Source organism: Streptomyces sp. NPDC054872, assembly GCF_053610705.1.
In genome coordinates this window covers 1-111814 of the sequence record NZ_JBSGYY010000007.1, presented here as the reverse complement: position 1 = coordinate 111814, position 111814 = coordinate 1, and the positions used below count along the sequence as shown (strand labels likewise).

Sequence of the window (111814 nt, the reverse complement as noted above, 5' to 3'; positions counted from 1 at the left end):
ACGTTCTGGAACCCCACCCCGAACGATTTGTGGGCCCGCGCGACCAGGTCGAACCCGTTGGAATGGATCTGCCCGAACTCGGCCACGGTGTCCGGCTTCAGGAGCGGCTCCCGCCCGTCGAGCCCGCCGACCGCCGCCGCGTACAGGGCGGCGAGTCCGCGCGCGGAGGCGACACCGCCGACGGACGCGGGCCCCTTGGCGCGCACCAGGCGGGAGTTGGGGAGCGACTCCAGGTCGGTGGGGTGAGGGCCGTTGCGGTTGAAGGCGATGGAGTTCAGGGTGCCGGGCTGCGGCGGCTGCGCGTCGATGAGGGCGCGCTCCGAGGGGGAGGGGATCGCCGGCAGCACGGACCGGAAGCGGGGCTCGAGGGCTTCCGGGAGCCCGAGGTGGAAGTCGAGACCGAACGGCGCGCGGACCCGCTCCTCGTACACCTCCTGCAAGGTCCGCCCGGTGGCCCGGAACACGACCTCGCCGGCCAGCGCCCCGACGGACAGCGCGTGATAGCCGAAGGCGGTACCGGGGCGCCAGTAGGGCCGCTGGGCCGCGAGGCGGACGGCGATGGCGCGGTCGTCGGCGACCTCCTCCGGACCGAAGCCGCCGTCGGCGCCGACGATGCCGGCGCGGTGGGAGAGAAGCTCCCGGAGCGAGATGCCGCCCTTTCCCTCGGCGGCGAACTCCGGCCAGTAGTGGGCCACTTCGCGATCCAGGGCCAGGGTGCCGTCCTGGACGAGCAGCGCCATGACGAGGTGGGCCGCGCCCTTGGTGGAGGAGTAGACCCCGAAGAGGGTGTCCCCGCCGGTGTCCGGCCCCACCCACAGGTCGACCACTTGCCGACCCCGTACGTACGCGGCGAGTTGCGCGGCGTGATCGGGCTTCTCCCCGGCGAGTACGGCGGTGAACTCATCGCGCACGGCTTCGTATCCGGCTGCGGTGGTGCCCTGGACCTTGATCTCACGTGTCATGCGTTCCTCCTCCCCAACCCCACCCCTTGAACGCCGGACGGGCTGGAATCTCCAGCCCGTCCGGCGTTTGAGGCCATCCTGTCGGGGGCCCAGGGGGCGGAGCCCCGCAGGGCCGCCTTGACCTCAGCTCACGCTCAGCAGCGCCCGCCCCACCTGCGGGAACACCCCCTTCGGGTGGTCCCGGAACAGCGGATCGGTGCCGAACAGGACCACGCGGGACCCCGCGGCGGACCCACTGACGACGGAAGGCTGACCCGCGGCATCCGCGGGGCCACCCGCGCCGTCCACGGCCCGCCAGTGCCCGGACACCAGCGGATTCCCACCCCCGTAGGACTGATCGACCCGCACCCCGCTCCCAAGCCCCTTGAACCACACGGGCGAGTAGACGAACGAGTGCGACGCCGCACCCCCGGTGACAGGACCGCCGGAATTCACCACCCGCACCACCCCATTGGCATCCCCGTTCCCGGAGACCGCCTGCACGGAAAGCAGCTTCGCGTCGGAGTTCAACGAAGCCCCCTCCACACCGCGCCCGACAAGGCCGCCGCCCCCGGAGAGGAACGCGTCGAGCCCGGCCTTCGCCCCCGCGTTCAGCTCCCCGTACGAAAGCCCGGCCGACACGAACAGCGCGTCCGCACCCGACTTCTTCCAGTCGAACCCGCCGTTGAGGACATCCGTCGAGACGGGCACCACGTCGAAGTTCATCTCCCGCAGCGCGAACAGCTCCCCGGGAGTGACGGCCGCCGCGACCCGCGTGGGACGCACCACCGCGCCGCCCTTCGTCTTCGTCGCGTCGAAGGCGACGTCGAACTTCTTCGCCGCGGCGACCGCCGCGCCCCGTGCCGACGACGGCAGGATCACGCTGCCGTCATCGGCCCGCCGTACGGAAGTCCCGCGCGCGAGCAGCCAGTTGAGAGCGGCGACCTCCCGCGCGTCGTCGAGCCGCAGCCGAAGGTCTCCGCGCGAGGCGACGTGCCCGACCCGCGACGCGGAGTCCACGGCACGCGTGCGCACACCGGAGAGCGAGCCGTCCTGCACGGAGTCCACGGTCGCGCCCCACAGCCGCCCGAGGCTCCACCCCGAGATGTCGTACATGGTGGACACCTTGTCGCTGATGTCCCGCCCGTCGGCGAGCATCACGTTGGCGAGTCCGCGCTTGGGCTGACGCATGTCGATGACGTACGAGCCCTCGGCGTACGAGGTGCCACCGAGCCTGAAGTCCTTCGTGGCCCTGCGGACTTCGACGTCGTTGTCGAGCAGGTGCTCCACCAGGCGTGAGGCGGCAGCCGCCGAGCGCTGATCCCGCTCACCCTTCCCATCACCCTTCGACTGTCCCCGCGGAATCACGTACGCACGCGGGAAGTCCGTCGTGTAGACGTCCTCCGGGCCGATCCCGGGCACGCCCGGCACGGTCTCCGGCGACACCGGCACCTGCGCCGCACCCACAGCGCCACGACGGAACGTCTCGATCTGATCGGCGATCACCGAAGTGCGGTGGTCCTGCGTGTACTTGAGCGTCGCCGACATGGCGGCGCCCGCGATGTCCACGTTGATCGCGGACCGTCGCCGCAGCTCGGGCACCGGAAGCTCGTCGTACTCGTCGTTGTTCACGGCCATCGGGAACTCGATGGTGTGCGCGGCGACCGTGCCGTGGAACGGCATGTACTGCGGGGTGAAGATCGGCGGCCAGTCGTCCCAGCCCTCCTCCTGGTCGCGGAAGGGGATGATCGCCGGCTCGACGCCGTCCTTCTCGGGGGTGTAGCCGAGGCCGTTGACCGCGGCCTCCATGCCGAGGGCGTTGGCGTAGGTGTTCTTCAGGAAGAGGTCGTACTCGTAGTTCTCGCCGTGCGGGGGAGTCGTCGGCTCGATCAGCGTGCCGTTGACGTACCCGTGCAGGTCGATCATGACCGCGGGCTGCTTGTCGATCGCGATCTGCCGCATCGCGCGCGCCTCGGGCTGCGAGGCGGTGATGAAGTCGCGGTTGAGGTCGAAGCCGTTGGCGTTGGCGCGGGTGCCCGCGATGCGGCCGTCGGGGTTGGCCGTGACGTTGAAGTACAGCCGGTTGTGCGCGAGCAGGTCCTTCGTCTTGCCGTCCTTGGCCTTCGCGAGCTTCTCGATGAGCTTGAGGGCGGCGTCCGTGCCCTCCCACTCGTTGCCGTGGATGTTGTTGTTGATGAAGACCGGCGTCTTGTACGAGGACTTGACGGCCGGATCCTTGGCGGCCGCCCCGGGCTCGTTCTCGATGAGTTCGCGCATCCGCTCCTGACGGGCGGTCTCCTTGGCGGACTCGGGGGAGGTGACGGTCACCAGATAGAGCTGGTGACCGCCCGCCGAACGGCCCGCGATCTCCACGCTGACCCGGTCGCCGACACCCTGGATGTCATTCAGCTTCGGTGCGATGGAGTGATAGGGGGCCAGGCCCAGTTTTATCGACTTGTCGTCAGGATTGGCGGGCGGCGGGGTGAGCTTCTGCTCGCGGGGATATCCGCGGTCCTTGCCGCGCCCGTGGCCGGATGCGAGCCCGGGGCTGTCCGCGGCTCCCAGCGCCCGGTCGGCGGCGCTCAGCGGCGCCTTGGCGGCCCGTTCCGTACTGCTGAGGGGCGAGCCCTCGCGGAGTATGTCGCGGCCGCCCGGACGGGGGTCGGCGGTCGCGCTGCCGGGGGCGACGGTGGTGAACAGAAGAGCGCCCGCCGAGGCGAGGGTGGTGAGCAGAACGGGTCTGGATGGCCGGGATATCCCCATACGTACCTCCTGGAGCACAACTGGAGAGAAGCTCGTACGCGTGGTCTACCGTTTCAACCTCCGCGCAACAAGAGGGCCTTCACCCCCCTTCACCCCCACGCGTCCCGTGGAACGCAGGGCCGTGACCGGCGGATAGGCTGTGGCGCATGCGTGATCTGGGACGAGGCTTCGGCTATTTGATGAAGGGCCAGCGCTGGGTCGCCCAGCACGGCAAGCAGTACGGAATCGGCCTGCTGCCCGGCCTGATCACCCTGCTTCTGTACGCGGCGGCGCTCGTCGCGCTCGCCCTGTGGGGCACGGACTTCGTCGGCTGGGCCACGCCCTTCGCCGACGACTGGTCCTCGCCGTGGGCCGGCCTGTTCCGCGGCTTCCTCACGGGGCTCCTCTTCGCGCTCGCGCTCCTCCTGTCGGTCGTCACCTTCACGGCGGTGACCCTCCTGGTGGGCCAGCCCTTCTACGAGTCGCTCTCGGAGAAGGTCGACATCTCCGTCTCCGGGTTCGCCCCCGAGTCGGGCCTGCCGCTCTGGCGCGAACTGTGGATCTCCGCCCGCGACAGCCTCCGTATCGTCGTACGCGCCCTGGTCTGGGGCATCCTGCTCTTCGCCCTCGGTTTCATCCCGGTCGTCGGCCAGACCGTCGTTCCGGTGATCGGCTTCTGCGTGACGGGCTTCTTCCTGGTCGAGGAGCTGACGGCGGTGGCGCTGCAGCGCCGGGGCGTCGAGGCCCGCGAACGGCTTGCGCTGCTGCGCGGCCGCAGGCAACTGGCGTGGGGCTTCGGCACCCCGCTCGCCGTGGCCTTCCTGGTCCCGTTCGTCGCCGTGTTCCTGATGCCCGGGGCGGTCGCGGGCGCGACGCTCATGGCGCGGGAGCTGATGGGCGAGGACAGCGGCCCGGCCCCGGACGACGACACCCGGGGCGCGGCCGGCCCGGCAGGACACGGCGGGCCGCAGGCCGCTACCGGCGGGCGTTCATAGCCGTCGTCAGGATCTCCCGCACCTGCGCGATGATGTCGAGCCGGTTGCGCACGAACTGGGGATCGGTGATCGAGCCCGTGGCCGGGTCCGTGTTGCCCGCCCCGAACTGCAGGACCGGCGTGTGCACATGGCCGCCGGGCAGCCGGTCGTGAAGGCCGAGGCGGTCGCGGAGCAGCGTCGCCCGGTAGGCGATCTCGTTCGACAGGTAGTTGCCGCCGCCGCCCTCGCGGGCCGTCGAACCGGCGGTGGGTCCGTCCGGGCGGACCACGGGAGCACTCTGGCCCGCCGGGATCTCGGTCACCGACGTGTTGTCGTACACCGGGAAGCGGCCCGTCCCGGCGTCCACGATCTCCTTGTACGGGAGCGTCGTGGACGTCCACTGGGGCTGCGTGGCCGGATCGGTGACCGGGACGGTCTCGGTGCGCGAGAGGTTCTCGTTGTCCGGGAAGCCGCCCCGCCAGGCCCCGTTGGTCCGCTCGATGTCGAAGCGTCCCACCCGGCCCTGGCTGATGGTGGTGAAGAGGTCGACGCGGGGAAGGTGGGCGCGCAGGGTGCGTTCGACCGTCCCCTCGGCGAAGTCGTCCCAGCGGACGGGGAAGACGGCGGTCTCCACGCGGGCGGGCCCGTCGGCGGTCTCGATGACCGCGCCGTCGAGCGCCAGGGCGGTGGCGCCCGACGGGTTGCTGATGCGGACGTCACGGTCGAGCGTGAAGGGGTCGAAGCCGGTGACGAGGATGCGCTTGAGGCGGTGGCCCGCGGCGTCCTTCTTCGGGTAACTGATCGAGTCGTGCCCGCGGGACGCGTCCTCGAGGGCCCGTATGAGGTGCCGCTGCCGGGCCTCACTCACCCCGAAGCGGGTCGGCTCCCACTGGCGCAGCTCCCGTGTCATCCCGAGCCGCGCCCAGTACAGCGGCCGGTCGTCGTCCCGGCTCAGCTCACCGGCGGGACCCCGCCCCTGCGCCCGGTCGACGGCACGCCGCCACAGCGCCTCTCCCTGCCGTACGACGACGCGCTTGGCCTCGCCGTACGAGTGGGCGCGCTCCAGGGCCCTGGCGAACTTCGGTGCCACGGTGTCGAATCCGCTGCTCCGCAGGATCTCCCGTGGTGCGGCCCGGTCGAGGCGCTGCTCCTCGGTGGTGGCGGCAGGCGCCGCGGTCGTCGCCGACGCGGGCGGCACCGCCGCGAGGGAGAGCAGCAGGGTGACACCGATCGCGGCGAGCCGCGGGGAGACGTTGGGCGAGAGTGACACGGGAGTCCTTCCGTGGCCGGTGGGGGTGATCGCAGTATTCCGGCAGGAAGGCGGCGCCCGCTAGCGGTTCGGCACGGCATGATCCGCGAGGACCTCCTCGATCACATGGCGCGCGATCGTCGCGATGGTGGCGTTCCTGGTCCGGTAGTAGGGCAACTCGATGAGCGCGATCGACAGGGCCCAGCCGCGCCCGCGGGCCCATGTCGCGTCGTCGACGTCCAGAGCGGCCCGGAAGGCCTCCCGCGCGTCGCCCGTCAGCAGACTCCAGGCGGTGATCAGATCGACGGCGGGTTCGCCGTACCCCATGCACCCGAAGTCGATGACGGCGCCGAGCCGTCCGTCGGCGGTCAGCAGATTCCCCGGTTGCAGGTCGGCGTGGACCCAGACGGGCGGCCCGTCCCAGCGGGGCGTGCGCAGGGCCGCGTCCCAGGCGGCGGTCGCGGCGGCCGTGTCGATGACGCCGTGCAGCTGCGAGAGCGCGTCGCGGGTGTCGGCGTCACGGGGCGCGAGGTGTCCGCTGCGATACGCGGGAGGTGCGTCGGCGGGGTCGACGCGCCGCAAAGCCACCACGAACTCGGCCAGGTCGGCGGCGAACAGCTCGGACTGGCCCGCCCCGCCGACGACGGGGTTCGCGCCGTCGAGCCACCGGTAGACGTACCAGGGCCAGGGAAACCCCTCGCCGGGCGCGCCCTCTCCCAGCGGAGCGGGAATCGCGACGGGCAACGAGGAGGCGAGGCGCGGCAGATGCAGCACCTCACGCCGTATGTCCCCGACGCCGCCTTCGACGCGCGGCAGCCGGACGGCCAACTCGTCGCCGAGGCGGTAGACGGCGTTGACGGTGCCGTTCGAGTCGACGGGCTCGACGGCGAGGTGCGCCAAGTCGGGAAACTGCGCGGCGATCAGCCGGCGTACGAGGTCCGTGTCGATGTCGGCTTCGTGGGCGTGCATCTTGGCCGGGGGCATGCGGGCCTCTCCATATGCGTCAGGGGGCGGACCGCGCCGATCGAAGCGGGCCGGGGGCGGCGGGTCAACTCGATTGCGGGAAGGCGTCGGCTCACCACTCCCGTTCGGCGACCAGCTCCTCCACATCCGCGTCCGTGAATCCGTAGGCCGACGCCCCAAAGGCGAAGTCCCCGGCTATCTCCTCCCGGGCGACGGTCTCGATCTCGCTGCCGGCCTCGCGCGCAGGAACGCGTGCCCGGCCGCCTGCTGGTTCGTGATCGGCATGGGGTGCCCTCCTCGAAGATCCGACGTACACCTCGATGCTGCACCACGCCACTGACAACGGCGGCCGGCCTCAGGTGGCTCGAGCGGACCGCAGCGCCTCCAGGAACGGCTCGACCGCCGGTGGTGCCGCCCGGCCCCGCACAGTCGCCGCGTACACGGCCCGGGGCGGCACGTCGTCGCCGTGCACCGGAACCAGGGTGATGTCGGGGCGGACGGACTCGGCGGCGAGGGCGGGCACGAGGGTGACCCCGAGACCCGCGGCCACGTAGCCCTGCTTGGCGGTCCACTCGGCGACGACATGGGCGACCCGGGGCCGGAAACCGTGCCGATGCGCCTCCTCCAGGAGGGTCCCCCCGACGTCCGCGCTGCCGGACACCCAGTCCTCCCCGGCGAGTTGCGACAGACGCACCGACGCGTGGTCCGCCAGCGCATGGTCCGGAGGAAGGGCGACGTACAGCCCCTCGTCCAGGAGGTGACGCAGTTCGTACGCGCTCATGTCCCCGCTGAGCGCACCTCCCGTCGAGGAGACGATCGCGAGGTCGAGCTCGCCGGCCCGGAGGCGGGCGAGCAGCCCCGGCGTCAGCCCCTCCTCGCGGGTGAGCGTCACGCCGGGGTGGCGGGCACGGAACGCGGCGATGGCCCGTGGCACGAGCGCCGCGTCGGCCGTCGCGAACGCCCCGAAGCGCAGGGTCCCGCCCGTCAGGTCACGCAGCGACGCCAACTCCCGCCGCATGGCGCGCAGTCGGGCCACGGTCTCCTCGGCGTACGGCAGGACCGTGCGGCCGTGCGCGGTCAGGCGTACGCCCCGTGGCAGCCGGTCGAAGAGCGGGTCGCCGCCGAGCGCGTCCTCGAGCGAGGAGATCTGCCGCGAGACGGCGGACTGCGTCCAGCCGAGGGTGCGGGCGGCCACGGTGAACGAGCCGTGCCGCGCGACGTCCAGGAAGACGCGGAGCCAGACGGTGGAGAGATCGGGCGGGGGCGGGTCCTGGGCCATCCGTGCGGTATGCGGTTCGGGCATGGCAGGCATGCTAGACATTCGCTTGTCGCATCGCGTGACCGGCCCTAGCGTCGAGGCCATGGAGAAGATCGCGTTTCTTGGCCTCGGACACATGGGCGCGCCGATGGCGCGCCAACTCCTCGCGGCAGGCCACCCGTTGACGGTGTGGAACCGGTCCGCCGGGAAGGCGGAGCCACTGGTGGAGGAGGGGGCCCGGCTCGCCGCCGACCCCGCGGACGCGGTGCGTGACGCCGATGTCGTCATCACCATGCTGGCGGGCCCCGAAGCGGTGCGCGCCGTCGCCGACGCCATCGTGCCGCAGCTGCGGGCGGGGACGCACTGGGCGGAGATGTCCACCGTCGGGCCCGATGTCGTACGGGAGTTGGCGGAACGGGTGCCGGACGGCGTGACCCTCGTCGACGCGCCCGTCATGGGCAGCACGGACAAGGCGGCGGCGGGGAGCCTCGGCATTCTCGCGGGGGGTGAGGCGGACGGGGTCGAGCGGATCCTGGCCTGCTTCGGCCCGGTGACCCGTACGGGACCGCTCGGCTCGGGAGCCGCCCTGAAGCTCGTCGTCAACACCGCCGTCATCGGGGGCGTGGCCCTCGTGGCCGAGGCGATGAAGCTGGCGGACGCGCTGGGCCTCGACGAGGAGACGGCCAAGGGGGCGCTCGCGGGCGGGCCGCTCGGGGGCGCGGTGAGCCGGGCCTTCGCCACCGATGTGCACTTCGGCAGCGACCTCGCCGTGAAGGACGTGGCGCTCGCGACCGAGGTCACCGGACTCCCCGCGATGGAAGCGGTCCTCGGCCACTACAAGGCCGCCGCCGCCGACCCGGAGGTCGTCCACGAGGACATCGCGCGGGCGGTCGCCCACATCCGTTCCCGGAACACCCGCTAGTCACGAACCCGGCACGACCCATGAGGAGCAGTACGCACCATGAACATAACCATCGACAACCCCGCCTCCGCGCCCCAGCCCCTGGGCCCCTACTCCCAGGTCGCCCGCGTCGAACTGGACGGCGGAGGAGCCCTGTTGTACCTCTCGGGGCAGATCGCCGGGGGTGACGGCGTCGCCGCCCAGAGCCGCGGCATCTTCGAGGCGCTGTCCGCCCTGCTCGCGGCGCACGGCGCGACGCTCGACGACGTCATCAACATCCGCACCTTCATGACGGACCTCGGCGACCTCCCCCAATACGCGGCCGTACGCGCCCAGTTCCTCACGGCTGCGCCGCCCACCAGCACGACGGTCGAGGTGCCCCGGCTCTTCCGGCCGGAGGCGCTCATCGAGATCGACGTCGTGGCGGCCGTCCCATCCGCCTGATCACTCTCTCCCGCCGTTCAGCAGGGCGAGGAAATCCCTGAACGCCCCCGCCATGTCCACCGATTCGGGGTCCAGGAGCCACTGGTACTGCAGTCCGTCCATCACCGCGACGAGGAGCGGCGCCGCCGCCTGAGGGGTGAGGCCGCCGGGGAGCCGCTCCCCGTACTCCGCGCGCAGGACCGTGGCGAACCCCTCCCGCACCGACCCGTACCGCTCGGTGAAGTACTCCCGTGCCGGGTGCCCGTCCGTGACGCTCTCGCCGAGCAGTGCGGAGAAGGTCTGGATGATGCCGGGACGCATCGCGTTGTACTCGACGAGCGAGCCGAGCAGGTCGAGGCGGATCTCGTTCGCCGGCACCGCGTCCCACTGGTCGCGGGCCTCCAGGACGGCCACGAGCAGGGCGTCCTTCGTGGGGAAGTAGTGCAGCAGACCCTGCTGGGTGAGCCCGACCCGCTCGGCGACGGCGCCCAGGCTCGCGCCCCGGTAACCCCGCTCGGCGATCACCTCGAGGGCGGCCCGGAGGATCTCCGCACGCCGCTCCTCGCTCCTGGCCCTGGTCGTGGCCTTGGCCGTGGCCTTGGTCTTGGGCGCCATCGTGTCTGCCCCTTCACGCTCTCGGTCCTGCTCGCGGGACGACCGTACGTCATGCCCACTCAAATATAACGTCCAGATCACAAAAACTACCGAGCTACAGGTAAGCGAGGCAGGATGGAGGGAACGCACGGAACGGACTTCGACGACTCAGGCGACTTCAACGAGGAGGTACCGCCATGGCGGGAACCCAGGGCCCCGGGGCCACCCAGGCCGACCAGGCACGCGAGGCGGTCGTGGAGGCAGCCCTCGCCGCGCTGGATCTGGACGCCAAGGCCCGGCTGCTCGGCGGGCGTGACATGTGGTCGCTGCACGCACTGCCCGAGATCGGCCTGGCGCCCCTCGTGATGTCGGACGGCCCGATCGGCGTGCGCGGCACACGCTGGACCGCGGACGACCCGTCCATCGCCCTGCCGTCCCCGACCGCGCTCGCCGCCACCTGGGACCAGGGCCTGGCCCGCCGCGCGGGCGCCCTCCTCGCCCAGGAGGCCCGGCGCAAGGGCGTCCACGTCCTCCTCGCGCCCACCGTGAACCTGCACCGCTCGCCGCTGGGCGGCCGGCACTTCGAGGCGTACAGCGAGGACCCGTATCTGACCGGCGTCATCGGTACCGGCTACGTCCAGGGCGTGCAGTCGGGCGGCGTCGGCACGACCGTCAAGCACTTCGTCGCGAACGACGCAGAGACCGACCGCTTCACCGTCGACAACAAGGTCGGCGCGCGAGCCCTGCGCGAGCTGTACCTCGCGCCCTTCGAGACGATCGTCGCCAACGCCCACCCCTGGGGCATCATGACCGCCTACAACCAGGTCAACGGCTCGACGATGACGGAGCACCGCTACCTGGTCAACGAGGTCCTGCGCGGCGAATGGGGCTTCGACGGCTACAACGTCTCCGACTGGATGGCCGCCCGCTCGACCACCGGCGCCATCGACGGCGGCCTCGACGTCGCCATGCCGGGACCGCGGACCGTGTACGGCGACGCGCTCGCCGAAGCGGTGCGCGGGGGCCGGGTCAAGGAGACGACGGTCGACGAAGCCGTCCGCAACGTCCTGCGTCTCGCCGCCCGCGTCGGCATCCTCGAAGGCGCCGAACCCGTGGTCACCGACCTGCCCGCCGAGATCGACGGCGAGGCGCTCGCCCGCGAGATCGCCCGCCGCGCCTTCGTCCTCGTGCGCAACGAGAACGCCACGCTGCCGCTGCGGCCCGCCGCCTCCGTCGCCCTCATCGGAGCCGCCGCCCGCGACGCCCGCGTCCTGGGCGGCGGCTCCGCCACCGTCTTCCCCGCCCGCGTCATCTCCCCGCTCGACGGCCTGACGGCGGCACTCGGCGAGGACACGCTGACGTACGCCGTCGGGGCCGACCCGAGCGACGAACTCGCCCCCGCGGACAAGGGCTTCGCACTGCGCGCCATCTGCCGCGACGCGAACGGCGACATCCTCGGCGAAGGCAACCTCCCCACCGGCCAGGTCCAGTGGATCGGCGACGACCTGCCCGACGGCGTCACCCACGAGGCGATGGCCTCGATCGAGGTCGTCGGCACGTTCACGCCCCGCGAGAGCGGCGAACACTCCTTCGGCACGCGCGGCCTCGGCGCCTTCACGCTGCGTGTCGGCGGCGAGGTCGTCTTCGACGGGACCGAGGAGATGGGCGCCGCGTCCGACCCCTTCGAGGCGTTCTTCGGCTCACCGGTCGAGCGGGCCAAGGTGAGCCTGACGGCGGGCGAGACGGTCGAGATCTCCCTGCTCCACCCCCTGGACAAGGAGTACAAGGCCCCGCTCCCCGGCGTGGTGTTCTCCTTCGTGCACCTGGGCCCGCGGCGCGACCCCGACGAACTGATCGCTCAGGCCGTCGAGGCGGCGCGCGGCGCGGACACCGCGGTCGTGGTCGTCGCCACCACCGAACGCGTCGAGTCCGAGGGCTTCGACCGGCAGGACCTGCGGCTCCCCGGCCGCCAGGACGAACTGGTCCGCGCGGTGGCCGCGGCCAACCCCCGCACGGTCGTGGTCGTCAACTCCGGCTCCCCGGTGGAGCTGCCGTGGCGCGACGACGTGGCGGCGGTGCTGCTCGGCTGGTCCCCGGGGCAGGAGGGCGGCGCCGCGCTCGCCGACGTGCTCCTCGGCGCCCAGGAGCCGGGCGGGCGGCTGCCCACCACGTGGGGCTCCTTCGCGGACGCGCCGGTCACTCAGGTCACCCCGACCGGCGGTGAACTCGCCTACACCGAGGGCGTGTTCATCGGCTACCGCGCCTGGGAGAGGTCGGGCGCCACCCCTGCCTACGCCTTCGGCCATGGCCTCGGCTACACCGACTGGACGTACGAGTCCCTCCACGTGGAGGGCGCGACGGCCACCGTCCGCGTCCGCAACTCCGGTCCGCGCGCGGGCCGCGAGGTCGTCCAGGTCTACCTCGCCCCGACCTCGCCCGGCGGCGACCGGCCGGCCCGTTGGCTCGCGGGCTTCGCGGGAGTCGAGGCCGCGCCCGGCGAGAGCGTGGAGGTGCGGATCGAAGTCCCGCGCCGCGCCTTCGAGATCTGGGACGAGAGCGCCGACGCGTGGTCGTACCAAAGTGGTTCGTACGAGATCCAGGCGGGCCGCTCCATCGCCGACCTCAGGCTGACCGAGACGATCGCCGTCTGACTCTCAGCGAACCGCGAAGCCGTACACCGTCTCCGACTCGTACACCCCACCCGGCCGCAGCACCGTGCCGGGAAACTCCGGCCGGTTGGGGGAGTCGGGGAAGTGCTGCGTCTCCAGCGCGACCCCGTCCCCGGGGGCGAACGGCAGCGGTTCCTCGAAGTGGTCCGCCGTGTACAGCTGAAGTCCTGGCTCCGTCGTCGCCACGGTCAGCACGCGCCCGGACGCCGGATCGCTCAGCTCGGCCACCTCGGCCGGCCGCGCGGTGAGCCCCTTGTCGAGCACGTAGTTGTGGTCGATCCCGGCCCCGACCTTCCGTGCCCGGCGGAAGTCGAACCGCGTCCCGTCGACGTCCTCGTACACCCCCGTGGGAATCTGCGACCCGTCCGTCGGCGTGATGCGCTCCGCCGCGATCCGCAGCTCGTGGCCGCACGCGCTGCCGCGTCCGGCGCCCGCGAGGTTCCAGTACGTGTGGTTGGTCAGGTTCACGACCGTGGGGGCGTCCGTCGTCGCCTCGTACGAGATCCGCAGCGCGCCCGACGCGTCCAGCGCGTACGTCACCGACACCGCGAGGCGCCCGGGAAAGCCCTCCTCGCCGTCCGGACTCACCCGGGAGAGCCGCACGCCGTGCTCGACCTCCGTCGCCTCCCACACCCGCTTGTCGAAACCGGCCGTGCCGCCGTGCAGCGCGTTGGGCTCGTTGTTCCGCGCCAAGCGGTACGTCCGCCCGTCGAGCGTGAACTCGCCGCCCGCGATCCGGTTCGCGTACCGGCCCACCAGCGCCCCGAAGTACGGTCCCGGATGGTCGAGATAGCCCTGGAGGCCGTCGAAGCCGAGCGCCACCGGCTCGCGCCGCCCCGACCGGTCGGGAACTTCCGCCGACTGGATGATCCCGCCGTACGTCAGGACGCGTACCCGCACCCCGCCCCTTTCCAGGGTCCAGCGATGGACGGGCGTGCCGTCGGGGAGTGCCCCGAAGAGTTCACTGCGCATGATCGCGACCCTACGCCGGGCAGCGGCGGCCTCAGGCCCCGGGAGCTGCGGGATGACCGGGGTTCTTGGCCTTCACCTGCCGATAGGCCAACTCGGCGAGCCGCGACTGGCCGTCCTTGCTGGGGTGGAACCAGTCCCAGCGGCTCAACTGGTCGCCGTCGAAGCGGTAGTCGAAGACCGCCCCGCCGTCGTACCGGCAGCGCAGGTCCTTGACGCACACGTCCTTGAGCACGTCGTTGTACGCGACCACGCGGTTCTGCACACGGTCCCGTCGCTGTGTCGCCGCCGCGTCCCGCGCGTCCGGGTCCGCCAGCATCGAGGAGCAGATGCCCAGCTTCCAGATCTGCTTGCCCAGCGCGTTCGTGCGCCCCTGGGACCAGAGCCGCTTCAGGTCCGGCACGGAGGTCACGTACACCTGGGTCTTGGGAAGCTCGCGCCGCAGCGTGCGCATCGCCTTCTCGAAGTCCGCGCGGAACTCGGCGACCGGCGTCATGGAATCCGCGGTGGGCCGGCACGCGTCGTTCGCGCCCGCCATCACCGTGATCAGCTCGGGCCGCTCGGCCGCGGCCTGCTCGACCTGTGCGGGGAGGTCCGCCATCCGGGCACCGGTCTTCGCGTAGTTCCAGCTGTGCCCGGCGGCCCGCTCCTCGCCCAGGAGCCGGGTGGCGAGGCTGCGCACCTCGGAGTCCGTGCCGGTCGCCCAGGACGCCTCGGGGCAGTCGGCGAGCACCGAGCAGGCGTCGAAACCGCGGGTGATGGAGTCGCCGACGGCCGCGAGGGAGTCCGGGCTCGTGTCCCAGATCGGGGTGGGCTTGGGGGACGGCTTCTGCGCCGATGGTCCCTGGGGCGCGGGGGAGTCGCCGCCGGAGGCGTCACACGCCGTGAGCGCGGTGGCGCCAAGAAGAACCGCCGTCGCCATGGCGACGGCGGCACGCGAGCGGTGCCTTCGGTTTCGCATCCCGGGTCCCCCTCTGTTGCCGTAGACCGATCCACTGCCGTAGGCCGACCGCACCCCCGCAGCCCCCCGGCCGGGTGAAGCCTGGGCGATTCCTGGCCTTGGGACCGACCGTACGTCACACTCCTTGTTCCGCCGCACGGTAGCCTCGCCACCCAGTGGCACCCTGCTCTTCCGGTTCCGCTAAATTACATCACGTCACATCTGTCCCGTTTTCGGGAGTTTCCCGAATTCAGGGCGACAACGCTCGGCACGGGCGCGAGGCCGCTGGGGAAGGCGAACCTCGACCCACACTGGAGGTCCCGGTGACGACACGTGGAGTTCTTTACGTGCACTCCGCGCCGCGCGCGCTGTGTCCGCACGTCGAATGGGCAGTCGCGGGCGTACTCGGCGCGCGCGTCAACCTCGACTGGATCAGGCAGCCCGCGGCGCCCGGCAGCTGGAGATCCGAGTTCTCCTGGCGTGGCTCGGTGGGCACCGCGTCCAAGCTCGCCTCAGCCCTGCGCGGCTGGCAGCTGCTGCGCTTCGAGGTCACCTCCGAGCCGTGCCCCACGGCCGAGGGCGAGCGCTACAGCGCCACGCCCGAACTCGGGATCTTCCACGCGGTCACCGGCATGCACGGCGACATCCTGATCCCGGAGGACCGCCTGCGCGCCGCACTGGCCCGCTCCCAGGGCGGCGAGAGCGACCTGGAGGGCGAGCTGGCCAAGCTGCTCGGCAAGCCCTGGGACGACGAGCTCGAGCCCTTCCGGTACGCGGGCGAGGGCGCCCCGGTTCGCTGGCTGCACCAGGTCGTCTGACGGAGCTCCCACTCGTACGACGAAGGGCCCCCACCGAGCGGTGGGGGCCCTTCGTCACTTACGGGTGACCGCTCAGACGGTCCTGAACGCGAGCACCACGTTGTGGCCGCCGAAGCCGAACGAGTCGTTCAGCGCCGCGATCCTGCCCTCGGGCAGTGCGCGGGCCTCGTCACGGATGACGTCCGCGTCGACCTCGGGGTCGAGGTTCTCGATGTTGATCGTCGGCGGGGCCATGCGGTGCTTCAGCGCGAGGACCGTGGCCACGGTCTCCACGCCGCCCGCGCCACCGAGCAGGTGACCGGTCATCGACTTCGTGCTGGCGATCGCCATGTGGTCCACGTCGTCGCCGAACGCCTTGCGCAGCGCCTTGATCTCGGCGACGTCACCCTGCGGCGTCGAGGTCGCGTGCGCGTTCACGTGCACGATCTCGGCGGGCTTGAGGTCCGTGCTGTCGATCAGGTTCTGCAGCGCCGCCGCGATGCCGTTGCCGGACGGCTCGGGCTGCGTGATGTGGTGGGCGTCGGCCGAGATGCCCTGGCCGACGGCCTCCGCGTAGATCTTCGCGCCGCGGGCCTTGGCGTGCTCCTCGGACTCGAGGACGATCACGCCGGCGCCCTCGCCGAGCACGAAGCCGTTGCGGTCGACGTCGTAGGGACGCGAGGCGCCCTGCGGGTCGTCGTTGTTCTTGGACATCGCCATCATGTTGCCGAACGCGACGATCGGCAGCGGGTGGATCGCCGCCTCCGTGCCACCCGCGACGACGACGTCGGCGCGGCCGGTGCGGATCATCTCGATGGCGTAGCCGATGGCCTCGGCGCCCGAGGCGCACGCCGACACGGGGGTGTGCACACCCGCGTGGGCGCCCAGCTCGATACCGACGTTGGCCGCCGGCGAGTTGGGCATGAGCATCGGCACGGTGTGCGGGGAGACGCGGCGTACGCCCTTCTCCTTGAGCACGTCGTACTGGTCGAGCAGGGTGGTCACGCCGCCGATGCCGGAGGCGATGACCGCGCCCAGGCGGTGCGGGTCGACGGACGTGTCCTCGCCGGCCTTCGCGGTGTAACCCGCGTCGGCCCAGGCCTCCTTGGCCGCGATCAGCGCGAACTGCGCCGAACGGTCCAGCTTGCGGGCCTGCGGACGGGGAATGACCTCGCCCGGCTCGACCGCGATCTGGCCCGCGATACGGACCGGAAGCTCGGCCGCCCAGTCCTGCTCGAGGAGGCGTACACCGGAACGGCCCGCGAGCAGACCTTCCCAGGTCGAGGCTGCGTCGCCACCCAGCGGTGTGGTTGCGCCGATACCGGTGACGACCACGGTGCGATTGGTCGAGTTCACAGGAAAATTCTCCACGGTGTTGAGGGGATCAGCGGCGCCACCGCCGGGTGGCGACAGCAGAGCAGCCTGGTCAGGCGGCCTGGTGCTTGAGGATGTAGCTGGTCGCGTCGCCGACCGTCTTGAGGTTCTTGACGTCGTCGTCCGGGATCTTGACGTCGAAGCGCTCTTCGGCGGCGACGACGACCTCGACCATGGACAGCGAGTCGACGTCCAGGTCGTCGGTGAAGGACTTGTCCAGCTGGACGTCCTCGACCGGGATGCCGGCGATCTCGTTCACGATCTCGGCGAGACCGGCGACGATCTCTTCCTGAGTGGCGGCCATGTTGGCGCTCCTTCTATGTATCCAGAGGGTGTGGCGCCCGCCGCGGCAGCGGCAGGTTGGTTTACAGCCGTACGGATCGGATGATCCGGACGTGATGCCTAGGGGAGGGTAACGACCGTGGCGGCGTACACGAGACCCGCCCCGAAGCCGATGACGAGCGCGGTGTCGCCGCTCTTCGCCTCGCCGGTGGCCAGGAGCCGCTCCATCGCGAGCGGGATCGAGGCTGCCGACGTATTGCCGGTGGTGCGCACATCACGGGCGACCGTGACGTGTTCCGGCAGTTTCAGAGTCTTCACCATCGAGTCGATGATCCGCTCGTTGGCCTGGTGCGGGATGAAGACATCCAGGTCGTCCGCGGTGATTCCGGCCGCGTCCAGCGCCTGCTGGGCGACCTTCGCCATCTCGAACACGGCCCAGCGGAAGACCGCCTGGCCCTCCTGCGTGATCGCAGGGAACTTGATGTTGCCCTTGCTGTCGAGCGGCAGCTTCGAGACATCGCCGACGTGCAGGTCGTTCCACGCGACGGTCTGCTTGATGGTCTCGGACTTGTCGCCCTCGCTGCCCCAGACGGTGGGACCGATCTGCGGCTCGGTGGCCGGGCCGACGATCACGGCGCCCGCGCCGTCACCGAACAGGAAGGCCGTCGCGCGGTCCTCGAGGTCGGTCAGGTCGCTCAGCCGCTCCACGCCGATGACCAGGACGTACTCCGCGGAGCCGTCGGTGATCATGCCCTTGGCGAGCGTCAGGCCGTAGCCGAAGCCCGCGCAGCCGGCGGAGATGTCGAAGGCGGCGGGCTTGCCCGCGCCGATCTTGTCCGCGATCTCGGTCGCGATGGCCGGGGTCTGCTTGAAGTGCGAGACGGTCGAGACGACGACCGCGCCGATCTGCTCCGGGGTGATGCCGGCGTCGGCGATCGCCTTGCCGGAGGCCTCGACGGACATCGCGGCCACGGTCTCCTCGTCGGAGGCCCAGTGGCGGGTCGCGATGCCGGAGCGGGAGCGGATCCACTCGTCGGACGAGTCGATCGTCTCGAGGATCACCTCGTTGGGCACGACACGGGTCGGGCGGTAGCCACCGACACCCATGATGCGCGCGTACGGGGCGCCCTTACTGGGCTTGATCTTCGACATGCTCTCCTGGCTCCTTCTCAGGCACCCGCCGCGTCGGCGGCGGATGCGGTGTCGGCGATGAGCTCAGATGCGGCGTCGAGGTCGTCGGGGGTCTTGAGGGCCACCGTCCGCACCCCGGGCAGGGCGCGCTTGGCGAGGCCGGTCAGCGTGCCACCGGGGCACAGCTCGATCAGCGCCGTGGCGCCCAGGTCCTTGAACGTCTCCATGCAGAGGTCCCAGCGCACCGGGTTGGCCACCTGGCCGACCAGGCGGGACACGACGTCCGCGCCGGTCGTCACGGCCTGGCCGTCGCGGTTCGAGACGTACGTCAGCTTCGGGTCGGCCGGGTCGAGGGCCTTGGCGGCCTCTTCGAGTGTGGCGACCGCGGGTGCCATGTGGTGCGTGTGGAACGCGCCCGCCACCTTCAACGGTACGACGCGGCGGACGCCTTCGGGCTTGTCCTCGGCGAGCGCCGCGATCTGCTCGGCGGTGCCGGCGGCGACGATCTGGCCGGCGCCGTTCACGTTCGCCGGCGTCAGGCCGAGCTTCTCCAGGTGCGGGATGGTGACCTCGGGGTCGCCGCCGAGCAGCGCCGCCATGCCGGTCTCCGTGATCGCGGCGGCGTCGGCCATGGCCAGACCCCGCTTGCGCACGAGGCCGAGCGCGGCCTCCTCGGTGAGCACACCGGCGTACGCGGCGGCGGTGATCTCGCCGACGCTGTGTCCCGCGACCGCGCCGGGCTTGTTCGCGGCGAGGGCGTCACTGAGTGCCGCGGCGGACAGCAGGCCGGCGGCCACCAGGAGGGGCTGGGCCACGGCGGTGTCGCGGATCGCGTCCGCGTCGGCCTGCGTGCCGTAGTGGGCAAGGTCGAGCCCGATGGCGTCCGACCACGCACCGATGCGGTCGGCCGCGCCGGGGAGATCGAGCCAGGGAGTCAGGAAGCCGGGCGTCTGAGCGCCTTGGCCGGGAGCGACGAGTACGAGCACTCTCACACTCTCTCTTGTGGACGGTGGAAGCCGCCCGTGGGGACAGGGACGAAGAACCGCTGGGGGAATTGTAGAGGCCCGACAAAAACCTACGGTTGGAGATCTCCGTCGGCCAGACGTCCCAGGATCAGCGCGATCCGCAGTGTGAATGCGGAGCGAACATCGGAGGGTGACCAGCCGGTGACGTCTGTCACACGTCGCAGCCGGTAGCGCACGGTGTTGGGGTGCACGAAGAGCATCCGGGCGGCGCCTTCGAGACTGCTGGCCTGTTCCAGATAGACGCTGAGCGTCTCCAGGAGCGCGGAGCCGGCTTCCTCCAGTGGTCTGTAGATCTCCTCCACCAACTGCTCGCGCGCGGCGGGATCGCTCGCGATCGCGCGCTCCGGCAGGAGATCGTCCGCCAGGACAGGGCGCGGGGCGTCCTGCCAGGCGGCACAGGCCTTGAGCCCGGCGGCCGCGGCCTGCGCGGACCGGGTGGCGGCCAGCAGGTCGGGGACGATGGGCCCGGCGACGACGGGCCCGGCCGCGTAGGGGCCGATCAGACCCTTGGCGACCTGCAACGGATTATCGCTGCCGCCCGCGATGACGACCAGACGGTCGCCGAGCACACCGGTCAGGACCTGCAGCTTGGCGTGCCGCGCGGCGCGGCGGATGGCCTCGACGGTGAGCTCGCTGTCGCCGTCGGGCGCGGTGCCGAGGACGACGCAGACGTGCTCGGGGGAGTTCCAGCCGAGCGCGGCGGCACGGGACACGGCCCCTTCGTCGGCCTCCCCGGAGAGCACGGCGTTCACGACCAGCGACTCGAGGCGGGCATCCCAGGCACCGCGTGCCTCGGCGGCCTGCGCGTAGACCTGCGCCGTGGCGAAGGCGATCTCGCGGGCGTACACGAGGAGCGCCTCGCGCAGGATGGATTCGTCTCCAGGAGCCGCGATCTCGTCGACCGCGGACTCCATCACCTCGATCGTCGTACGCACCATCTCCACGGTCTGGCGCAGGGTGATCGCCCTGGTCAGCTCGCGGGGGGCGGTGCCGAAGACGTCGGTGGAGATGGCCTGGGGGGCGTCGGGGTGGCGGAACCACTCGGTGAAGGCGGCGATACCTGCCTGCGCCACCAGTCCGATCCAGGAGCGGTTCTCCGGAGGCATCGCCCGGTACCAGGACAGCGTCTCGTCCATGCGCGCGATGGCCTGCGCCGCGAGGCTGCCGGATGACTGTTCGAGGCGCTTCAGCGTGGCTGAGTGCGCGTGAGCCTTCCGGTGCGCGTCCTGACGAGCGGCTTCCTCGTGGCGTGCGGCTTCCTCGTGGGCTGCCTGATGGGCGTCCTGGCGGGCTTCGTTCGCAGAGGGTTCGGGCACGGGGACAAGACTGCCTTATCGGGACGGGGGTGTGCGGTGCCGGGTCTAACGTGGGGTGTGTGATTGATGTACGGCGCTCCGGCGATCGGTACCGCGGCGGGGAGCCCGGCGCCGGTATCGAGACCTTCCACGCCTTCTCCTTCGGGCCGCACTACGACCCGGACAACCTCCGCTTCGGTGCGGTCCTGGCCTGCAACGAAGAGCATCTGGCGCCCGGCGCGGGCTTCGACGAACACCCGCACAGCCACACCGAGATCGTGACCTGGGTGGTCGAGGGCGAACTGACGCACCGCGACACGACAGGGCACGAGTCGACCGTCGGACCGGGGGACGTCCAGCACCTGAGCGCGGCCGGTGGCGTCCGACATGTGGAACGCAATGACGGCGGCGACCCGTTGGTCTTCGTGCAGATGTGGCTCTCCCCGCTCAGTCCCGGCGGCGACCCGGCCTACGAGGTGGTCCACGGCATCGCGGACTCGACTCCGTACGCCGTCCCGGCCGCGGGCGCCCTCCTGCACGTCCGCAGACTCGCCCCGGGCGAGCGCACCGCCATCCCGGACACCCCTTTCGCGTACGTCCACGTCGTACGCGGCGAAGTCCACGTGGCCGACGAAACCCTGACCCCGGGCGACGCGGCCCGCATCACGGCCGGTGAGGGCTTGGAGGCGGTAGCGGGATCCGGAGGCACGGCGGAACTGCTGGTCTGGGAGATGACGGGCTGAGTGCCGCTTCCGCCGGGTGTGGGCGGTCGTGCCGGTTGGGTGGCTTGGGTGACGTGGCGGCTTGGGTCGCTTGGGCGGTATGGGCGGCGCGGGTGGCGTGGGTGGGTACGGCGGGCACGCGGGCGCACAGCGGTAGCGGCGGCGGGCGGGCGCTAGCGTGCGCGCACGGCGGAGGCAGGCGCGGCGGTAGCGTGCGCGAGGCGCTGGCGGAGGCAGGCGCGGCGCTCTGGCGTGCGCGGCGCCAGTGTGCGCACAGCGGTGGCAGGCACCGGGCTCCTGACGGGCACGGCGAGGCTGCGACCCCGCAAGGGCCGCGCGAACGCCCCTCAGAGCTCGGAGAGCACCGCGTCCGTGAACGGAGGCCATGCCTCGGCGGCCCACGGCCCGAACGCCCGATCCGCCAGGGCGACACACGCCGCCCCCGCATCGGGATCGACCCAGAGGAACGTCCCGGCCTGTCCGAAGTGCCCGAACGTCCGCGGCGACGAGGAACTCCCGGTCCAGTGCGGCGACTTCGAGTCCCGGATCTCGAACCCGAGCCCCCAGTCGTTGGGACTCTGGTGCCCGTACCCGGGAAGCACACCCTTGAGCCCCGGATACGCCACGGACATCGCCTCGGCCACGGTCCGCGCGTCGAGCAACCGCGGAGCCTGCACCTCGGCGGCGAACTTCACCAGGTCGTCGACGGTGGACACGCCGTCCTTGGCGGGCGAAGCCCCTCCGTCGAGCGTGGTGGACGTCATCCCGAGCGGCTCCAGCACGGCCTGCCGCAGATACTCCCCGAAGGGGATGTCCGTCGCCTTGGCGATGTGATCCCCGAGCACCTCGAACCCCGCGTTCGAGTACAGCCGCCGCGTCCCGGCGGGCGCCATCACCCGGTGCTCGTCGAACGCGAGACCACTGGTGTGCGCCAGCAGATGCCGCACGGTCGAACCCTCGGGCCCGGCGGGCTCATCGAGCTCGACCGCCCCCTCCTCGTACGCCACCAGCACCGCATACGCCGCCAGCGGTTTGGTGACCGAAGCGAGTGCGAAACGGTGCCCGGTGGGTCCGTGCGTCCCGACGACCGTGCCGTCCGCGCGCACGACGGCGGCGGCAGCGGTGGGGACCGGCCAGTTCTCGATCAACGCCAGGCTCTGCATGCGTACGAGCCTATGCGCCCTACACGCTCAGCCGCATCGAGGGGTCAGGCTCGCGCACGAAGCCGAGCGGAGCGCACGAGGGTGATCGGTACCGTGGCCAATACCGTGGCCCCCGCGGGAAGCCGCGTCCCCCGATCCCCGTGGGTTTGTTTCCGTCACATATTTCCTCCTGGTTCCGCTTGCTTAGAGCGCACTCCAAGGTTCTAGCGTGGTGGTCATGACGGTGATGGAGACCGAGACCACCCGCACAAAGGGCCCCGCGCAGGCCGTGACCGAAGCACCCCCAGGCCCCACCGGCAGCACCGAAGGCCCCGCCGACACCGGGACCGGCACCGGCACCGGCCCTGGAGCTGGCACCGGCATCGGCACTGGCACCGGCATCGGGGTCGACGCCTGTGCCTCGGCACCCACCACGCACCCCCGCCCGTACGGGCAGGACCACTACACGATCAGCGAGGTCGTCGCCTTCATCGGCCTGACCGCGCACACCCTGCGCTGGTACGAGCGGATCGGCCTGATGCCTCACATCGACCGCTCCCACACGGGCCAGCGCCGCTACCGCAACCGCGACCTGGACTGGCTCTCCTTCGTCGGCAAGCTCCGCCTGACCGGCATGCCGGTGGCGGACATGGTCCGCTACGCCGAGCTGGTGCGCGAGGGCGACCACACCTTCACCGAGCGCCACGAGCTCCTCGAACAGACCCGCCGTGACGTCCGCACCCGCATAGCGGAGCTGCAGGACACGCTCGCCGTGCTCGACTACAAGATCAACTTTTACGCTGACGCCCGCCCGGCGTCGGAGAGGCACTGAAACCGATGACCTCAGAGACACCCAAGCCCCCCACGACGACCGGACCCCTCGGCGGGGCGTCCCAGCCGATCTCCAAGGTGCAGCTCGGCACAGGCGGCCCCGAAGTCGGCGTCCAGGGACTCGGCTGCATGGGCATGAGCTTCGCCTACGGCCCCACCGACGCCGAAGAGGCCCGGGCAACCCTGGAGCGAGCCCTCGAACTGGGCGTCACCTTCTGCGACACCGCCGACGCCTACGCCGCCGGTGAGAACGAGAAGTTCCTCTCCCCCTTCCTCAAGGCCCACCGCGACGAGGTCGTCCTCGCCACCAAGTTCGCCCTGGCCATCGACCCGAACGACTCGACCAAGCGGATCATCAACAACGACCCCGCCTACATCCGCGCCTGCGTCGACGCCAGCCTGCAGCGCCTGGGCGTGGACGTCATCGACGTCTACTACATGCACCGCCGCAACCCCCAGGTCCCGATCGAGGAAACAGTCGGCGTGATGGCCGAACTAGTCGCCGCCGGCAAGGTCAAGCACCTCGGCCTCAGCGAGGTCACCGGCCCCGAACTCCGCGCCGCCCACGCCGTCCATCCCATCGCCGCCCTCCAGTCGGAGTGGTCGCTCTTCAGCCGTGACATCGAGCAGGGCGTGGTCCCCGTCGCCGCCGAACTCGGCGTCGCCCTCGTCCCCTACTCCCCGCTCGGCCGTGGCTTCCTCACCGGCTCGTTCGTCAGCGCCGACAAGGAACTCGGCAAGGACGACTTCCGCCGCCAGCAGCCCCGCTTCACGGGTGACAACGCCGCCGCCAACGCGGCCCTCCTCGACCCCGTCCGCACCGTCGCCGAAGCCCATGGCGCGAGCCTCGGCCAGGTCGCCCTCGCCTGGGTCCAGCAGCAGGCCCAGGTCCACGGACTGGCCGTTGTCCCCATCCCCGGCACCCGCAAGCGCACCCGAGTCGAGGAGAACACCGCAGCCACCCACCTCGAACTCACCCCCTCCGACCTCGCTCTCCTCAACCCCATCGCCACCCAGGTAGCAGGCGACCGCTACGCCGACATGACCTTCACTTCGGCGGGCCGCGAGTAGCAACGGGTCGGCCACTCCGAGGTGCGGCCCCGTCTTCGGGTGGGCCAACCCGAAGGGCTCAGGCCCCTCCTCGGACTGGCCACCCCAAGGGGGGAGCAGACCCGCCCCTCGGACGGGCCACCCCCGACGGGTGCCCGCCCCTCTGGGGTGGCCGATCCGGCCCTTCACGCCAGCCCCAGGGCGAACACCGCGAACCCGGCCGCCAAGAGCCCGGCGAGCGCCCTTCGCGGGGGTGTGGCTCGCTTCCATGGGGACTCGAAGCCGCGGGTGTAGCGGCCTATCAGCAGCAAGAACCCTCCGAAGACCGGGAGCCAGGCGATCCGGGCGGCTATCCAGGCCCAGGTGTCCGGGTCCGCCGTCAGCCCGGGCACCGTGCCGGCGAGGAACGAACCGGGCACGGCCGCCGCGAGCATTGCGGTCTGGTGCCAGCAAAGGATCGTCATCGCCGACAGGTTGATCACCACCACCGGCGCCCACAGGACGGGCCTGCGCAGCAACTTGCCGATACGGTCCCGCAGCAGGATCGCCGCACCGCTCTGCGCGGCGGCCAGGGCCAGGACCAGTAGCGACGGCGGGTGGGAGTTCGTCCGGGCCTCGCCCGGGACACCCACCATGGACGCCGGGTAGTGGAAGACGAAGAGCAGGGTCGCGAAGAGGGCTGCCCCTCCGACGAGCAGCAACCACGCACCGCGCCTGCCCAACTTCCTCTCGCCCCAACTGACGCCCAGTTGATAGGCGAACATCCAGCCGGGCAGCAGATTCAAGAGACTCAGCCAGGACGGCATCGCGTCCCCGAGCGGGCCGTAGCGCAAGAAGTCGACGACGGCGACCGATCCGAGCAGCGGGGCCGCGGCCCAGGCGCCGAGCCGTTCGGCCGCCTTGATGCACCAGGGGGTGAGCGCGGTGATCACCGCATAGATCCCTACGAACCACAGCGGCTGTATCACCAGCGTGGACCCCGAGCGCAGAGTCGTGCCCGGCACCCCCATCGCGTACAGCACGGGGATCAACGCGGCCCAGACCGCCGTCACGCCGAGGACCGGACGTCCGAGGCGCGCCACGCGCCCGTGAAGCCAGCGCCTCGTCGACTCCCCGCGCGCCGCCGCCCGTCGGTACGACAGGACGGAGGCATAGCCGCCCACCAAGAAGAAGATGCCGAGCATCTGCAGCACCCAACTCAGCGGCGCGAAGAAGCCGAACGACTCCAAAGGGCTCGCGTTGTGCAGTGCGCCGTCCCCGTCGAGCGTGAATCCGCCGAGCAGCCAGTGCCCGGTCGGCACGGCGAGCAGGGCGAGCGCCCGCAGCCCGTCTATGGCCCGATCGCGATGCGCGGGTGTCTTGGCGTCGATCGCCGAAGCCGTCCTGCGCAGGTTCGTCAGTGCGTTGAGGCTCATGGCCGCTCTCCGGTGGGGCGGGTTTCGGCGGAAGGCGCACTTCCGTCGGTGCCGATATCGGGGTTGTCGGGGCCAGCCGTCCCCGCGATGGCGGCGAAGGCCCGAAGGGAGTCCGTCCCCGGGGCGAAGTAGCCGGTGTGTCCCTCGGCTCGCTCCGCTGGAACGCGTCGGGCGCCGAACCCCGGATCAGCCGGATCCTCGCCATGTCCGAGGCCGAACAGTTCGACGTTCGGCACGTCACCGATCCAGTCGCTGTCGTCCTTGGCCGCCCACACGCGGGCGGAGGTCCGCAGCTCGGCCACGCTGTCCGCGCGCATGCCGGGGGAGCCGAGCACCACCAGGTCGGACGCCGGGAGTCGGGGGGCCGCCAGGCCGCACACCACCGAGCCGTAGCTGTGGCAGAACACGGCGGGGCGTGGGGCGCCGGTCGCCGCCAGCCCCTGCACGAACCGTGCGAGCCGTGGCGCACCCGCCTCCGCGAGCCGCCCCGTCGCGGCGTCGGGGCCGATGCCGACCGGGGTGGTGTATCCGACCCAAGCCACCACGGCCGTATCGTCGCCCGCCGCAGCGTGCAGGGAGCGCGCCATCCCGGCCGGTGTGCCGTACTCGTCGTTCGCGCGGTCGAAGGTGCTCAGGTCTATGTCCGAGCCCGGCACGACAACGGATACATGCCGGACTTTCGCCAAGTCCCCGTACACCTCGGCAACTTGACCTCTTCCCCGCGGATCGAAGGCGAGTATCTGCCGGCCCGGGCTCAGCAGTTCCTCGTATCGCGCGACGAGGGATCGGGAGCGCTCATGGTCCTGCGGGGTGAGACTCGGGTCGCGCTGGCGGGCCTGCTCACGGGCGCGCTCGGCCTTGAGAGCAAGGGAGTTGGACTCGAAGCGCAGAGGGGTCGGGACGCCGTCCAGGTTGCCGACGACCGAGGGGTGCCGTGCGGCCAGCCTGTGCTGCTGTGCCTCGCTCAACGAGTCGAAGAACGCGGCGACCCTGGCGGGGGCCGTGGCCGCCGGATCAGGCAGCCGGACCCCCCACGTATCGTCCGCCCGCCAGGCCTGTGTGCCCGGCGGTGGGCCCGTGAGCGGCTGCTGCTCATTGCCGACCGCCCAGCCGGTCGTACCTGTCACGATCGTCGTCGTGAGTGCCGCGGCGATCAGTGTCCGCTTGCTGCGGGTCTTCCAGCTCCCGCGGGCTTTCCAAGAACGAAGGCGCATGGCCCGTCTCCCTCCCCAACTCGTCGCACGCTCTGGCGTGACGAGGGGAAAAGTAGGGAGGCGGTGCCCGTCGGCACCTCACACTGGGGAGCCAACTTGCAGGTCGTACCGGGGTATGTGCAGCTCATACCCCGGTATGGGGAAGAGGGCTCTACTGCTCTCCGGGGGTGACCAGCCCTGACTCATAGGCGAAGATCACGGCCTGTGCGCGGTCCCGCAGGTCCAACTTGGACAGCACCTTGCCGATATGGGTCTTCACGGTCTGCTCGGCGAGGACCAGACGCTCGGCGATCTCCTGGTTGGACAGGCCGCGCGCGATCAACGCCAGAACCTCGGTCTCACGCGCCGTCAGGCCGTTCAGTCGCAGCGACTGGTCGGTGCGCGGCCGCTGCTTGGCGAAGTCCGTGATCAGACGACGGGTCACGGACGGAGCGAGCAGTGCATCGCCTGCCGCCACCACGCGCACCGCCGAGATCAGATCGGCGGGCGGGGCGTCCTTGAGGAGGAACCCCGATGCCCCGGCGCGCAGCGCCTCGTACACGTAGTCGTCCACGTCGAAGGTGGTGAGCATCAGCACCTTCGGCACGTGCACCACTCCGGGCGGTGGGTCCAACAGGGCACGTGCCGCGTTGAGTCCGTCCATCTCCGGCATCCGGACATCCATCAGGACGACATCGGGGTGGGTCTTGCGGCTGACGTCGACACCCGCCTTGCCGTTCGGTGCCTCGCCCACGACGTCGATGTCGCTCTGGGCCGCAAGGAGTGCGGCGAAGCCGGCCCGCACCATGTTCTGGTCATCGACGATGATCACGCGGATGGTCATGCGGTGCCGGATTCCTTCTTGAGGAGTGGGAGTTGGGCCGCCACACGGAAACCGCCGTCGGGCAGCGGCCCGGTGTCGACCGTGCCGCCGACCAACCGTACGCGTTCGCGCATGCCGACGAGTCCGTGACCTGTGCCGCTGTGCTCCAACGAGTCGGGTGCTTCGGCGGGCGGGCCGTTCACCACGAGGATCAGCAGATGCTCCTCGTCCAGGGTCACGGTGATGGTGGTGCGTGCTCCCGGCGCGTGCCGCATCACGTTCGACAGGGCTTCCTGGACGATGCGGTAGGCGGACAGGTCGACGGCCGGGGTGACGTCGGCCAGCTCGGTGAGCACCGACAGCTCAGGACGCGACAGATCGATCGGTATGCCGGCACGCGCCGTGGCCTCCACCAGATGCGGCAGTCGGCTGAGCCCGGGCTGCGGGGACCGCTCGCCAGGTGTGTCCTCGCTGCGCAGCACGGCGAGCAACCGCCGCATCTCGGTGAGGGATTCGCGGGCGCTCGCCGCGATGCTCCCGAACTCCTCGCGCGCCGAGTCCGGGAGGCCGTCGAGGCGATAGGGCGCGGAATCGGCCTGGACTGTGATCACGGACATGTGGTGAGCGACGACGTCGTGCAACTCCCGTGCGATGCGCGCTCGTTCCTCCAGGAGCGTGCGCTGGGCGCGCTCGGCCTCGCTGATGGTCTCCTGCTCGACGAGCCTGCGCTGTGCGTCACCGCGCTCGCGCAGCAGCGCGCCGAGCAGCAGCGCGACACCGCTCAGCACGATGAGGAGCACGCTGGTGTCCTGGCTGCCGTCGTCGCGGAACGCACCCAGGACGAGACTCACGACGACGGTGACCAGCCAGATCCCCAGGAGGGTGCGGCGACTCTCGCGTAGGGACAGCAGCAGGCATACGACCACGTAACCCACGACGATCATGGCCGTCCATGGGGCGGGGCGGTCGTCACCCATGGACAGCGTCACGATCGCCCCGAGGACGTCCGCGACGATGATGATGCACCAGGCGGCCAACGGACGGCTGACCGCCAGCAGCAGCGGCGCCGCCTGGGCGACCCCCAGGGCGCCCGCCAGCCCGCCGCCCACCCCGTAGTCGTTCGTCAGCACCTGAGTGGTGATCGGGATGAGCGCCGCGACGAAGCCCAGCGCGATGATCAAGGGGAGCAGCCGCACCCAGCGCCTGGGCGCCCGCGCGAGGAGTGGTTCCGCCCGCCCCGCGGGCGTCGAGAGGAAGGCCCCTGCCCTGCCGAGCCCTTCACGAACACCCGCGGCCGCACGCCGAGAAGCGCCCCGGCGTCCGTCCGGCTCGGTGGCCGGTGGGCGGGGGTCCTGGTCCGGTGGTGTCGATGCGCTGCTCATGGCCTGATCAGCGTAGGCAAGAAGCACGCCCCGCGCCGTCGTACCGCGGAGCTGACCTGCACCTCATACCCAGGTATGAACCGGGCCTCCCGCGATACCCAGGTATGACCGGGGCGGGGATCCCACGGTTTCGCCGAACGACTGCTCTGCCGGTCGACAGCCCCGCCGAGCGAACTCCGCCGGGCGAACTCCGCCGGTCGAAAGCCCCGCCGGGCGAGCCCCGCAGGTCGGTAGCCCCACCGAACGGCAGCTCGACCAGATCACAGCTCCGCCAGCAGCTCGGCCTTCTTCATGGTGAATTCCTCGTCCGTGAGCAGACCGGACTGGTGCAACTCACCGAGGTGCCGGATGCGCTCCGCGATGTCCGCCGGGTCGCGACGGGCCACCGGAGCGTTGGCGGGGACCGTGCCGGGCGTCAGGGCCGGGCCCGACGACCGCACCGCGGCGAGAACCGAAGCCGCGAACGGCAGTGATTCGTGCACCGGCCCATACCCGAGGCCGAATACGACGGCCGCGGGGTCCTGGTCCGCCTGCGCGGGCTGGGCGATCGGTGTCTCACGGCGCAGCAGCCGCAGATGGCCCTCGAATACCTCGGGGGAGCGCCACTCGACGCCGCTCAGGTCCGTGAGCAGGAAGCTCTGGTCGCCGGCTTTCCACTTCGCGGAGGAAGCACCCGTCCAGAACCACCGGAAGGCCACCGACTTGCCGTCGAAGGACGCCTTCCCGTCGTACGCCTTGAACTGCAGCGGAGTCTCCGGCGCTGCCACCAGGTAGCGGTCCGGAGGCCCGCAGTCGCCCTCCGTGAGCTGGGCCCGCAGCTCGTCCGCGTAGTACTCGGCAAGCGTCTCCCGCTCGGCGGGCAGCACGAGTCGGTACGGGTCGGAGCCGTCCTTGAGCTGGCCCGCGGCCGCCTCCATCAGTGGATCGGCCCCCGGTCTCGGCACAGCGTGCAGGACGACCGTCCCGCGCTTGCCAGGAGTCAGTGTCACCGCCGCGATCGCCTCGTGGGGGATGCGGCGTTCGCCGAGCGCCTGAAGGAGCTTCGGCGTGCGGATCCCCCGTTCGAAGCGGATGAGCACGGAGTCGGACTCGAACTCCCAGGCGGCATGAAATCCGGCCAGTACGTCACCCATGCGGCTCATCGTAGGCGGCACGCGCGCCTCCGTCCCTCCTGCGGCGTGCCGCTGTTTTGTCGATTTCTACGCGCGTCAGGCCACTGTTGCGCCGGAAAATTCCTTCCGGCAGGTGTCATCCGCGCTAGCGCACCGCACCGAGCGGTACGAACCGATGCCGATGTCGGCGAAGTTCTTGAGGCTCTCCGTGCCCGGCTCGAAATAGCCGGTGTGGCCGATAGCGCCGCGTGCGGAGAGCACCCGCGCGCCGAAGTCCCGGGAGACGGGGTCAGCACCGTGGCCGAGCCCGCCGACCTCCATGTTTGGCACATCCTGGATCCAGTCGTCGCCGTCCCTTGTGGCCCAGATCCGGGCACCTGTGCCCAGCTGGGTCGCCGTGTCCGCGCGCATGCCGGGACTGCCCGCGACCGCGATGTCGGAAACGCGGGAGGGCAGCTGTCGTGCGGCGACCCCACACACCACCGAGCCGTAGCTGTGGCAGTACAGCGCTACCGGTGAGTGCCCCGGCAGAGCACGGACCAGGGAGTTGAGCCGGATCGCGCCGTCATCCGCGCGCATGGACGTGGCGGCGTCCACACCGAGTCCGACAGGCGCGGTGTAGTCGGCCCAGGCGATCACGGCGGTACGCGCGCGTGGGCTCGCGGAGCGCTCCGCGCCGTACAGGGCCTTGGCCATGCCGACAGGCGCAGAGTACTTGCGGTTCGTCCGCTCGAAGGTCAGCACGTTCGTGTCCACGCCCGGCACCACGACCGACACCCTGGAGGCCCGGTCGAGGTCGCCGAAGACCTCGGCGATGCGGCCCGACCCCATGGGATCGAAGGACAACACCTGTCGACCCGGGTGCATCATCACGCCGAAGCGCTTCATTCTGCGCTCCGCCTCCTGTTGCCCGAGAGAGGAGAGCCGCTTGTCGTGCATGCGCTCTCGTTCGGTCTTGCGTGCTTGCCCGAGTGCGATGTGGTTCGCGCGATATCGCAGCCCTACGGGCGCACCGTTCATGTTGCCGACCGCAAGGGGATAGCGGGTGGCGAGGCGGGTGCGCTGTTGCGTGTTGAGCGACGCGAAGAAATGGGCGAGCTTGCCGGCCGGGGAGCCGGCGTCCGGCAGGGCCCGGCCACCGATGTGCCCGCGCTCCCAGGCGGAGAGCGAGGCAGCGAGCGGCGATGCGGCGTCCTTGTGGTGGCGCACCGCGGTCCAGCCCGTGGTCGCCAGCATGACGAACACGACGGCGAGCGCAAGCAGTGCGCGCCAGGCGTTGAGTTGAGGGGAGGAGTCGAAGGAAGTCACTACGGAACACCCTAGGAGAATCGTGATGCCTACCGTGCACCGGGTGAGGCAGATCACGTTTCCACTGGGGTAATTGAGGCATAGCGGGCGCACTTTGGGCGCTTTCGTCACGCTCTGTAGATGCCGCAAATGCGCTGCGCGCCCGTCCGCAACGTTACTGACGGTGCATCAATCGGTTACCCAACGTGCTGATTTGTTCGAGGGTCGACCCGGCGGGTGGCTCGCCGACAGCGCGCGCAGTATTACTTCGAGCGCCAGTTCTCAGTCAACGCGGGGCCCAGATGGTCGAGATAGGTCTCGGTGATCGCGCGGATCGATTCCACGCTCGAGTCCTCGCCCGCACCCCACAGTCGCCCGGTCACGCGCATCACACCGCTGAAAGCGGCCACCACCACGCGCGGTCGGGGGTCCGTCTCCAGGTCGAGCCCCTCACGCTCGGCGATCACGCACGCGATCTCCTCCTCCATCTCGATGGAGCGGCGCAGGTGGGCGGCGAGCAAGGAAGGGGTGGACTCGATCATCTGGTAGGTCCGCATGTGAAGTTCGACCGGGACGACCTCTTCGATGGATCGCCCCATGGCGTCCCAGGCTCCGAGGACGGCCCCGCGCAGCGCCACGAACGGTGTTTCGTCGGCGGGGCGTTCGCGCAGCGTCTCCACGAACCGCCGCTCCACCATCTCCTGTACGGCGAAGGCGGTCTCCTGCTTGTTGGTGAAGTACCGGAAGAATGTGCGCTGAGAGACGTCGACCGCCTCGGCGATCTCGTCGACCGTCGTCTCCTCGAACCCCTTGGTCGTGAAGAGCTCGAGCGCCGCGCGCAGGAGCGCGTCACGAGTGCGCTGCTTCTTGCGCTCGCGCAGGCCGGGCCGAGAGGGCTCGACGGAGAGGTCTCCGGAGGTCTCGGCCTGCGGTTTCGCGGGGTCCGCCGCGCGCTGCTCGGTCCTCACGCCATGGCCCTCTTTCCACCGTTCCGACCAGCTCACCCTACCTGTGAGCTACGTGACAGTTACCGACTTGTGAATTGGTTTGTCAACTGTCAGCGACTGACACTAGCCTCGAACACATGACTAGTCAGATCACCGTCGACAAGGCGGACAAGGAGCCGGAACCGTCGTCCGCTCCGGCCCCGGCCAAGGGGCTCCGCGGCCACCCTTGGCTGACGCTCTTCTCCGTCGCGATCGGCGTGATGATGGTCGCCCTGGACGGCACCATCGTGGCGATCGCCAACCCGGCCATCGCCAAGGACCTCGGCACCTCGATGGCCGGCGTCCAGTGGATCACCAACGGCTACCTGCTCGCGCTCGCCGTCGCGCTGATCACCGCCGGCAAGCTCGGTGACCGGTTCGGACACCGGCAGACCTTCCTGATAGGCGTGGCGGGCTTCGCCGTGGCCTCGGGTGCCATCGGGTTCTCCAGCAGCGTCGGCCTGGTCGTCGCCTTCCGTGTGCTCCAGGGCCTCTTCGGAGCCCTCCTCATGCCGGCCGCGCTCGGCCTGCTGCGCGCCACCTTCCCGGCCGAGAAGCTGAACATGGCGATCGGCATCTGGGGCATGGTCATCGGCGCCTCGACCGCGGGTGGCCCCATCGTCGGCGGCCTGCTCGTCGAGCACGTCAGCTGGCAGTCGGTGTTCTTCATCAACGTGCCGGTCGGCGTCATCGCGCTCGTCCTCGGCCTGGTGATCCTCAAGGACCACCGCGCGGAGAACGCGCCGAAGTCCTTCGACATCCCTGGCATCGTCCTGCTGTCGGGCGGCATGTTCGCGCTGATCCTGGCCCTCATCAAGGGCTCGGAGTGGGGCTGGGGCGGATCCACGACGCTGCTCTTCCTCGCGGGTGCCGTGGTTCTCTTCGTGCTCTTCGCCTTCTGGGAGACGAAGGTCAAGGAGCCGCTCATCCCGTTGGGCATGTTCAAGTCCATCCCGCTGTCCGCGGGCGTGGTGCTCATGGTCCTCATGGCCTTCGCCTTCATGGGCGGCCTGTTCTTCGTCACGTTCTACCTGCAGAACGTGCACGGGATGAGCCCGGTCGACAGCGGTCTGCACCTCCTGCCGCTGACAGCCATGATGATCGTGGCCTCGCCGATCGCCGGCGCGCTCATCACCAAGTTCGGCCCGCGCGTCCCGCTCGTCGGCGGCATGGTGGCCACGGCCGTCGCGATGTTCGGCATGTCCACGATGACGACGGACACCGCGACGCTGCCGATGTCGCTCTGGCTCGGTCTGCTCGGTCTCGGCCTCGCGCCCGTGATGGTGGGAGCCACCGAGGTCATCGTCGGCAACGCCCCGTTGGAGCTCTCCGGTGTGGCGGGCGGCCTCCAGCAGGCCGGCATGCAGGTCGGCGGCGCGCTCGGCACGGCGGTGCTCGGCGCGGTAATGGCCTCCCGGGTCGACGCGGACCTTCCCGCGAACTGGGCGGACGCCAAGCTTCCGCCCATGACCCCGGACCAGCTCGACCAGGCGTCCGCCGCCATCGAGATGGGCGGGGCCCCGGTCCCGCCGAAGACGCCGGAACCGGTCGCCGAGGCGATCACCTCGGTCGCGCATGAGACCTTCGTGTCCGGCATGGGCCTGGCCTTCACCGTCGCCGGTGTCGTCGCGGTCGTCGCGGCCGTGGTCGCCACGGCGACCAAGCGAGGCGCCAACGCCGACGCGGGCGCGGGAGTCGGGCACATCTAGCCGCGGTCACATCCATCGGCGCGCCCGCATCGGCACGCATCAGGGAAAGCCCCTCAGGGTTCAACTGGGGGGCTTTCGCCTATCTGGGTGACGCACATCCGTACCCCTTCCGACGGAGCTAGCGAGTGGGTCACAGTTCTGGCAAGTGATCCACACGACACGGGAGTTGATGCAGATGCGTACGACCATGCCCACGACCCTCGCCGCGGCCGCGCTCGCCACAGTGATCCTCGCCCCCGCACAGGCCGGAGCCATGGCACCGGCCGCACAGGTCGACCTCGCGACGCCCGCGAAGCACGCCGGGGCCGCCGCGCCACCCATGCTCGCCGGGTGCGGGCCGGGGGAGCTCTGCCTATGGGGCAAGGTGAAGTTCAAAGGAGCCCGACAGACGTACGAGCTGTCCGAGATCGACATCGAGAGCTGTGTAGCGCTGCCGGAGGGGGGCAGCGCTCAAGCCCTCGCCAATCGCACGGGCCGGCCGGTCACCACGTACCAATCCGCGGAGTGCGGAGAGACGGGCGAGTTCGACACCTATCCGGGGGGCGGTACCTGGGTTCCCGAATCGCCCTATCGCGTACGGGCGTTCAAGGTCTGGGAGACCTGACCGGAGGCACCTGAGGAGCATCATCGGCCGGAGCGGTAGCCGCCCCCGCACCCGCCGCGCCAGGCTCCGCCCCGGCCGACAGTGCCGTCACCTGGGCCCGCAGGGCTCGCACTTCCGTCGTCAGCGCCTCGATCGCCGCTGTCTGGCGCCGCTCCTCGACGTTGTCCCGGTCGAAGCGCGAGATGAACCAGGCCGCGATGTTGGCGGTGACCACACCCAGAAGCGCGATGCCCGACAGCATCAGGCCGACCGCGAGTATGCGGCCGAGCCCGGTCGTCGGCGCGTGATCGCCGTAGCCGACGGTGGTCATCGTGGTGAAGGACCACCACACCGCGTCGCCAAGGGTCTTGATATTGCCGTTCGGTGACTCCCGCTCCACCGAAAGAACGGCCAGCGAACCGAACATGAGGAGGCCCACGACAGCACCGGCTACATAGGTCGTCAGCTGAATCTGCGGCGCCATCCGGGCCCGGCGCCCGACCAGCAGCAGAGTCGAGACCAGCCGCAGCAACCGCAACGGCTGCAACATGGGGAGGAGGACAGCACCGAGGTCGAGCCAGTGCGAGCGGACGAACCGCTTGCGATGGTCGGTGAGGTAGAGGCGTACGAGATAGTCGACGGCGAACGAAGCCCAGACGATCCACTCCACCACCGTGCAGGTGATTCCGACGCTCTTGCTCGCGTCGGGCACCACGATGGGCACGGCGTAGGCGACGGCGAAGGCCACCGCGAGCACGAGCAGCGGATTCTGGGTGCGTCGCTCCCAGCGGACCTGTGCGGGTGGGTGCATTTCCGGCGCTTCCATGCGCGCATCGTAGGAAACGCCGGAGGGCGGCGGGAGCCACCGCCCCACCACCCTCCGAACGTCCTACGTGCTACAGGAGCCGCACGACCCCGCGGCTACCACCGCGAGGCCCGCGCGGCCCGCAAGGCCTAGGCGTCGCCTCCGGCAGCGCCCGGGTCGGCCGCCGTGACGTCCAGCAGCTGGTAGCGGTCGATCGCCTGCTTCAGTACGGAGCGGTCGAGCTTGCCCTCGCGGGCTAGCTCGGTGAGCACGCCGACCACGATCGACTGCGCGTCGATGTGGAAGAAGCGGCGGGCGGCACCGCGGGTGTCCGCGAAGCCGAAACCGTCGGCGCCCAGGGACTGGTACGTGCCGGGGACCCAGCGGGAGATCTGGTCGGGGACGCTCCGCATCCAGTCGGAGACGGCCACGAACGGACCTTCGGCGCCGGACAGCTTCTGCGTCACGTACGGGGTGCGCTGCTCCTCCTCGGGGTGCAGGAGGTTGTGGCGCTCCACGTCGACCGCGTCACGGCGCAGTTCGTTCCAGGAGGTCGCCGACCAGACGTCCGCCTTGACGTTCCACTCCGAAGCGAGGATCTGCTGGGCCTCGACCGCCCACGGCACCGCGACACCGGAAGCGAGGATCTGTGCAGGGATGGCGCCCTGCTCACCCGCCTTGAAGCGGTAGATGCCCTTGAGGATGCCGTCGACGTCCACATCGGCGGGCTCGGCCGGGTGCTGGATCGGCTCGTTGTAGACCGTGAGGTAGTAGAAGACGTCCTCACTGTCCGGGCCGTACATCCGGCGCAGGCCGTCCTTGACGATGTGCGCGATCTCGTACCCGAAGGCCGGGTCGTAGGCGACGCAGCCCGGGTTGGTCGAGGCGAGCAGCTGCGAGTGGCCGTCCGCGTGCTGGAGACCCTCGCCGGTCAGCGTCGTACGGCCGGCGGTGGCGCCGAGGACGAAGCCGCGGGCCAGCTGGTCGGCCATCTGCCAGAACTGGTCGCCGGTGCGCTGGAAACCGAACATCGAGTAGAAGACGTACACGGGGATCAGCGGTTCGCCATGGGTGGCGTAGGCCGAGCCCGCAGCGATCAGCGAAGCCGTGCAGCCGGCCTCGGAGATGCCGTCGTGCAGCATCTGACCGGTCGGGGACTCCTTGTAGGCGAGGAGCAGCTCACGGTCGACGGCCTCGTACTGCTGGCCGAGCGGGTTGTAGATCTTCGCGCTCGGGAAGAAGGCGTCCATGCCGAAGGTGCGGTACTCGTCGGGGGCGATCAGCACGAACCGCTTGCCGATCTCCTTGTCCCGCATGAGGTCCTTCAGGATGCGGACGAACGCCATGGTCGTGGCGATCGACTGCTGACCCGAACCCTTCTTCGCGGTCGCGTACGTCTTGTCCTCGGGAAGCGGGAGGGGCTTCGCGCGGACGACGCGGGTCGGGACGTAACCGCCGAGGCCCTGGCGGCGGTCGTGCATGTACTGGATCTCTTCCGAGTCACGGCCCGGGTGGTAGTACGGCGGGGCGCCGCCCTCCAACTGCTTGTCCGTGATCGGGATGTGCAGGCGGTCGCGGAAGCCCTTGAGGTCGTCGACCGTCAGCTTCTTCATCTGGTGGGTGGCGTTGCGGCCCTCGAAGTTCGGGCCGAGCGTCCAGCCCTTGACCGTCTGGGCCAGGATGACGGTCGGCTGGCCCTTGTGGGCCTTGGCGGCCGCGTACGCCGCGTAGACCTTCTTGTGGTCGTGGCCGCCGCGGCCCAGGTGCAGGATCTGCTCGTCGGTCATGTTCTCGACCATGGCGCGCAGGCGGTGGTCGTCGCCGAAGAAGTGCTCACGGATGTACGAGCCGGTCTCGGTCGCGTACGTCTGGAACTGGCCGTCGGGCGTGGTGTTGAGCCGGTTGACCAGGACGCCGTCACGGTCCTGGGCGAGCAGTGGGTCCCAGCTGCGGTCCCAGACCAGCTTGATGACGTTCCAGCCGGCGCCGCGGAACTGCGACTCGAGTTCCTGGATGATCTTGCCGTTGCCGCGTACCGGGCCGTCGAGGCGCTGAAGGTTGCAGTTGACGACGAAGGTCAGGTTGTCCAGGCCCTCGCGGGCGGCGATGGAGAGCTGGCCGAGCGACTCGGGCTCGTCCATCTCGCCGTCGCCGAGGTAGGCCCAGACGTGCGACTTGGAGGTGTCGGCGATGCCGCGCGCCTCCATGTAGCGGTTCATCCGCGCCTGGAAGATCGCGCCGAGGGGGCCGAGGCCCATCGAGACGGTCGGGAACTCCCAGAAGTCCGGCATCAGGCGCGGGTGCGGGTAGGACGAAAGCCCGTTCGGCGCCTTCGACTTCTCCTGGCGGAACGCGTCGAGCTGCGGCTCGGACAGCCGGTCCAGGAGGAACGCGCGGGCGTAGATGCCCGGGGACGCGTGCCCCTGGAAGAAGATCTGGTCGCCGCCGTCGCCCTCGTCCTTGCCGCGGAAGAAGTGGTTGAAGCCCACGTCGTAGAGGGAGGCCGAGGAGGCGAAGGTGGCGATGTGGCCGCCGACCCCGATGCCGGGACGCTGGGCGCGCGACACCATCACCGCGGCGTTCCAGCGGGTCGCGTTCAGGACCTTGCGCTCGATCTCCTCGTTGCCCGGGAAGAACGGCTCGTCCTTGGTGGCGATCGTGTTGATGTAGTCCGTGCTGCGCATCTCGGGCACGGCGACGCGCTTCTCGCGCGCGCGTTCGATGAGCCGGAGCATCAGGTAGCGGGCCCGCTCGCGGCCGCGTTCGTCGACCGCGGCATCGAGGGAGTCGAGCCACTCCTGGGTCTCTTCGGGATCGAAGTCCGGGACCTGACTCGGCAGGCCGCCAATGATGATCGGGTTGCGATCGGATCCGGAAGCCACGCTGTTCCTTCGCTGTTGGGGCTTTCGCCTGGGTTCTGCCTGGCTGTGAGACGTTCCCCATCGTGTACCGCGTAGACGCAATCGTCATCTCTACTGAGGGGTAACCGACGGGTCCGCCCGGCGGCCCTGGGGTAGGCTCGACCAAATCGCAACGATACGCCCATCCCGCCTAACCGGTTCGTAAGGCCGTTCGGACCTCAGTTCCGTGCGGTGTCGTACGAGCGAAGTGCGAGCGGAGAAGGATCTGGCAGGTGGGCCTTGAGTTGCGGCGACACGGCCGGGAACGTCACCGTTTCAGCGGTCTTGACGGCCGGGTACTTGCGCGATCCGGTCCGCCCGTGTGGACTACCGCCAATGTCCCGCGCACGCGCGTGGATGAAGGCATTCCCGAAAACATGATCAGGAGGCAAGCCGTGAGCGCGACCGCGGACCACGCGGAGGAGCGGACCAACCCTGCCGCGAGGCTGGGTTTCCAGCCCGAGCAGGTGGTCCAGGAGATCGGCTACGACGACGATGTCGATCAGGAGCTCCGCGAGGCCATTGAAGGGGTGATCGGCAGTGAGCTCGTCGACGAGGACTACGACGACACTGCTGACGCCGTGGTGCTGTGGTTCCGCGAGGACGACGGCGACCTGACGGATGCGCTGGTGGACGCCACCCAGCTGATCGAAGAGGGCGGCGACCTCTGGCTGATGACGCCCAAGACAGGCCGTGACGGCTACGTCGAGGCGAGCGACATCAACGAAGCAGCCACGACCGCCGGCCTCGCTCAGACCAAGAGCATCAACGCGGGCAAGGACTGGACGGGCAGCCGTCTGGTCACGCCGAAGGCGGCAGCCAAGAAGCGGTGAAGCTGCCGCTCAGGCAGCAGGAAGTCGACTGAGCCAATCGCCGTGAGCCCCCACCGACCTATGCCGGTGGGGGCTCACGCGTGCGTGAGGGGCGCGAGTGTCGCGCGGGGAAGTGTCCGCCCTGCGGGGTGATCGGACGAAACGCCCGTTGCGTAGGGTGGTCGTCACCCGAACAGCCCCACCGAAGGGATGCGAACTCATGGCGCTCGCCGGCATCGCGACCGACACCAAGGCCCCGGACTTCGAGCTGAAGGACAACCACGGCCGGACCGTGCGGCTGTCGGACTTCCGGGGCGAGAAGAACGTGGTGCTGCTCTTCTACCCGTTCGCGTTCACCGGCGTGTGCACGGGCGAGCTCTGCGCGCTGCGCGACGAACTGCCGACGTTCGTCAACGACGACACCCAGCTCCTCGCCGTTTCGAACGACTCCATCCACACCCTGCGTGTTTTCGCCGAACAAGAAGGCTTGGAGTACCCGCTGCTCTCCGATTTCTGGCCGCACGGCGAGGCGTCGCGCGCCTACGGAGTCTTCGACGAGGACAAGGGCTGCGCGGTGCGCGGCACATTCATCATCGACAAGGAGGGCGTGGTGCGCTGGACTGTCGTGAACGGCCTGCCGGACGCCCGCGACCTCAACGACTACGTCAAGGCGCTCGACACCCTGTGATTCCTCAGGGGTGACACCCTGTGATTCTTCAGGTGCAGAGCCTGTGGCGGCCGGGAACCGGTCACTAGGATCCACTCGTTGATCCGATGGCAAAGCACGACTGGGGCTCCCCGCCCCTGGACATCAATTTGGGAGGATTTGTGGGAGTCAGCCTCAGCAAGGGCGGCAACGTATCGCTGAGCAAGGAGGCCCCCGGCCTGACCGCGGTTCTGGTCGGCCTGGGCTGGGACGTCCGTACCACCACCGGTACGGACTTCGACCTCGACGCCAGCGCCATCCTGACGAATGCCGAGGGCAAGGTCAGCAGCGACGGCAACTTCGTGTTCTTCAACAACCTGAAGAGCCCGGACGGGTCCGTCGAGCACACCGGTGACAACACCACCGGTGAGGGCGAGGGCGACGACGAGGCGATCAAGGTCGACCTGGCCGCCGTCCCGGCCGACGTGGACAAGATCGTCTTCCCGGTCTCGATCTACGACGCCGAGACCCGCCAGCAGTCGTTCGGCCAGGTCCGCAACGCGTTCATCCGCGTCGTGAACCAGGCGGGCGGCGCGGAGATCGCGCGGTACGACCTCTCCGAGGACGCCTCGACGGAGACCGCGATGGTCTTCGGCGAGCTGTACCGCAACGGGGCGGAGTGGAAGTTCCGCGCCGTCGGCCAGGGCTACGCCTCGGGCCTGCGCGGCATCGCGCAGGACTTCGGCGTCAACGTCTGAGCCGAGTAACGCCCTCCGCCTTGTCGTCCGGCGCCGCACACCACGAGTGCGGCGCCGGACGCGCTCAAAACTCCTGCTCCCGGGCACTGCTCCCGCACCATGGGGGACCGGGGAACTCTTGATCTCGAACCACGGGGAGGACACATCATGGGCGTCACGCTCGCCAAGGGAGGCAACGTCTCCCTCTCCAAGGCCGCACCGAACCTCACACAGGTCCTGATCGGCCTCGGCTGGGACGCGCGCTCCACCACCGGAGCTCCCTTCGACCTCGACGCCAGCGCGCTGATGTGCAACTCGGGCCGGGTCATCGGCGACGAGTGGTTCGTCTTCTACAACAACCTCAAGAGCCCGGACGGCTCCGTCGAACACACCGGCGACAACCTCACGGGTGAGGGTGACGGTGACGACGAGTCGCTCCTGATCGACCTCTCCAAGGTCCCGGTCAACTGCGACAAGATCGTCTTCCCTGTCTCGATCCATGAGGCGGACAATCGCGGCCAGACGTTCGGCCAGGTCAGCAACGCTTTCATCCGCGTGGTCAACCAGGCCGACCACCAGGAGCTTGCACGGTACGACCTCTCCGAGGACGCCTCCACGGAGACCGCGATGATCTTCGGCGAGGTGTACCGCTATGGCGGTGAGTGGAAGTTCCGTGCCGTTGGGCAGGGGTACGCGTCGGGTCTGCGGGGCATCGCTCTAGACTTCGGGGTCAATGTTTCGTAAAGCAGGGGACCGGCGCGGGGGAGACCGCTAAACGGGAGCCCGTACACACACGATTGGGTAGCCAGTGCTTCTGAAAACCTTCGGCTGGTCGTTCGCGGTTACCGCGCTCGGCCTGGTCGCGGCGGTGTTCTACGGGGGGTGGACAGGTTTCGGGATCGTGGCGATCCTGTCCATCCTCGAGATCTCGCTGTCCTTCGACAACGCGGTGGTCAACGCCGGAATCCTGAAGAAGATGAGCGCCTTCTGGCAGAAGATCTTCCTCACCATCGGTGTGCTGATCGCCGTCTTCGGCATGCGGCTCGTTTTCCCCGTCGCGATCGTGGCCATCAGCGCCAAGATCGGCCCGATCGAGGCTGTGCGTCTCGCGCTCAACGACAAGGACCAGTACCAGCAGCTGGTGACCGACGCGCACCCGTCGATCGCCGCGTTCGGTGGCATGTTCCTGTTGATGATCTTCCTCGACTTCATCTTCGAGGACCGCGACATCAAGTGGCTCGGCTGGCTTGAGCGCCCGCTGGCCAAGCTCGGCAAGATCGACATGCTGTCGGCCTGCATCGCGCTCATCGTGCTCATGATCTCCGCGATGACCGTCGCCACCAATGCCCACCAGCACGGCGGCACACACGTGGACAAGGCGGAGACGGTGCTGCTCTCCGGCGTCGCCGGACTCATCACCTATCTCATCGTGGGCGGGCTCTCCGGGTTCTTCGAGAACAAGCTCGAGGAAGAGGAGGAGCGCGAGCACGAGCAGGAGGAAGAGGCCAAGAAGAGCGGCAAGAAGGTCCCCGCCGTCGTCATGGCCGGCAAGGCCGCGTTCTTCATGTTCCTCTACCTCGAGGTCCTGGACGCGTCGTTCTCCTTCGACGGCGTCATCGGCGCCTTCGCCATCACCAACGACATCGTCCTGATGGCGCTCGGCCTGGGCATCGGCGCGATGTACGTCCGTTCGCTCACCGTCTACCTGGTCCGCCAGGGCACCCTCGACGACTACGTCTACCTGGAGCACGGCGCGCACTACGCGATCGGCGCCCTGGCCGCGATCCTGCTCATCACGATCCAGTACGAGATCCACGAGGTCATCACCGGCCTGATCGGCGTCGTCCTGATCGCCTGGTCCTTCATCTCCTCCGTCATGCGCAACAAACGCATCGCGGCCGAGGAGGGCAAGGGCTCGGGATCGGACGAGAAGAGCGAGGTTCCTTCCGGCGTCTGACGCGGGGTCCGACCCGTCCCCGGAGTGTGACGCGGGGCCGAGTGAGGAACGCTTCTGAACGGGGCGGCCATCGAGGACGAGTCCTCCTGGCCGCCCCGTGGCATTCGTAACGGGCCCATGGGGCTCCGGCACTTTTTGGGGGCGGCGATGTCCTTCTGGGACGGTCTGTGGCGTGGACGCTCGATGGACTACGAGTCGGGCAGTGCGGCGACCAACTCCATCGAACTCACGAAACGGCACCCGACGGTCTCGCTCAACAAACAGGGCGCGGCCACCGGCAATCTCCGGGTCAACCTCTCCTGGCAGATGCGTACGTCCGACATCATCGGCAAACCCAAGGGCGGCGGCCTGCTGCGGCATCCCTTCCGGATGTTCCAGCCCGACGTGGTGCAGGCGCACACCCAGGGCGTGGTCAACGTGGACCTCGACCTCGGCTGTCTGTACGAGACGGTGGACGGTGCCAAGGGCGTGGTGCAGCCCCTGGGCAGCTTCTTCGGGGACCTGAACGCGCCGCCGTACGTGAAGCTCAGCGGCGACGACCGGTTCGGTTCGCCGTCGGGCGAGACGATCTACGTGAACCTCGATCACCGTGAGTCGATCAAGAGGCTGCTCTTCTTCGCGTACATCTACGACCAGACGCCCGCCTTTGACCGCACGCACGCCAAGGTGACGCTCTACCCCAGCAACGGCCCGCGGATCGAGATCGACCTGGACGAGCGCCAGCCGCAGGCCCGCTCCTGCGCGATATTCACGCTGGAGAACGTCAAGGACGAGCTGGTCGTGCGCCGTGAGGTGAAGTTCGTGTACGGCTTCCAGGCCGAGCTCGACCGCCTGTACGGCTGGGGGCTGCAGTGGGGCCGCGGCTACAAGACGAAGGTCGGCGGCGCCTGAAGCGCCTCACCGGCCAGGCCGGCCCCGCGAGCCCCGCCTGCCCCGCCTGCCCCGAGCGCCCGGCTCACCCCGAGTGCTCAGCGTGCGAGGAACTGCGGCCCCTGGGGTGGCAGCCGGAAGTTCGGGTCGGGCATCGGGGCCACGGGCTGCGGATAGCCGTACGAGGGCTGCGGTACCGGCGCCGTGTGCGCGGGCGCGTGCTGCGGGTAGCCGTAGGACGGCTGCGGCGCGGGCTGGTGGCGCGGCGGCTCGGGAGGGTAGCCGTACGAGGGCTGCGGCGCCGGGGCGGGGAAGGGCTGCGGAGGCGGTGCCTGCGTGGCGGGCGCGGGCAGCGGTTGGCGCTGGGGGTGAGGCTGCGGGAGCGAGGCCTCGGTCGTCGGCTCGGGCACCGCCTCGGACTCGTCCACGGAGATGCCGAAGTCGCCGGCGAGACCCTCCAGGCCGTTCAGATATCCCTCGCCCAGGGCGCGGAACTTCCAGACGTCGCCGCGGCGGTAGAGCTCGCCGCAGATCAGGGCCGTCTCGGCGCCCGTCTGCGGGGTGATGTCGAAGTAGGCGAGCGGTTCGCCCTCGGACGCGCCCGCGTCGTACAGCAGGATGCGCAGCGCTCGTACGTTCTCGAAGGCGACGTTCTCGGCGGACGCGACGAGCAGGACTCGGCTCACCGCGGGATCCAGGCCCGCCATGTCCGTCTGGATCGTGTCGGTCAGGCCCTGGGCGACGCGCTTCTTGCCGAGCCGCCAGACCTTTCCGGACGGGTGGCGCGGCTGGTTGTAGAAGACGAAGTCCTCGTCGGACCGGACGCGGCCGTCGGCGCCGAGCAGCAGCGCCGACGCGTCGACGTCCGGGACGCCCTGCCCGGGGGTCCAGCGCAGCACCGCGCGGACGGCCGTGGCTTCGAGCGGGACGTTCGACCCCTTCAACATCGCGTGCGTCATGCGGTCATCCTGCCTTCCCGGGTTTGGACGGGACAACGCGGGGGTGACGGTGTGTGGCCTGTGTGTCTGTCATGGCCGAGTTACTTGAATTTCATGCACGTGGGGAACCCTTGACACCCGTCCCTACGTACTATTACCGGCCACATCACGTCGGGTCGCGCCGACGAGTACAGGGGAAATCATGCGTCATTTCGGGCATATAGCCCCAGAGGTGCGACAGCGTCTCTTCCATCGGGAGCCGTGCGCCTTCACCGCGGACTCCTCCCCGCGTCTGCTCGCCGCCGCCCTGGGGGCCACGCTCTACAGCCCGGCCACGCGCCCCCGCCTCGCCGACGACATCCTGAAGCAGGCGGGACGTGGCGTGATCTCGATGGTCCTCTGTCTTGAGGATTCGATCGATGACGCGGAGGTCGTCGGCGCCGAGGAGAACCTGGTCAGGCAGTTCGCCGAGCTGGCCGAGTTGGCCGAGCGGGACGGCGCGGAGCCGCCGCTGCTGTTCATCCGGGTCCGAGCCCCCGAACAGATAGCCGACCTGGCGGCCCGCCTCGGCCCCAGCATCCGGCTGCTGTCCGGATTCGTGCTCCCCAAGTTCACCGAGGAGCGCGGCGTCGCCTTCCTGGAGTCGCTCGCCGCCGCGGAAGCCGCGAGCGGCCGCCGGCTCTTCGCGATGCCCGTCCTCGAATCGGCCGAGCTGCTGCATCTGGAGAGCCGCTCGGAGACCCTCGCCGGGATCGCCCGCACCGTCGACAAGTACCGCGAGCGGGTGCTCGCGCTGCGCCTCGGCGTCACCGACTTCTGCTCGGCGTACGGCCTGCGCAGACCGCCGCACATGACCGCGTACGACGTCCACATCGTGGCCTCCGTCATCGCCGACGTCGTCAACCACCTCGGCAGGGCCGACGGCACGGGCTTCACCGTGACCGGCCCCGTCTGGGAGTACTTCCGCGCCCAGGAGCGGATGTTCAAGCCGCAGCTGCGCCGCAGCCCCTTCCTGGAGGGCCGGGCCGAAGAGCTGCGCCAGGCGCTCATCGAGCACGACATCGACGGCCTGCTGCGCGAGATCGAGCTCGACCGGGCCAACGGCCTGCTCGGCAAGACCTGCATCCATCCCTCGCACGTGCTGCCCGTGCACGCCCTCTCGGTCGTCAGCCACGAGGAGTTCAGCGACGCCGAGGACATCCTGCGCCCGGACCGGGACGGCGGCGGGGTCATGCGCTCGGCGTACACGAACAAGATGAACGAGGTGAAGCCGCACCGCGCCTGGGCCGAGCGGACCCTCCAACGCGCCGAGGTCTTCGGCGTCGCACGCGAGGACATCGGCTTCGTGGAGCTGCTCACCGCCGGGCTCCCCGGCTGACCGCCGGGTGTCCCTTTTTCTCCGGCTGAACGTAAGGACTGTGCGAGGACTGTGAACGACGACGTGGTGTGGTCAGGGACGTGGGTCGCCGAGCGGCTCGGTGTGGAATTGGCCGGGGACGCGGGGTTGAGCGATCTGCTCGGCCTCGCCCTGCGCCGCAACCCGAAGCGGGCACACCTCCTGGTGTCCAACGTCCTCGGCAAGCATGTGCCGCAGCTGCCCTCCGTCGTGTACGCGGCCGGGCGCGACCTCGGTGTCCGGGTGCGCGCGCTCCTGGGCGACGCGGAGGCCCGGCGCGCGGTCGTGCTCGGGTACGCGGAGACGGCGACCGGCCTCGGCCACTGTGTCGCGGACGGCATCGGCCTCGCGCCCTACCTGCACTCCACGCGCCGCCCGGTCGACTCGGTGCGCCGGGCGGGCGGCTTCGAGGAGTCCCATTCGCACGCGACCTCGCACCTGCTGCTCCCCGAGGACCCCCGGCTGCTCACCAGGGACGGCCCGCTGGTGCTCGTGGACGACGAGTTCTCCACCGGCAACACGGTCCTCAACACCATCCGCGCCCTGCACGAGCTGTACCCGCGCGAGCGGTACGTCATCGTGGCCCTCGTCGACATGCGCTCCCCGCGGGACCAGGGCCGCCTGGCCGACTTCGCCCGGGAGATCGGCGCGCGGGTCGACCTGATCACGACGGCGTCCGGCACCGTGAGCCTGCCGGACGGCGTCCTGGAGAAGGGGCAGGCGCTGGTCGAGGAGTACGAGGAGGCCTCGGCGCTCCCCGCCCCGCGCAAGGAGGGCGGCTCGGTCACCCGGGTCGACCTCGGCTGGCCCGCGGGGGTGCCGGACGGCGGGCGCCATGGGTTCACCCCCGAGCACCGGGCGGCACTTGAGGCGGCGCTGCCGGGAATGGCTGACCGGCTCGCGCAGGCGCTGGCTCCGACGGCTGTTCCGGGGACCCCCCAAGATTCCCCGGCGGCCCCCCAAGATTCCCCCGGGACCCCCCAAGGCCCCGCCCGCGTCCTCGTCCTCGGCTTCGAGGAACTCATGTACGCGCCGCTCGCCCTTGGTGTGGCGCTGGAGCAGCGGCTGCCCGCCGGGAGCGCGGAGGTGCGGTACTCCACCACCACCCGCTCGCCTGTCCTCGCCGTCGATGACCCCGGCTACGCCATCCGCAGCCGCCTCGTCTTCCCCGCGCACGACGCTCCCGCCGACGGGCCGGGCGACAGGTACGCGTACAACGTCGCGGGCGGCGGCTTCGACGCGATCGTCCTCGTGGTCGACTCCGTGGGCGACCGTCCTGAACTCCACGCCCCTGACGGCCTGTTGGCGCGGCTCGCCGCGCACACACCGCAGGTGCTGCTCGCCGTCGTGCCCTCGTACGCCCCCGAGCAGACCCCTGAGCACGTCACCGAGCACGCCCCCGAAAGGCCCTCCATGCTGCCCGAGCCCCTCCGCGGCCCCGCCTTCTCCTCGTACGCGGCCGAAGACGTCGGCTGGCTGCTGCAGGACCTCTCGGACGTGACGCTGGAGGCGCCCACCGAGGAGCGCGAGGAGGCGATACAGAGCGGTGGCGCCCATTACGCCGAGTCGCTGCCGGTCGAGTATCAGCCGAGCCCGCAGTACCAGGAGCTGTTCCGTGCGGCGCTCGACACCTCCGCCGCCCGCATCGCGCAGGCCGTCGGCACCGTCACCGAGACCGTGCTCGCCGAGCGCTCCCACAGCCGGCCCCGGGGAGGGGCCCCCTCCCCGGGGCCGGTCCTCGTATCGCTCGCCCGCGCGGGCACGCCCGTCGGCGTGCTGATGCGGCGCTGGGCGCAGCACCGGCACGGCCTGGACCTGCCGCACTACGCCGTGTCGATCGTCCGCGGCCGCGGCATCGACGCCAACGCGCTGCGGTGGCTCGCCGCACACCACGACCCCGCCGACGTCGTCTTCGTCGACGGCTGGACGGGCAAGGGTGCGATCACGCGTGAACTCGCCGACGCAATACGGGAGTTCGAGGCGTCCGGGGGCCCGGCCGGCTTCAACCCGGAGATCGCGGTGCTCGCCGATCCCGGCTCCTGCGTCCGCACCTACGGCACCCGCGAGGACTTCCTCATCCCCTCGGCCTGCCTCAACTCGACGGTGTCCGGCCTGATATCGCGCACCGTGCTGCGCGCGGACCTCGTCGGACCCGACGACTTCCACGGCGCGAAGTTCTACCGTGAGCTCGCCGACGGTGACGTCTCCCTCGACTTCCTGCAGGCCGTCACGGCCCGCTTCGACGAGGTGTCCGACGCCGTGGACGCCCAGGTCAAGGAGCTCCTCTCGGCCGACAGGGAACCGACCTGGGAGGGCTGGGCCGCCGTGGAGCGGATCAGTGAGGAGTACGGGATCCACGACGTGAACCTGGTCAAGCCCGGCGTCGGCGAGACGACGCGCGTCCTGCTGCGGCGCGTCCCCTGGAAGATCCTCGCGCGCGCCGGAGCGGGGGCCGACCTCGATCACGTACGACTCCTCGCGGAACAGCGCGGCGTGCCGGTCGAGGAAGTGGCCGAACTCCCCTACACCTGCGTCGGACTGATCCACCCTCAGTTCACGCGCGGAGCCACCGGCACGGACGGCAAGGCGGTGGCCTCCAAGTGAGCACCTCTCGCAAGGTTTTGGTCGCCAGCGACCTCGACCGCACCCTCATCTACTCGGCCGCGGCCCTCGGCCTGACCATGCCCGACGCCCGGGCGCCGCGCCTGCTCTGCGTCGAGGTGTACGAGAGCAAGCCGCTGTCGTACGTCACCGAGACCGCCGCCGGTCTCCTCGACGAGGTGGGCCGCCGCACGGTCTTCGTGCCGACCACCACGCGGACGCGCGAGCAGTACGGGCGCATCCATCTGCCGGGCCCCGCGCCGGAGTTCGCGATCTGCGCCAACGGCGGGCACCTGCTGGTCGACGGAGTGTCCGACCCCGCGTGGCGGGCGGACGTGGACCGGCGGCTCGCCGCCGAGTGCGCCTCGCTCGACGAGGTCCGCGCGCACATGGTGCGCACCGCCGACCCGGCCTGGCTCCTGAAGGAGCGGGTGGCCGAGGACCTCTTCGCCTACCTGGTCGTCGAGCGCTCCCTGCTGCCGAAGGAGTGGGTCAAGGAGCTCGCCGTGTGGGCGGAGGAGCGAGGCTGGACCGTCTCGCTGCAGGGCCGCAAGATCTACGCCGTGCCGAAGCCGCTGACCAAGAGCGCGGCGGTGCGGGAGGTGGCCCGCCGCATCGACGCGGACGAGATCCTCGCCGCCGGTGACTCGCTCCTCGACGCCGATCTGCTGCTCGCCGCCGATCGTTCCTGGCGTCCGGGGCACGGGGAGCTGGCGGACACGGGCTGGACGGCGCCGGGGCTCACTGTGCTGCCGGAACGCGGCGTCGCGGCGGGGGAGGAGATCCTGCGGAGGTTCCTCGGCCGTGGTCCTGCCGACGGCTGACCACTGATCGTCCGCTGCCGCTAGCCTTGGCCCATGCCCCGATACGAGTACCGCTGCCGTTCCTGTGGCGACACCTTTGAACTGAGCCGCCCGATGGCCGAGTCCGCCGCCCCCGCGGCCTGCCCCGCCGGACACGAGGACACGGTGAAGCTGCTGTCCACGGTGGCCGTCGGCGGCTCGACCTCGTCACCCGCCCCCGCCCCACGCGGCGGCGGTGGCGGAGGCGGCTGCTGTGGCGGAGGCTGCTGCGGCTAGCGGTCCGGCGGTCCGGTCCGGGTCCCGCTCCCAGCAGGCCGAGCGCGGCGCGTGTGGGTGCGCCTTCCCGTTCGCCGTGTGACGCGACGGCGAACGGGACGCCTGTGGTCACGGCCCGGTCGAGGCACCCGCCGGCCTGCTGCGGCTGGCGGTCCGGGGGTATCAGCGCGCTCAGCGGACGACGGTTCCGGGGCCCGCTCCCAGTAGGCCGAGTTCCGCGCGTGTGGGGGCGCCTTCCCAGTCGCCGTGGGATGCCACGGCGAAGGCGCCTGTGGTCACCGCCCGGTCGAGGCGCCCCGCCAGATCCTCCCCGTCGAGCAGCGCCGACAGGTACCCGGCGACGAACGCGTCCCCCGCGCCCACGGCGTCCACCGCCCGCACCGGGCGCGCCGGAGCGTACAGCTCCCCGGCGGCGTCGTACGTGGTGGCCCCGTCGGCGCCGAGCTTGACCACGACCTCGCGGACGCCCTGCGCGAGGAGTTCCCCGGCCAGGGCGGAGGCCTCGCCGGCGCCCTTCGTCTCCGGCACGCACAGCGGCAGTTCGTCGTCCGACGCGATGAGGACGTCCACGTACGGCATCCAGCCGCGCATCACCGCGGCGGACTCCTCCGAACTCCATAGCCGCGAGCGGAAGTTGACGTCGAGGCAGACCGTCGTGCCGTGTTCCCGGGCCAGTTCGAGGGCCCTGCGGCACGCGTCGAGCGGGGACGGACCGAGGGCCGGGGTGATGCCGGTGAGGTGCAGGACGCGAGGCGCGCCGGAAGAGGCGAAGGCGTCCTCGACCGCCGTCGCCGCGAGCCGTGAACCGGCCGACCCCGCGCGGTAGTAGTGCACGCGCGTCACCTCGGGCAGCCGGGGCTCGAAGAGGATCAGGCCCGTGGGCGCGTCCGGATCACGCGTGGCGGCGCTGACGTCGACGCCTTCGGCCCGCAGCGTGCGCAGCACCAGCTCGCCCGCCTCGTCGTCACCGACCGCGCCGGCCCACCGCGCCACGTGGCCGAGCCGCGCGAGACCGATGGCCACGTTCGACTCGGCGCCCGCGACGGACACGTCCATCGAACCGCCCAGCTTCAGCGGACCGCTGCCGCGCAGGGCGACCATGCTCTCGCCCAGGGTGAGGACATCGGCGGCACCGCCGTGAGCCCTGGCGCTCATCGGCCGGACCCCGTGACCGCCACGAACTCCGCCGCGCGCTTGCGCAGCGCGTCCAGGTCGCCGCCGTCCGCCGCGTCCCCGATCAAGGGGGAGCCGACACCGACCGCGACCGCGCCGAGCGCCAGGTACTCCTCGGCGGCGGCCGCGTCCACGCCGCCCACCGGTACGAAGGGGAGGTCGGGGAAGGGGGCTCGCAGTGCCTTGAGATAGGCGGGGCCGCCCATCGCCGAAGCGGGGAAGATCTTCAGCGCGGTGGCGCCGGCGGCGCTCGCCGCGATCACGTCGGTGGGCGTCAGCACGCCTGCCGCCACGGGCAGTTCACGCCGCAGGGCCTCGTCCACCCCGGCTCCGAGCCCCGGCGTCACGACCAGGTTCGCCCCCGCGTCCGCGGCGTGCCGTGCGTCGTCCGCCGTGAGGACCGTGCCCGCGCCGAGCCAGGCATCGCCGCCCAGCTCGGCGCGTGCCCGCCGCAGGACGCCCAGGGTGTCCGCGCCGCTGAGGGATACCTCGACGAGCGGCACACCGGACTCGACGAGCGCCATGACCGTCCGGAAGGAGGCTTCCGCGTCGGTGCCGCGCACGATGGCGACCAGGCGCCGGGTCCGCAGGGCTGAACTGAAGGCAGTGGTGAGGTCCGACATGCCCCAAGGCTCGCACAGGGAGCTCAGCCTGCCTGCTCAGGGTGGCGACCCCCCGCCTCGGCCCCACGCGTCCCGACCCCGTGCGTCCCGGCCCCACGCGTCTGGGCCCCACGCCCACGCCCCGCGTGCCGTGTCTGCTCGGGGTGGCGTGCCTGCCAGTAGGGGTTGTCGTGCGGCAACGCCGACCCGACCCGCCCGTACATCCCGAAGATCATCAGCAGGACGCCCACCACGAAGCTGAACAGCACGTTCTGGATGCGGAAGGCGAGGAAGTTGAAACCGGTGTCGAGGAGGGCGAGGTTGACGAAACCGCTGAGGATGAAGGCGCAGCCGAGGACCATGTTGAGCGTCGAAGCGAAGTTGCCGCCGATCACCATGCCGGCGAACAGGAGCAGCCCGACGCAGATCGACAGGACGCTGAGCGCGCCGTTGGTGTTCAGACCGGCGACGGTGTCGCCCCCGGTGTCGAAGAAGCCGACCTTGTCGATCAGGCCGAGGATGCCGAACGCGAGCAGGACGAGCCCCATCAGGCCCGCGCCGACGCGGTAGATCGTGCTGAGACGGTGGTCGACGGGCAGGTGTTCGTTCAGCGTGACGCGCCGCCTCTGCCGCCTCGCCCCCGGGTGAAGTACGTGCGTGGCCATGGTCCGCCTCCTGACGTCGGCGTACGTACCTCCAGCATCCGCCCGCGGCCCGCAGACCGCCAGCAGAGGTTCCGGCCGGTCCGCCCCTAGGCCCCCTGCCCCCGCTCCTCCCTGATCTGGGTGACCACGCGCCCCACCGCCTGCCGCACGCCTTCGGTCTCGGTCAGGAAGTGCCAGTAGTCCGGGTGGCGCCCCTCCAGGGAGGCCACCGCGCGGTCCAGGCGGGCGACGGACTCGTCCAGCGGGCGGGCGTGCCGCTGCTCCGGGGTCTGGCGCCCCGCCATGGCCAGGCGCTGGGCGTCGCGGATCGCGAAGCGGGTGCGCTCGATCTCCTGCTGGGGGTCCTTCGCCACCGCGTTCAGCCGGTGCAGCCGGTCGCCGGCGGCCGAGACCGCCTCGTCCGTAGAGTTCAGCAGGGCGCGGACCGTCGAGAGCAGCGAGGTGGCGTCCGGCCAGCGCTGCTCGTCGCGCGCCTGGCGTGCCTCCCTGAGCTTGACCTCGGCCTGGCGCACGCTCTCCGCGGCCTGGTCCGGCACGCGCTGCAGGTCCTGCCAGCAGGCGACGGTGAACCGCCGCCGCAGCTCGCTGAGGATCGGTTCGACCTGGCTGCTGCGGGTGGTGAGGGCCTGTGCGCGCGTCCGCAGCGAGACGAGGCGGCGGTCGATCTCGGCGGCCCGCTCGGGCAGCCGCTCGGCCTCGGCGCGCACGGCTTCGGCGTCCCGCAGGACGCGGTCGGCCCGCTGCAGCGTCTCCGGCACGCCGTGCTGTCCCGCTCCTTGGTTGAGCTTGGTCAGCTCCGGCCCGAGGGCGGCCAGGCGGGCGGCGAGATCGTCGGCCTTGAGCCCGGCGCCTCGTACGGCATCGAGGGCGTTGCTGGCGGCGAGGAGGGTCTGGCGGGCGCGCTCGACGGCCGGGGCGAGCCGGGCGAGCTGTGTCTCCGCCTTGTCGAGCAACGGGCCGAGCCCCTGCTGGAACCGGTCCAGGTCCTGCTTGGCCTTGTCCAGCTCGGCCTTGGCCTCGGTGAGCTCGGTCCGCGCCCGGGCGGCGACGGAGGCATCCAGGTCGTCACGGTCGAGGTCGTGGGCGTCCACCGCGCTGATGTACTGGTGGCTGACCTCGTCGATCCGCCGCCCGATGGCGTCGAAGTCGGAAACGGCCCGCCGGGCGGCGGGCGTGGAGTCGACGGCGACGATGGTCTCGATGGAGATCCGCAGGTCCCGCTGGGCGGTGTCCAACTCGTAGAACGCCGCGGCCGCCGCGTCCTTGGCGGCCTGCGCGTCGGCCCGCACGCTCTCCCCGCGCCCGCCGAACCACCGCCGGGTGCCGCCGCCCGCGAAGGCGGCGGGGAGGGCGAGGGCGAGGAGGGGGAGGGGCAGGAGGGCGAGCGCCACCGCGTCGCGCAGAGGGCTCGGGCGGGCGCCGGGGCGGGAACGAGACCGCACGCTCCCGCAGCGACGTACATCCGCGTCCGGCAGTGCTGATCTACTCGACGTGTCCGGTGTGTACGGCTGCGATGGTGTCGCCGTCACTATCCCTCTCCCGTGCTGTCATCCGCCTTGCCCGGTGTCACATTCTCCCACCGGTTAATGACGAACACACGGGCCGGTTAGTTCGCGCTGCGCACCGAGACTTTGCCGTCTTCGCTGCGGGCGGACACCAGGTGCGGGCCACCACTGCAGTGAGGGGCGGAAACATCCGTGCCCCCACCGGCCGGAGACCGCTCCCGTACGGGTTTGCGGCCCGGGCCCGCAGGCAAGGTAGGCTGTCGAAACATCCCGGGCGCGTAGCTCAGCGGTAGAGCGCTGCCCTTACAAGGCAGATGTCGGCGGTTCGAAACCGTCCGCGCCCACAGTGACGCCGTGCAGGCAAGCGGCATGACCGGCCCCCCATCCTTGATCGGGTGGGGGGCCGGTTTCGTGTGCGGGGCCCTGGCGCGTCACGTTTCCACCTGGGGGCTGGGTGTCCAGCCGGGTTCCGAGTGGCTGTCGTTCGTCGGTTTGGCGGTGCCGGCCTTCAACTGGGCCCGGAGTGCCTCGATCTCCTGCCGCAGGGCCCTCAGCTGCTCGTAGGTGTCGAAGAGATAGCGGACCTTGGTGCGCAGCGTCAGCGGGTCGATGGGCTTGAGGGCCACGTCGGCGACGCCGAGCAGGAAGGCGGCTGCGGCGACCTCGCGGCTGACGTCGAAGCCGGTCAGCAGGACGATGGGTATGGCGCGGGTCTGGTCCAGGCGCCGTACGTAGCGCACGACGTCGAGGCCGCTCACGCCCGGCATGCGCACATCGAGCAGGATGAGCCCTACGTCCCCGCGCAGCACGACCCTGAGGGCGTCGTCGCCGTTGGTCGCGCTCACCAGTGGATAGCCGAGAGGGGCCAACGCGCTTTCCAGCGCGAACAGGGTGTCCTTGTGGTCGTCGACGACGAGGATCACGGAATTGGTCGGCATGGACCGGGCCCCCTCTCTCAACAACCACGTTATGCCGAAGTCGAGTTGGAGAGTCCCTTCGTTACCGCAGGGCTAAACCTGGGTTCAGGGCGGCGGCAACAAAAGCACCAGGAGTACCAGCAGCACCAACAGACACCGCCCCTGTCCGCCCGAAGGCGAGAGGGGCGGCGTCGGGGCCCGACAACGCGGAACAGCTTCACCGCTTCGATCGGTGCATGTGCAAAATTCCGCGCCGCGTCAGACGTCGTCGGACATCACGCAGGCTGATTCCCTTCTGCCTTTGCGTACTCCTGGGCCATGCCCCCCGCGAAGTCGTACACCACGACCTGTTCCTCGCCGACCACCCAGGCATCGTGGCCGGGCGAGCACACGAAGACGTCGCCCGGTCCGACTTCGGCCTCGCCCCCGCCGTCCATGCGGACGTGCATCCGTCCCTTGACGACATAGGCGTTGTGGTGGATCTGGCAGCTCTCGGTTCCCGCGAGCGGGGCGACGGATTCGGACCAGCGCCAGCCGGGCTCGAAGGTGCCCACGGCGAAATCCAGCCCCGTGAGATGAACGGCTTCGAGGTGACCGCGAGGGAAATCGCGTCGCTCGTCGGGCTTCTCGACCGCCTTGACCTCGATCATGACAACTTCCTCCGTCCGGGCCCTGCCCGCATATCCGAAGTCAGTTGGCGTCGCCGCGGGGTCCACGGCCGACATCGTCACAGCCGACCCCTTTCCCTCCATCGTCCGCCTGCCGACCGAAGGGCGCCACCTCGGGGCGGCTGTCGCCCGGCCCTCGAGTCGTCGCGAGTGAAAAGGCGGCAAGGGATCGATCGGGTGGTCGTTCAGAACCTTGGGGATCCCGGGTGAGTTGAAGAGTTCGGCATGGCCTGTGTGGGGCCCTCGCCGGAAAGGATTCAGCTCATGAAAATCACCAAGGCCGCAGCCGGTCTCCTCGGCGCCGGGCTCGCTCTGGGGACCGCTTCCGCCGCGTGCGCCGCGCCGCAGCCGCCGGCCGACGGCGGGACGCTGCTCGACTCCGTCACGCGGGTCGCCCCGGGTCCGGACGATGTGCACAACCCCCTCGACGAGGTCGCCGTCGACCCGGCCACGGGGGAGCTGCGGGCGAACAACCCCTCGGCTGTCACGTCCACGGTCGACGGCGCGGCGCAGGGTGCGGTCTCGCTGCTCGGAGGGCTTCCCGCCGCGGCGCCGCTCGGCGGCTGAGGCGGGGCGGCTCCCCGGGGGGAGACGGGGGGAGGCGTACGTCAGCCCGGTTCGCGGCCCGTGGGCGAATCGCTGACGCGGAACAGCTTTCCGGCCCGGGGCGTCCAGTCCCCGGCGTAGTCGTCCTTGCGGATCCGCCGGTAGACGCGGTCGGCGCCGGGACCGTAACCGATGTCGTGGGCACGGCCGTCGGCGCGCGACTCGACGACGGGTGGCGTCGGTGTGGCGTCGGCGGGCACGGTCGCCCTGTGTCGACCGCCCCGCTCAGCGACCGGAGCCCGGGTGTGTGCGCTTGTACCTGCGGTCCCAGCGTTCCTGGCGTTCCTTGCGGATGCGGTAGTCGCGGTAGGTCTTGGGGAAGCCGCCGCCTCCGCCTCCACCGCCCCCACCGCCACCTCCGGCACCAGGGGCCGCGCCCGCGCCGCTTCCGCTGCTGCTCTTGCCCGAGCCCCCGCGGTCGTACTGCTGGACCATGTAGAAGACGAGCGCCGCAGCGGCCAGCCACAGAAGTGGCTGGCTGAAACCCAGGCCGACCAGTGCAAGGAGCAGGACGACCAAGAGAACATTCATGGCAGCACCTCCTCGGCGTAGGGGGAGTCAACGCCCGCCGTCACCCGGTGTCAATGGCTTTCTCGTGTATGTGTTTGAGCCGTGCGCGCGCCGCCACCGCGTCGGGCCCCGTCACCTGTTCCCAGAAGCGGTGACACGTGACGAACACCGCCAACTCCCTTTCGCGTGACCGGAGTTTCTCGACCTCCGCCTGTTCGTCCGGGGTCCAGCCGGGGGAGGCGGGGCGCTCCACCTTCCGCCAGCCGTGGTCGTCGCTGAAGCCGTCGAGGGGCGTGACCGACCAGGGGAGCCGCTTCAGCAGGGCCAGGAGCTCGGCCCGGACCTGGTGCAGTTCCTCCTGACCCGCGAGGAGGTCGTCCGGAAAGTCGTATGCAGGGGTTGCAGGCACCCCGTAATGGTACTCCTGTTCGAATTACGAGTGCGAGGGCTTCCGTGGTCGACACGACTTTCGACACGGCTTTCGACACGGCTTCCCGTGCGAGCCGCACGCGCGGCAAGCTGTAGGTATGTGCCGCAGCATCAAGACGCTCCGTCCGCCCGCCATCCCCGAGGACGCCACCGAGGAGGAGGTCCGGGCCGCCGCGCTCCAGTACGTGCGCAAGGTCTCGGGGTTCCGTGCCCCGGCCGCGCACAACCGCGAGGTCTTCGACCGGGCCGTGGACGCGGTCGCCGAAGCCACCGCCGAGCTGCTCGCCGGGATCGAGGTGCGCGGAGGCAAGCCGCGGGCCGCCGAGCACGCGCCCGGGGAGGCCCCGGCGGCCTAGTTCGCCGCGGTCGCCGCCGTCGCGGCGGCCGTGCCCGCCGTGGCCGTGCCCGTCTCGGTGCGGGGCCGGCGGACCAGGAACGCCGCGCCCGCCCCCGCCGCGAACAGCGCGAGCAGTGAGACGCCCGTGGCCAGCCACGTCGCGCCGAGCCACTGCGCGCCGAAGTAGCCGAGCGCGACGCTGTACCCGGCCCAGGCCACGCCCGCGAGGGCCGACCAGGGCAGGAACTCGCGCACCTTGCGGTGTGCGGCGCCCGCAGCGAGCGAGACGATCGAACGGCCCGCGGGGGCGAAGCGCGCGATGACGACCAAGGCGCCGCCGCCCCGGGAAAGCGCCGTGCCGAGTCGTTCCTGCGCGGTGGTGAGGCGGCGCGAGCGGGCGATGGCGCGGTCCAGGCGTTCGCCGCCGCGCCAGGCGAGGCGGTAGACGGCCAGGTCGCCGAGGACCGAGGCGGTGGCGGCGCAGAGCAGCAGGACCAGGATGTCGGGGACCGCGTGCGGCACGCTCTGCGCGCTGGTGCCCGCCGCGGCAGCGGCCGTGGCCGCCGTGATCACGAGGACACCGCTCGGCAGCACGGGCAGGACGATGTCGAAGAGCACGGAAAGCGCGACCACCGCGTAGATCCATGGGCTGCTGGTCAGTGAGCCCAGATTCTCAAGCAACGAAATTCCCCGTAACTCCCCGGCCGACGACGTGACTGCCGCGACGTCGCGGGGGAGCGGCAGGGGCGGCTTGGTGACAGCTGTACAGCGTACGCCGCGCTCTTCCCCGGAGATCCACGGGGGGCTCATATGTTCGCTACATCACGTTCACCCGGCTGCCGCCCCCGATGGGGCATACGGCGCCGGAGTCCCGTACCAACATCGTCACCAACTCAGCGACCAGCAGGGTCGGCGGACGGTACGGAAGGAGCGGGGCGATGGTGGCAGGAATGCTCGCCGGGGCCGTGGCAACGGCGGTGCTCGCAGCGGGCGGTGGCGCGGCCGGCGAGGGCGCGCCCTTTTACGAGATGCGCGTCGGGGGGCGGTTCGCGCCGCCCACGGCCTCGATGTACGTGTGGGCGGTCACCTACGACACGAAGCTCGTCCCCGAGGGGTCCCAGATCGAGATCGACCAGCGCGGCAGGCCGAACGACATGTCGGTGACGCTCCGGGTGAAGGGAATGAAGCCTGGCCACGCATACGGCGCGCACGTGCACCAGAAGCCGTGCGCTGCCGACCCCGAAGCGGCGGGCGGGCACTACCAGCACCGGCAGGACCCGGTCCAGCCGTCCGAGGACCCGGCCTACGTGAACCCGGAGAACGAGGTCTGGCTGGACTTCACCGTGGGCACGGACGGCTCGGGCACGGCGACGGCCCGCCACGATTGGGAGTTCCGGGCGGGTGAGGCCAGATCCGTCGTGCTGCACCGCGAGCGGGGCGGCGCGGGGGAGCGGGTGGCGTGCTTCACGGTGCCGTTCCTCCCCACCCACTGAAGCCCACCCACTGAAGCCCGCCCACTGAGGTCCGCGGGACACGACGGGGACCGACCGTGCGACGGCGCCCCCTTCCTCGTACGCGTACGAGGAAGGGGGCGCCGTCGGTGGGGCGCCTGGGCGCGCGTCCGCGTCAGGCGGCCACCGGGGTCCGCTCCGACGTGGCCTTGTCCGCGCTCTCGCCGCGCGAGGCGAAGAGCCGGTCGAGGCCGAGCGCGCCCGAGCCGGTGAAGACGAGCAGGAGCATGGCCCAGCAGAAGATCGCGGAGGCCTCGCCGCCGTTCTGCATCGGCCACAGGGCCTCCGGCTGGTGCACCTTGAAATAGGCGTACGCCATCGAGCCCGACGAGATGAACGCGGCGGCGCGGGTGCCGAGGCCGAGGGCGACGAGGCCGCCGCCGACCAGCTGGATGACGGCCGCGTACCAGCCGGGCCAGGTGCCCGCGTCGACCGTGCCGCCGCCCATCGCGCCGCCGAGCACGCCGAAGAGCGAAGCGGCGCCGTGGCAGGCGAAGAGCAGGCCGATGACTATGCGGAAAAGCCCGAGGGCGTAGGGCTGGGCGCTGTTGAGACGTCCAGTCATGGTGGGGGACTCCTTCGGTTTTCGGGGACGGTAACCGAGTGGAGGCCCAAGGTTAGGTGAACCTAATCAATGCTTGCAAGTTCAACATCTGGCCATTCGGGGGATTCCGCTTCCCCCGCGGACGGGATCACTCCCCTCGCCGACGGGATCTTCGCCACCCCCGCCGCCGTCCGCAGCACGGCCCGCGCCACCGCGTCCGCGTCCGACAAGGTCACCGAGTCGACGCCCGGCCGGGCCCCGGCGGCCGTCACCCAGTGCACGCCCTCGGTGGGCACCCCGAACGCGAACCGCCTTGCGTGCGAACGGCCTTGACGGTCGATCAGGTGGTAGGGGCGGGGTGTGACGTCGACGCCTCCGGTCTCATGGCCGTCGACGACGTGGGCGCGGCACTGCCCCGTCCTCAGGAGCAGCCCGAGCAGCTCGTCCGCGGTGCGCCGCACGTCCGGTTCGGGCAGCCTGGCCTCGATCACCGTGGTGACCGAGACGGCCGACCCCGGTACGTCGGGGGAGTGCGCGACGTACGCCCCGTCGGCGGGGCGCACGGTGAGACGCGGGCCGAGCACTTCGAGTACGCCCGCCTCGATGAGCGCGGTCATCTCCTCGATGCGGCGCCGGGGCGGGCCGATCGAGAGGTAGGCGTTGAGCGGCGTGTACCAGCGGTCCAGGTGCTCACGGCGTGACGTCCCGGACAGGCCGCCGTGGTCGAGGATCAGGCGGAGTTCGTTGCGCAGGTCGCGCAGCACGTCCAGGGCGGACTTCAGCGGGCTGGCGACGTTGCCGAGCGCGGCCTGCGCGGTGTCCTCGCGCAGATACGCGAGCAGCCAGGCACGGAAGTCGTCCGGGGAGCGGAAGTTACGACCAGAATGCGGCTGCGCGAGGCGGTCCCAGGACCAGCGCGTGGCCTCGGGGATCTCGAACTCGGCCAGTGTCAGTTCTTCTTGCGGGCTGCGGTGCGGCGCCGCGAGGAAGGCGTCCCGGAACTCCACGGCACGACCGGCGGGATGGACGAGTGCGGCGTAATAGACCGTCTCGACCTCCTTCGCGACCAGTGGCCATATCTCGTCGAGGAAGTCCGGGGCGTCGCCGCTGTCCGCGCGCTTGCGGAAACGGGCTATGACGTCGGGCGTGAGGACGAGCGGCTCGTGCCGTCCGTACGGGCCCTTCGCGTTGTCGCCGCGTGCTTGGTACGGGATGCCGCGCCGCGATCCCGCGTACAGCTTCGGCTCGTGGCCCGAGGCCTGATAGCGCAGCCCGCCCCCCGGCGCGGGGACGAAGCGCCCGCCGCGGGCCTGTGTCAGGAGCGCCATGTGGTCGAAGAAGTTGAGGCCGAGCCCGCGCAGCAGGACGTGCTCACCGGGGGCGATGGCCGAGAGGTCCACATCGGCGGGGTTGGCCGGCGGTATGTGGCGAAGGCCGTGGCGCGCGGCGTGCGCGGCGAACTGTTCCTGCGTGGTGTCGCCTTCCGCCGGGAGGTGCCCTTGGGCAAGGACGACGGCGCTGAGCCCGTGCAGTGCACGGCCGTCGTCGAGCGCGAGGGACTGGGGGCCGTCGCTCGGGCCGTCGAGCCGCACGGCGCGTGCCGCGTGGACCTCGACCCGGACCGATCCGGGGGCGGTGCGCAGGGTTTCGGCGAAGACCCACTCCAGATAGCGGCCGTAGCAGGCACGCGTCGGGTAGTCGTCCGGGCCGAGCCCCGGCGCGTGCCCGGCGGCGGCCCACGCGTACAGGCTCGGACCGGGCCGGATCGGTCCGGCGCAGTCGACGCTCTCGTCGGTGAAGAGGGTCACCTGGGAGGCGACCGTGTTCATGAGCAGCTCGGCCGGCTGGGCGGTCCGCCAGACGCGCCCAGGCCCCGGGGGCGAGGGATCGACGACGTGAACCGTCAGCCGGGCCCCCGACGGCAGGAGTTCGGCTGCCGAGGCACAGAGGCGCTCAAGGACACTCGTCCCGCGGGGCCCCGCGCCGACGACGGCGACTGCGACTGCGACTGCGACGTCATGGTCCGGTGCGGCCGATGCGGATGGTGCGGACAAAGGCGTGACTCCCGGGCATAGCAAGGGGCGGTGGGGGGCGGGGTTACGAGGGTGTGAGGACGTGGGGATGAGGGGTGTGGGGACGTGGGGACGTGGGGGTGTTCGGACCGGTGGAAGCGGACGGTCCGCATCATCATGCCGCCGCGGCCCCGGAAGTCGAACCCCGCAGCGGAAGATCACAGGACGGGTGTGTCCTGTGTCACGTGCCGCGGGTGAAGCGCTGGTGGCCTTTGCGTGGCTATGGGAAACAAGAGGGCGTGAGCGCGCGACGACGAGAGGCCCATGGGCCCGCGACCCCGCGCGCGCCCATAGGCCGCCGAGTCACGAGAGCCGGGACTCCTGGGTCGTCTTCAGGTGGGCGCCCACGCCCTTCACCACCTGGGCCTGGTCGAGTCGTACCTGCGCCGAGCGGCCCCGCAGGGTCAGGGTCATGAGCTGGTTGCCGAACCAAGGTCCGCCCGTTTTGCGCCAGTTGATGGCTGCCGGTGCCGAACGTCCATGGCGTACGAAGCGACGGCCCAGTGCCCGGCCCACCCTGCTCCAGCCGAAGTGGAAGCCCAGCTTTATCGACGCGGGGATGGAGTTGTGGACGGGGGAGCACGTCAGCTGCAGGACGCGGGAATCGGGGCCGCCGCCGTCCGGCCACGTGGGCTCCGCGATGTACGCGTGGTGGACGTCGCCGGACAGGACGCACACCGTCGCCGGGGCGCCCGCCCCCGTGCCCGCCTCGGCGATCAGGGAGGTCAGCGCGTCGAAGGACGCGGGGAACGCCGCCCAGTGCTCCAGGTCCGAACGCCTGCGCAGGTTCTCGCCGAAGCGGGCCCAGCGCGCGCCACGCTCGCCACGGCACAGCGCGGCGTTCCAGCCCTCGGCGTCATGGATGAGGTGCGGCAGGAGCCAGGGCAGCGACGTGCCGATCAGAAGGTGGTCGTAGCCGCCCGTGCCGCCCGAGGCGTCATCTCCGCCCACGCCGCCCAAGGCCTGCTTACGCAGCCAGCGGGCCTCCTCCGGATCGATCATCGCGCGGTTCTGCTCGTCCAGGACACGCGCCGCCCGTGTGTCGATCATGAGCAGGCGTACGCGGCCGAAGTCCCGGCGGTAGCTCCACCGGGTCGCCCCGGGATCGGCGTCCGACGCGGCGGCGAAGGCGCGCAGCGCGTCCGTGCCGTCGGGCGACGAGCGCAGCGTGGCGTACAGCTCGTCGCGTTCGAGCTCGGCGTGCGGCAGATTGCCGATGTGCTGGTAGACCCAGTACGACATGAGGCCGCTCAGCACGCGCTCGCGCCACCAGGGCGTCGCGCGCATCTCCGCGAGCCAGGCCGCGCTGGTGTTCCAGTCGTCTATGACGTCGTGGTCGTCGAACATCATGCAGCTGGGCACGGTGGAGAGCAGCCACCGCACCTCGGGGTCGAGCCATGATTCGTAGTAGAGGTGGGTGTACTCCTCGTAGTCCGCGACCTGGGCACCCGGCGGGTCTTTCAGGTTCCGGCGGGCGGCGAGCCAGCGCCGCGTCGCCTCGGACGTGTTGTCCGCGTACACCTGGTCACCCAGGAGGAGCAGGACGTCCGGGCGGTCGGCCGGTGTGCCGGTGGCGATGCGGGCGGCGAGGGTGTCGAGGGCGTCCGGCCCGACGGGGTCGTGCTCGTCGCTCGGCGGGGCGGCCCAGCGGCAGGACCCGAAGGTGACACGGATCGCCTCCTCGTCCCCGTCGCCCGGCGTGCGGATGGTGCTCGGCGGGAAGGGTGAGTCCGGCAGCGGCCACACGGGTGCGCCGCTGTCGCCGAGCCGCACCTCGTACGCGGTCTCCGTGCCCGGACGCAGCCCGGTGACCGGGATGAGCGCGTAGTGATGGCCCGCGATCTGGAATGTGTTCGCCGTGCCCTTGGCGCCGTCGGCGCACCGCACTTCGGCGGTGCAGGGGCGGTCGGCCTCGACCCAGACCGTCGCCGTCGAACCGTCGACATACCTCAGCAGTGGACCCAGGCGCAGCCGTGCCACGTTGATCACTCTCCTCCGTCGCCCCGTACGGTACGGAACGACGGAGGATAGTGGGGAGGTTCCGGGGATTCCCGCTGGTTACAGCCCGGTGACCTCGGAGGGCCGTCGGGAAGGCGGCCTCAGCAGCTGTTCCCCGGCAGCCCTTCCTCAGCGGCTGTTCCTCGGCAGCCGTTCCTCAGCAGCCGTTGAGGATCGACGACAGCTTGGTCTTCTCCTCCGTGTTCACCGTGAGGTTGTAGTGGTGCTTCACGTCCACCCACATCCGGACGTAGTAGCAGTGGTACGACGTGGTGGGCGGCATCCACTCCGCCGGGTCCTGGTCGCCCTTGCTCTGGTTCACGTTGTCGGTGACGGCGATCAGCTGGGGGCGGCTGAGATCGTTGGCGAAACCTTCCCGCTGGGCGGTGGTCCAGCCGCTCGCGCCGGACTTCCAGGCCTCGGAGAGCGGGATGACGTGGTCGATGTCGACGTCGGACGCCGCGGTCCAGGTGCCGCCGTCGTACGGGGACTTCCAGGTGCCCGAGGTGGCCGCGCAGCTGGAGTCCTGCTGGACGTTCGTGCCGTCGCGCTTGAGGACGACCTCGCGGGTGTTGCAGGCGCCGGACTGGGTGCTCCAGTGCGGGAACTTCTCGCGGCTGTAGCCGTCGGACGAGCCCTCGGCCCGCACCGTGAGCTGGCCCAGGTAGGTGCGGGCGGTGGCGGCGGAGACCGGCGCCGGCGGAGCGGCCTGGGCGGGTGGACCGGTGAGGAGGGCCGCCGCGGAGGTGAGGGCGGTCAGGGCGGTGACCGTGGCGAGACGTCGACGCGCGTAGACAGCGGACATACGAACTCCCTTGATGTGGGGGGATGTTGGCCGTTGGGGCGGCCATGCTGACGCGGTGGGGTTTCCTGCGGATGTGCGTCGAGTGACAGGGTCGCGTCAATCAGGTGGTCAGTTCAAGAGTTCTGGCGCCGTGTCATGTGCGTTCATGCGTACGCGAGTTGGCATCGAGTGACCCGGGTCACATGTCGGAGGGTCGAAAGGCCCTGGTCCGGGGTGCTCGTACGTCCCGTACGATGGATGGCGCAGAAGGGGAGTAGCTCTTCGCCGGACCGTCGACATACTGCTCAGCTCGCCTGAGCCGGCGCCCGGAGGCAGGCCCCGTCATCCACGCGGTGTACCGCGATGGACCGGGTCGGCCAGCGAGACCTTCGGCAAGCAGTGCCCGACGTACACGACCGTGTACGTCCGTGTGTGCTGCCGTGCCGAGGTGTCGTACGTGAGGTACAGATGGCTCTCGGTGGGGCGGCCCCGACCGATTGAGGAACCTTGATCAGCATCAGCGTGATGGCGCTCGTCTTCGGCGTCGTCTTCCTTGCCGAACTCCCGGACAAGACAGCGCTGGCCGGGCTCGTCCTCGGGACGCGCTACCGCGCCTCGTACGTCTTCGTCGGGGTCGCGGCCGCCTTCGTCGTCCATGTCGTGCTCGCCGTGGCGGCGGGCAGCGTGCTGACGCTCCTGCCGCAGCAACTGCTGCACGCGCTCACCGGCGTCCTCTTCCTCGGCGGCGCGGCGATGCTGCTCCTGAAGGGCGGCGAGGAAGAGGAAGAGGTCCGCGAGCCCAAGGATCAGAGCTTCTGGAAGGTCTCCGGCGCGGGTTTCATGCTGATCCTGGTCGCGGAGTTCGGTGACCTGACGCAGATCATGACCGCGAACCTGGCAGCGCGCTACGACGACCCGCTCTCCGTGGGTCTTGGCGCGGTGCTCGCGCTGTGGGCGGTCGCCGGGCTCGGCATCGTCGGCGGAAAGGCGCTGATGAAGCGCGTGCCGCTGTCACTCATCACCAAGATCGCGGCGCTGCTGATGCTGGGGCTCGGGGTGTGGAGCCTGTACGAGGCGATCGCCTGAGTCGCGGACGCGACCTCGGGCGGTCCGTGGTCGGGATGCCCCGTATGGGGTGTGACCTGCGGCGCTGGCGTCTGCTGGGGCCTTTTTGTATCGTGGGGGAACAAAGTGGCTCCGCCCGTGTTCCCTGACCGGCGGGCGGGGCTGCCTTGATTCTTCCCCCGCGAAATCTCTGCACCTCCCTCTGTGCTCTGGAGTACGCCGATGACGGCTGAGACCGCCACTGTTCTGACCGCCCGGGCTCTCCTCCTGGACATGGACGGGACGCTCGTCAACTCCGACGCGGTGGTCGAGCGCTGCTGGCGGCGCTGGTCCGAGCGGCACGGGCTCGACTTCGACGAGGTCATCAAGATCGTCCATGGACGCCAGGGGTACGCCTCGATGGCGGTGCTGCTGCCCGAGCGGCCCGTGGAGGAGAACTACGCGGAGAACCGCGAGATGCTCGCCGCCGAGACCGCCGACATGGAGGGCGTCGTCCCGGTGCCGGGTGCCGCCGCCTTCCTGGCCTCGCTCGAAGGGCTGCCGCACGCGCTCGTGACGTCCGCCGACGTGCCCCTGTCCAACGGGCGGATGGCCGCGGCCGGGCTGCCGCTTCCGGCGATACGCGTCACCGCGGAGAGCGTGAGCGCGAGCAAGCCCGACCCCGAGGGGTTCCTCAAGGGCGCCGCCGAGCTGGGCTTCGACCCCGCTGACTGCGTCGTCTTCGAGGACTCCGGTGCGGGGATAGCCGCGGGGCTCGCGGCGGGCATGCGCGTCGTGGGGATAGGCCCCCGGGCCGGGGAGTACGGGCCTACCGTGCATGTCGCTGACCTGACGGAGGTACGGGTGGAGCCGGTTGCCGGTGGAGGGCTTCGGCTGACCTTCGGCTGATCTTCGGCTGAGTTCGGGTGGGCTTCGGCCGGGCTTCGGGTTGATCTTCGGTGGAGCTTCGGCTGATCTTCGGCTGAGTTCGGGTGGGCTTCGGCCGGGCTTCGGGTTGATCTTCGGTGGAGCTTCGGCTGATCTTCGGTTGGCCTGCTGTTTCGGCGGCACGCTGCTCGGTTGGCCTGCTGCTCGGTTGGCCTGCTGCTTTCGGTCGGCTGTCCGCTGCGGGTTCTGGCGCCTTGCACCTTGGTGGTGCGGGGCGCCTGGCGTTTTCCGGGGGCGCGCGTTTTGCGTTCTTCTGGTGGGCGGACGCCTTGCTTTTTCGGGGTGCGCGGGCGCCACGCGTTTCTGGGTGCGTGGGCGCCTCGCGTTACTAGGTGCGCGGGCATCTCTTACGTCACCAGGTGCGCGGTGCCTCGCGTTCTCCAGCTGCGCGGGCGCCTCGCGTTCCAGGAGCGCGGCGCCTCGCGTGGGCGTCTCACGTTGTCCGGGTACGTGGGCGTCTCGCGACGTCCGGGTTCTGTCCGGGTTCGCGGGCGTCTCACGGTGTCCGGGTATGCGGGCGTCTCACGCTTCCTCGTAGGGCTGAGAACTCCCCGCTCCCCGCCCCCTACGGCTCCCTCGTCTCCGCCTCCAGCGCCGCTCGCGTCTCCTCCCCGTAGACCCCCCTGCCGTCGCGGTGCGTCGCGCGTGCGTACTGGTAGCGGGCCACCGCGTCCTCCACCTGTCTGTCGTACCTGCCATGGGGCTCGTCCATGTACAGGTACAGCTGCTGCAGGCGTTCCTGGAGTTCCGCGACCTCAGGGCCACTGTCGCCGCGGCGCAGGACGCGGTCGGCCTTCGGTGCCGCCGACTCCACCGAGCCCGTCGCGCGTGCCGTCGAGCGGCTCGGCGGCCGGGTGGACCGCGGCTTGGGCGAGGCCGAGCGCGACGGGGTGGGGGACGGGCTCGCCTCGGGCGAGGGGGACGATGACGCGGACGTGGACGGGGACGCGGAGGGCGCGGCGGACGTCGTCGAGGGCGGCGGTGCCTCCGAGGTGGATTCGGACGGGCCGGTCACCGCACGGGTCGGCACGTCCGGCAGCGCCTGCTCCCGCTGCGGCTTGTCGGGCGAGAGCAGCACCGCGGCGAGCACCGCGACGGCCACCACCGCCACCACGGCGCTCACCCCCGCGTACAGGCCCGCACGGCCGCGCCGGGGCGCCGATCCGTCGTCGTACGGCAGAGGGGGCGGGAAGGCGTCCTTGAAGGCGTCCTCTGCCGGTGCGGAAACCGCTGCGGAAAGGTTTCCGTCCGCACCGCCCGGTGCGAAAAGCCCCACGTCCGCGGAGCGCGGCGGAGCCACGGCCTCAGGGGGCAGAACATGGGTGGGGGCCGGGTCCGGTTCGGGCGCCGCCTCCTCCGCGATGCCGGGCTCCGGCAACGTCACGTACGGACGTATGCGCAGCGGATCGAAGTCCTCCGCCGCGGCCGCGTCAGCGGACCTCGCGTCCCGCGCCGCGTCGGCGGCTCGTTCCGTACAGCCGCAGGCCGGCGCGCTGCCCGGTGCGCGCGACGCACCGCATTCAGGGCATCGCCGGTCGCCCGGGCCGCTGTCGAAGCGGCTTTCCGGGCTGTTGCCGGGCCCGCCGTCCCGCCCGCCGCCGGCGCCGTCCGGATGTCTTTCCCTGCTGCTCACTTGTCGTACCCCACCCCTAGAGAACTCCAGCGATTATGCAGACCCGGGCTTCAACAGGCCATAACGGGTCACACGGACCAGGATGGAGAGGGAGAGCCCTCGCAGGACACGCGGGAGTTTTCTGGAGGTGTCCATGACGCAGGACGTCAGCGCCCGCCCCGCGGGGCCGGAGCCCGATCCCGTCCCCGGGCCACCGGACGAGCACGCGCACGGCGGCGTACTGGTCTCCATCGGTGCGCTGCTGCTCGGCATGCTGCTCGCCGCCCTCGACCAGACCATCGTCTCGACCGCGCTGCCCACCATCGTCAGCGAGCTCGGCGGCATGGAGCACCTCTCGTGGGTCGTCACCGCGTATCTGCTCGCCGCGACGGCCGCGACGCCGCTCTGGGGCAAGCTCGGCGACCAGTACGGCCGCAAGAAGCTGTTCCAGCTGGCCATCGTGATCTTCCTGGTCAGCTCGGCGCTCTGCGGCATGGCGCAGAACATGCCGCAGCTCATCGGCTTCCGCGCGCTCCAGGGAATCGGTGGCGGCGGTCTGATGGTCCTGTCGATGGCGATCGTCGGTGACATCGTGTCGCCGCGCGAACGAGGCAAGTACCAGGGCCTGTTCGGTGCGGTCTTCGGCGCGACGAGCGTCCTCGGGCCGCTGCTCGGCGGCCTCTTCACCGAGCATCTCAGCTGGCGCTGGGTCTTCTACATCAACCTTCCGATCGGTGTCGTCGCGCTCGTCGTCATCGCCGCGGCCCTGCACATCCCGGTGCGTTCGACGAAGCACGTCATCGACTACCTCGGCACCTTCCTGATCGCGGCCGTCGCCACCTGCCTCGTCCTCGTCGCCTCGCTCGGCGGCACCACCTGGGACTGGGGATCGCCGCAGATCATCGTCCTCGCCGTGCTCGGCGTCGTGCTGGCGGCAGCTTTCGTGGCCATCGAGCGCAGGGCGGCGGAACCGGTCATCCCGATGAAACTGTTCCGGGTCAGGACGTTCACGCTCTCCGCGATCATCAGCTTCGTCGTCGGCTTCGCGATGTTCGGCGCGATGACCTACCTGCCGACGTTCCTGCAGGTCGTCCAGGGTGTCTCGCCGACGATGTCGGGCGTGCACATGCTGCCCATGGTGATCGGCATGCTGATCTCGTCGACCGCCTCCGGCCAGATCGTCAGCCGTACGGGCCGCTGGAAGGTCTTCCCCGTCGTGGGCACCGGGATCACCGCGCTCGGCCTGCTCCTGCTCCACCAGCTCGACGAGAACAGCGGCACCGGCGAGATGAGCGCCTACTTCTTCGTCTTCGGCTTCGGGCTCGGCCTGGTCATGCAGGTCCTGGTACTGATCGTGCAGAACGCGGTCCCGTACGGGGATCTGGGCGTCGCCACGTCCGGCGCGACGTTCTTCCGCTCCATCGGAGCCTCGTTCGGTGTCGCCATCTTCGGCACGATCTTCGCCAACCGCCTCGTCAGCAAGCTCAACGACGCCGTGGCGGGGCAGCAGCTGCCGCCCGGCGTCAGTACGGACTCCCTCAAGGCGGACCCGCGCGGCATCGCCGAGCTTCCGGCGGCGCTGCGGCCCGGCGTCGTACACGCCTACGCCTCATCCATCACGGACGTCTTCCTGTACGCGGCACCGGTGGCCCTGGTCGCCTTCGTCCTGGCCTGGTTCCTGCGCGAGGACAAGCTGCGCGGCTCGGTCATGGCGCCGGACCAGACGCAGACGCTCGCCAGCAATCCCGTCGAGCGTTCGTCGTACGACGAGGTGGCGCGGGCGCTCTCCGTCCTCGGCACGCGGGAGGGCCGCCGCGAGATCTACGTACGCATCACCGAGCGCGCGGGCTACGACCTGCTGCCCGGGGCCAGTTGGCTCCTGCTGCGGATCAGCCGCCACGGTCACGTCGAACCGGCGATGCTCGCCGAGCGCACCACCGTGCCCCTGTCCGTGATCACGGCGGCGTCCCGCCAGGTCGAGGAGCGCAGGCTCGCCCGGCGCCAGGGCATGGGCCTGACGCTGACCGACGAGGGCCGGACGGCGGTCGCCAAACTGGCCAGGGCGCGCGAGGAATCCCTGTCCGAGCTGCTTGGCGACTGGTGGGGGCCCGACCGGCCCACCGACCTGGTCAAGCTCGTCGAGGAGCTCGGCGCCGAGTTGTGCGGCTCCGACGCCGAACAGCCGCACAACGGCAGGTCGGCACAGCGCGGGGTGGCGGCCTGAGCGGCGCCGCCACCTCGCTCCTGCCCGTGTGTGGGAGTTCGCTCAGTGAGGGATCGGCTCAGCGGGGGGCCGGCGCAGTGCGGGGCCGGCCAGGTGGGGGCGGCGGGGTGAGCTTCTTGGCGTACCAGCACTCCGCGTACATCCGCTCGGTGAGCGGCTCGCTCTCCTCGTAGCCGTGCCGGGCGTAGAGCGCCCTGGCCTCGACGAGGTCGAGGCGGGTGTCGAGGATGACGCGCTCGGCGCCGAGCGCGCGGGCGGCGTCCTCGGCGGCGCCGAGCAGCAGGGCGGCGCCACCCTTCCCGCGCATGTCCTCGCGCAGGAAGACGCGCTTGAGCTCGGCGGTGGGAGGGCCCGGCAGATCGTCCATGAGCCGCACCCCGGCTGTTCCCGCGGGCTCACCGCCATACCGGGCGACGAGGAGTGTGCCGGTGGGCGGGCGCAGGTCGCTGCCCGTCTCCGCCGCGACCTCGCGCTCCAGCTCCTCGGGGTCGGTCCGACGCCCCTCGTGGAGGAGGTAATAGCGGTCGCTCACCTCGGTGTAGTACGCGCGCCAGAGTGCGGCGGCGACGGGGGAGTCGACGGCTTCGGGAGCGATGGTCCAGGAGGTGATGTCCGAGGTGCTGTTCTCGATGCGGGTGCTCATGGGGCCATTCTCGGGACGCGACTGCCGTGCCCCGCAAGCGAATTGAAGGCGCCGCGGCCCTGCCGAGTCCCGTCGCTCAGTCCTTGCGTCCGGTGGCGGCAATGCTGACGCCGAGCCCGATCATGGTGAGCCCGCCGACGCCGCCCACGGTCGACAGGCGCCGCGGCGAGTGCGCGAACCAGCCGCGCGCGGTGGCCGCGACCAGGCCCCACACGCTGTCGGACGCCAGGGCGATGGCGTTGAAGACCAGGCCGAGCAGCAGCATCTGCAGCATGACGTGCCCCTGCTCGCGGTCGACGAACTGCGGAAGGACCGCGGCGAAGAAGACGATGGTCTTGGGGTTGGCCACACCGACGGCGAACCCTTCCCACAACGTACGGAGTCCACTGTGGGCAGGGGCGTCACCGGTGAACGCGGCGTACAGCGAACCGCGTTGACGCACTGCCTTGACCCCCAGATACACCAGGTACGCGGCACCGAGCAGCTTCAGTGCCGTGAACACGACGACCGAGCGCTCCACGACGGTGCCGACCCCGAGGGCGACGGCGACCACGAGCACGTACGCGCCGATCGTGTTTCCCACCACCGAGGTCAGCGCGGCCCGCCGCCCCTGCGCCAGCGCCCGCCCGACGACGAACAGGACGCTGGGCCCGGGAATCACGATGAGCAGAAACGACATGGCCGCGAAGGCGAGTATGCGATCGGAGGACATCATGGGCCCATGGCACCACGGGCGTGTTGCTTCCGGGTATTGCTTTTCCTCCCCGCCCCGCCCAGCGACTTCTAGCTCTTGGGCGCGGCCTGCTGCACGACTTCGAACGACCACACGGCGGCACTGCTCGACGCGGGCTTGGGCCGCTCTCCGCCGCCTGCGGGGCCGCCCTGGTGCGCGGCCTTCATCGGTCCCTCCATCCACGCCTGGAAGGACTCCTCGTCACGCCAGCGCGTGTAGACGAGGTAGTCGTCGGTCCCCTCGATGGGGCGGAGCAGCTCGAACCACTCGAAGCCGTCCGAGTTCTCGACGGCGCCGGCGCGGGACGCGAAGCGCTTCTCCAGGGTTTCCCGCTGTTCGGCGGGAACGGTCAGCACGTTGATCTTGACGATGCTCATGGGGCCATCCTGCCGCAGGGGCCATCAGCCGCGGTGACCGACCTGAGGTCGGGGCGGGGCGGCTTGAGGGGCGAGGTGGCTTGAGGGGCGGGGCGGTCCATGTCGCCCTAGTCCCTGTCCGGGTGGCGTTCGTGCCAGGTTTGGGCTACCTCGTCCACGTCGAAGGGCTTCAGGCCCAGGGGTGGCCCCGGGGGTGGCAGGCGGAGGGCCTCGGTGATCTTGGTGTTGAGGGCCGTCACCAGGCGGCGGGCCGCTTGCTCGGAGGGGGCGTCGGGGGCCGCGGCCAGGACGTCCTCCGCCTCCTTGCGTAGGGCCAGGGTCGGCGGGAGGTGGGAGAGGCCCTCGCGGGCCATCTTCTGCTTGATCCACCACTGCTCGTCGTGCGACGTGGTGTTCAGGCCGTCCGGCAGCGGCTTGCCGCGGCCCTTCAGGGTGGCGAAGTCACCCCGTTCCTCGGCCTCGCGGATCTGTTTGTCGATCCACGACTCGAAGCTGACCTCAGGTGGTTTCCGTTCAGTCATGCGTTCATTCTTCCAGGCACCCGTGCGGTCACGTGAGGTGCGCCATAGGATGCGGCGGCGCGGGGGCGTGTGCGGCCGTCGCGCTTTCTGGACGCCGAGAGCTGGGGGAGCGTACGTGCTGGAGCTGACCATGGCCTCGTTGGCCGGGGCGGACGAGGGGGCGACCGCGGGCATGCTCATGGCCGACGCCCCGAGCGCGCCGGGTTCCGTGCTGCGAGTGGGGCGCGATAGCGGCGTGTGCCGTCTTGTGCCGCCGGATGACTGGCTGTTCGTCTCGCGTACGCATCTGGAGTTCCGCTGCGGGCCCGACGGGGCCTGGACCGTCACCTGGGTGCGCGGGTCGCATCCCGAGCCCGCCTCTGAGGTGCGGCTCAGCGTGGGCGGGGTGCCGGCGCCCCTTGAGTACGGGGGGACGGCTCCGCTGCCCAGGGGCGGGTCCGGCGATGTCGTCATCCAGGACCGGGCCGGGCCTCGCAGCGTGAACGTCGGCTTCTATTTGGAGGGTTGAGCCAGTTGGTCGGTTGATTGCGTGTGGCTGGGTGCTCGGGTGGGCGTGCTTGCCTGTCTGGCCGGGGGCCTTCCGGCGGGCCGGTGGGGGATCAGTCCAGTACTCGCGCCACGGCCAGGCCGTCGTAACCCTTCGTTCCCACCGTCTGCAAGGCCGTGCCGGTCAGCTTCGGGTGGTCGGCGATGAGTTGCAGCGCCTCGCGTGTGCCCTGCACGCCGGGGTCGGTGCTGTCCGCGTCGACCACCGCGCCGTTCCGTACGACGTTGTCGACGATGATGAGGCTGCCGGGGCGGGTGAGCTTGAGCGACCACTCCACGTAGTGCGGGTTGTTGGCCTTGTCCGCGTCGATGAAGACCAGGTCGAAGGGGGCCGCCTCCTCGGCCACGAGCGCGGCGAGCGAATCAAGTGCCGGTCCCACCCGGACCTCGGTGAGCTTGTCGAGGCCGGCGCGGGCGAGGTTGCCGCGGGCCACGTCGGCGTGGACCTCGGAGTACTCCAGGGTGATCAGGTGGCCGTCCGCGGGCAGTGCGCGGGCCAGCCAGATGGTGCTGTAGCCGCCGAGCGTGCCGATCTCCAGGATGCGGTGCGCACCCTGGATCTGGGCGAGGAGCTGGAGCAGCTTGCCCTGGTTCGGCGCGACGCTGATCTGCGGTAGACCGGCGGCGTCGCTGTCGTGCAGGGCCGCGGCCAGAGCTTCGTCGGCGGGGGCGAGCAGATCGGTGAAGTAGGTGTCCACCGCGGTCCATTGCTGCTGGGGCATGGAGGCCTTTCCGGGCAATCGGTACTCGTTAGGTTCGCTAACGATGCTAGTGGGGGTGGGGTCGATTGTCAGTGGGGACTCGCATACTGAGGTCGATGGGTTGTGGTGGCGTTGCGGGGGGTTGAGATGACGTACGGGGATGGGGTCGGGGCGGGAGCTGGAACCGGGGCGGGGACGGGGGAGGGTTTGCCCGCGGCTGCCGTCCGGGGGCTCGCTGATCGGTGGCTGCCGCTGATGGCTTCACCGGGCTCAGGGGGGTCGGGGGGCGGGTCGGGGCACAGTGAGGGGGCCGGCACGGGGGACTTCGTGTGCTCGCCCGCGGGGCTATGGCTCGCGCTGGCCGCTGTTGCCGTGGGTGCGCGGGAGGAAACCGCCGGGGAGCTGCGGGAGTTGCTCGGCGTCGCGGGTGAAGAGGCTGCCGGAGTGGTCACGGCTGCCGCGCGGGCGTTGGCCGGTACGGATGCGGTGGCCGTCGCCACGCGGGTGTGGAGCCGGGGTCCGGTGTACCGCGCCTATCGGGAGGCGTTGCCGGATGTGGGGTTCGGGCCGATGGATGCGGGCGGCTTGGACTCGGGTGGCGTGGATGCGGACGGTGTCGATGCTTGGGTGCGGGAGGCGACCGGCGGGCTGATCGAGCGGCTGCCGGTGGTGATCACTCCGGATGTGCTGCTGCTTCTCGTCAACGTGCTTGCTCTCCGGGCGCGTTGGGCGACCCCTTTCGAGGGGGCGGGTACACGCGACCAGGACTTCACGGACTCCCTCGGTGTACGGCACCGGGTGCCCACGATGCACCGGCCCGTTCCGCTGAACTCCGCCTGGACGGTGGGCGGGGCGAGGGTCGTCGAGCTGAAGTGCCGGGCGGAGGGCGGGCGGGCGCCTGCCCGGGTGCGGTTCGTGCTCGGCGAGCCGGGAGCCGGGGCCGCCGAGGTGCTGCCGCTGGCGTGGGCGCCGGAGGGGCGGTGGACGGGAATCGACGCCGAGCAGATCAATATGGCGCTGCCTCGGATGTCCTTGCGGACTCGGGTTGATGCGACGGAGCAGTTGGCCGCGCTCGGTGTGCGGTGGGCGATGGGTGAGGGGGCCGACTTCTCCGGGATGTCACCGGAGAGGCTCGCGATATCGCAGGTGGTGCAGGAGGCCGTGGTGCGGGTCGCGGAGGAGGGGGTGGAGGCGGCGGCGGTGACGGCTGTGCCGATGGCTCCTGGTGGGGCTTTTGTCCCTCGACGGATCGAGTGGATCGCCTTTAACCGGCCGTTCGGGGTTGTGGTGCTGGATGGGGCGGGGGAGGTGCCGTTGTTTGCGGCGTGGCAGGCGGGCGTGCCGGGGTAGGCGGTGGGCTTGGGGTGGGTGGTGGCCCTGGGGTGGGTGGGCGTCGTCCCTGCGGGGCTTTTTCCCCAACCCCGCCCCTTCCCGAAAACCCGCTGGGCGCGGGGGCCTTGCGTGCCGTGGGTCACCGGCTTCGCCGTGTTCGTCCTCAAGCGCCGGACGGGCTGGGAGGGGCGTGCTGGGGGTGGGGTGAGTTGGGCGCGGGGGCCTTGCGTGCCGTGGGTCACCGGCTCCGCCGAGTTCGTCCTCAAACGCCGGACGGGCTGAAGGGGCCCGGAGGCGTGCTAGCAGCCCCCCGGCCAACGCCCCCCCAAGCCGCACCTCACCCCGCCGAAGTAGCCCCGCTCCCCTCCACCGCCGGGCCGGAGCCCGGCAGTGGCTGGCCTGCGCTTTCTGTTGTGAACCAGACCGCGATGCCGCCCACCACAGCCGCCGCCATCATGTAGTAGGCGGGCATCATCATGTTCCCCGTGGCTCCGATCAGGGCCGTCACCACCAGCGGTGTCGTGCCTCCGAAGATCGACACGGAGATGTTGAAGCCGATGGAGAGCGAGCCGTAGCGGACCTTGGTCGGGAAGAGGGCGGGGAGCGTCGACGGCATCGAGGCCGTGAAGCAGACCAGGAGCAGGCCGAGTGCCGCCATGCCGAGGCCGATCGCCCAGAGCGAGCCCTGGCGGATCAGGAGCAGCGCGGGGACGGAGAGGAACAGGAAGCCCACGCAGCCCGCGGCGATCACCGGGCGGCGGCCCACCCGGTCGGTCAGCGCGCCCGCGAACGGCTGGACGCACATCATCAGTGCCATCACCGCCAGGATGACCATGAGGCCGTGCGTCTCGTCGTACTTCAGCTCGCTCGTCAGGTAGCTCGGCATGTACGAGAGCAGCATGTAGTCCGTGACGTTGAAGACCAGGACCAGGCCCATGCACAGGAGCAGCGCCTTCCACTGGCCCTGGACCATGTCGCGCAGGCGCACCTTCGGGCGGGACTGCTCGTCCTTGTGCGCCTTGGTGAGCTCCGCGGCGAACGCCGGAGTCTCCTCCAGCTTCATCCGCAGGTACAGGCCGATCAGACCCATCGGGCCCGCGATCAGGAACGGGATGCGCCAGCCCCAGGAGAGGAGGTCGTCGGTGGAGAGGAGGGCCGTCATCAGGGTGACCAGGCCCGCGCCGCCGATGTAGCCCGCGAGGGTGCCGAACTCCAGCCAGCTGCCGAGGAAGCCCCGCTTCTTGTCGGGGGCGTACTCGGCGATGAAGGTGGAGGCACCGGCGTACTCGCCGCCCGTCGAGAAGCCCTGCACCAGGCGGGCGATCAGGAGCAGGATCGGGGCGCCTACGCCGATGGACGCGTAGGACGGGATCAGGCCGATCGCGAAGGTGCCCGCCGCCATCATGATCATGGTGAGGGCGAGGATCTTCTGGCGGCCGATGCGGTCACCGAGCGGGCCGAAGACCATGCCGCCCAGCGGGCGGATCAGGAACGCCGCCGCGAAGGCGCCGAAGGTGGAGAGCAGCTGGGCCGTGGGGTTGCCCGAGGGGAAGAAGACCTTGCCGAGCGTCACGGCGATGTAGCTGTAGACACCGAAGTCGAACCACTCCATCGCGTTGCCGAGTGCCGCCGCCTTCACTGCCCGCTTGACCAGCGCCGGGTCGACGACGGTGACCTCAGACCGGACATCCGACCGGACATCCGACGGGACATCCCCCGAGGCGGGCGCGGACGGAGGGGCCTGCGTCCGAGGGGTCTGCGGGGATGCGGGGGCGACGGGGGCGGCTGCCGGCAAGGGTTCGCTCGCCTGCCTCTCGGTTGACGACAAGGACAGAGCCGCCCAGCGAGGGGCGGCCCGCAAGCGACCATAGGTGTAGACGGCACCATTACGTTCGGTGTCCGCCCAACCGCGTACTGTCCGGAATGTGCCGCTATCCAGGGCGAATGGTTCCGCTTGTGAAGGTGGCGAGAAGCCGTTCTTGTGATCTATGTCGCGGCTCGCGCAAGGAACCGCCGGGCGGGGCACGGGTCGTCGTTCCATGGGCGTGTATGTGCGTGGAGTGTGCGTGCGGTGGACGCGGAGTGCACGAGAGGGGGCTGCCTGTGGAGATCCCCTTGTCGAACGGACAAAAGGGCTGGTTAGGAAGTCTGCGCAAAAGCCGGTAGAAAGCGGTGTGGCTGCCAGGTGAAATGGGGGTGTCGCGCGTCTCACCAGAGGGCGCGAGCCCTTCGGGTCCGACCGCACATCTCGGGGCCGACGGAGAACTCTCGGGACCGACAGGACGTTGGAACCGAGCAGAGACGACGAGCGGGCGGGAGGGCCGACGGGGCGTGGCGAATGTCGAGCACGGAGGACCGGGAAATGCCTTTGGGGCGGGGCCGCCCGGCACACCGACCACGCGGATCGGGGCGGTCCGCGTCGCCCTCTGGCTGATCGCCGCGGTACTCGCGGTGCGACAGGCGGCCGTCGTCCTGCGTACGCCGAAAGGCGAGCGGTTCATCGATCTGGAGACCTGGATCGGCCCGGAGGGCGTCCTCCATGTGAACGGCTCCTTCTACGACGCGGACAAGTTCACCGGCACCCCCTTCGCGGGACTCGTGCTGAAACCGTTCTCCCGCGCGGCCGAGCAGGCGCTCGGCTGGGGCTGGACCTTCGGTACGCTGATCCTGGTCGTGATCCTCGGCCTCGTCGCCGCCCGCGCCCTGCCGCAGCCCGTGTCCCGGCGCACCTCGCTGCTCGCCGCGCCCGTCGCGATCTGCCTCCTGATGCTGTCGCTCCCGGTGCGCAACACCTTGTACCTGGGCCAGACCAGCATCTTCCCCGTGCTGCTCGTCCTGCTCGGATGCTTCGCGGTCCGCGGGGAACGCGCGAGCGGTGTCCTCATCGGCATCGGGGCCGCGCTCCAGCCCACGCTGCTGCTCTTCGCCGCCCTCTTCTGGTTCACCGGCCGCAGGCGGGCCACCGCGTCCACCGGCGCCACGTTCCTCGCCATCACCGCGCTCGCCTGGGCCGCGATGCCGCACGACTCGTGGACGTACTGGATACACCACCTCGCCGGTGCGGGCCTCGGCGCGAGTCCGGCCGGTCTCGCCAACCAGTCGCTGCACGGCGCGCTGCTCCGGTTCGGCATCGAGGGGCCGCTGGAGATCGGGCTCTACGTGATCCTGAGCGCGGTCGTCGTCTGGTTCGGCGTGCGCCGGGCCGTGCGCTACGCCAAGGACGGGCAGCTGCTGCTCGCCGTCGCGATCACCGGCTGTGTCGCGGTCGCCGTGTCCCCGACGACCTGGCAGCACCAGCTCCTGTGGGTGCTGCTCGCGGTGGTCGGCCGGGCCGGAAAGAAGCAGTCCGACCGGTACATGTGGCCCGTCGCCGTCGTCCTCGTCTCGACGCTGCCGGCGAAGATGATGCTGCCGAACATGCCGGTCGTGGAGCCCATCCGCGACAACGTCGTCCTGATCGCCGCGCTCGCCGCCGCCACGGTGGTGCCGTTCCTGTCCCGTACGGACCCGCGGTACCAGGCGCCCATCCCCACCGATTACGCCAGGCCCGCGCCCGCGCGCTGGAGCTGGGTGCCGCTGCTCCCGTTCTGGCGGCGGGTCACCACCCGGCCGAACCTCCTGCTCGAACTGCTCCTGATCCGCGTCGGCTACTCCGCCTACCAGCAGGCGCGGCTCGCCGCGACGGGCGGCACCAACTCGGGCGGACGGGCCACCGCCGAGCAGCACGGCGAACAGGTCCACGCGATCGAACAGTTCCTGCGCATCGACATCGAGCACTGGGTCAACCACGCGGTGGTGAAGGTCGACTGGCTGGAGGAGTTCTTCAACTTCTACTACACGTCGTTCCACTTCGTGGTGCCGCTGACCGTCCTCGGTGTGCTCTACGTCCGGCGCCCCGCCGACTACCGCTGGGCGCGCTCGGCCCTCGGCTTCGCGACGCTCCTCGCGCTCGTCGGGTTCTGGCTCTACCCCCTGGCCCCGCCGCGCCTGATGCCCGAGCTCGGCTTCATCGACACGGTCCACGGCGTGCAGGACTTCACCCAGCCCGACTACGGGACGCTGACCGCGCTCACCAACCAGTACGCGGCGATGCCCTCGCTGCACTTCGGCTGGTCGCTGTGGTGCGGTGTGGTGATCCTGATCCTCGCGCCGAGGGTGTGGATGAAGGTGCTCGGCCTGCTGCATCCGCTGTTCACGGTCTCCGCGATCGTCGCCACCGGCAACCACTGGGTCCTGGACGCGGTGGGCGGCGCGGCCGTCGTCGGTGCGGGCTTCGGCATCGGTTACCTTCTGGCGGGACCCCGGGTGGGCAGGAACCTGCAGGTGGCGACGGGGGCGGAGCCGCCGGTCATCGACATGACGAAGGACTCGGCGAAGGACCGTACCCCGAGCTGATCTTGTACGTGCCCGGTGTGGACACCGTGAGCCGGGTGAACTCGCCGTGCCGCTTCAGGCAGGCCCCCTCGGCCCGGAGCCACGGCGAGTACACCAGGCGCAGCGTCACCGGCCCGCGCGTGGGGACGCGCACCACCATGGCCGACTCGGTGGACTTCACGACGGTCGCCGGTTTCGACACCATCGGCACCGCGTCCTTGACCCGGAACACCCGCCAGTGCGCGTCGCGCCACACCGGCTGAAGCCACTTGGGGCCACTGGCGACCAGGGCCGCCTCGTCCTCGGCGAACCCGTCCGGCTTGCCCGACGGCAACACCACATAGCCGACCGCCCACTTGTCCAGCCACGCCCGGTAGGTGGCGGCCGAGAACGACCCGTCGTAGAAGAGGCGCCCGCGCTCGATGTCGAGCTGCCGGTTCCAGCCGCGCGCCATGTTCACGTACGGCGCGAGGGCCGTCGCCTCGCGGTGATTGCGGGCCGGGACCACCTCCACGCGGCCACGGTCGGCGCCGAGCCGCTCCAGCTCCCGCACCACGCCCTCGGTGTCGGCGGCCCACTTCGGCACGGCCGTCGACACCGTCAGATCGTCCGCGGTCTTCTGCCCGACCCAGGCCGTGGACAGCACGAGTGCCACGGTGAGCACGACACGGCGTGCGCGGGACAGCGCGGGCATCAGGAGGGCGCCGAGCAGCGCGGCGGGTGCGAGCAGCTCGGCAAGGCGCTCCACGTTCGTGCCGATCGGGGACGGGATGAGGTAGGTCAGGACCGTCCCGGCCGCGTACACCGCGGCCCCCCACCGCAGTACGCGCCACTCGCGCGGAGCCGCCACGATGAGCGCCAGGCCGAACACCACGGGCGGGAAGATCCGGTCGAACGGCATCAAGTGCTCGCCGGAGAAGGGGAAAAGCGCGGTGGTCACCCCGACGACCAGCACCGGCGGCACCACCAGCGCCGCGGCCCGCCCCCAGTCCCGCACGAGAAAGTAGGCCGCGCCCGCCACCACGAGGAAGAGACCCGCGACCGGGCTGGACATGGTGGCGAGCGCCGCGCATGCCACGGCTGCCCGGACGCGCCGCTCGCGCACGAGCATCAGGCATGCCGCGAACCCGAAGGCGATGCCGAGCGCGAACGTCGTGCGCCCGGACGCGACGTTGCACCACACCGCGAGCGAGGCGAGCACCGCGGGCCACAGCGGGCGACGCACCCCGGTGCGTTCGACGAGCGCGGCGACCAGCCAGGCACCGGCGACACCCGACACCACCGTCACCGTCTTCACGCCGACGGCGGCCATCAAGTAGGGGGAGATCAGGCTGTAGTTGGCGGTGTGCATGCCGCCGTACCAGAACAGGCCGTACGCGGCGGCTCCGTGCTCCGACGCGAACCGCGCCCATGCCTCCTGGGCCGCCAGGTCGCCGCCGCCGGTGGCGAGGAACGCCGCCCACACCGCGTACAGCGGCAGCGTGGGCAGCGTCGCGACGAGCGGGATCCGGTGGCGTCGGCAGAAGGCGCGGAGGGAGGTCTTCCGCGCATTGGGTGTGCTGCCCGACGGTGCGACGAAGAGACCTGCGGTGACCACGGCGACCGTTTCCGTTCGAAGTCTTGGAAAGGCAAGGTTTGCTTCTCAAGACGCGTCAGGCAACGAAAACGTTGGCTCCGGTCAGCGCATGGCCGGATATGCCCGCCGAGTACGCCGCCGGGTATGCCGCCGGGGGTGCCAGGGGGAGGCAGGGGCGGGCGTGGGAGGAGTCGCCCCTGCCTCCCTGGCGGCGGGTCAGCCGGTGCTGACCTGCAGTTCCTTGACGCCGTTCAGCCAGGCCGAGCGGAGCCTGCGGGGGTCGGAGACCAGCCGCAGGTCGGGCAGCGCGTCCGCGATCGCGTTGAAGATGAGGTTGATCTCCAGGACGGCCAGGGACTTGCCGAGGCAGAAGTGCGGGCCTCCGCCGCCGAAGCCGAGGTGCGGGTTGGGGTCACGGGTGATGTCGAAGTTCAGCGGTTCGTCGAAGACTTCGGGGTCGTTGTTGGCGGAGGAGTAGAAGATGCCGACGCGGTCGCCCTGCTTGATCTTCGCGTCGCCGATCTCGGTGTCCTGGGTCGCGGTGCGCTGGAAGGAGACCACGGGGGTCGCCCAGCGCACGATCTCCTCCGCGGTGGTCTCGGGGCGCTCGCGCTTGAAGAGTTCCCACTGCTCGGGGTGGGTGAGGAAGGCGTGCATGCCGTGGGTGATGGCGTTGCGGGTCGTCTCGTTGCCGGCCACCGCGAGCAGGATGACGAAGAAGCCGAACTCGTCGGACGAGAGGTTGCCTTCGTCCTCGGCGGCGACCAGCTGACTGACGATGTCCTTGGCCGGGCACTCCTTGCGCGCCGCGGCGAGGTTCATCGCGTACGAGACGATCTCCAGGGCCGCCTCGGCGCCGACCTCCTCGGTGATCGCGTACTCCGGGTCGTCGTAGGCCGCCATCTTGTTCGACCAGTCGAAGATCTTCGTCCGGTCGTCCTGGGGCACGCCGATGAGCTCGGCGATCGCCTGGAGCGGAAGTTCCACGGCGACGTTCGTGACGAAGTCGAAGGAGCCGTCGGCCGCGGCGTTCGCCAGGGCCGTCTCGACGATGGAGCCCGCGCGGGCGCGCAGGGCGTCCTCCAGGGAGCGTATGGCGCGGGGGGTGAAGCCGCGCTGCACGATCTGGCGGACGCGGGTGTGCTCGGGAGGGTCCATGTTCAGCATGATCAGCTTCTGGACCTCGATCTGGTCGCGGCTGATCGTCTCGTTGAACCGGATGACCGCGGTGTTGAGGTTCGAGGAGAACAACTCCGGGTGTGTGGACACGTATTTGACGTCCGCGTGCCGGGTGACGGCCCAGTAGCCCGAGTCGTCGAAGCCGGAGATGCGCGGCCGCTGGGCGATCCAGCGCACCGGTTCGGTCTGCCGCAGCTGGGCGAACTCCGGGTGGGGCACGCGCTCTTGGAGCAGGTCGGGGTCGGTGAAGTCGAACCCGTCGGGCAGCGCTGGACAGGGCATCGGCAACTCCAGGAGTTCAGTTCTGGCAGCTCTGTAGCTGTCCTGACGGTCCATCAGGAGATGCCCCGCAAGGTAGTAACGGGTTCTACAAGTGGCAAGGCCCGCGTCGGGGTCGCTTTCGTGTACGTCCTGCGCAAGGTGCGTGCAAGCCCCTTGCGGTGCCGGGGTCGCGCTCAGCAGACTGCTTGCAGAACTAGAACGCGTACTAGTTCTCCGCGTGGGTGCCGGGACACTCGCGCGGGATGTGGACGGAGAGGACGCCCATGGCCGCGGAACCTGTCATCGTCGAAGCCGTACGCACCCCCATAGGGAAGCGCGGCGGCGCGCTCGCCAATCTCCACCCCGCCTATCTGCTCGGTGAGACCTACCGCGAGCTCCTCGGCCGGACGGGCATCCACGCCGACTGCGTCGAGCAGATCGTGGGCGGCACGGTCACCCATGCCGGGGAGCAGTCCATGAATCCGGCACGCACGGCCTGGCTCACGATGGGCCTTCCGTACGAGACCGCCGCGACGACGGTGGACTGTCAGTGCGGCTCGTCGCAGCAGGCGAGTCACATGGTCGCCAACATGGTCGCGGCCGGTGTCATCGACGTGGGCATCAGCTGCGGCGTCGAGGCGATGTCACGGGTGCCGCTCGGGTCGGGCTCCAAGCACGGTCCGGGCAAGCCGTTCCCCGAGGAGTGGAACGTCGACCTGCCCAACCAGTTCGAGGCGGCCGAGCGTATCGCCCGCAATCGCGGCCTGACCAGGGAGAACGTCGACTCGCTCGGCCTCATCTCGCAGGAGCGCGCCGCGACCGCCTGGGCCGAGGAGCGCTTCAAACGCGAGACGTTCGCCGTCCAGGTCCCGACGACGGAGGAGGAGCAGGCCGCCGGGCAGGGCATGTGGCGCCTCGTCGACCGCGACGAGGGGCTGCGGGACACCACGATGGAGGGCCTCGAACGCCTCAAGCCGGTGATGCCGACCGCCGTGCACACCGCGGGCAACTCCTCGCAGATCTCGGACGGCGCGGCAGCGATCATGTGGGCGTCGAAGCGCATGGCGCGGGCCCTGAAGCTGAGGCCGCGCGCGCGGATCGTGGCGCAGGCGCTGGTGGGCGCCGATCCGCACTTCCATCTGGACGGTCCGATCGACGCGACGCGGGCGGTGCTCGGCAAGGCGGGGATGTCCCTGAAGGACATCGACCTCGTGGAGATCAACGAGGCGTTCGCGTCGGTCGTGCTCAGCTGGGCGCAGGTCTTCGAGCAGGACCTGGAGAAGGTGAACGTGAACGGGGGCGCGATTGCGTTGGGGCATCCCGTGGGGGCGACCGGGGCTCGGCTCATCACGACTGCCCTGCATGAGCTGGAGCGCCGGGACAAGGAGTTCGCGCTGATCACGATGTGTGCGGGCGGGGCCGTCGCTACGGGGACGATCATTCAGCGGCTGTAGGCCGTTTCCGGAAGCCGAAAACGCCGGACAGGCTGGGATGTCCAGCCTGTCCGGCGTTCGAGGACGAACTCGGCGGAGCCGGTGATCTCCGGTGCGCCGCGAGGGTGTTCGCTCAGTAAGACCCGTTGGCCTGCCAGTGGGCCCATGCGCCAGTCGGGCTTCCGTAGCGGTCGTTCATGTAGTCGAGGCCCCACTTGATCTGGGTCTCGGGGTTGGTCTTCCAGTCCGAGCCCGCCGACGCCATCTTCGAGGCGGGCAGGGCCTGGACCAGGCCGTAGGCGCCGGAGGAGGCGTTCGTGGCCTTGGGGTTCCAGCCGCTCTCGTGCTCCACGATCTTGCTGAACGCCTTGTACTGAGCGGGGTCCGGGATCATCTTCTTCGCGATCGCCTTGGCCGAGGAAGGCGCCGCGGCGGGTGCGGCGGCCGGAGCCGCGGCCTTCGCCGCCGTGGGGGTCGCGGCCTGGGCCGCGCCCGCGCTGAACACCATGCCGGTCGTGGCGACGGCCACGGCGGCACCGGTGAGGGCCTTCTTCGGGGTGGCGATACGGCGGAGGAGCGTGGCGGACAAAGCGTGGCCTTCCGTGGGGGACATGGTGTCGCGGGCATGCCGTGGGCCACGGGGGTGTGGCTGGAGGAATGCGTCGGTACCGGGGGCCTTGTGGCCGGCGGCGCCGTGCGACTCGATCCAGAGAAGCAGGGCCGCCACGTCTCCGCAATGACCCTTTTTACTAGTGGATGTCGCATGTGCGCGAAAGGTCCCGCGTGTGACGTGGCTCTCAATCCGCAGGTCAGCGCGTGTTTTGACGTGTACGCACCAGCGGGGCGTCTCTACGGCCCGGCCTAGTAGAGGACCAAAGTACTGTGGGCCGCCTCACCGCGAAGGACCCCTCCGGGCGACGGAGAGCAACCGGCTGCTTACGCCTTCGGGCCCTCGAAGGTGACCTGGGCCTCGAAAGCCGCCCGACGCGTGGCCCGGCGCAGCGCCTTGAGGACGGCGGGGCCGAGAGCGAGGCTCAGCAGGACGGTCACGACGGCGCGGGGCAGGTCCCAGCCCAGCGAGGTAGCCAGGCAGTACGCGAGGAAACGGCCGAGGTTGTCGCCGACGGGGTCGCCGGGCACGAAGGAGGCGCCGGTCGCGAGGCCGCCCAGGTAGGGCCAGCCCTGCAGATTCATGACGGTCCCGTACAGGACGGACGAGACGGCCCCGTACGCGGCGAGCAGCCACAGCTCCCCGCGCCCGCGCAGGGTGTCGGGCCCCGGCAGCAGCCCCGCCCCCATGCAGACCCACCCCATGGACAGCATCTGGAACGGCATCCACGGACCGACGCCGCCGGTCAGGAGCGCGGAGGCGAACATGGACACGGCGCCGAGCACGAACCCGAACCCCGGCCCGAGCACGCGCCCGCTGAGCACCATCAGGAAGAACATCGGCTCGATCCCGGCCGTCCCCGCACCCAGCGGTCGCAGTGCGGCACCGGCGGCGGCGAGCACCCCCAGCATCGCGATGGCCTTCGCGTCGAGGCCGACGTCGGCGATGGTCGCCACGACGACGGCGAGCAGGAGCGGAAGCAGCGCCGCGAACAGCCAGGGCGCGTCCTGGGCGTGCGCGCTCAGCCCTGACTCCCCGCCCGCGATCAGCGGCCACCCGAAGGCCACGACGCCGACCGCGCTGACGAGCGCGAGGGCGCCGACCGAGCGCGGCCCCAGGCGGATGGGACGGGACTGCCGGGCCACGGGGGGACTGCTCACGGGGTACCGCCCTCGGCGCCGAGGGCGTCCCGCACCTCGGTGACCGTCAGCCACTTCTGCGGGGCGAGGATCTTGGTGGTCTGCGGGGCGAAGGAGGGGGAGGAGACGACGATGTCGGGGGTCGGGCCGTCGGCGACGATCTCCCCGTCGGCGAGGATCGCGACCCGGTGGGCCAGTTCCGCGGCCAGCTCCACGTCGTGCGTGGCGAGGACGATCGCGTGACCGTCGGCGGCGAGGCCGCGCAGGAGCGTCACCAGGCGGGCCTTGGCCGCGTAGTCGAGGCCCCGGGTCGGCTCGTCGAGGAGGAGCAGCGGCGGGCGGGCGGTCAGGACGATCGCCAGGGCCAGGGTGAGGCGCTGGCCCTCCGAGAGGTCGCGGGGGTGGGTGTCGTCCGCGATGCCGGGGAGCAGCTCGGTGACCAGCGCACGGCAGGTGCCGGGCTCCGCCCCCGCGTCCTGGTCGGCGGCCGTGCACTCGGCGGCCACCGTGTCCGCGTAGAGGAGGTCACGCGGCTCCTGGGGGACCAGGCCCACGTGCCGGATCAGCTCGCGGGGGCCGGTGCGGTGGGGGATCACGCCGCCGACGCGGACCGATCCTGCCGCCGGTTCGAGCAGGCCCACCAGGGTGGACAGGAGCGTGGACTTCCCGGCGCCGTTGCGGCCCATCAGGGCCACCGTCTCGCCCGCGGAGACGGTGAGGTCCACGCGGCGCAGGGCCTCCACCCTCCCCCGGCGCACGGCAAGACCCGTGACGCTCGCGGCGGCCGCTTCCGGGGCGTCCTTCGTCTTCGTACGCCTGAAGAGGCTCGGGCGGCCCGCCGCCGGACGTACGGCCGTGACCTCCTCGCGAGGTTCGGCCCCGGCAAGCCGCTCCCGCAGCGCGCCGGCCTTCCGCCTGGCGTCCCGCACCGTCAGCGGCAGCGGGGACCAGCCGGCGAGGCGCCCGAGACCCACCACCGGCGGATAGACCGGCGAGACGGCCATCAGCGAGGCCGGGTCGCCCAGCACGGGCGGCTCACCCGGCGCCGCGAGCAGCAGAACCTGGTCGGCGTACTGCACGACCCGCTCCAGGCGGTGCTCGGCCATCAGGACCGTCGTGCCCAGGTCGTGCACGAGGCGCTGCAGTACGGCGAGGACCTCCTCGGCGGCCGCCGGGTCGAGGGCCGACGTCGGCTCGTCCAGGACGAGGACCTCGGGGTGCGGCGTGAGCACCGAGCCGATGGCGACGCGCTGCTGCTGACCGCCGGAGAGCGTGGCGATGGGCCGGTCGCGCAGATCGGCGAGGCCGAGGAGGTCGAGGGTCTCCTCGACGCGGCGGCGCATCACCTCGGGGGCGAGCCCGAGCGACTCCATCCCGTACGCGAGCTCGTCCTCGACGGTGTCCGTCACGAAGTGCGAGAGCGGGTCCTGGCCCACCGTGCCGACGACATCGGCGAGTTCACGCGGCTTGTGGGTACGGGTGTCACGCCCCGCCACCGTCACCCGGCCCCGCAGCGTGCCCCCGGTGAAGTGCGGCACGAGGCCGCTCACCGTGCCGAGCAGCGTCGACTTGCCGACCCCGGAAGGCCCGACGAGGAGCACCAACTCGCCCTCGGGTACGGCGAGATCGACGCCGCGCACGGTAGGCCCGGCGACCCCTTCGTAGGTCACGGAGACATCCTCGAAGCGGATCATGAGGGCTCCTTGGAAAGCACGGGGGAAGGAACGGGTGCGGCGGAATCGGCGGGCACCGGGGCCACGAAGGCGGGCAGCAGCCCGACGAGGACGGCCACCGCGGGCCACAGCGGCAGCGTCGGCGCGGTCAGGGGGACGACTCCGGGGTGCAGGGCGGCCGCGTCGTACGAGGCGGCCCAGAGCATCAGGCCCGCCACCGCGATCCCCGACCCGGCGGCGAGCCAGGCGCGCACGCCCCACGCGTCGGGGCGGTAGCGGGTGCGGACGGAGCGCCGGCCGCCGAGGCGGAGCCCGGCGAGGGCGGCGACGAGACCGACGGCCAGGACGGGCAGGCCGTACTCGGTGCCGTCCGCCGTGAGCAGGCCGTACGTGCCCACGCAGACGCCCATCAGACCGCCGAGCGTCAGGACCGCTGTCGCCCTGCGCACCCCGGCCGGAACCGGCGCGCTGCGGCCGAAGCCGCGCGCGTCCATCGCGGCGGCCAGCGCGACCGACCGCTCCAGGGCGCCCTCGAGGACCGGGAGCCCGACCTGGAGCAGCCCCCGGATGCCCTTGTCGGCGCGCCCGCGAAGGCGCCGCGCGGCCCGCAGACGCTGCACATCGATGATCAGGTTCGGCGCGAACGTCATCGCGACGACGATGGCGACGCCCACCTCGTACAGCGCGCCCGGCAGCGACTTGAGCAGCCGAGCCGGGCTGGCCAGGGCGTTGGCGGCGCCGACGCAGATGAGGAGACCGGCCAGGCGCACCCCGTCGTAGAGCGCGAAAAGCAGCCCCTCGGCCGTCACCCGGCCCCCGATCCGTACCCCCTTCGCCCAGTCGGGCAGCGGCACTTCGGGAAGCGTCACGATGACGTGCGTACCGGGGATGGGGGAGCCGAGGACGACGGCGAAGACCAGCCGGATCGCGATCACGACGAGGCCCAGCTTCACGAAGGCGCCGTACGACCGCGCCCACGGCGCCGATGTCCTGCGCGCCGCGACGACATAGCCCGCGACGCCGATGAGGAGACCGATCAGCAGGGGGTTGGTGGTGCGCGACGCCGCGACGCCGAGCCCGAGCGCCCACACCCACCAGGCGCCGGGGTGCAGCGCGTTGCTCCGGTGCGCCTCGGGGGCCAGACGCCTGCGCGGCGCACCGGGAGCGGTGCTCGGGTGATCGGTCATCGTGCGGTCAGCCGCGTCGGCGGCGTGCCTGCCAGACGGCGGCCCCGCCGAGCAGGGCGATGGCGGCCACGCCCGCGATCAGACCGACGGAGGGGCCGCCGGAGTCGCTCTGCTCGTCGCTCGCGGCCGGCTTCTTCTCCGTGCCGTCCGACTCGCCGTTGCCCGAGACCTGCTCGCCGCAGCCCGACTTCGGGTAGTCCGCGATGGCGCAGAGCAGGGCGTTGCTGTCGTAGCGCAGGGGCTTCGCCACCGCGGCGAGCGCGTCCGCGCTGGTCGCGTCGTCCGCGATCCGCGCGCAGGCCGTACGCGGCTTCGGCGGGCTCTCCCCGTCGGGGGCGTCACCCGGCGTGCCGAAGTCGATGACCAGGGCAACCCGCTTCCGGTCGTCCTTGGCGGGGGTCTTGGCGCAGATCGTGTCGAAGTCCGCGGCGCCGCGCGGCTTGGCGGCGTCCTTCGAGTCGGCGGACACGGCGAACCGGAAGCCCTGGACGGCCCCGTCGTCGGGACGCGCGGTGCTCGGCCCCTGGCTCGCGTAGGCCCACGTGGAGCCGTCCCGGTCCCAGAAGGACCAATAGCGGTACCCGGCCGCCTGGGCGGGGGCGGCGGTGAGGACACCGAGCAGGGCGGCGAAGAGCGCCCCGGTCACCAGGCGCCCCCACCGCGCGCGACCCCGCGTCACAGCTGCTGCTTCTTCTTGTTGCCGCTGTAGAGGAAGCCGATGCCGATGCCGGCGACCATGCCGACGCCGATGATCCACCAGATGCTCACGCCGCTGTCGTCGCTGTCCTTCTGCTCGTCGGCGGCCTGCTCCGTCGCCTGCGGGGCCGGACCCTGCGCGTTGAGCTGCTTGACCAGGTCCGCGCCGCCGAAGTCACGCGGGTCCATGCCGGACGCGTGGGCGGCGAAGATCAGCTGGGCGTAGGCGGCGGGGCCCGACTTCTTGGCCCAGTCGGCCGAGTTCTTCGACAGCCACTGAGCCGACTTCTCGGCCTGCTCGGGCTGGCCGGCCGCGGCGAGCGCGAGCACGGAGTCGGCGGTGTTGCCGAGGTCGGGCATGTTCTTGGCGCCGGGCATCGACGACATCAGGTGGTCGTCGCCCTCGGCGAGGGTCTTCAGGAGGTAGCCCGTGCCGTTCGCCGCCGCCTGCTCGGCGGTGTCGGCCTTCGCGCACTTCGGCGCGGCTTCCTTCTTCTCGGCCGCGTCCACGACCAGGCCCTTGCCGTGGGCGCCGAGGACGCCGGCCGCCGTGGCGTCCGCGTTCGGCGAGAGCTTGCCGGACTTGACGTCCGCGAGGCCGAAGGCGCCGCCGTCCTTGCCGCAGCTCATCGAGAGGGCGGGCAGCGCGTTGTACGCCGTCTTGCCGCTCTGGGCCTTCACGCCCTCCGGCTTCTCGCCCGCCGCGACGAGCGCGCCGATGACGATGCCGGTGGAGTTGGCGTCCGATTCCATGCCGGGGCTGTAGCCCCAGCCGCCGTCCTGGTTCTGCACGGACTTCAGCCAGTCGACGCTCTTGCCGACGGCCTTCTCGCGGCCGCCGAGCGCGGCGAGCGCCTGCACGGCCGACGCCGTCGCGTTGCTGTCGAACATCGTCTTGGAGTCGCAGGGCTCGCCCGCGTCGGCGCGGTACGCGGCGTAACCGCCGTTCGCGCAACTCTGCCCGGTGAGCCAGTCGACGGACTTCGCTGCGGGCTTCACACCGGCCGAGTCCTGGGCGAGCAGGGCGTACGACTGCCGGAACACCCCGTCGAACTTGGGGTCGGCGTCGCCGTACAGACCGGAGGGCAGTTTGGCGGAGGGCGACGGGGACGCGGTGTCCGCGAAGGCGGCCGGGGCGGCGGCCGAACCGAACACGGCGACGGCGGCCAGGACCGCTGCGCTGCGGCGAACGTTCATGATGCGGCGGGTGCCTCTCCCTGCGGGGAGCGGGGCAGCACGGGCACGTAGCGGGCACGGGCTCCGGGCGGCTCCGGCTCCGTATACCTCGACGGTGCCGTTCATCGGGGGCCCCGATGAAGCGAGCCGGTCATGCTCCGTACCGGGCATTCCGGCTCACCGCTCAGGTGCGGTATACGGCTGCGGGTCAGCGCCGGATTCGCACCGGCTTCCCCCCGTACGGGCATGATGACGACGGGGGCCACTCTACCGGCCCGTAGGGGGAGTGCCCCGGGGCGCCCGCCCCCGGCCGCGGCTCACACCGCGCGGTACCGCACCGGATCGCTGCCCACCGCCTCCGCGCGCCCCAGCTTCACCAGGCGCCGCACATGGGCCTCGGCCTCGGAGACCGCGATGTTCCGCGAGCCGTAGCGGATCTGGTCCCAGGGGCGGTTCCACTCCATCTGCTCGGCGAGCTGCCAGGGAGTGAGGGGCTCGGCGAGGAGGGCGAGCAGGTCCGTCAGGCGCTCCTCGTGGTGGGCCAGGATCTCCCGGACGCGGGCCGGGGCGTCGGTGAACGCGTACTGGTGGGCCGGGAGGACCTCGGCGGGGCCCAGGCGGCCGATGCGCTCCAGGGAGTCGAGGTAGTCGCCGAGCGGGTCGGTCACGGTCTCGTCGTCGGGGTCCTCGTACAGGCCGATGTGCGGGGTGATCCCGGGGAGGAGATGGTCGCCGGAGAACAGGCGGCCGTGGCCCGGTAGCCGCGCCGGGTGCTCCTCCTCCAGGTGCAGGCAGACGTGGCCGGGGGTGTGGCCGGGGGTCCAGATCGCGCGGAGCCTGCGCCCCGGCAGTTCGAGCAGCTCGCCCGGGGTGATGTCGCGGTCGGGGAGCGCGGCGGCCATGCCGGGAAGGCGGGGTGCGCGGCCCGCGTCACGGGCGGCGAGGAGAGGGGCCAGATGGTCGGCGGGGGCGCCCGCGGCCGTCAGCTTCTCCACCATGTAGTCGAACCAGCGGGCGGGTGGTCCGGTCCGTGTGCGGCGTACGACCGACGCGTCCGCCTCGTGCATCGCGATCCACGCGCCCGATGCCTCGCGGACCTTGGCCGAGAGGCCGTGGTGATCGGGGTGGTGGTGGGTGATGACGACGCCGTGCACCGCGTCGGCGGACGTGCCGCAGGCGACGAGGCCGTCGGCGAGTGCGTCCCAGGAGGTGGGGTCGTCCCAGCCCGTGTCGATCAGGACCGGGCCGGCGTCCGTGTCGAGGAGGTGGACGAGGGTGAAGCCCAGGGGGTTGTCCGGAATGGGGACCTTGATGCTCCACACGCCCCCGCCGTGCTCGGTCACCTGCGGATCGGTCACCTGCGTCATGGGGTGCCCTCATCTCTCCGTAACTAGAACCAGTTCCAATGATCGCCCAAGTCGACCGATTCGTCAGGCCACTTGGACAGGCCGGTCGGAAGTGAGGCGCCGGTCACACTCCGTCCGGCTCCGCCGTGGACTCCTGGAACTAGAACTGGTATCAGTTCTGCATCGGCAAGTCCTGAGACAGCGTCAGAAACAGTGGCGGAAAGCGTGCCGCACACGGCGGAATCCCGCAGGAGGCAGTCAGCCATGACGGAGCTCGTGGAACACGGACAGCTGTTCATCGGCGGGGAGTTGGTGGACCCCCTCGGCAAGGACGTCATCGAGGTGATCTCGCCGCACACCGGCCAGGTCTTCGCGCGGGTGCCGCACGCCGCGCCCGCCGACGTCGACCGGGCCGTCGCCACCGCGCGCAAGGCGTTCGACGAGGGGCCCTGGCCCCGGATGACCCTCGACGAGCGGATCGAGATCGTCACCAGGATCAAGGACGCGTTCGCCGTACGGCACGAGGAGATCGCCCGCGTCATCAGCTCCCAGAACGGCACCCCGTACACATCGAGCGTGATGGTGCAGGCCCTCGCCGCGATGATGGTCTGGGACTCGGCGCTCACGGTCGCGAAGAACTTCACGTACGAGGAGGCGCGCGACGGCGCCCTCGGCAAGATCCTCGTCCGGCGCGAGCCGGTCGGCGTCGTGGCGGCCGTGGTCCCCTGGAACGTCCCGCAGTTCACCGCCGCCGCCAAGCTCGCGCCCGCGCTGCTCGCCGGGTGCCCGGTGATCCTCAAGACCTCGCCCGAGACGCCGCTCGACGCGTACATACTCGCCGACATCGCCACCGAGGCGGGGCTGCCGCAGGGCGTGCTCTCGATCATCTCGGCCGACCGTGAGGTGAGCGAGTACCTCGTCGGTCACCCCGGCGTCGACAAGGTGTCCTTCACCGGCTCCGTCGGGGCGGGCAAGCGCGTCATGGAGGTCGCGGCCCGCAACCTCACGCGCGTGACACTGGAGTTGGGCGGCAAGTCGGCCGCCGTGATCCTGCCGGACGCGGACGCGGCGAGCGCGGTAGCAGGCATCGTCCCCTTCGCCTGGATGATCAACGGCCAGGCGTGTGTGGCCCAGACCCGCATCCTCGTGCCGCACTCCCGCCACGACGAGTTCGCCGAGGCCTTCGCCGCCGCGGCCTCCGCGCTCAAGATCGGCGACCCGCTCGACCCGGAGACCGAACTGGGCCCGCTGGTCGCCCGGCGTCAGCAGCAGCGTTCCCTGGACTACATCCGCATCGGCCAGGAGGAAGGCGCCAAGATCCTTACGGGCGGCGGCCGTCCGGCCGGGTTCGACGAGGGGTGGTACGTCGAGCCGACGCTCTTCGGCGGCGTCGACAACTCGATGCGCATCGCCCGCGAGGAGATCTTCGGCCCGGTCATCTGCCTTCTCCCGTACGGCGACGAGGGCGAGGCCGTGAAGATCGCCAACGACTCCGACTACGGGCTCAGCGGCAGCGTGTGGACGGCGGACACGGAGCGCGGCATCGACATCGCGCGGCAGGTGCGCACCGGGACGTACTCGGTGAACACCTTCAGCCTCGACATGCTCGGTCCGTTCGGCGGCTACAAGAACTCCGGCCTCGGGCGGGAGTTCGGGCCCGAGGGGTACGGCGAGTACTTCGAGCACAAGATGATCCACCTCCCGGCGGGCTACACGCCGCCTGCCGGTGCGGCGGGTCCGGGGGCGGGTGCCTGATGGGTGACCGCTGGCACGTCGAGGTGGACCGGTCGGTCTGCATCGGCTCCGGGATGTGCGCGATCACGGCCCCGGGCGGTTTCACGCTCGACTCCGCCCGCCAGTCACACCCCGCGGATCCCGAGACCGACGCCAACGAGAAGGTGCTCGAAGCGGCCGAGGGGTGTCCGGTCGAGGCGATCGCCATCACGTTGTCCGGCAGCGGGGAGGTCGTCTTTCCGCCGGAGGATTGAGCGGACTGACGGGGTCCGCTCCTGCGGCGGAATTTACTTGTGTGACGCCGTCTGAGACGAATTGCGTACGTTCCGCGGACAGCATGTGTGCTCGAAAGTGTGCGAACAGGACTTTACCCATGCGTTCCGCATGCCCGATCGATGACATCCGTGACTGTCCGTCCCCTTTGCGGCCTGGAACTGTCTGAGCCAGACCACAAGGGGAGGAGACGTTCGTGGACAAGCGGTACGAGGTCTACTGTCTGGCCGACAGGCACTTCTACGAGACTCCGGACCGCTTGTCCGTGGGCAGCAGCGCCCCCGAGTTCGAGACCGCGGGGCGGCCGGTCCCGCCCGGCTGGCGGTCGGTGCGCAAGGGGGACTGGCTCTCGCTCGTCCCGCTCGACGCCGACGGGAAGCCGCGCCCCACACCCCCGCAGGGCTGGAAGATCCACGCCTCCGCGACCCTGGACAACGCCGACCGCATCGGCGCGATCATCTGGGACCACTGCGTCGAGCGCGGCATCCCCTTCAAGTTCGTGCCCGCCGCCCACCTCCTGCACCTGCGCAACAGCAAGTACGCGGGTCGCGACAACAGCGGCAAGTTCGCCACGATCTACCCGGACGACGAGGCCCAACTGCACTCCGTCCTGTCCGAGTTGGGCAAGCGCCTCGAAGGGTTCGACGGGCCCTACATCCTGACCGACCTGCGCTGGGAGGAAGGACCGCTCTACGTCAGGTACGGGGCCTTCACCCGGCGCATGTGCGACAACGGCAAGGGCACCCTCGTGCCCGCCGTCGAGAACGCCGATGGCACGCTCGTCCCCGACTCCCGCGACCCGGCCTTCCGGGTGCCCGAGTGGGTGGAACTGCCCGCGTTCCTCGCGCCCCACCTGGCCGCCCGCAACACGACGACCGTCGGCGACCTGCCGTACCGCATCGAGAAGGCCCTGCACTTCTCCAACGGCGGCGGCGTCTACGCGGGCACCGACACCCGTGACGGCCGCAAGGTCGTCCTCAAGGAGGGCAGGCCGCACGCGGGTCTCGCCGCGGGCGGAGCCGACGCCGTCGCCCGGCTCGAACGGGAGAAGGCCGCCCTGGACAAGCTCTCCGGGCTCGGTGTCGCCCCCGAGGTCCGGGACTGGTTCCTGCTCGGTGACCACCGCTTCCTGGTCATGGACTTCCTCGAGGGCACCACCCTCAACTCCTTCTTCGCCCACCGGCATCCGCTCCTGGTCAGCCGGCCCGACCCCGAGGCCATCGCCGACTACACGGCCTGGGCGCTGCGCATGCACCGCTGTGTCGAGGAAGCCGTCACCGCCGTGCACGAACGCGGCGTCGTCTTCAACGACCTCCACCTCTTCAACATCATGGTCGCGCCCGACGAACAGTCCGTGGCCCTCCTCGACTTCGAGGCGGCAGGCACCGTGGGCGACTCCGGGCGCCAGGTCATGGCACACCCCGGGTTCGTCGCGCCGCCGGACCGCACCGGCGCGGGCGTCGACCGCTACGCCCTCGCGTGTCTGGGGCTCGCCCTCTTCCTGCCGGTCACCTCGCTGCTCGCCGTCGACCGCGGCAAGGCCGCGCATCTGGCCCAGATGATCGCCGCCGAATTCCCGGACGTGCCGCAGGAGTTCCTCGCCGAGGCGGTGGCGGAGATCCAGCGCCCCGGCACGGACGAGCAGGCGCCGGCCCCGCAGGCGGGAGCAGCGGAAGCCCTGGGGGAGGGCGTCCTCATGGGGGGCAGGGCCGGCGTCACCAGGACGGCGGGGGCGGCCCCGGTCTTCGTCGACCCCGCCGACTGGCCCCACAGCCGCGACTCGATGGTCAAGGCCATCCTCGCCTCGGCCACCCCCGAGCGCGACGACCGGCTCTTCCCCGGCGACATCGCCCAGTTCAGCGACGGCGGCGGACTCGGCATCGCGCACGGCGCGGCCGGCGTCCTGCTGGCCCTCGCCGAAAGCGGCGGGGAACGCTACGAGGAAGGCGAGCGCTGGCTCCTGAAGCACACCGAGCCCGCCACGCCCGGCACTCCCCTCGGGCTCAACGACGGCCTCGCCGGCATCGCCCACGTACTCGACCGGCTCGGTCACCGCACCCGTGCCCTCGACCTGATGGAGACCGTCCTCCGCGAGAACTGGCAGCGGCTCCCCTCCGACCTGGACGGCGGCCTCGCCGGCCTCGGCCTCGCCCTCGACGCCCTCGCCCACAGCACCGGCGAGGAGTCCCTGGCCCAACACGCCCTGCGAGCAGCACAGTTGCTGGGCGAACGGCTTACCGCCGACAGCCCGCCGAACGCGCGGCCGCGAGCCGGTCTGCTCCACGGAGCCACCGGCCCGGCCCTCCTCTTCCTGCGGCTCTACGAGAGGAGCGGCGACACCGCGCTCCTCGACCTGGCGGCACACGCCTTGCGCGCGGACCTCTCCCGGTGCGTGACGCGGGCGGACGGCGGCCTCCAGGTGGACGAGGGCTGGCGGGCCATGCCCTACCTGGGCGACGGCAGCGTCGGCATCGGCATGGTCCTCGACGACTACCTCGCGCACCGGGACGACGCCGGGTTCGAGGCGGCGCGGCCGGGCATCCTGGCCGCCGCGCGCTCACGCTTCTGCGTGCAGCCGGGCCTGTACCAGGGGCGGGCCGGACTGCTGCTCCACCTCAGCCGCAGCACCGCGCCGGGCATCACGCCCGAGGACATCGACGGACAGATCGCGGCGCTGGGCTGGTTCTCCATGTCCTACGAGGGCCAACTCGCCTTCCCCGGGAACCAGATGATGCGCCTGTCGATGGACCTGCACACCGGCACGGCGGGCGCTCTCGTCGCCCTCGCCGCCGCGCTCGGCCACGGCGACGCGCACATCCCCTTCCTGCCGCCGCTCCGGCGGCCCCAGAGCCGGTCCCGCGCTTCAGCGGGGTCGTGACACCACCCGAAAGAGAAACACTACGTCCCCAAAAGAGAGGGAAGATCATGACGCTTCTCGACCTGCAGAGCATGGAGTCCGACGAGATGACCGGTGGCGGCGGCGGTGGCGGCGGCCAGAGCACGGCCAGCCTGCTGCTCTGCTGGAGCGAGGTAAGCCTGGTCATCTGTCTGTGACGCGCCTTCGCGCGTGACCGGCACGGCATCAGACGGCCCGGGCGGTCCCTCTTTCCAGGGGGCCCGCCCGGGTCCGCCACCGTCGGCCGCTCCGGCAGGGACGCCCGGCGACGGACACGAGGACTGTGAGGATCCGGACCGCATGGCGACCACGACTTCCCGTCTCCGTCCTCCTCCACCCACATCCGCTCCTCCGCCCGCGTCCGACACGGGTCTGCTGCGCGAGGCGACCCGCCACAGCGCCGCCCGCTGCACGGCGCTGGTGCTGTGTGCCGCCGGGGGCGCGGGGGTCAGCCTGCTTCTGCCGTTCGTCATCGGGCGCGCCCTGGACGCCGTGCTGGCAGGACACGCCGCAGGCCGCGTCGGTGCCGACGCCACCCGCTGGATCCTCGTGTGCACGGCGCTCATCGCGGCGAAAGCCGTGCTCGACGCCGTGGACGGCGTCCTCACCGCGACCACCAACGCCCGCACCACCGCGTGGCTGCGCGGTCACCTGGTGCGCCATGTCCTCGCCGTCGGCCCCCGCACCACCGCACGCTTCGCCCCCGGCGACCTGGTGGCCCGTCTCATCGACAACGCGGCACACGCGGGCATCGCGCCCGCCACGCTCGCCGGACTTCTCGCTGCCCTGGTCGTGCCCGTCGGAGCCGTGGTGGCACTCGCCCTGATCGACGCCTGGCTCGCCGTGGTGTTCATCGCCGGCGTCCCCGTACTCGTCCTGCTCCTACGGGCGTTCACCCGCGCCACCTCCGACTGTGTGACGCGCTACCAGCAGGTCCAGGGTGACATCGCGGGCCGTCTCAGTGAGGCGGTCGGCGGGGCCAGGACTATCGCTGCCGCGCACACCGAGGACAAGGAGGCCAGGCGCGTCCTCGGGCCGCTGCCCGAACTCTCCCGGCACGGGCACCGGATGTGGCGCGTCCAGGGCCGCTCGCAGTCCCAGGCCATGGCGGTCGCGCCCCTCCTGCAGATCGCGGTCATCGCGGTCGCGGGCCATCTGGTGATCGAGGGCCGCGTCTCCGTCGGCGAGTTGCTGGCCGCGTCCCGGTACGCGGTGCTCGCCACCGGTATCGGCATGCTCGTCGGACAACTGGGGGCGCTGGTGCGGGCCAAGGCCGCGGCGCGCCGCCTGGGAGAGGTGCTCGCGGAACCCCCGACCACATATGGCGACGCGGAACTTCCCTCTGGCGATGGCCTGTTGGAGCTACGAGGGGTCAAGGTGACCCGTGGCGAGCGCACCGTGCTCGACGGCGTCGACCTGACCGTCCCGGCGGGCCGCACGCTCGCCGTGGTCGGCCGCTCCGGCGCGGGCAAGTCGCTCCTGGCGTCCGTCGCCGGGCGGCTCGCCGACCCCGACGAAGGCGACGTACGCCTCGACGGGGTTCCGCTGCGTTCGCTCGGCCGCGAGGAGCTGCGCCGCGAGGTCGGCTACGCCTTCGAGCGGCCCGCGCTCCTCGGCACGACCCTGGAGGACACGATCGGCTTCGGCGCCCCGCGCCCTACGCCGCCCCGCATCCGCGAGGCGGCCCGTGCCGCCCGCGCGGACCCCTTCATCACACGCCTCCCCGACGGTTACGCCACGCCCTGCGCCGACGCGCCCCTCTCCGGCGGCGAAGCCCAACGCCTGGGCCTCGCAAGGGCGTTCGCGCGAGGCGGCCGGATCCTGATCCTGGACGACGCGATGTCGAGCCTGGACACGGTGACCGAACACCACATAGCCGAGGCCCTGCTCCACCACACCCCGCACCGCAGCCGCCTGATCATCGCCCACCGTGCGGCGACGGCGGGCCGCGCGGACGTGGTCGCCTGGCTGGACGGCGGCCGGATCCGGGCGGTGGGGACACATGCTGAGTTGTGGGAACGGGCGGAATACAGGGAGGTGTTCGGCGCGTGAGGAAGGCTTCTGGCGCCTCGATGCCGGGCGGCCCGGTCGTATCGGCCTTCGCGACGCAGCCGGGTACCTACCGTCGCGGCGTGCGGTTCCTTCGGCGGCGGTGGCCGGTGGTGCTGCGGCTCGCGCTCTGGTCCGTCCTGGAGACCGGGCAGACCTTCCTCACCGGATACGCCCTCGCTCGCGCCCTGGACGACGGTTTCCTCGCGGGGCGTGAGGCGGTCGGCCTCGGGTGGCTCGGCGGGGCCGGGCTCGGCGTGCTCGTGGCCGCGTACGGCACGGGGCGGGTGTTCCGCGCGATCGCCGACCTGGTGGAGCCGCTGCGCGACTCCCTGGTGCGGCAGGTCGTCGGCCGTGGGCTGCGGGACGCGGACGGGGCCTCCGTGTCCCGGCTCACCCAGCAGGTGGAGATCGCCAGGGACACCTTCGCGGGACTGGTCCTGGTGTCCCGCTCCTTCGTCTTCACGGCGGCGGGCGCGCTGATCGGCCTGTTCTCGCTGGCCCCGCTCCTCCTCCTGGTCGTCGCGCCGCCGCTGCTCGCCGGAGTCGGCCTGTTCGTGGCGAGCCTGCGGCCACTGGCGCGGCGCCAGGAGGAGTTCCTCGTCGCCGATGAGGGCATCGCGGGCCAACTGGGCTCGATGGCACCGGGGTTGCGGGACGTCGCCGCCGCGGGCGCGGAACAGGACGTGGCCGGGGACCTGGACCGGGGCATCGCCGCGGAGTACGCGGCGGCCGGTTCCCTCGCCCGCTGGGGCGTCCTGCGCACGGCGGCCCTCGTGACCGGCGGCCAGCTCCCGCTCGTCCTGCTCCTCGTCACGGCTCCCTGGCTCCTGAACAACGGCGTGACACCGGGCGCCCTGGTGGGCGCGATCGCCTACGTCACCCAGGCCCTGCTCCCGGCCCTGCACAACCTGATCCACGGCCTGGGCACAAGCGGTTCCCGCCTGGCCATCGTCCTACGCCGCCTGACATGGACCCCGGAGACGAAGGCACCTGAACATCCCGCTCCGGAGAAGGCTGCCACCGCCGGCGATACGTCGGGGGCTGCCGCCGGCCGTGACACGTCCGGGGCTGCCGCCGGGCTCGCCGTCTTCGGCGGCACGTCCTCGCGACCCGGCCCGTCCTCGCGACCCGGCCCGTCCTCGCGACCCGGCCCGTCCTCGCGACCCGGCCCGTCCTCGCGACCCGGTGCGCCCGCTGCGTCAGCCGCGGGCGAGGGGCTCGTCTCCGACGAAGGGCCTATCGCTGGCGGAGCGCCTGATCTCGGCCGGGCGTCTGCCCCTGGCGGTGTGTCTGTCCCCGGCCAGGCGTCCGTCCCTGGTGGGGCCCCTGCCCCTGGCCGTACGCCTCCCCCCGGTGAGCCTCCCACTCCCGTCTACGTCCCCGGCCCCGCCTGGGAACCCGCATCTGGCGAAGCCCCCTCTCCTCACGTGCCCCCCGCCCTCCAGCTCTCCTCCGTCACCTTCGCCTACGGGCCCCAGGCCGAGCCCGTCGTGCGCGGGCTTTCGTTCGGTGTTCCGCGTGGTGGGCATCTGGCGGTCGTCGGGCCCAGTGGGATCGGGAAGTCCACCCTTGCCGGGCTCGTGGCCGGGCTGCTCGAGCCCGGTCACGGTGTCGTCCGCGTCGACGGGCGGCCCGTGCGGGGGCGTGAGGCCGTCGGGCGGCGGGTGCTGATCCCGCAGGAGGCGTACGTCTTCAGCGGCACGGTGCGCCAGAACCTGGAGTACCTGCGGGCGGACGCCGTCGACGACGCGGAGTTGCTCGCCGCCGCACGGGCCGTCGGGCTCAGCGCGGTGATCGAGCGGCTCGGCGGCCTCGCGGCCCCGGTCGAGCCCGGCACGCTCTCCGCGGGTGAGCGCCAGCTCGTCGCGCTGACCCGCGCCTATGTCTCGTACGCACCCCTCGCCCTGCTCGACGAGGCGACCTGCCACCTCGACCCGGTGGCGGAGGCCCGTGCCGAGCGGGCCTTCGCGGCGCGGCCGGGCGGCACCCTCGTGGTGATCGCCCACCGCATCAGCTCGGCCCGCCGCGCCGACCGGATCCTGGTGATGGACGGCACCCACACCCTGTGCGGCCGCCACGATGAGCTGCTCGAACGCTCCTCGCTCTACCGTGAGTTGAGCGGCAACTGGGGCCCCGCGAACGTCACGTCACACCCAGCCCTCCCCCCGCGAGATCCGAATGGCGTCGATCCTGTTCCGGGCCCCGGTCTTACGGGTGATAGCGGCCATGTAATTGCGCACCGTCCCGTTCGTCAGATGCAGGCGGTGCGCGATCTCGGCGATGGGCGCGCCCCCGGCGGCCAGTGAGAGCACGAGTAACTCCCGTGCGGTGAGCGGCATCTGAGCGGCCTTCAGGAAGCCGAAGCCCAGCGTCTCGTCCACGAACCGCCGGCCGGCGGCAACCTGTCTTATCCCGGCCAGCAGCCGGTCCGGCGGGCTCGCCTTGTCCACATAGCCGAGGGCCCCCGCCTCCATGCAGCGGCGGAGCAGCCCCGGCCGGTTGCCGGACACCAGGACGAGGAGCGGGCAGCCGAGGCCGCCGTGGACGGGATGGGACTGCTCCCCGAACTCGGCGGACGCGTGGTCCGCGTCGCCGTCGGGGTCGACCACACAGACGTCGGGGCGCACCGCGCCCGTCCGGTCGCGTGCGTTGTGCCACGGTGCATGGGACACCTCCAGGTCCGGCTCACGGGCGAGGCGGTCGGCCAGGGCCGACCGCAACAGACAGGCGTCGTGCACGAGAAGTACCCGGATCACGCTTCGCTCCTCCAGGTCCCCGCTTGTGGTCGCGATGGCTTCGTACAGCACGTAGCCATTCATACGGCGCCGACGGCCCGTAGGGACGCGGAGAACTGGCCAAGCGGGACCAAGGAGAGGCTCAGGGGCGCAATTGCAAAAAAGTGTGCGCCCCCCATGCAACGGTTCGAGGGGGAGGTGTCACATGTTCTCGGTGTCCCCGGGCAAACGGGACGGCGCGTTATGCGGCCTCGGGAGACGTCAGATCGATCAGGCGGCACACCATCTCGATGTCGATCTTGACCTGCGCGATCGACGCCCGCCCCGAGAGCCAGGTGATGAGCGCCGAGTGCCAGGTGTGCTCGATGACGCGGACCGCCGAGAGCTGCTCGGGGGTCGGCGCGTCCGCCAGGCCCATCGCGTCCAGGATGATCGCCGTGGTCAGCCGCGAGACCGTGTCCACCTCGGGGCTCACGGAGCGGTCGGCGAACGTCAGCGCCCTGACCATCGCGTCCGCCAGATGCGGCTCGCGCTGCAGGGCACGGAAGGCCCGCATCAGCGTCTCCGCGCACCTCTCGGCGGGCGTCTCGCCCGCGGGCGGCCGCTTACGGATCGTCGTGTGCATGTGCTGGAGCTGGTCCTGCATGGTGGCGACCAGGAGATGCACCTTGGACGGGAAATAGCGGTACAGCGTGCCGAGGGCGACGCTGGAGGACTCGGCGACCTCGCGCATCTGCACCGCGTCGAACCCGCCCCTGCTCGCGAGTTGGGCGCTTGCGTGCAGGATGCGGCGGCGGCGCGCCTCCTGTCGCTCGGTCAGGGGCGGCGACGCCGGATCAGCTGCTGCGACTTCCGCTGCCTTGGCTTCCGCTGTCATATGTCCCGTTGTTCCGTCGTCCCGGTTCGGTTACGTGGTGGGCCAGCATGGCAGGGGGTCTGCCGTGGCGCGAATCACCTGATCCGGGCCTTACAGCGCGGCTACCTGCCGGTAGATTCAATGCTCGTTCAGCGATCATTCAACGATCAAGTCTGAAACTTGTTCTAGATTACCGTCCCGGCGTAACCTCGCGGACAACCGCAGGGAGAAGGGGGCCGAGAGTGACCGCTGAGGCCATGGAGGCGGACCCCCGGACGGGGTCGCACGCCGATGGTGACCGTCCGTTGCGCATCGCTCTCCTCACGTACAAGGGCAACCCGTTCTGCGGGGGCCAGGGCGTCTACGTACGTCACCTCTCGCGCGAGCTGGCCCGTCTCGGCCACAGCGTCGAGGTGATCGGCGCACAGCCCTACCCCGTCCTGGACGAGGGTCTCGAAGGCCTCACGCTCACCGAGCTGCCCAGCCTCGACCTCTACCGCTCGCCCGACCCCTTCCGCACGCCGAAGCGCGACGAGTACCGCGACTGGGTCGACGCGCTCGAAGTGGCGACGATGTGGACCGGCGGCTTCCCGGAACCCGCGACGTTCAGCCTGCGGGCCCGCCGCCATCTGCGGTCCAGGCGGGGCGAGTTCGACGTCGTGCACGACAACCAGACACTCGGCTACGGCCTGTTGGGCGACCTCGGGGCCCCGCTCGTCTCCACGATCCACCACCCCATCACCGTGGACCGCCGCCTCGAGCTCGACGCGGCGCCCGACTGGCGGCGCCGCATGTCCGTGCGCCGCTGGTACGCGTTCACCCGCATGCAGAAGCGCGTGGCCCGCCGCTTGCCCTCCGTGCTCACCGTCTCCGGCACGTCGCGCCAGGAGATCGTCGACCACCTCGGCGTACGCGACGACCGCATCAGCGTCGTGCACATCGGCGCCGACACCGACCTCTTCTCGCCGGACCCCTCGATCCCCGAGGTGCCCGGCCGCATCGTCACGACGTCCAGCGCGGACGTCCCGCTCAAGGGCCTCATTTATCTCGTCGAGGCGCTGGCCAAGGTCCGCGCCGAGAACCCCGCCGCCCACCTCGTCGTCGTCGGCAAGCGCGCCGAGGACGGCCCCGTGGCCCAGGCCATCGAGCGGTACGGCCTCGAAGGCGCCATCGAGTTCGTCAAGGGCATCACCGACGCCGAGCTCGTCGACCTGGTCCGCTCGGCCGAGGTCGCCTGCGTCCCTTCGCTGTACGAGGGCTTCTCGCTCCCCGCGGCCGAGGCCATGGCCACCGGGACGCCGCTCCTCGCGACGACCGGCGGCGCGATCCCGGAGGTCGCGGGGCCGGACGGCGAGACGTGCCTGGCGGTACGCCCCGCAGATCCCGACGCCCTCGCCGCCGGACTGAACCGGCTGCTCGGCGACCCGGAGCTGCGGGTCCGCCTCGGCGCCGCCGGGCGTGAGCGGGTTCTCGCCAAATTCACCTGGGCCCGCGCCGCCCAGGGCACCGCAGAGCTGTACCGCGCGGCGATTGCCACCAACGCGGCCTCGCCATCCGGCCGCCCCCCGGCCACCACCCCGACGTACTCCGGGAGCCATCGCTGATGCTGACCGTCGACTTCACCCGCTTCCCGCTCGCCGCGGGCGACCGCGTCCTTGACCTGGGCTGCGGCGCGGGCCGGCACGCCTTCGAGTGTTACCGGCGGGGGGCCCAGGTGGTGGCCCTCGACCAGAACGGCGAGGAGATCCGCGAGGTCGCCAAGTGGTTCGCCGCGATGAAGGAGGCCGGCGAGGCGCCGGCGGGCGCGACCGCCACGGCGATGGAGGGCGACGCGCTCAACCTGCCCTTCCCCGACGCCTCGTTCGACGTCGTGATCATCTCCGAGGTGATGGAGCACATCCCCGACGACAAGGGCGTACTCGCGGAGATGGTCCGGGTCCTCAAGCCCGGCGGCCGCATCGCGGTGACGGTCCCGCGCTACGGCCCCGAGAAGATCTGCTGGGCCCTGTCGGACGCCTACCACGAGGTCGAGGGCGGTCATATCCGCATCTACAAGGCGGACGAGCTGCTCGGCAGGATGCGTGAGGCGGGCCTGAAGCCGTACGGCACGCACCACGCGCACGCCCTGCACGCGCCGTACTGGTGGCTGAAGTGCGCGTTCGGCGTGGACAACGACAAGGCGCTGCCGGTGCGGGCGTACCACAAGCTCCTGGTCTGGGACATCATGAAGAAACCGCTGGCCACGAAGGTGGCGGAGCAGTTGCTCAACCCGGTCGTGGGCAAGAGCTTCGTGGCGTACGCGACGAAGCCGCACCTGCCGAAGGCCGACGCGAAGACCGACGCGTGACGAGCCCGGAGCGGACGGAACACCTGGTCCTGCCCGGCGTCCTGACGGCGGATCAGGCCACGCGCACGGTCCGCGGGATCCTTGCGGTCCAGCGCGAGGACGGCGCGATCCCGTGGTTCCGCGGCCACCATCTCGACCCGTGGGACCACACGGAGGCCGCCATGGCCCTGGACGCGGCGGGCGAGCATGACGCGGCGGGCCGCGCCTACGACTGGCTCGCGCGGCACCAGAATCCGGACGGGTCCTGGTACGCGGCGTACGCCGACGGGGATCCGCACGACGTGACGGACCGGGGGCGCGAGACGAACTTCTGCGCGTACATCGCGGTGGGCGTCTGGCACCACTACCTCTCCACCGGCGACGACACGTTCCTGGACCGCATGTGGCCGACGGTGATGGCGGCGGTGGAGTTCGTCCTCACGCTGCAGCAGCCGGGCGGACAGATCGGCTGGAAGCGTGAGCCGAGTGGTGAGCCGGTCAACGAGGCGCTGCTGACGGGCAGTTCTTCGATCCACCAGGCGTTGCGTTGCGCTCTGGCGATCGCCGAGCAGCGCGAAGAGCCCCAGCCCGACTGGGAGTTGGCGACGGGTGCGCTGGCCCACGCGATCCGCAGTCACCCCGAGCGCTTCCTGGACAAGGACCGCTACTCGATGGACTGGTACTACCCGGTCCTCGGCGGCGCGCTCACGGGCGCGGAGGCCAAGTCCCGCATGGAGGAGGGCTGGGACCGCTTCGTGGTGCCGGACCTCGGCGTGCGCTGCGTCATCCCCAACAACTGGGTGACGGGCGGTGAGAGCGCCGAACTCGCCCTGTCCCTCTGGGTGTTGGGCGAATCGGACCGCGCCCTGGAGATCCTCCAGTCGATCCAGCACCTGCGCGACCCGGAGACCGGCCTCTACTGGACGGGCTACGTCTTCGACGACCAGGCGATCTGGCCCGAGGAACTCACCACATGGACGGCGGGCTCCCTGCTGCTCGCGGTGGCGGCACTCGGCGGCGACGAGGCGACCTGCGCGGTCTTCTCAGGCGAACGCCTCCCCGAGGGCCTGGCCCCGGAGTGCTGCGGCGCCGCTACCGGGGGGCAGTAGCGACAGCCGCAGCGGCGCCGCTGCCGGGGGGTGGCAGCGGCGGCGGTGCTGGTACCGGTGCCGCTGCCGGGGGTGGCAGCGGCGGCCGTGGTGGTACCTTCCGGCTCCTCCGTCAGTAGCGGCGGAGCCGTCCCGCGATGGCGTGGCCCACGAAGACGTAGACCAGTGCCGCGAGGCCGTAACCGCAGACCACACGGGCCCAGGCCTCATCGAACGTGAACAGGTCGTGTGACCAGCCGGCCAGCCAGCGGGCCACGTCATGGACGAACTGGACGAGGTCGTTGGCGCGGTTCGCGTCCAACAGATACATGAGGATCCACAGGCCGAGGATGATGGCCATCACGTCCGCGACGATGACGATGACCCTCGCTGCGGTGCTGCCACGTGCTTGTCGGGTGGACATAAAGACCGTGTACCTGCCCCGGCCCGGTTGAAACCCGTACGGGCTCGCCCGAGTGGCGGGCCCCGCCGACCGGGGTGAGGCTGCCGGGAGAGCTGTTCACAGGCTGCCCACCCCCCGGAGGTCCCCGTGTTGCCGTCCGCCGCGACCGTACGCCGGTCTCTCGTCGCCCCTGTGCTGTGCGGAGCCCTGATCGCGGGGGCGACCGGGTGCGGGGGTGACGACGCGGACGCGGCGTCGTCCTCCGCGACCTCCGCGACGCCGTCGAGTTCGAGCTCGGCCGAGAAGCAGAAGTTCGCCAAGACGCGGTTCGTGGCGAACGCGGGGATCGCCGCCGGGGCGACGTACCAGTGGATCGTGAAGCCCTTCCGGGCGGGGAAGTTCAAGAAGGGCGCCGACGGACGCAAGTTCGCCCTGATCAAGGCGGGCCTCGCCGGGACCCTCGCCTACAACCGCCTGAAGGCGGCGTCGAAGAACGCGAAGGGCGACCCGGCGCTGGCCAAGGCGGTGGCCCCGCTGACGGCGGGCATCGACGCCCTCAAGGACCTCCCGTCCAAGCTCCGCAAGGGCGACTCCACGGACTCGGTCGTGAACTCCTTCGACGACGTCATCAACAAGGTGAAGGACGCGGGGAAGGACGCGGGCGCGGAGGTCAAGGACAAGGTGCCTTCGGCGGGGGAGCTGGCGAAGGGATAGGCAGGGCCCCCGCTCCCGGCCCTCGGCCCCGGCCGCGGGGCGGCGGGACCTGTCACCGACCCCGCCACCGACCCCGCCACCGAGTCCTCCCTCACGCTCCGGACGGGCTGAGCTGCTCCAGCTCGGCCAGCGTCCGCAGCGTATGGCGGTCCGGGGCCAGGACCAGCAGATCCGTGACGGGTCCCTTTCGCCACAACTCAAGCCGCTCCGCGATCCGTTCACGCGGACCCACCAATGAGATCTCATCGGCGAAAGCGTCCGGAACGGCCAGTACCGCCTCTTCCCGGCGCCCCGCCAGAAACAGCTCCTGAATGCGCCGAGCCTCCGCCTCGAACCCCATCCGCGCCATCAGATCCGCATGAAAGTTTCGCGCGGAGTGCCCCATTCCGCCGATATAGAACCCCAGCATCGCCTTGACCGGAAGCAAGCCTTCCGCAACGTCGTCGCAGACCTTCGCCCGCGCCATGGGCGCGACCATGAAACCGTCGGGCGCACCCTCCAGCGAGGCCTCGTACACGTCGGCCCGCATCGGCGACCAGTAGAGCGGCAGCCAGCCGTCCGCGATCCGGGCCGTCTGCGCGATGTTCTTAGGCCCCTCCGCACCGAGCAGCACCGGCAGGTCCGCCCGCAGCGGATGCGTGATCGGCTTCAGGGGCTTGCCCAGACCGCTCCCGTCCTCCCCTCGGTAGGGGTGGGAGTGGAAGCGCCCGTCCAGCGCCACCGGCCCCTCCCGCCGCAGCACTTGGCGGATGACGTCCACGTACTCCCGCGTGGCGGTCAGCGGCGACTTGGGGAACGGCCGTCCGTACCAGCCCTCTACCACCTGTGGCCCGGAAAGCCCGAGCCCGAGCATCATCCGCCCGCCGGACAGGTGGTCCAGGGTCAGCGCGTGCATCGCCGTCGTCACCGGTGACCGCGCCGCCATCTGTACGACCGCCGTGCCCAGCTTGATCCGCGAGGTCTGCGCCGCGATCCAGGTCAGCGGGGTGAAGGCGTCGGATCCCCACGCCTCGGCCGTCCACACGGAGTCGTATCCGAGCCGCTCGGCCTCCTGAGCGAGTGCCACGTGCCCGGGGTCGGGCCCGCGCCCCCAGTAGCCGAGTGCGAGTCCCAGGCGCATACGAGATCCCGATCCCTTCCGACTTTCTGACGACTCGTCAGTTCTCCTCAGGGTCGCGACTGTACGACAACGGCCCCCCGCCCGGAAGGGCGAGGGGCCGCGAGGTACGGGAGAGATCAGCCGCGCTGAATCCCCGTGGTGTCCTGCAGTACGCCGCGACGGCCGTCCTGCGTCTGGGCCACCAGGCCCGGGCCGCGCTGCTCGACGGCCAAGTACCAGGTGCCGGGCGCCAGTTCGGCGATCGGCGTGGGCGAACCGTCCTCTGCGTACAGCGGACGCGGCACCGGCACGGCGAACCAGAACGGCGAGAAGTCACCGGTGGCCTGCGCCTGCCCGGGAGGCGGCGTCTGCTGCTGCGGCTGCCCCGGCTGACCCGGCTGGGCACCGAAGGGCTGACCCTGCTGCGGCTGCCCGGGCTGGGCACCGTACGGCTGACCCTGCTGCGGCTGACCCTGCGCACCCGGGTACCCGTACCCACCCTGCGGCTGGCCGCCGTAGGGCTGGGGGGCGGGGCGGGGGGCGCCGACGAGGGGGGCCTTGAGGGCCGGGACGGTCAGGGTGAGGATCGCTGCGACGGCCATGACCAGCGTGGCGATCAGGGAAAGGATGAGGCCGACGCCGGCGTCGACGCCGGAGTCGCCCGCGCCCGAGCCCACGTTGTCGTAGCCGCTGGACGGGTCGAAGATCTGCCCGAGGGCGCTCCAGGCAGCGGCGATGGCGAAGGCGACACCGAAGTGCCCGAGATCGAGGCCGAGCACCTTCGGGGGCGTCGGCAGACCGCGCGAGACGACGATGCAGACGGCACCGATGATCCCGGCCAGGGTGACGCCCATCAGTACCGGACCGCTGTTCCAGGCGTTAGGCATGTCCAGCGAGTCCGGAGCGTCTTCGACACCGAAGATGTCCAGGAACGAGGCGATGAACAGCAACACCGCTGCCCCGATCACCACGCCGTCGCCTCGAGTGAGAGAGCGGATATTCACTTCAGGTCCTTCGTAAGTCGTCTCGTCGGTGGAGGCGTCGCTCGCCCCAAGGTCGTGGTGCGGAGCGCGGGGATGGCCCCCCATCGTACGGAGGACATTATCGTTCGTGCGGGTGGGGTGTCTGCTCGGCATAAAGAATCCGGAGACCTGCCCCTTTCCCCCGCTTCTGGTCAGGTTTCCGAACGTATCTGCGTCCCCAACCGCAGACAGTGGCCCGCCGGTGCACCCGGCAGGCCACTGCGGTCACCCGGACGTGGTTAGCGCTGCGTGTACTTGAAGCAGGTCCCTATCGGCTTCCACGCCTTCTTGCCCTTTTGGATCCGCACCCAGTCGAGGTTCCCGGTCGGCGCGTACACATCGAACTTCTTCCCGGTGTACTTGGTGTACGCCTTGAGCGTTCCGTACTTGCCCCGAGGTACTTCCTTCATGCCGCTCACGGTGATGCTTCGGCTCTTCGTGACGTCCCAGCCCACTGAGTAGCTGATGGCCTTGTAAGTGGCCTGGATGTTCTGAGACTTGGTGGTGCTGACCGAGCGGGTCTCGTCAATGCGGAGTGTGATTTTTCCGCGCCCGGACGCCATGGCGATGGGCTTCTTGCCGCACTTCGTCCCCGCCGACTTGACGTGTTTGACCCTGTTCGCCATGTAGGCCGGGTTGTCCTGGGCGGCGACGGAACCGAGACTCTGGGGAGCCTCCGATGGCTGGGCCTGGGACGGGCTGGCGACGCCCACCAGGCACGTACCCAGAGCGGCTACCGCCGCGCTACGCCGGACAAGCTTCTGCTTCATGGTCCCCTCGTTTACAAATCAAATAAGTTTTCGTTCACATTCGGTCGTGTGCAGTATGCATTCAACAAGATGCCGAACGTTGTTTGCTTGAGGGGGAAGGGGGCGCTGTATGCGTTAAGTGAAAATCGTGTGGTCCTGCCGTGTGGAGGCGTGTGACTGGTACTACGGACCGTGGAGGTGATGGGCGCTTCAACGCTGAAGGAAGCTCACGATTCCGTCGGAGATCCCCTGCGCCGCCTTCTGGCGCCAGGCGCCACTCGTGAGCAACGCCTCGTCCTTCGCGTCCCGCATGTTGCCGCACTCGATGAAGACCTTCGGGACGGTGGAGAGGTTGAGGCCGCCCAGATCCTTGCGTACGTCGAGGCCGGTGTCGTCACCGACGTAGTTGGACGGAGCGCTGCCCGTCGCGCTCACAAACTTCCCCGCGATCCGCTCGCCCAGGGCACGCGACGGGACGACGATCTCGGAGGTGTCCGCCGCGCCGGACTTCACCGATGCGGGAAGGATCACATGGAAGCCGCGGTTGCCCGCGGCCGATCCGTCGGCGTGCACGGAGATGACGGCGTCCGCGTGGGCGTTGTTGCCGATGCGGGCGCGCTCGTCGACGCAGGGGCCCCAGGGGCGGTCGCCGTCCTGGGTGAACTTGACCGTGGCGCCCTGCTTCTCGAGCAGCGTGCGCAGGCGGCGCGAGACGTCGAGGGTGAACTGGGCCTCGCTGTAACCGTTGTTGGTGGAGGTGCCCGTGGTGTCGCACTCCTTGCGGTGCGTGCCGACGTTCACCAGCTTGTTGATCTCGGCGGTGTGCTTGCCGTTGCCCGTGTTGTGACCGGGGTCGACGACGACGACCTTGCCCTTGAGCGGGCCGGAGGCGGCGGGGCGGGTGGAGGACTTCGGGGGCTTCGACGCGCTCGGCTCGCCACTCGCGTCGTCGCCCTTGTCGCCCTTGCCGTCGTCCTCCTCGGAGGCGGAGGCGGACGGGGAGGGCTCGGCGGAGGACGACCCCTGCGCGGACTGGCTCGTGGAGGGAAGCGTTCTGGCCGGCTCATTGCCGCCGGGACCGCTTGTCGCCTCGTAAATGAGCCACCCCGCGAGGAGCGTCGGCACCAGCGCGGCGAGCGTCACGGTGAGGGGGCCGCCGCTGAAACGGCGGGGCGGGCGTGGGGGCTGGCTGTCCGGACCTACGTACGACACGACAGCGACTCTAACGGGGAGGTCAGATCCCCGCTCCCGTTCGGCGCAGGACGCGCAGGGAGTCCGCCCCCGGGAGTTCGGTGAAGGCGCCGGACTTCAGGGCCCTGAGGTAGACGCGGTACGGGGCCTGGCCCGTCATGATGTCCGCCGGGTTCGGGAAGACGTCGTGGATCAGGAGCAGGCCGCCCTCCGCGATGTGCGGGGCCCACCCCTCGTAGTCGCCCGTCGCGTGCTCGTCCGTGTGGCCGCCGTCGATGAAGACCAGGCCGAGCGGTCCGCCCCATGCCTTCGCCACCTGCGGCGAGCGGCCGACGATCGCGATCACGTGGTCCTCCAGGCCCGCGTGGTGCAGCGTGCGGCGGAAGGTGGGGAGCGTGTCCATGCGGCCGACCTCCGGGTCGACCGTCGCCGGGTCGTGGTACTCCCAGCCCGGCTGCTGCTCCTCGCTGCCGCGGTGGTGGTCCACGGTGATGGCGGTGACGCCCGCCTCGCGTGCCGCGTCCGCGAGCAGGATCGTGGAGCGGCCGCAGTACGTTCCGACCTCCAGGAGCGGCAGGCCGAGGGCCGCCGCCTCCGTCGCCGCGGCGTACAGGGCGAGGCCCTCGCCGACCGGCATGAAGCCCTTGGCTGCCTCGAAGGCGGCCAGAATCTCCGGCTCGGGCGTCGGTGCCGGCGTCGCGGCCATGGGTCCTCCTGGGCTTCGGAAAAGCGGTGCGTCTCCCTCGCGGGCCGACCTATGCTGCCGCATGGCCCGGCTGATCATGGAGGCGGGGCCGTGCTGAGGAGTGGAAGGCGGCTCGACCATGCAACTCGTACCGGCGGATCCGACGGTGCTGCATCCTTTTCCGGACCAGCCTCGTGTCGTGCTCCTGAAGCCGCTGGTGAAGTCTCCGCTGATCGAGGTGGGGGAGTTCTCCTACTACGACGATCCGGACGACGCGACCGCCTTCGAGACGCGCAACGTCCTTTACCACTACGGGCCCGAGAAGCTCCGTATCGGCAAGTTCTGCGCGTTCGGGACGGGGGTGCGGTTCATCATGAACGGCGCGAACCACCGCATGGACGGGCCCTCCACCTTCCCGTTCCCCATCATGGGCGGGTCGTGGAGCGAGCATTTCGATCTGATCAGCGGGTTGCCGGGGCGCGGGGACACAGTCGTCGGCAACGATGTCTGGTTCGGGTACGGCGTGATGGTGATGCCCGGGGTGAAGATCGGGCACGGCGCGGTGATCGCCTCCGGGTCTGTTGTCGTGGACGACGTTCCCGACTACGGGGTCGTCGGGGGGAATCCCGCCAAGCTCATTCGTACGCGGTACAGCGAGTCCGAGGTGGAACGGCTGCTGTCCGTCGCCTGGTGGGACTGGCCCGCGGAGCATCTGACCGAGCATGTGCGGACCGTGATGTCCGGGTCGATCGACGAGTTGGAGAGGGTCGCGCCGCGGGCCTAGCGGGAGGCTTGGGCACCTTCACTGTCGGCTTCGCCCAGTGCGGTTCAGGCGC

The 111814-nt window shown here is 70.8% G+C and carries 102 protein-coding genes, 1 tRNA gene, 2 pseudogenes and 1 riboswitch (1 of these 106 cut by a window edge); of the genes and pseudogenes, 42 read left to right on the top strand and 63 right to left on the bottom strand.

Features of this window, described 5'->3' with window-relative positions:
• Both ACWGIH_RS11070 and ACWGIH_RS11065 read right to left on the bottom strand, forming a co-directional pair.
• Window positions 1-962: the 5' portion of a serine hydrolase domain-containing protein gene (locus tag ACWGIH_RS11070; RefSeq protein WP_453450845.1), read on the bottom strand. 193 nt of this gene lie to the left of the window's left edge; the window shows 962 of its 1155 coding nt (coding positions 1-962); it begins with the start codon at window positions 960-962; its stop codon lies beyond the left edge, outside the window.
• A gap of 123 nt (window positions 963-1085) precedes the next feature.
• Window positions 1086-3704, bottom strand: coding sequence for a M14 family zinc carboxypeptidase (locus ACWGIH_RS11065; protein WP_453450846.1), 2619 nt, complete (start codon window positions 3702-3704; stop codon window positions 1086-1088).
• Window positions 3705-3850: 146 nt separating this feature from the next.
• Here ACWGIH_RS11065 and ACWGIH_RS11060 point away from each other — a divergent pair, with 146 nt between their 5' ends.
• Window positions 3851-4678, top strand: a complete 828-nt coding sequence (locus ACWGIH_RS11060) for an EI24 domain-containing protein (protein ID WP_453450847.1) — start codon at window positions 3851-3853, stop codon at window positions 4676-4678.
• Here the strand turns inward: ACWGIH_RS11060 and ACWGIH_RS11055 are convergent.
• The 4 genes and pseudogenes from ACWGIH_RS11055 to ACWGIH_RS11040 all read right to left on the bottom strand — a co-directional run bounded on the left by ACWGIH_RS11055 (window position 4659) and on the right by ACWGIH_RS11040 (window position 8181).
• Window positions 4659-5876: a pyroglutamyl-peptidase I family protein gene (locus tag ACWGIH_RS11055; RefSeq protein WP_453450890.1), complete on the bottom strand. Its 1218-nt coding sequence runs from the start codon at window positions 5874-5876 to the stop codon at window positions 4659-4661. The two genes, ACWGIH_RS11060 and ACWGIH_RS11055, sit on opposite strands and share 20 nt — an antisense overlap.
• A gap of 111 nt (window positions 5877-5987) precedes the next feature.
• The gene (locus ACWGIH_RS11050) at window positions 5988-6890 is read right to left on the bottom strand and encodes an aminoglycoside phosphotransferase family protein (protein ID WP_453450848.1); all 903 of its coding nucleotides are present in this window, start codon (window positions 6888-6890) and stop codon (window positions 5988-5990) included.
• 91 nt (window positions 6891-6981) lie between these two features.
• Window positions 6982-7104, bottom strand: a pseudogene (locus ACWGIH_RS11045) (DUF5713 family protein); the annotation flags it as partial.
• Window positions 7105-7224: 120 nt separating this feature from the next.
• On the bottom strand, window positions 7225-8181 hold the full coding sequence (locus tag ACWGIH_RS11040) for a LysR family transcriptional regulator (protein ID WP_453450849.1): 957 nt from the start codon (window positions 8179-8181) through the stop codon (window positions 7225-7227).
• A gap of 49 nt (window positions 8182-8230) precedes the next feature.
• On the opposite strand from ACWGIH_RS11040, the gene ACWGIH_RS11035 reads away from it, so the two are divergent.
• Both ACWGIH_RS11035 and ACWGIH_RS11030 read left to right on the top strand, forming a co-directional pair.
• Complete coding sequence (locus ACWGIH_RS11035; protein WP_453450850.1) at window positions 8231-9049, top strand: NAD(P)-dependent oxidoreductase; 819 nt, start codon at window positions 8231-8233, stop codon at window positions 9047-9049.
• A 39-nt stretch (window positions 9050-9088) separates the two neighbouring features.
• A complete protein-coding gene (locus ACWGIH_RS11030; protein ID WP_453450851.1) occupies window positions 9089-9472 on the top strand; it encodes a RidA family protein in 384 nt (127 codons plus the stop codon).
• On the opposite strand, the gene ACWGIH_RS11025 is transcribed toward ACWGIH_RS11030, so the two are convergent.
• A complete protein-coding gene (locus tag ACWGIH_RS11025) occupies window positions 9473-10066 on the bottom strand; it encodes a TetR/AcrR family transcriptional regulator (protein ID WP_453450852.1) in 594 nt (197 codons plus the stop codon). It abuts the gene before it with no gap.
• 176 nt (window positions 10067-10242) lie between these two features.
• On the opposite strand from ACWGIH_RS11025, the gene ACWGIH_RS11020 reads away from it, so the two are divergent.
• Complete coding sequence (locus ACWGIH_RS11020; protein ID WP_453450853.1) at window positions 10243-12696, top strand: glycoside hydrolase family 3 protein; 2454 nt, start codon at window positions 10243-10245, stop codon at window positions 12694-12696.
• A 3-nt stretch (window positions 12697-12699) separates the two neighbouring features.
• Here ACWGIH_RS11020 and ACWGIH_RS11015 read toward each other — a convergent pair whose 3' ends face one another.
• Both ACWGIH_RS11015 and ACWGIH_RS11010 read right to left on the bottom strand, forming a co-directional pair.
• Window positions 12700-13686, bottom strand: coding sequence for an aldose epimerase family protein (locus tag ACWGIH_RS11015; protein ID WP_453450854.1), 987 nt, complete (start codon window positions 13684-13686; stop codon window positions 12700-12702).
• Between the two features lie 31 nt (window positions 13687-13717).
• Window positions 13718-14644, bottom strand: a complete 927-nt coding sequence (locus ACWGIH_RS11010; protein WP_453450855.1) for an SGNH/GDSL hydrolase family protein — start codon at window positions 14642-14644, stop codon at window positions 13718-13720.
• A 302-nt stretch (window positions 14645-14946) separates the two neighbouring features.
• Here ACWGIH_RS11010 and ACWGIH_RS11005 point away from each other — a divergent pair, with 302 nt between their 5' ends.
• Entirely contained in the window at window positions 14947-15441 is a 495-nt protein-coding gene (locus ACWGIH_RS11005; RefSeq protein ID WP_453450856.1) for a DUF3145 domain-containing protein, read from the top strand.
• Between the two features lie 72 nt (window positions 15442-15513).
• Here ACWGIH_RS11005 and fabF read toward each other — a convergent pair whose 3' ends face one another.
• The 5 genes from fabF to fasR form a co-directional block, all read right to left on the bottom strand.
• Window positions 15514-16776: a beta-ketoacyl-ACP synthase II gene (gene fabF, locus ACWGIH_RS11000; protein ID WP_453450857.1), complete on the bottom strand. Its 1263-nt coding sequence runs from the start codon at window positions 16774-16776 to the stop codon at window positions 15514-15516.
• A 70-nt stretch (window positions 16777-16846) separates the two neighbouring features.
• Entirely contained in the window at window positions 16847-17098 is a 252-nt protein-coding gene (locus ACWGIH_RS10995; protein WP_249590117.1) for an acyl carrier protein, read from the bottom strand.
• 98 nt (window positions 17099-17196) lie between these two features.
• Window positions 17197-18228 (bottom strand): beta-ketoacyl-ACP synthase 3, encoded by a 1032-nt coding sequence (locus tag ACWGIH_RS10990; RefSeq protein WP_453450858.1) that lies wholly within the window; start codon window positions 18226-18228, stop codon window positions 17197-17199.
• A gap of 17 nt (window positions 18229-18245) precedes the next feature.
• The gene (locus tag ACWGIH_RS10985; RefSeq protein WP_453450859.1) at window positions 18246-19193 is read right to left on the bottom strand and encodes an ACP S-malonyltransferase; all 948 of its coding nucleotides are present in this window, start codon (window positions 19191-19193) and stop codon (window positions 18246-18248) included.
• A gap of 89 nt (window positions 19194-19282) precedes the next feature.
• On the bottom strand, window positions 19283-20422 hold the full coding sequence (gene fasR / locus ACWGIH_RS10980; RefSeq protein ID WP_361822989.1) for a fatty acid biosynthesis transcriptional regulator FasR: 1140 nt from the start codon (window positions 20420-20422) through the stop codon (window positions 19283-19285).
• Window positions 20423-20610: 188 nt separating this feature from the next.
• Here fasR and ACWGIH_RS10975 point away from each other — a divergent pair, with 188 nt between their 5' ends.
• Complete coding sequence (locus ACWGIH_RS10975) at window positions 20611-21270, top strand: pirin family protein (protein ID WP_453450891.1); 660 nt, start codon at window positions 20611-20613, stop codon at window positions 21268-21270.
• Window positions 21271-21596: 326 nt separating this feature from the next.
• Here ACWGIH_RS10975 and ACWGIH_RS10970 read toward each other — a convergent pair whose 3' ends face one another.
• A complete protein-coding gene (locus tag ACWGIH_RS10970; protein WP_453450860.1) occupies window positions 21597-22412 on the bottom strand; it encodes a serine hydrolase domain-containing protein in 816 nt (271 codons plus the stop codon).
• A 268-nt stretch (window positions 22413-22680) separates the two neighbouring features.
• On the opposite strand from ACWGIH_RS10970, the gene ACWGIH_RS10965 reads away from it, so the two are divergent.
• Window positions 22681-23223 (top strand): MerR family transcriptional regulator, encoded by a 543-nt coding sequence (locus ACWGIH_RS10965; RefSeq protein WP_453450892.1) that lies wholly within the window; start codon window positions 22681-22683, stop codon window positions 23221-23223.
• A gap of 128 nt (window positions 23224-23351) precedes the next feature.
• A complete protein-coding gene (locus ACWGIH_RS10960; protein ID WP_453450893.1) occupies window positions 23352-24293 on the top strand; it encodes an aldo/keto reductase in 942 nt (313 codons plus the stop codon).
• 164 nt (window positions 24294-24457) lie between these two features.
• Here the strand turns inward: ACWGIH_RS10960 and ACWGIH_RS10955 are convergent, their stop codons facing one another.
• From ACWGIH_RS10955 to ACWGIH_RS10925, 7 genes are all read right to left on the bottom strand, one after another.
• The gene (locus ACWGIH_RS10955) at window positions 24458-25687 is read right to left on the bottom strand and encodes an acyltransferase family protein (protein ID WP_453450861.1); all 1230 of its coding nucleotides are present in this window, start codon (window positions 25685-25687) and stop codon (window positions 24458-24460) included.
• Window positions 25684-26901, bottom strand: a complete 1218-nt coding sequence (locus ACWGIH_RS10950) for an alpha/beta hydrolase (protein ID WP_453450862.1) — start codon at window positions 26899-26901, stop codon at window positions 25684-25686. Before ACWGIH_RS10950 ends, ACWGIH_RS10955 begins: the two co-directional genes overlap by 4 nt.
• 151 nt (window positions 26902-27052) lie before the next feature.
• Entirely contained in the window at window positions 27053-27724 is a 672-nt protein-coding gene (locus tag ACWGIH_RS10945; protein WP_453450863.1) for a response regulator, read from the bottom strand.
• Window positions 27721-29085, bottom strand: coding sequence for a sensor histidine kinase (locus tag ACWGIH_RS10940; RefSeq protein ID WP_453450864.1), 1365 nt, complete (start codon window positions 29083-29085; stop codon window positions 27721-27723). The genes ACWGIH_RS10945 and ACWGIH_RS10940 overlap by 4 nt, the downstream gene beginning before the upstream one ends.
• A gap of 260 nt (window positions 29086-29345) precedes the next feature.
• On the bottom strand, window positions 29346-30218 hold the full coding sequence (locus ACWGIH_RS10935) for a DUF4429 domain-containing protein (protein WP_453450865.1): 873 nt from the start codon (window positions 30216-30218) through the stop codon (window positions 29346-29348).
• Between the two features lie 75 nt (window positions 30219-30293).
• On the bottom strand, window positions 30294-31505 hold the full coding sequence (locus tag ACWGIH_RS10930) for an alpha/beta hydrolase (RefSeq protein WP_453450866.1): 1212 nt from the start codon (window positions 31503-31505) through the stop codon (window positions 30294-30296).
• Window positions 31506-31747: 242 nt separating this feature from the next.
• The gene (locus tag ACWGIH_RS10925) at window positions 31748-32365 is read right to left on the bottom strand and encodes a TetR/AcrR family transcriptional regulator (RefSeq protein ID WP_453450895.1); all 618 of its coding nucleotides are present in this window, start codon (window positions 32363-32365) and stop codon (window positions 31748-31750) included.
• Between the two features lie 203 nt (window positions 32366-32568).
• Here ACWGIH_RS10925 and ACWGIH_RS10920 point away from each other — a divergent pair, with 203 nt between their 5' ends.
• Window positions 32569-34179, top strand: coding sequence for an MFS transporter (locus ACWGIH_RS10920; RefSeq protein WP_453450867.1), 1611 nt, complete (start codon window positions 32569-32571; stop codon window positions 34177-34179).
• Between the two features lie 175 nt (window positions 34180-34354).
• Entirely contained in the window at window positions 34355-34783 is a 429-nt protein-coding gene (locus ACWGIH_RS10915; RefSeq protein ID WP_453450896.1) for a peptidase inhibitor family I36 protein, read from the top strand.
• Here the strand turns inward: ACWGIH_RS10915 and ACWGIH_RS10910 are convergent.
• The gene (locus tag ACWGIH_RS10910; protein ID WP_453450868.1) at window positions 34764-35588 is read right to left on the bottom strand and encodes a potassium channel family protein; all 825 of its coding nucleotides are present in this window, start codon (window positions 35586-35588) and stop codon (window positions 34764-34766) included. The genes ACWGIH_RS10915 and ACWGIH_RS10910 overlap by 20 nt on opposite strands.
• Before the next feature lie 128 nt (window positions 35589-35716).
• Window positions 35717-38449 carry a pyruvate dehydrogenase (acetyl-transferring), homodimeric type gene (aceE, locus tag ACWGIH_RS10905; protein ID WP_453450869.1) on the bottom strand — a complete coding sequence of 911 codons (2733 nt, stop codon included), beginning with the start codon at window positions 38447-38449 and terminating at the stop codon, window positions 35717-35719.
• A gap of 413 nt (window positions 38450-38862) precedes the next feature.
• Here aceE and ACWGIH_RS10900 point away from each other — a divergent pair, with 413 nt between their 5' ends.
• The 6 genes from ACWGIH_RS10900 to ACWGIH_RS10875 all read left to right on the top strand — a co-directional run bounded on the left by ACWGIH_RS10900 (window position 38863) and on the right by ACWGIH_RS10875 (window position 43510).
• Window positions 38863-39300 (top strand): DUF3052 domain-containing protein, encoded by a 438-nt coding sequence (locus ACWGIH_RS10900; protein ID WP_453450870.1) that lies wholly within the window; start codon window positions 38863-38865, stop codon window positions 39298-39300.
• 199 nt (window positions 39301-39499) lie between these two features.
• Window positions 39500-39967, top strand: a complete 468-nt coding sequence (locus ACWGIH_RS10895; RefSeq protein WP_453450871.1) for a peroxiredoxin — start codon at window positions 39500-39502, stop codon at window positions 39965-39967.
• 140 nt (window positions 39968-40107) lie between these two features.
• Window positions 40108-40683 (top strand): TerD family protein, encoded by a 576-nt coding sequence (locus ACWGIH_RS10890; protein ID WP_361827689.1) that lies wholly within the window; start codon window positions 40108-40110, stop codon window positions 40681-40683.
• A 147-nt stretch (window positions 40684-40830) separates the two neighbouring features.
• Window positions 40831-41406, top strand: coding sequence for a TerD family protein (locus tag ACWGIH_RS10885; protein WP_365817340.1), 576 nt, complete (start codon window positions 40831-40833; stop codon window positions 41404-41406).
• A 64-nt stretch (window positions 41407-41470) separates the two neighbouring features.
• On the top strand, window positions 41471-42619 hold the full coding sequence (locus ACWGIH_RS10880) for a DUF475 domain-containing protein (protein WP_453450872.1): 1149 nt from the start codon (window positions 41471-41473) through the stop codon (window positions 42617-42619).
• A gap of 147 nt (window positions 42620-42766) precedes the next feature.
• On the top strand, window positions 42767-43510 hold the full coding sequence (locus ACWGIH_RS10875) for a TerD family protein (RefSeq protein WP_363208500.1): 744 nt from the start codon (window positions 42767-42769) through the stop codon (window positions 43508-43510).
• A 77-nt stretch (window positions 43511-43587) separates the two neighbouring features.
• Here the strand turns inward: ACWGIH_RS10875 and ACWGIH_RS10870 are convergent, their stop codons facing one another.
• Window positions 43588-44448 (bottom strand): TerD family protein, encoded by an 861-nt coding sequence (locus ACWGIH_RS10870; protein ID WP_453450873.1) that lies wholly within the window; start codon window positions 44446-44448, stop codon window positions 43588-43590.
• A gap of 181 nt (window positions 44449-44629) precedes the next feature.
• Here ACWGIH_RS10870 and ACWGIH_RS10865 point away from each other — a divergent pair, with 181 nt between their 5' ends.
• From ACWGIH_RS10865 to ACWGIH_RS10850, 4 genes are all read left to right on the top strand, one after another.
• Window positions 44630-45805 carry an HpcH/HpaI aldolase/citrate lyase family protein gene (locus ACWGIH_RS10865; RefSeq protein ID WP_453450874.1) on the top strand — a complete coding sequence of 392 codons (1176 nt, stop codon included), beginning with the start codon at window positions 44630-44632 and terminating at the stop codon, window positions 45803-45805.
• 51 nt (window positions 45806-45856) lie between these two features.
• Entirely contained in the window at window positions 45857-48427 is a 2571-nt protein-coding gene (locus ACWGIH_RS10860; protein ID WP_453450875.1) for a phosphoribosyltransferase, read from the top strand.
• Window positions 48428-48504: 77 nt separating this feature from the next.
• Window positions 48505-49248 carry an HAD family hydrolase gene (locus ACWGIH_RS10855; protein WP_453450897.1) on the top strand — a complete coding sequence of 248 codons (744 nt, stop codon included), beginning with the start codon at window positions 48505-48507 and terminating at the stop codon, window positions 49246-49248.
• A 33-nt stretch (window positions 49249-49281) separates the two neighbouring features.
• On the top strand, window positions 49282-49503 hold the full coding sequence (locus tag ACWGIH_RS10850; RefSeq protein ID WP_453450876.1) for an FmdB family zinc ribbon protein: 222 nt from the start codon (window positions 49282-49284) through the stop codon (window positions 49501-49503).
• A 171-nt stretch (window positions 49504-49674) separates the two neighbouring features.
• On the opposite strand, the gene ACWGIH_RS10845 is transcribed toward ACWGIH_RS10850, so the two are convergent.
• The 4 genes from ACWGIH_RS10845 to ACWGIH_RS10830 all read right to left on the bottom strand — a co-directional run bounded on the left by ACWGIH_RS10845 (window position 49675) and on the right by ACWGIH_RS10830 (window position 53472).
• Window positions 49675-50658, bottom strand: a complete 984-nt coding sequence (locus tag ACWGIH_RS10845) for a sugar kinase (protein ID WP_453450877.1) — start codon at window positions 50656-50658, stop codon at window positions 49675-49677.
• Window positions 50655-51299: a bifunctional 4-hydroxy-2-oxoglutarate aldolase/2-dehydro-3-deoxy-phosphogluconate aldolase gene (locus ACWGIH_RS10840; protein ID WP_453450878.1), complete on the bottom strand. Its 645-nt coding sequence runs from the start codon at window positions 51297-51299 to the stop codon at window positions 50655-50657. The genes ACWGIH_RS10845 and ACWGIH_RS10840 overlap by 4 nt, the downstream gene beginning before the upstream one ends.
• A gap of 23 nt (window positions 51300-51322) precedes the next feature.
• Window positions 51323-51943 carry a DUF4383 domain-containing protein gene (locus tag ACWGIH_RS10835; protein ID WP_453450879.1) on the bottom strand — a complete coding sequence of 207 codons (621 nt, stop codon included), beginning with the start codon at window positions 51941-51943 and terminating at the stop codon, window positions 51323-51325.
• Between the two features lie 86 nt (window positions 51944-52029).
• Window positions 52030-53472 (bottom strand): hypothetical protein, encoded by a 1443-nt coding sequence (locus ACWGIH_RS10830; RefSeq protein WP_453450880.1) that lies wholly within the window; start codon window positions 53470-53472, stop codon window positions 52030-52032.
• Window positions 53473-53720: 248 nt separating this feature from the next.
• On the opposite strand from ACWGIH_RS10830, the gene ACWGIH_RS10825 reads away from it, so the two are divergent.
• A tRNA-Val gene (locus tag ACWGIH_RS10825) sits at window positions 53721-53792 on the top strand.
• 87 nt (window positions 53793-53879) lie between these two features.
• Here the strand turns inward: ACWGIH_RS10825 and ACWGIH_RS10820 are convergent.
• Together ACWGIH_RS10820 and ACWGIH_RS10815 are read right to left on the bottom strand one after the other, a co-directional pair.
• Entirely contained in the window at window positions 53880-54386 is a 507-nt protein-coding gene (locus tag ACWGIH_RS10820; protein WP_453450881.1) for a response regulator, read from the bottom strand.
• A gap of 254 nt (window positions 54387-54640) precedes the next feature.
• Window positions 54641-55015 carry a cupin domain-containing protein gene (locus tag ACWGIH_RS10815; protein ID WP_453450882.1) on the bottom strand — a complete coding sequence of 125 codons (375 nt, stop codon included), beginning with the start codon at window positions 55013-55015 and terminating at the stop codon, window positions 54641-54643.
• 282 nt (window positions 55016-55297) lie between these two features.
• Between ACWGIH_RS10815 and ACWGIH_RS10810 the strand changes: the two genes are divergently transcribed.
• On the top strand, window positions 55298-55600 hold the full coding sequence (locus tag ACWGIH_RS10810) for a hypothetical protein (RefSeq protein WP_453450883.1): 303 nt from the start codon (window positions 55298-55300) through the stop codon (window positions 55598-55600).
• A gap of 41 nt (window positions 55601-55641) precedes the next feature.
• Here the strand turns inward: ACWGIH_RS10810 and ACWGIH_RS10805 are convergent, their stop codons facing one another.
• Genes ACWGIH_RS10805 through ACWGIH_RS10795 form a run of 3 tightly spaced genes read right to left on the bottom strand, consistent with a single transcriptional unit; the run spans window position 55642 to window position 56558 of the window.
• Window positions 55642-55839, bottom strand: a complete 198-nt coding sequence (locus ACWGIH_RS10805; RefSeq protein WP_453450884.1) for a hypothetical protein — start codon at window positions 55837-55839, stop codon at window positions 55642-55644.
• A gap of 25 nt (window positions 55840-55864) precedes the next feature.
• The gene (locus ACWGIH_RS10800) at window positions 55865-56170 is read right to left on the bottom strand and encodes a hypothetical protein (protein ID WP_453450885.1); all 306 of its coding nucleotides are present in this window, start codon (window positions 56168-56170) and stop codon (window positions 55865-55867) included.
• Between the two features lie 40 nt (window positions 56171-56210).
• Window positions 56211-56558: a hypothetical protein gene (locus ACWGIH_RS10795; protein WP_453450886.1), complete on the bottom strand. Its 348-nt coding sequence runs from the start codon at window positions 56556-56558 to the stop codon at window positions 56211-56213.
• A 118-nt stretch (window positions 56559-56676) separates the two neighbouring features.
• Here ACWGIH_RS10795 and ACWGIH_RS10790 point away from each other — a divergent pair, with 118 nt between their 5' ends.
• Window positions 56677-56934, top strand: coding sequence for a DUF2277 domain-containing protein (locus ACWGIH_RS10790; protein WP_453450887.1), 258 nt, complete (start codon window positions 56677-56679; stop codon window positions 56932-56934).
• On the opposite strand, the gene ACWGIH_RS10785 is transcribed toward ACWGIH_RS10790, so the two are convergent.
• Complete coding sequence (locus tag ACWGIH_RS10785; RefSeq protein ID WP_453450888.1) at window positions 56931-57596, bottom strand: DedA family protein; 666 nt, start codon at window positions 57594-57596, stop codon at window positions 56931-56933. The genes ACWGIH_RS10790 and ACWGIH_RS10785 overlap by 4 nt on opposite strands.
• A gap of 257 nt (window positions 57597-57853) precedes the next feature.
• On the opposite strand from ACWGIH_RS10785, the gene ACWGIH_RS10780 reads away from it, so the two are divergent.
• Entirely contained in the window at window positions 57854-58408 is a 555-nt protein-coding gene (locus ACWGIH_RS10780) for a superoxide dismutase family protein (protein WP_453450889.1), read from the top strand.
• A gap of 133 nt (window positions 58409-58541) precedes the next feature.
• Here the strand turns inward: ACWGIH_RS10780 and ACWGIH_RS10775 are convergent, their stop codons facing one another.
• The 4 genes from ACWGIH_RS10775 to ACWGIH_RS10760 all read right to left on the bottom strand — a co-directional run bounded on the left by ACWGIH_RS10775 (window position 58542) and on the right by ACWGIH_RS10760 (window position 63845).
• Entirely contained in the window at window positions 58542-58991 is a 450-nt protein-coding gene (locus tag ACWGIH_RS10775) for a DoxX family protein (protein WP_453451204.1), read from the bottom strand.
• A gap of 62 nt (window positions 58992-59053) precedes the next feature.
• A complete protein-coding gene (locus ACWGIH_RS10770; RefSeq protein WP_453451205.1) occupies window positions 59054-61024 on the bottom strand; it encodes an FAD/NAD(P)-binding protein in 1971 nt (656 codons plus the stop codon).
• A gap of 321 nt (window positions 61025-61345) precedes the next feature.
• Window positions 61346-63022, bottom strand: a complete 1677-nt coding sequence (locus ACWGIH_RS10765) for an alkaline phosphatase D family protein (RefSeq protein ID WP_453451206.1) — start codon at window positions 63020-63022, stop codon at window positions 61346-61348.
• 175 nt (window positions 63023-63197) lie between these two features.
• Window positions 63198-63845 carry an HNH endonuclease family protein gene (locus ACWGIH_RS10760; RefSeq protein ID WP_453451207.1) on the bottom strand — a complete coding sequence of 216 codons (648 nt, stop codon included), beginning with the start codon at window positions 63843-63845 and terminating at the stop codon, window positions 63198-63200.
• 486 nt (window positions 63846-64331) lie between these two features.
• On the opposite strand from ACWGIH_RS10760, the gene ACWGIH_RS10755 reads away from it, so the two are divergent.
• Both ACWGIH_RS10755 and ACWGIH_RS10750 read left to right on the top strand, forming a co-directional pair.
• On the top strand, window positions 64332-64910 hold the full coding sequence (locus ACWGIH_RS10755; RefSeq protein WP_453451208.1) for a TMEM165/GDT1 family protein: 579 nt from the start codon (window positions 64332-64334) through the stop codon (window positions 64908-64910).
• Between the two features lie 201 nt (window positions 64911-65111).
• The gene (locus tag ACWGIH_RS10750) at window positions 65112-65777 is read left to right on the top strand and encodes an HAD-IA family hydrolase (RefSeq protein WP_453451209.1); all 666 of its coding nucleotides are present in this window, start codon (window positions 65112-65114) and stop codon (window positions 65775-65777) included.
• A gap of 604 nt (window positions 65778-66381) precedes the next feature.
• Here the strand turns inward: ACWGIH_RS10750 and ACWGIH_RS10745 are convergent.
• Window positions 66382-67449: a peptidoglycan-binding protein gene (locus ACWGIH_RS10745; RefSeq protein WP_453451210.1), complete on the bottom strand. Its 1068-nt coding sequence runs from the start codon at window positions 67447-67449 to the stop codon at window positions 66382-66384.
• Window positions 67450-67582: 133 nt separating this feature from the next.
• Here ACWGIH_RS10745 and ACWGIH_RS10740 point away from each other — a divergent pair, with 133 nt between their 5' ends.
• Window positions 67583-69652, top strand: coding sequence for a DHA2 family efflux MFS transporter permease subunit (locus tag ACWGIH_RS10740; RefSeq protein ID WP_453451211.1), 2070 nt, complete (start codon window positions 67583-67585; stop codon window positions 69650-69652).
• A 58-nt stretch (window positions 69653-69710) separates the two neighbouring features.
• Here the strand turns inward: ACWGIH_RS10740 and ACWGIH_RS10735 are convergent, their stop codons facing one another.
• The 4 genes from ACWGIH_RS10735 to ACWGIH_RS10720 all read right to left on the bottom strand — a co-directional run bounded on the left by ACWGIH_RS10735 (window position 69711) and on the right by ACWGIH_RS10720 (window position 71926).
• Complete coding sequence (locus ACWGIH_RS10735; RefSeq protein WP_453451212.1) at window positions 69711-70295, bottom strand: GNAT family N-acetyltransferase; 585 nt, start codon at window positions 70293-70295, stop codon at window positions 69711-69713.
• 76 nt (window positions 70296-70371) lie between these two features.
• Window positions 70372-71010, bottom strand: a complete 639-nt coding sequence (locus ACWGIH_RS10730; protein WP_453451213.1) for a LysE family translocator — start codon at window positions 71008-71010, stop codon at window positions 70372-70374.
• 68 nt (window positions 71011-71078) lie between these two features.
• Complete coding sequence (locus ACWGIH_RS10725; protein WP_453451214.1) at window positions 71079-71405, bottom strand: antibiotic biosynthesis monooxygenase family protein; 327 nt, start codon at window positions 71403-71405, stop codon at window positions 71079-71081.
• A gap of 107 nt (window positions 71406-71512) precedes the next feature.
• A complete protein-coding gene (locus tag ACWGIH_RS10720; RefSeq protein WP_453451215.1) occupies window positions 71513-71926 on the bottom strand; it encodes a DnaJ family domain-containing protein in 414 nt (137 codons plus the stop codon).
• 115 nt (window positions 71927-72041) lie between these two features.
• Between ACWGIH_RS10720 and ACWGIH_RS10715 the strand changes: the two genes are divergently transcribed.
• Window positions 72042-72434: a hypothetical protein gene (locus ACWGIH_RS10715; protein WP_453451216.1), complete on the top strand. Its 393-nt coding sequence runs from the start codon at window positions 72042-72044 to the stop codon at window positions 72432-72434.
• A 91-nt stretch (window positions 72435-72525) separates the two neighbouring features.
• Here ACWGIH_RS10715 and ACWGIH_RS10710 read toward each other — a convergent pair whose 3' ends face one another.
• On the bottom strand, window positions 72526-73194 hold the full coding sequence (locus ACWGIH_RS10710; protein WP_453451217.1) for an O-methyltransferase: 669 nt from the start codon (window positions 73192-73194) through the stop codon (window positions 72526-72528).
• 126 nt (window positions 73195-73320) lie between these two features.
• Between ACWGIH_RS10710 and ACWGIH_RS10705 the strand changes: the two genes are divergently transcribed.
• On the top strand, window positions 73321-74523 hold the full coding sequence (locus tag ACWGIH_RS10705; RefSeq protein ID WP_453451218.1) for a serpin family protein: 1203 nt from the start codon (window positions 73321-73323) through the stop codon (window positions 74521-74523).
• A gap of 319 nt (window positions 74524-74842) precedes the next feature.
• Here ACWGIH_RS10705 and proP read toward each other — a convergent pair whose 3' ends face one another.
• Window positions 74843-76333, bottom strand: coding sequence for a glycine betaine/L-proline transporter ProP (gene proP, locus ACWGIH_RS10700; protein ID WP_453451219.1), 1491 nt, complete (start codon window positions 76331-76333; stop codon window positions 74843-74845).
• Window positions 76334-76836: 503 nt separating this feature from the next.
• Here proP and ACWGIH_RS10695 point away from each other — a divergent pair.
• Window positions 76837-78900, top strand: a complete 2064-nt coding sequence (locus ACWGIH_RS10695) for a bifunctional glycosyltransferase 87/phosphatase PAP2 family protein (RefSeq protein WP_453451221.1) — start codon at window positions 76837-76839, stop codon at window positions 78898-78900.
• Here the strand turns inward: ACWGIH_RS10695 and ACWGIH_RS10690 are convergent.
• Together ACWGIH_RS10690 and ACWGIH_RS10685 are read right to left on the bottom strand one after the other, a co-directional pair.
• Window positions 78854-80476: a hypothetical protein gene (locus ACWGIH_RS10690; RefSeq protein WP_453451222.1), complete on the bottom strand. Its 1623-nt coding sequence runs from the start codon at window positions 80474-80476 to the stop codon at window positions 78854-78856. The two genes, ACWGIH_RS10695 and ACWGIH_RS10690, sit on opposite strands and share 47 nt — an antisense overlap.
• 195 nt (window positions 80477-80671) lie before the next feature.
• Window positions 80672-81916 carry a cytochrome P450 gene (locus ACWGIH_RS10685; RefSeq protein WP_453451223.1) on the bottom strand — a complete coding sequence of 415 codons (1245 nt, stop codon included), beginning with the start codon at window positions 81914-81916 and terminating at the stop codon, window positions 80672-80674.
• Between the two features lie 263 nt (window positions 81917-82179).
• Here ACWGIH_RS10685 and ACWGIH_RS10680 point away from each other — a divergent pair, with 263 nt between their 5' ends.
• Entirely contained in the window at window positions 82180-83349 is a 1170-nt protein-coding gene (locus ACWGIH_RS10680) for a steroid 3-ketoacyl-CoA thiolase (RefSeq protein WP_453451224.1), read from the top strand.
• Between the two features lie 112 nt (window positions 83350-83461).
• Here ACWGIH_RS10680 and ACWGIH_RS10675 read toward each other — a convergent pair whose 3' ends face one another.
• The 7 genes from ACWGIH_RS10675 to ACWGIH_RS10645 form a co-directional block, all read right to left on the bottom strand.
• Window positions 83462-83917 carry an aggregation-promoting factor C-terminal-like domain-containing protein gene (locus ACWGIH_RS10675; protein WP_453451225.1) on the bottom strand — a complete coding sequence of 152 codons (456 nt, stop codon included), beginning with the start codon at window positions 83915-83917 and terminating at the stop codon, window positions 83462-83464.
• Window positions 83918-84264: 347 nt separating this feature from the next.
• Window positions 84265-85098 carry an ECF transporter S component gene (locus ACWGIH_RS10670; RefSeq protein WP_453451226.1) on the bottom strand — a complete coding sequence of 278 codons (834 nt, stop codon included), beginning with the start codon at window positions 85096-85098 and terminating at the stop codon, window positions 84265-84267.
• On the bottom strand, window positions 85095-86771 hold the full coding sequence (locus ACWGIH_RS10665; RefSeq protein ID WP_453451227.1) for an ABC transporter ATP-binding protein: 1677 nt from the start codon (window positions 86769-86771) through the stop codon (window positions 85095-85097). The genes ACWGIH_RS10670 and ACWGIH_RS10665 overlap by 4 nt, the downstream gene beginning before the upstream one ends.
• Complete coding sequence (locus tag ACWGIH_RS10660) at window positions 86768-87937, bottom strand: energy-coupling factor transporter transmembrane component T (RefSeq protein ID WP_453451228.1); 1170 nt, start codon at window positions 87935-87937, stop codon at window positions 86768-86770. Before ACWGIH_RS10660 ends, ACWGIH_RS10665 begins: the two co-directional genes overlap by 4 nt.
• A gap of 7 nt (window positions 87938-87944) precedes the next feature.
• On the bottom strand, window positions 87945-88616 hold the full coding sequence (locus ACWGIH_RS10655) for an SCO2322 family protein (protein WP_453451229.1): 672 nt from the start codon (window positions 88614-88616) through the stop codon (window positions 87945-87947).
• A complete protein-coding gene (locus ACWGIH_RS10650; protein ID WP_453451230.1) occupies window positions 88613-89830 on the bottom strand; it encodes a prenyltransferase/squalene oxidase repeat-containing protein in 1218 nt (405 codons plus the stop codon). The genes ACWGIH_RS10655 and ACWGIH_RS10650 overlap by 4 nt, the downstream gene beginning before the upstream one ends.
• A 144-nt stretch (window positions 89831-89974) precedes the next feature.
• Window positions 89975-90045: riboswitch (cobalamin riboswitch) on the bottom strand.
• 81 nt (window positions 90046-90126) lie between these two features.
• On the bottom strand, window positions 90127-91176 hold the full coding sequence (locus tag ACWGIH_RS10645) for an MBL fold metallo-hydrolase (protein WP_453451231.1): 1050 nt from the start codon (window positions 91174-91176) through the stop codon (window positions 90127-90129).
• A 243-nt stretch (window positions 91177-91419) separates the two neighbouring features.
• Between ACWGIH_RS10645 and ACWGIH_RS10640 the strand changes: the two genes are divergently transcribed.
• From ACWGIH_RS10640 to ACWGIH_RS10615, 6 genes and pseudogenes are all read left to right on the top strand, one after another.
• The gene (locus tag ACWGIH_RS10640; protein WP_453451233.1) at window positions 91420-92910 is read left to right on the top strand and encodes an aldehyde dehydrogenase; all 1491 of its coding nucleotides are present in this window, start codon (window positions 91420-91422) and stop codon (window positions 92908-92910) included.
• Window positions 92910-93143: a ferredoxin gene (locus tag ACWGIH_RS10635; protein WP_453451234.1), complete on the top strand. Its 234-nt coding sequence runs from the start codon at window positions 92910-92912 to the stop codon at window positions 93141-93143. The genes ACWGIH_RS10640 and ACWGIH_RS10635 overlap by 1 nt, the downstream gene beginning before the upstream one ends.
• 215 nt (window positions 93144-93358) lie before the next feature.
• Window positions 93359-96040, top strand: a complete 2682-nt coding sequence (gene lanKC, locus ACWGIH_RS10630; RefSeq protein WP_453451235.1) for a class III lanthionine synthetase LanKC — start codon at window positions 93359-93361, stop codon at window positions 96038-96040.
• 47 nt (window positions 96041-96087) lie between these two features.
• The gene (locus ACWGIH_RS10625; protein ID WP_453451236.1) at window positions 96088-96216 is read left to right on the top strand and encodes a SapB/AmfS family lanthipeptide; all 129 of its coding nucleotides are present in this window, start codon (window positions 96088-96090) and stop codon (window positions 96214-96216) included.
• Between the two features lie 142 nt (window positions 96217-96358).
• Window positions 96359-98110: an ABC transporter ATP-binding protein gene (locus tag ACWGIH_RS10620; protein ID WP_453451237.1), complete on the top strand. Its 1752-nt coding sequence runs from the start codon at window positions 96359-96361 to the stop codon at window positions 98108-98110.
• Between the two features lie 20 nt (window positions 98111-98130).
• Window positions 98131-100020 (top strand): annotated as a pseudogene (locus tag ACWGIH_RS10615) (ATP-binding cassette domain-containing protein); the annotation flags it as partial.
• Window positions 100021-100257: 237 nt separating this feature from the next.
• Here the strand turns inward: ACWGIH_RS10615 and ACWGIH_RS10610 are convergent.
• Together ACWGIH_RS10610 and ACWGIH_RS10605 are read right to left on the bottom strand one after the other, a co-directional pair.
• The gene (locus ACWGIH_RS10610) at window positions 100258-100866 is read right to left on the bottom strand and encodes a response regulator transcription factor (protein ID WP_453451248.1); all 609 of its coding nucleotides are present in this window, start codon (window positions 100864-100866) and stop codon (window positions 100258-100260) included.
• Between the two features lie 220 nt (window positions 100867-101086).
• Window positions 101087-101722: a TetR family transcriptional regulator gene (locus tag ACWGIH_RS10605; protein WP_365817437.1), complete on the bottom strand. Its 636-nt coding sequence runs from the start codon at window positions 101720-101722 to the stop codon at window positions 101087-101089.
• 221 nt (window positions 101723-101943) lie between these two features.
• On the opposite strand from ACWGIH_RS10605, the gene ACWGIH_RS10600 reads away from it, so the two are divergent.
• Genes ACWGIH_RS10600 through ACWGIH_RS10590 form a run of 3 tightly spaced genes read left to right on the top strand, consistent with a single transcriptional unit; the run spans window position 101944 to window position 105136 of the window.
• Complete coding sequence (locus ACWGIH_RS10600; RefSeq protein WP_453451238.1) at window positions 101944-103305, top strand: glycosyltransferase family 4 protein; 1362 nt, start codon at window positions 101944-101946, stop codon at window positions 103303-103305.
• Window positions 103305-104048: a class I SAM-dependent methyltransferase gene (locus ACWGIH_RS10595; RefSeq protein ID WP_160504786.1), complete on the top strand. Its 744-nt coding sequence runs from the start codon at window positions 103305-103307 to the stop codon at window positions 104046-104048. Before ACWGIH_RS10600 ends, ACWGIH_RS10595 begins: the two co-directional genes overlap by 1 nt.
• A complete protein-coding gene (locus ACWGIH_RS10590) occupies window positions 104045-105136 on the top strand; it encodes a prenyltransferase (protein WP_453451239.1) in 1092 nt (363 codons plus the stop codon). The genes ACWGIH_RS10595 and ACWGIH_RS10590 overlap by 4 nt, the downstream gene beginning before the upstream one ends.
• Before the next feature lie 112 nt (window positions 105137-105248).
• Here the strand turns inward: ACWGIH_RS10590 and ACWGIH_RS10585 are convergent, their stop codons facing one another.
• Window positions 105249-105539 carry a hypothetical protein gene (locus tag ACWGIH_RS10585; RefSeq protein WP_453451240.1) on the bottom strand — a complete coding sequence of 97 codons (291 nt, stop codon included), beginning with the start codon at window positions 105537-105539 and terminating at the stop codon, window positions 105249-105251.
• 129 nt (window positions 105540-105668) lie between these two features.
• On the opposite strand from ACWGIH_RS10585, the gene ACWGIH_RS10580 reads away from it, so the two are divergent.
• Entirely contained in the window at window positions 105669-106232 is a 564-nt protein-coding gene (locus tag ACWGIH_RS10580; protein ID WP_453451249.1) for a hypothetical protein, read from the top strand.
• Window positions 106233-106323: 91 nt separating this feature from the next.
• On the opposite strand, the gene ACWGIH_RS10575 is transcribed toward ACWGIH_RS10580, so the two are convergent.
• The 5 genes from ACWGIH_RS10575 to ACWGIH_RS10555 all read right to left on the bottom strand — a co-directional run bounded on the left by ACWGIH_RS10575 (window position 106324) and on the right by ACWGIH_RS10555 (window position 110999).
• Window positions 106324-107352, bottom strand: coding sequence for an LLM class F420-dependent oxidoreductase (locus ACWGIH_RS10575; protein WP_453451241.1), 1029 nt, complete (start codon window positions 107350-107352; stop codon window positions 106324-106326).
• A gap of 116 nt (window positions 107353-107468) precedes the next feature.
• Window positions 107469-108335, bottom strand: coding sequence for a hypothetical protein (locus ACWGIH_RS10570; RefSeq protein WP_453451242.1), 867 nt, complete (start codon window positions 108333-108335; stop codon window positions 107469-107471).
• Window positions 108336-108592: 257 nt separating this feature from the next.
• Window positions 108593-109123, bottom strand: coding sequence for a hypothetical protein (locus ACWGIH_RS10565; protein WP_453451243.1), 531 nt, complete (start codon window positions 109121-109123; stop codon window positions 108593-108595).
• A 189-nt stretch (window positions 109124-109312) separates the two neighbouring features.
• Window positions 109313-110314: an N-acetylmuramoyl-L-alanine amidase gene (locus ACWGIH_RS10560; protein ID WP_453451244.1), complete on the bottom strand. Its 1002-nt coding sequence runs from the start codon at window positions 110312-110314 to the stop codon at window positions 109313-109315.
• 22 nt (window positions 110315-110336) lie between these two features.
• A complete protein-coding gene (locus tag ACWGIH_RS10555) occupies window positions 110337-110999 on the bottom strand; it encodes a class I SAM-dependent methyltransferase (protein ID WP_453451245.1) in 663 nt (220 codons plus the stop codon).
• A gap of 118 nt (window positions 111000-111117) precedes the next feature.
• On the opposite strand from ACWGIH_RS10555, the gene ACWGIH_RS10550 reads away from it, so the two are divergent.
• Window positions 111118-111762, top strand: a complete 645-nt coding sequence (locus tag ACWGIH_RS10550) for a CatB-related O-acetyltransferase (RefSeq protein WP_453451246.1) — start codon at window positions 111118-111120, stop codon at window positions 111760-111762.
• Window positions 111763-111814: the final 52 nt, after the last annotated feature.

Excerpts from the sequence above, each read along its gene's own strand:
- ACWGIH_RS11065 (WP_453450846.1), bottom strand. The coding sequence starts at position 3,704 with ATGGGGATATCCCGGCCATCCAGACCCGTTCTGCTCACCACCCTCGCC.
- ACWGIH_RS11060 (WP_453450847.1), top strand. The coding sequence starts at position 3,851 with ATGCGTGATCTGGGACGAGGCTTCGGCTATTTGATGAAGGGCCAGCGC.
- ACWGIH_RS11050 (WP_453450848.1), bottom strand. The coding sequence starts at position 6,890 with ATGCCCCCGGCCAAGATGCACGCCCACGAAGCCGACATCGACACGGAC.
- ACWGIH_RS11040 (WP_453450849.1), bottom strand. The coding sequence starts at position 8,181 with ATGCCTGCCATGCCCGAACCGCATACCGCACGGATGGCCCAGGACCCG.
- ACWGIH_RS11035 (WP_453450850.1), top strand. The coding sequence starts at position 8,231 with ATGGAGAAGATCGCGTTTCTTGGCCTCGGACACATGGGCGCGCCGATG.
- ACWGIH_RS11030 (WP_453450851.1), top strand. The coding sequence starts at position 9,089 with ATGAACATAACCATCGACAACCCCGCCTCCGCGCCCCAGCCCCTGGGC.
- ACWGIH_RS11025 (WP_453450852.1), bottom strand. The coding sequence starts at position 10,066 with ATGGCGCCCAAGACCAAGGCCACGGCCAAGGCCACGACCAGGGCCAGG.
- ACWGIH_RS11020 (WP_453450853.1), top strand. The coding sequence starts at position 10,243 with ATGGCGGGAACCCAGGGCCCCGGGGCCACCCAGGCCGACCAGGCACGC.
- ACWGIH_RS11015 (WP_453450854.1), bottom strand. The coding sequence starts at position 13,686 with ATGCGCAGTGAACTCTTCGGGGCACTCCCCGACGGCACGCCCGTCCAT.
- ACWGIH_RS11010 (WP_453450855.1), bottom strand. The coding sequence starts at position 14,644 with ATGCGAAACCGAAGGCACCGCTCGCGTGCCGCCGTCGCCATGGCGACG.
- ACWGIH_RS10995 (WP_249590117.1), bottom strand. The coding sequence starts at position 17,098 with ATGGCCGCCACTCAGGAAGAGATCGTCGCCGGTCTCGCCGAGATCGTG.
- ACWGIH_RS10990 (WP_453450858.1), bottom strand. The coding sequence starts at position 18,228 with ATGTCGAAGATCAAGCCCAGTAAGGGCGCCCCGTACGCGCGCATCATG.
- ACWGIH_RS10970 (WP_453450860.1), bottom strand. The coding sequence starts at position 22,412 with ATGCAGAGCCTGGCGTTGATCGAGAACTGGCCGGTCCCCACCGCTGCC.
- ACWGIH_RS10960 (WP_453450893.1), top strand. The coding sequence starts at position 23,352 with ATGGGCATGAGCTTCGCCTACGGCCCCACCGACGCCGAAGAGGCCCGG.
- ACWGIH_RS10955 (WP_453450861.1), bottom strand. The coding sequence starts at position 25,687 with ATGAGCCTCAACGCACTGACGAACCTGCGCAGGACGGCTTCGGCGATC.
- ACWGIH_RS10950 (WP_453450862.1), bottom strand. The coding sequence starts at position 26,901 with ATGCGCCTTCGTTCTTGGAAAGCCCGCGGGAGCTGGAAGACCCGCAGC.
- ACWGIH_RS10945 (WP_453450863.1), bottom strand. The coding sequence starts at position 27,724 with ATGACCATCCGCGTGATCATCGTCGATGACCAGAACATGGTGCGGGCC.
- ACWGIH_RS10940 (WP_453450864.1), bottom strand. The coding sequence starts at position 29,085 with ATGAGCAGCGCATCGACACCACCGGACCAGGACCCCCGCCCACCGGCC.
- ACWGIH_RS10935 (WP_453450865.1), bottom strand. The coding sequence starts at position 30,218 with ATGGGTGACGTACTGGCCGGATTTCATGCCGCCTGGGAGTTCGAGTCC.
- ACWGIH_RS10920 (WP_453450867.1), top strand. The coding sequence starts at position 32,569 with ATGACTAGTCAGATCACCGTCGACAAGGCGGACAAGGAGCCGGAACCG.
- ACWGIH_RS10915 (WP_453450896.1), top strand. The coding sequence starts at position 34,355 with ATGCGTACGACCATGCCCACGACCCTCGCCGCGGCCGCGCTCGCCACA.
- ACWGIH_RS10910 (WP_453450868.1), bottom strand. The coding sequence starts at position 35,588 with ATGGAAGCGCCGGAAATGCACCCACCCGCACAGGTCCGCTGGGAGCGA.
- ACWGIH_RS10895 (WP_453450871.1), top strand. The coding sequence starts at position 39,500 with ATGGCGCTCGCCGGCATCGCGACCGACACCAAGGCCCCGGACTTCGAG.
- ACWGIH_RS10885 (WP_365817340.1), top strand. The coding sequence starts at position 40,831 with ATGGGCGTCACGCTCGCCAAGGGAGGCAACGTCTCCCTCTCCAAGGCC.
- ACWGIH_RS10875 (WP_363208500.1), top strand. The coding sequence starts at position 42,767 with ATGTCCTTCTGGGACGGTCTGTGGCGTGGACGCTCGATGGACTACGAG.
- ACWGIH_RS10870 (WP_453450873.1), bottom strand. The coding sequence starts at position 44,448 with ATGACGCACGCGATGTTGAAGGGGTCGAACGTCCCGCTCGAAGCCACG.
- ACWGIH_RS10865 (WP_453450874.1), top strand. The coding sequence starts at position 44,630 with ATGCGTCATTTCGGGCATATAGCCCCAGAGGTGCGACAGCGTCTCTTC.
- ACWGIH_RS10855 (WP_453450897.1), top strand. The coding sequence starts at position 48,505 with ATGCCCGACGCCCGGGCGCCGCGCCTGCTCTGCGTCGAGGTGTACGAG.
- ACWGIH_RS10850 (WP_453450876.1), top strand. The coding sequence starts at position 49,282 with ATGCCCCGATACGAGTACCGCTGCCGTTCCTGTGGCGACACCTTTGAA.
- ACWGIH_RS10845 (WP_453450877.1), bottom strand. The coding sequence starts at position 50,658 with ATGAGCGCCAGGGCTCACGGCGGTGCCGCCGATGTCCTCACCCTGGGC.
- ACWGIH_RS10840 (WP_453450878.1), bottom strand. The coding sequence starts at position 51,299 with ATGTCGGACCTCACCACTGCCTTCAGTTCAGCCCTGCGGACCCGGCGC.
- ACWGIH_RS10835 (WP_453450879.1), bottom strand. The coding sequence starts at position 51,943 with ATGGCCACGCACGTACTTCACCCGGGGGCGAGGCGGCAGAGGCGGCGC.
- ACWGIH_RS10820 (WP_453450881.1), bottom strand. The coding sequence starts at position 54,386 with ATGCCGACCAATTCCGTGATCCTCGTCGTCGACGACCACAAGGACACC.
- ACWGIH_RS10815 (WP_453450882.1), bottom strand. The coding sequence starts at position 55,015 with ATGATCGAGGTCAAGGCGGTCGAGAAGCCCGACGAGCGACGCGATTTC.
- ACWGIH_RS10810 (WP_453450883.1), top strand. The coding sequence starts at position 55,298 with ATGAAAATCACCAAGGCCGCAGCCGGTCTCCTCGGCGCCGGGCTCGCT.
- ACWGIH_RS10800 (WP_453450885.1), bottom strand. The coding sequence starts at position 56,170 with ATGAATGTTCTCTTGGTCGTCCTGCTCCTTGCACTGGTCGGCCTGGGT.
- ACWGIH_RS10790 (WP_453450887.1), top strand. The coding sequence starts at position 56,677 with ATGTGCCGCAGCATCAAGACGCTCCGTCCGCCCGCCATCCCCGAGGAC.
- ACWGIH_RS10780 (WP_453450889.1), top strand. The coding sequence starts at position 57,854 with ATGGTGGCAGGAATGCTCGCCGGGGCCGTGGCAACGGCGGTGCTCGCA.
- ACWGIH_RS10775 (WP_453451204.1), bottom strand. The coding sequence starts at position 58,991 with ATGACTGGACGTCTCAACAGCGCCCAGCCCTACGCCCTCGGGCTTTTC.
- ACWGIH_RS10760 (WP_453451207.1), bottom strand. The coding sequence starts at position 63,845 with ATGTCCGCTGTCTACGCGCGTCGACGTCTCGCCACGGTCACCGCCCTG.
- ACWGIH_RS10750 (WP_453451209.1), top strand. The coding sequence starts at position 65,112 with ATGACGGCTGAGACCGCCACTGTTCTGACCGCCCGGGCTCTCCTCCTG.
- ACWGIH_RS10740 (WP_453451211.1), top strand. The coding sequence starts at position 67,583 with ATGACGCAGGACGTCAGCGCCCGCCCCGCGGGGCCGGAGCCCGATCCC.
- ACWGIH_RS10735 (WP_453451212.1), bottom strand. The coding sequence starts at position 70,295 with ATGAGCACCCGCATCGAGAACAGCACCTCGGACATCACCTCCTGGACC.
- ACWGIH_RS10730 (WP_453451213.1), bottom strand. The coding sequence starts at position 71,010 with ATGATGTCCTCCGATCGCATACTCGCCTTCGCGGCCATGTCGTTTCTG.
- ACWGIH_RS10725 (WP_453451214.1), bottom strand. The coding sequence starts at position 71,405 with ATGAGCATCGTCAAGATCAACGTGCTGACCGTTCCCGCCGAACAGCGG.
- ACWGIH_RS10720 (WP_453451215.1), bottom strand. The coding sequence starts at position 71,926 with ATGACTGAACGGAAACCACCTGAGGTCAGCTTCGAGTCGTGGATCGAC.
- ACWGIH_RS10710 (WP_453451217.1), bottom strand. The coding sequence starts at position 73,194 with ATGCCCCAGCAGCAATGGACCGCGGTGGACACCTACTTCACCGATCTG.
- ACWGIH_RS10705 (WP_453451218.1), top strand. The coding sequence starts at position 73,321 with ATGACGTACGGGGATGGGGTCGGGGCGGGAGCTGGAACCGGGGCGGGG.
- ACWGIH_RS10685 (WP_453451223.1), bottom strand. The coding sequence starts at position 81,916 with ATGCCCTGTCCAGCGCTGCCCGACGGGTTCGACTTCACCGACCCCGAC.
- ACWGIH_RS10680 (WP_453451224.1), top strand. The coding sequence starts at position 82,180 with ATGGCCGCGGAACCTGTCATCGTCGAAGCCGTACGCACCCCCATAGGG.
- ACWGIH_RS10665 (WP_453451227.1), bottom strand. The coding sequence starts at position 86,771 with ATGATCCGCTTCGAGGATGTCTCCGTGACCTACGAAGGGGTCGCCGGG.
- ACWGIH_RS10660 (WP_453451228.1), bottom strand. The coding sequence starts at position 87,937 with ATGACCGATCACCCGAGCACCGCTCCCGGTGCGCCGCGCAGGCGTCTG.
- ACWGIH_RS10650 (WP_453451230.1), bottom strand. The coding sequence starts at position 89,830 with ATGAACGTTCGCCGCAGCGCAGCGGTCCTGGCCGCCGTCGCCGTGTTC.
- ACWGIH_RS10645 (WP_453451231.1), bottom strand. The coding sequence starts at position 91,176 with ATGACGCAGGTGACCGATCCGCAGGTGACCGAGCACGGCGGGGGCGTG.
- ACWGIH_RS10640 (WP_453451233.1), top strand. The coding sequence starts at position 91,420 with ATGACGGAGCTCGTGGAACACGGACAGCTGTTCATCGGCGGGGAGTTG.
- ACWGIH_RS10635 (WP_453451234.1), top strand. The coding sequence starts at position 92,910 with ATGGGTGACCGCTGGCACGTCGAGGTGGACCGGTCGGTCTGCATCGGC.
- ACWGIH_RS10625 (WP_453451236.1), top strand. The coding sequence starts at position 96,088 with ATGACGCTTCTCGACCTGCAGAGCATGGAGTCCGACGAGATGACCGGT.
- ACWGIH_RS10620 (WP_453451237.1), top strand. The coding sequence starts at position 96,359 with ATGGCGACCACGACTTCCCGTCTCCGTCCTCCTCCACCCACATCCGCT.
- ACWGIH_RS10605 (WP_365817437.1), bottom strand. The coding sequence starts at position 101,722 with ATGACAGCGGAAGCCAAGGCAGCGGAAGTCGCAGCAGCTGATCCGGCG.
- ACWGIH_RS10595 (WP_160504786.1), top strand. The coding sequence starts at position 103,305 with ATGCTGACCGTCGACTTCACCCGCTTCCCGCTCGCCGCGGGCGACCGC.
- ACWGIH_RS10585 (WP_453451240.1), bottom strand. The coding sequence starts at position 105,539 with ATGTCCACCCGACAAGCACGTGGCAGCACCGCAGCGAGGGTCATCGTC.
- ACWGIH_RS10575 (WP_453451241.1), bottom strand. The coding sequence starts at position 107,352 with ATGCGCCTGGGACTCGCACTCGGCTACTGGGGGCGCGGGCCCGACCCC.
- ACWGIH_RS10565 (WP_453451243.1), bottom strand. The coding sequence starts at position 109,123 with ATGAAGCAGAAGCTTGTCCGGCGTAGCGCGGCGGTAGCCGCTCTGGGT.
- ACWGIH_RS10555 (WP_453451245.1), bottom strand. The coding sequence starts at position 110,999 with ATGGCCGCGACGCCGGCACCGACGCCCGAGCCGGAGATTCTGGCCGCC.
- ACWGIH_RS10550 (WP_453451246.1), top strand. The coding sequence starts at position 111,118 with ATGCAACTCGTACCGGCGGATCCGACGGTGCTGCATCCTTTTCCGGAC.